This window comes from Neobacillus sp. 114 (genome assembly GCF_030127045.1).
In the GTDB taxonomy this organism is placed as follows: domain Bacteria; phylum Bacillota; class Bacilli; order Bacillales; family Cytobacillaceae; genus Neobacillus; species Neobacillus rhizophilus.
In genome coordinates, this window is the sequence record NZ_CP126144.1 from 5,810,213 (window position 1) to 5,925,555 (window position 115,343).

At 43.3% G+C, this 115,343-nt stretch carries 108 protein-coding genes, 2 pseudogenes and 1 riboswitch (3 of these 111 only partly in view); of the genes and pseudogenes, 26 read left to right on the plus strand and 84 right to left on the minus strand.

What is annotated here, in order from left to right:
* From QNN06_RS28445 to QNN06_RS28525, 17 genes are all read right to left on the minus strand, one after another.
* Positions 1-467, minus strand: partial view of a PP2C family protein-serine/threonine phosphatase gene (locus tag QNN06_RS28445; RefSeq protein ID WP_217035865.1) — the 5' portion only. Its footprint begins 304 nt before the window's first position; only the first 467 of its 771 coding nucleotides appear in the window; the start codon lies at positions 465-467; the stop codon falls past the left edge of the window.
* Between the two features lie 91 nt (positions 468-558).
* Positions 559-1,821, minus strand: coding sequence for an FHA domain-containing protein (locus tag QNN06_RS28450; RefSeq protein WP_284036495.1), 1,263 nt, complete (start codon positions 1,819-1,821; stop codon positions 559-561).
* A 39-nt stretch (positions 1,822-1,860) separates the two neighbouring features.
* Complete coding sequence (locus QNN06_RS28455) at positions 1,861-2,166, minus strand: WXG100 family type VII secretion target (protein ID WP_213117485.1); 306 nt, start codon at positions 2,164-2,166, stop codon at positions 1,861-1,863.
* Positions 2,167-2,179: 13 nt separating this feature from the next.
* Positions 2,180-2,485, minus strand: coding sequence for a WXG100 family type VII secretion target (locus tag QNN06_RS28460; RefSeq protein WP_284036496.1), 306 nt, complete (start codon positions 2,483-2,485; stop codon positions 2,180-2,182).
* A gap of 25 nt (positions 2,486-2,510) precedes the next feature.
* Positions 2,511-2,753, minus strand: a complete 243-nt coding sequence (locus tag QNN06_RS28465) for a hypothetical protein (protein ID WP_213117483.1) — start codon at positions 2,751-2,753, stop codon at positions 2,511-2,513.
* A gap of 57 nt (positions 2,754-2,810) precedes the next feature.
* On the minus strand, positions 2,811-4,115 hold the full coding sequence (locus tag QNN06_RS28470) for a hypothetical protein (protein WP_284036497.1): 1,305 nt from the start codon (positions 4,113-4,115) through the stop codon (positions 2,811-2,813).
* 4 nt (positions 4,116-4,119) lie between these two features.
* Positions 4,120-4,854, minus strand: coding sequence for a hypothetical protein (locus tag QNN06_RS28475; RefSeq protein ID WP_284036498.1), 735 nt, complete (start codon positions 4,852-4,854; stop codon positions 4,120-4,122).
* A gap of 130 nt (positions 4,855-4,984) precedes the next feature.
* The gene (locus QNN06_RS28480; protein WP_213117480.1) at positions 4,985-5,290 is read right to left on the minus strand and encodes a WXG100 family type VII secretion target; all 306 of its coding nucleotides are present in this window, start codon (positions 5,288-5,290) and stop codon (positions 4,985-4,987) included.
* 17 nt (positions 5,291-5,307) lie between these two features.
* Positions 5,308-5,610, minus strand: coding sequence for a WXG100 family type VII secretion target (locus tag QNN06_RS28485; protein ID WP_213117479.1), 303 nt, complete (start codon positions 5,608-5,610; stop codon positions 5,308-5,310).
* Between the two features lie 30 nt (positions 5,611-5,640).
* Positions 5,641-5,892, minus strand: a complete 252-nt coding sequence (locus tag QNN06_RS28490) for a methyltransferase (RefSeq protein ID WP_284036499.1) — start codon at positions 5,890-5,892, stop codon at positions 5,641-5,643.
* Entirely contained in the window at positions 5,885-10,603 is a 4,719-nt protein-coding gene (essC, locus tag QNN06_RS28495; protein ID WP_284036500.1) for a type VII secretion protein EssC, read from the minus strand. The genes QNN06_RS28490 and essC overlap by 8 nt, the downstream gene beginning before the upstream one ends.
* A gap of 439 nt (positions 10,604-11,042) precedes the next feature.
* Positions 11,043-12,233 (minus strand): serine hydrolase domain-containing protein, encoded by a 1,191-nt coding sequence (locus QNN06_RS28500; protein WP_284036501.1) that lies wholly within the window; start codon positions 12,231-12,233, stop codon positions 11,043-11,045.
* A 375-nt stretch (positions 12,234-12,608) separates the two neighbouring features.
* The gene (locus tag QNN06_RS28505) at positions 12,609-12,815 is read right to left on the minus strand and encodes a DUF2997 domain-containing protein (protein ID WP_284036502.1); all 207 of its coding nucleotides are present in this window, start codon (positions 12,813-12,815) and stop codon (positions 12,609-12,611) included.
* Between the two features lie 21 nt (positions 12,816-12,836).
* The gene (locus QNN06_RS28510; RefSeq protein ID WP_213117474.1) at positions 12,837-14,528 is read right to left on the minus strand and encodes an AAA family ATPase; all 1,692 of its coding nucleotides are present in this window, start codon (positions 14,526-14,528) and stop codon (positions 12,837-12,839) included.
* A gap of 68 nt (positions 14,529-14,596) precedes the next feature.
* Complete coding sequence (locus QNN06_RS28515; RefSeq protein ID WP_284037994.1) at positions 14,597-15,319, minus strand: ComEA family DNA-binding protein; 723 nt, start codon at positions 15,317-15,319, stop codon at positions 14,597-14,599.
* Positions 15,320-15,346: 27 nt separating this feature from the next.
* Positions 15,347-15,799: a DUF1257 domain-containing protein gene (locus QNN06_RS28520; protein ID WP_284036503.1), complete on the minus strand. Its 453-nt coding sequence runs from the start codon at positions 15,797-15,799 to the stop codon at positions 15,347-15,349.
* 4 nt (positions 15,800-15,803) lie between these two features.
* On the minus strand, positions 15,804-16,433 hold the full coding sequence (locus QNN06_RS28525) for a 4Fe-4S single cluster domain-containing protein (RefSeq protein WP_481819228.1): 630 nt from the start codon (positions 16,431-16,433) through the stop codon (positions 15,804-15,806).
* Positions 16,434-16,732: 299 nt separating this feature from the next.
* On the opposite strand from QNN06_RS28525, the gene QNN06_RS28530 reads away from it, so the two are divergent.
* Positions 16,733-17,119, plus strand: a complete 387-nt coding sequence (locus QNN06_RS28530; RefSeq protein WP_213117470.1) for a hypothetical protein — start codon at positions 16,733-16,735, stop codon at positions 17,117-17,119.
* A 12-nt stretch (positions 17,120-17,131) separates the two neighbouring features.
* On the opposite strand, the gene QNN06_RS28535 is transcribed toward QNN06_RS28530, so the two are convergent.
* Positions 17,132-17,254 carry a hypothetical protein gene (locus tag QNN06_RS28535; RefSeq protein WP_261363789.1) on the minus strand — a complete coding sequence of 41 codons (123 nt, stop codon included), beginning with the start codon at positions 17,252-17,254 and terminating at the stop codon, positions 17,132-17,134.
* Positions 17,255-17,542: 288 nt separating this feature from the next.
* On the opposite strand from QNN06_RS28535, the gene QNN06_RS28540 reads away from it, so the two are divergent.
* A complete protein-coding gene (locus QNN06_RS28540; protein ID WP_213117469.1) occupies positions 17,543-17,821 on the plus strand; it encodes a hypothetical protein in 279 nt (92 codons plus the stop codon).
* 22 nt (positions 17,822-17,843) lie between these two features.
* Here QNN06_RS28540 and QNN06_RS28545 read toward each other — a convergent pair whose 3' ends face one another.
* Positions 17,844-18,854, minus strand: coding sequence for an HAAS signaling domain-containing protein (locus QNN06_RS28545; RefSeq protein WP_213117468.1), 1,011 nt, complete (start codon positions 18,852-18,854; stop codon positions 17,844-17,846).
* The gene (locus QNN06_RS28550; RefSeq protein ID WP_213117467.1) at positions 18,841-19,188 is read right to left on the minus strand and encodes a PadR family transcriptional regulator; all 348 of its coding nucleotides are present in this window, start codon (positions 19,186-19,188) and stop codon (positions 18,841-18,843) included. Before QNN06_RS28550 ends, QNN06_RS28545 begins: the two co-directional genes overlap by 14 nt.
* Positions 19,189-19,753: 565 nt before the next feature.
* On the opposite strand from QNN06_RS28550, the gene QNN06_RS28555 reads away from it, so the two are divergent.
* Together QNN06_RS28555 and QNN06_RS28560 are read left to right on the plus strand one after the other, a co-directional pair.
* Positions 19,754-20,437 carry an HAD family hydrolase gene (locus tag QNN06_RS28555; RefSeq protein WP_213117466.1) on the plus strand — a complete coding sequence of 228 codons (684 nt, stop codon included), beginning with the start codon at positions 19,754-19,756 and terminating at the stop codon, positions 20,435-20,437.
* A gap of 33 nt (positions 20,438-20,470) precedes the next feature.
* A complete protein-coding gene (locus QNN06_RS28560; RefSeq protein WP_284036504.1) occupies positions 20,471-21,373 on the plus strand; it encodes a hypothetical protein in 903 nt (300 codons plus the stop codon).
* An 80-nt stretch (positions 21,374-21,453) separates the two neighbouring features.
* Here the strand turns inward: QNN06_RS28560 and QNN06_RS28565 are convergent, their stop codons facing one another.
* Both QNN06_RS28565 and QNN06_RS28570 read right to left on the minus strand, forming a co-directional pair.
* Positions 21,454-22,176, minus strand: coding sequence for a hypothetical protein (locus QNN06_RS28565; protein ID WP_284036505.1), 723 nt, complete (start codon positions 22,174-22,176; stop codon positions 21,454-21,456).
* A gap of 12 nt (positions 22,177-22,188) precedes the next feature.
* Positions 22,189-26,118, minus strand: a complete 3,930-nt coding sequence (locus tag QNN06_RS28570) for a PAS domain S-box protein (RefSeq protein ID WP_284036506.1) — start codon at positions 26,116-26,118, stop codon at positions 22,189-22,191.
* Positions 26,119-26,408: 290 nt separating this feature from the next.
* On the opposite strand from QNN06_RS28570, the gene QNN06_RS28575 reads away from it, so the two are divergent.
* A complete protein-coding gene (locus QNN06_RS28575) occupies positions 26,409-27,116 on the plus strand; it encodes a DUF421 domain-containing protein (RefSeq protein ID WP_213117462.1) in 708 nt (235 codons plus the stop codon).
* 66 nt (positions 27,117-27,182) lie between these two features.
* Here QNN06_RS28575 and QNN06_RS28580 read toward each other — a convergent pair whose 3' ends face one another.
* From QNN06_RS28580 to larB, 15 genes are all read right to left on the minus strand, one after another.
* Positions 27,183-27,446, minus strand: coding sequence for a hypothetical protein (locus tag QNN06_RS28580; protein WP_213117461.1), 264 nt, complete (start codon positions 27,444-27,446; stop codon positions 27,183-27,185).
* A gap of 3 nt (positions 27,447-27,449) precedes the next feature.
* Positions 27,450-28,610 carry a Ger(x)C family spore germination protein gene (locus QNN06_RS28585; protein WP_284036507.1) on the minus strand — a complete coding sequence of 387 codons (1,161 nt, stop codon included), beginning with the start codon at positions 28,608-28,610 and terminating at the stop codon, positions 27,450-27,452.
* The gene (locus tag QNN06_RS28590; RefSeq protein WP_217035839.1) at positions 28,607-30,067 is read right to left on the minus strand and encodes a spore germination protein; all 1,461 of its coding nucleotides are present in this window, start codon (positions 30,065-30,067) and stop codon (positions 28,607-28,609) included. The genes QNN06_RS28585 and QNN06_RS28590 overlap by 4 nt, the downstream gene beginning before the upstream one ends.
* The gene (locus QNN06_RS28595; RefSeq protein ID WP_213117458.1) at positions 30,033-31,160 is read right to left on the minus strand and encodes a GerAB/ArcD/ProY family transporter; all 1,128 of its coding nucleotides are present in this window, start codon (positions 31,158-31,160) and stop codon (positions 30,033-30,035) included. The genes QNN06_RS28590 and QNN06_RS28595 overlap by 35 nt, the downstream gene beginning before the upstream one ends.
* Positions 31,161-31,463: 303 nt before the next feature.
* Entirely contained in the window at positions 31,464-31,763 is a 300-nt protein-coding gene (locus QNN06_RS28600; RefSeq protein ID WP_213117457.1) for a hypothetical protein, read from the minus strand.
* Positions 31,764-31,969: 206 nt separating this feature from the next.
* Positions 31,970-32,464, minus strand: a complete 495-nt coding sequence (locus QNN06_RS28605; RefSeq protein ID WP_284036508.1) for a DUF456 domain-containing protein — start codon at positions 32,462-32,464, stop codon at positions 31,970-31,972.
* A 35-nt stretch (positions 32,465-32,499) separates the two neighbouring features.
* Entirely contained in the window at positions 32,500-32,886 is a 387-nt protein-coding gene (locus tag QNN06_RS28610) for an MmcQ/YjbR family DNA-binding protein (RefSeq protein ID WP_284036509.1), read from the minus strand.
* A 245-nt stretch (positions 32,887-33,131) separates the two neighbouring features.
* On the minus strand, positions 33,132-34,385 hold the full coding sequence (locus QNN06_RS28615; protein ID WP_284036510.1) for a nickel pincer cofactor-dependent isomerase, group 22: 1,254 nt from the start codon (positions 34,383-34,385) through the stop codon (positions 33,132-33,134).
* A 107-nt stretch (positions 34,386-34,492) separates the two neighbouring features.
* On the minus strand, positions 34,493-35,500 hold the full coding sequence (pdxA, locus tag QNN06_RS28620; protein WP_213117453.1) for a 4-hydroxythreonine-4-phosphate dehydrogenase PdxA: 1,008 nt from the start codon (positions 35,498-35,500) through the stop codon (positions 34,493-34,495).
* 56 nt (positions 35,501-35,556) lie between these two features.
* A complete protein-coding gene (locus QNN06_RS28625; protein WP_254124706.1) occupies positions 35,557-36,912 on the minus strand; it encodes a four-carbon acid sugar kinase family protein in 1,356 nt (451 codons plus the stop codon).
* Between the two features lie 284 nt (positions 36,913-37,196).
* Positions 37,197-38,972 (minus strand): PrpR N-terminal domain-containing protein, encoded by a 1,776-nt coding sequence (locus QNN06_RS28630; RefSeq protein WP_284036511.1) that lies wholly within the window; start codon positions 38,970-38,972, stop codon positions 37,197-37,199.
* Positions 38,973-39,014: 42 nt separating this feature from the next.
* Positions 39,015-39,836 (minus strand): ATP-dependent sacrificial sulfur transferase LarE, encoded by an 822-nt coding sequence (larE, locus tag QNN06_RS28635; protein WP_217035829.1) that lies wholly within the window; start codon positions 39,834-39,836, stop codon positions 39,015-39,017.
* Between the two features lie 329 nt (positions 39,837-40,165).
* Entirely contained in the window at positions 40,166-41,500 is a 1,335-nt protein-coding gene (locus tag QNN06_RS28640) for a gluconate:H+ symporter (protein WP_213117450.1), read from the minus strand.
* Positions 41,501-42,106: 606 nt separating this feature from the next.
* Positions 42,107-43,087, minus strand: a complete 981-nt coding sequence (gene larC / locus QNN06_RS28645) for a nickel pincer cofactor biosynthesis protein LarC (RefSeq protein WP_284036512.1) — start codon at positions 43,085-43,087, stop codon at positions 42,107-42,109.
* The gene (gene larB / locus QNN06_RS28650; protein WP_213117448.1) at positions 43,084-43,842 is read right to left on the minus strand and encodes a nickel pincer cofactor biosynthesis protein LarB; all 759 of its coding nucleotides are present in this window, start codon (positions 43,840-43,842) and stop codon (positions 43,084-43,086) included. Before larB ends, larC begins: the two co-directional genes overlap by 4 nt.
* A 275-nt stretch (positions 43,843-44,117) precedes the next feature.
* On the opposite strand from larB, the gene QNN06_RS28655 reads away from it, so the two are divergent.
* Complete coding sequence (locus QNN06_RS28655; RefSeq protein WP_213117447.1) at positions 44,118-44,435, plus strand: hypothetical protein; 318 nt, start codon at positions 44,118-44,120, stop codon at positions 44,433-44,435.
* 146 nt (positions 44,436-44,581) lie between these two features.
* On the opposite strand, the gene QNN06_RS28660 is transcribed toward QNN06_RS28655, so the two are convergent.
* From QNN06_RS28660 to QNN06_RS28675, 4 genes are all read right to left on the minus strand, one after another.
* Complete coding sequence (locus QNN06_RS28660; RefSeq protein WP_284036513.1) at positions 44,582-47,641, minus strand: efflux RND transporter permease subunit; 3,060 nt, start codon at positions 47,639-47,641, stop codon at positions 44,582-44,584.
* A gap of 275 nt (positions 47,642-47,916) precedes the next feature.
* A complete protein-coding gene (locus tag QNN06_RS28665; protein ID WP_213117445.1) occupies positions 47,917-48,279 on the minus strand; it encodes a hypothetical protein in 363 nt (120 codons plus the stop codon).
* A gap of 29 nt (positions 48,280-48,308) precedes the next feature.
* On the minus strand, positions 48,309-48,824 hold the full coding sequence (locus QNN06_RS28670) for an acyl-CoA thioesterase (protein ID WP_213117444.1): 516 nt from the start codon (positions 48,822-48,824) through the stop codon (positions 48,309-48,311).
* 202 nt (positions 48,825-49,026) lie between these two features.
* Positions 49,027-49,932 carry a LysR family transcriptional regulator gene (locus QNN06_RS28675; protein WP_213117443.1) on the minus strand — a complete coding sequence of 302 codons (906 nt, stop codon included), beginning with the start codon at positions 49,930-49,932 and terminating at the stop codon, positions 49,027-49,029.
* A 654-nt stretch (positions 49,933-50,586) separates the two neighbouring features.
* On the opposite strand from QNN06_RS28675, the gene QNN06_RS28680 reads away from it, so the two are divergent.
* Complete coding sequence (locus QNN06_RS28680) at positions 50,587-50,739, plus strand: hypothetical protein (protein ID WP_213117442.1); 153 nt, start codon at positions 50,587-50,589, stop codon at positions 50,737-50,739.
* Positions 50,740-50,884: 145 nt separating this feature from the next.
* On the opposite strand, the gene QNN06_RS28685 is transcribed toward QNN06_RS28680, so the two are convergent.
* The 4 genes from QNN06_RS28685 to QNN06_RS28700 form a co-directional block, all read right to left on the minus strand.
* Positions 50,885-53,080, minus strand: coding sequence for a heavy metal translocating P-type ATPase (locus QNN06_RS28685; RefSeq protein ID WP_213117441.1), 2,196 nt, complete (start codon positions 53,078-53,080; stop codon positions 50,885-50,887).
* Between the two features lie 113 nt (positions 53,081-53,193).
* Positions 53,194-54,003: a cytochrome c oxidase assembly protein gene (locus tag QNN06_RS28690; protein ID WP_284037996.1), complete on the minus strand. Its 810-nt coding sequence runs from the start codon at positions 54,001-54,003 to the stop codon at positions 53,194-53,196.
* A gap of 181 nt (positions 54,004-54,184) precedes the next feature.
* Positions 54,185-55,453, minus strand: a complete 1,269-nt coding sequence (locus tag QNN06_RS28695) for an SH3 domain-containing protein (protein ID WP_213117440.1) — start codon at positions 55,451-55,453, stop codon at positions 54,185-54,187.
* An 85-nt stretch (positions 55,454-55,538) separates the two neighbouring features.
* Positions 55,539-55,745 (minus strand): hypothetical protein, encoded by a 207-nt coding sequence (locus QNN06_RS28700; protein WP_213117439.1) that lies wholly within the window; start codon positions 55,743-55,745, stop codon positions 55,539-55,541.
* A gap of 21 nt (positions 55,746-55,766) precedes the next feature.
* Positions 55,767-55,851, plus strand: a riboswitch (cyclic di-GMP riboswitch).
* Positions 55,852-55,872: 21 nt separating this feature from the next.
* Here QNN06_RS28700 and QNN06_RS28705 point away from each other — a divergent pair.
* Positions 55,873-56,010 (plus strand): hypothetical protein, encoded by a 138-nt coding sequence (locus QNN06_RS28705; protein WP_213117438.1) that lies wholly within the window; start codon positions 55,873-55,875, stop codon positions 56,008-56,010.
* Positions 56,011-56,125: 115 nt separating this feature from the next.
* Here the strand turns inward: QNN06_RS28705 and QNN06_RS28710 are convergent, their stop codons facing one another.
* Positions 56,126-56,467 (minus strand): winged helix-turn-helix transcriptional regulator, encoded by a 342-nt coding sequence (locus tag QNN06_RS28710; protein ID WP_213117437.1) that lies wholly within the window; start codon positions 56,465-56,467, stop codon positions 56,126-56,128.
* Positions 56,468-56,613: 146 nt separating this feature from the next.
* On the opposite strand from QNN06_RS28710, the gene QNN06_RS28715 reads away from it, so the two are divergent.
* The 4 genes from QNN06_RS28715 to QNN06_RS28730 all read left to right on the plus strand — a co-directional run bounded on the left by QNN06_RS28715 (position 56,614) and on the right by QNN06_RS28730 (position 59,500).
* On the plus strand, positions 56,614-57,249 hold the full coding sequence (locus QNN06_RS28715) for a nitroreductase family protein (RefSeq protein ID WP_284036514.1): 636 nt from the start codon (positions 56,614-56,616) through the stop codon (positions 57,247-57,249).
* Between the two features lie 169 nt (positions 57,250-57,418).
* Positions 57,419-58,030 carry an L-2-amino-thiazoline-4-carboxylic acid hydrolase gene (locus tag QNN06_RS28720; protein WP_284036515.1) on the plus strand — a complete coding sequence of 204 codons (612 nt, stop codon included), beginning with the start codon at positions 57,419-57,421 and terminating at the stop codon, positions 58,028-58,030.
* 86 nt (positions 58,031-58,116) lie between these two features.
* Entirely contained in the window at positions 58,117-58,662 is a 546-nt protein-coding gene (locus QNN06_RS28725; RefSeq protein ID WP_284036516.1) for a PadR family transcriptional regulator, read from the plus strand.
* 133 nt (positions 58,663-58,795) lie between these two features.
* Complete coding sequence (locus QNN06_RS28730) at positions 58,796-59,500, plus strand: CPBP family intramembrane glutamic endopeptidase (RefSeq protein WP_284036517.1); 705 nt, start codon at positions 58,796-58,798, stop codon at positions 59,498-59,500.
* Positions 59,501-59,572: 72 nt separating this feature from the next.
* On the opposite strand, the gene QNN06_RS31505 is transcribed toward QNN06_RS28730, so the two are convergent.
* The 4 genes from QNN06_RS31505 to QNN06_RS28745 form a co-directional block, all read right to left on the minus strand.
* Positions 59,573-60,112 (minus strand): CBO0543 family protein, encoded by a 540-nt coding sequence (locus tag QNN06_RS31505; protein ID WP_481819229.1) that lies wholly within the window; start codon positions 60,110-60,112, stop codon positions 59,573-59,575.
* Between the two features lie 136 nt (positions 60,113-60,248).
* The gene (locus QNN06_RS28735) at positions 60,249-60,908 is read right to left on the minus strand and encodes a carboxymuconolactone decarboxylase family protein (protein ID WP_284036518.1); all 660 of its coding nucleotides are present in this window, start codon (positions 60,906-60,908) and stop codon (positions 60,249-60,251) included.
* Between the two features lie 80 nt (positions 60,909-60,988).
* Entirely contained in the window at positions 60,989-62,365 is a 1,377-nt protein-coding gene (locus QNN06_RS28740; RefSeq protein WP_284036519.1) for an APC family permease, read from the minus strand.
* Between the two features lie 41 nt (positions 62,366-62,406).
* Positions 62,407-63,627, minus strand: coding sequence for a MalY/PatB family protein (locus QNN06_RS28745; RefSeq protein ID WP_284036520.1), 1,221 nt, complete (start codon positions 63,625-63,627; stop codon positions 62,407-62,409).
* A gap of 287 nt (positions 63,628-63,914) precedes the next feature.
* Here QNN06_RS28745 and QNN06_RS28750 point away from each other — a divergent pair, with 287 nt between their 5' ends.
* Together QNN06_RS28750 and QNN06_RS28755 are read left to right on the plus strand one after the other, a co-directional pair.
* Positions 63,915-64,364 (plus strand): MarR family winged helix-turn-helix transcriptional regulator, encoded by a 450-nt coding sequence (locus tag QNN06_RS28750; RefSeq protein WP_284036521.1) that lies wholly within the window; start codon positions 63,915-63,917, stop codon positions 64,362-64,364.
* A 212-nt stretch (positions 64,365-64,576) separates the two neighbouring features.
* On the plus strand, positions 64,577-65,149 hold the full coding sequence (locus QNN06_RS28755; protein ID WP_284036522.1) for a hypothetical protein: 573 nt from the start codon (positions 64,577-64,579) through the stop codon (positions 65,147-65,149).
* A 117-nt stretch (positions 65,150-65,266) separates the two neighbouring features.
* Here the strand turns inward: QNN06_RS28755 and QNN06_RS28760 are convergent, their stop codons facing one another.
* From QNN06_RS28760 to QNN06_RS28855, 20 genes are all read right to left on the minus strand, one after another.
* Positions 65,267-66,133: an MBL fold metallo-hydrolase gene (locus QNN06_RS28760; protein WP_213117423.1), complete on the minus strand. Its 867-nt coding sequence runs from the start codon at positions 66,131-66,133 to the stop codon at positions 65,267-65,269.
* Entirely contained in the window at positions 66,130-67,542 is a 1,413-nt protein-coding gene (nhaC, locus tag QNN06_RS28765; RefSeq protein WP_213117422.1) for a Na+/H+ antiporter NhaC, read from the minus strand. Before nhaC ends, QNN06_RS28760 begins: the two co-directional genes overlap by 4 nt.
* A gap of 455 nt (positions 67,543-67,997) precedes the next feature.
* Positions 67,998-68,783: a 3-oxoadipate enol-lactonase gene (gene pcaD / locus QNN06_RS28770; RefSeq protein WP_284036523.1), complete on the minus strand. Its 786-nt coding sequence runs from the start codon at positions 68,781-68,783 to the stop codon at positions 67,998-68,000.
* Positions 68,784-68,863: 80 nt separating this feature from the next.
* Positions 68,864-69,604, minus strand: coding sequence for a carboxymuconolactone decarboxylase family protein (locus QNN06_RS28775; RefSeq protein ID WP_284036524.1), 741 nt, complete (start codon positions 69,602-69,604; stop codon positions 68,864-68,866).
* A 135-nt stretch (positions 69,605-69,739) separates the two neighbouring features.
* The gene (locus QNN06_RS28780) at positions 69,740-70,933 is read right to left on the minus strand and encodes a thiolase family protein (protein WP_217036684.1); all 1,194 of its coding nucleotides are present in this window, start codon (positions 70,931-70,933) and stop codon (positions 69,740-69,742) included.
* A gap of 12 nt (positions 70,934-70,945) precedes the next feature.
* On the minus strand, positions 70,946-71,602 hold the full coding sequence (locus QNN06_RS28785) for a 3-oxoacid CoA-transferase subunit B (RefSeq protein WP_284036525.1): 657 nt from the start codon (positions 71,600-71,602) through the stop codon (positions 70,946-70,948).
* The gene (locus tag QNN06_RS28790; protein WP_284036526.1) at positions 71,599-72,282 is read right to left on the minus strand and encodes a CoA transferase subunit A; all 684 of its coding nucleotides are present in this window, start codon (positions 72,280-72,282) and stop codon (positions 71,599-71,601) included. Before QNN06_RS28790 ends, QNN06_RS28785 begins: the two co-directional genes overlap by 4 nt.
* A 246-nt stretch (positions 72,283-72,528) precedes the next feature.
* Positions 72,529-73,866, minus strand: coding sequence for a short-chain fatty acid transporter (locus tag QNN06_RS28795; protein WP_217036687.1), 1,338 nt, complete (start codon positions 73,864-73,866; stop codon positions 72,529-72,531).
* Between the two features lie 360 nt (positions 73,867-74,226).
* Positions 74,227-74,571: a DUF3870 domain-containing protein gene (locus QNN06_RS28800; RefSeq protein ID WP_254124804.1), complete on the minus strand. Its 345-nt coding sequence runs from the start codon at positions 74,569-74,571 to the stop codon at positions 74,227-74,229.
* Positions 74,572-74,744: 173 nt separating this feature from the next.
* Positions 74,745-75,806, minus strand: coding sequence for a zinc-dependent alcohol dehydrogenase (locus tag QNN06_RS28805; RefSeq protein ID WP_213117415.1), 1,062 nt, complete (start codon positions 75,804-75,806; stop codon positions 74,745-74,747).
* 41 nt (positions 75,807-75,847) lie between these two features.
* A complete protein-coding gene (locus QNN06_RS28810; RefSeq protein ID WP_284036527.1) occupies positions 75,848-76,525 on the minus strand; it encodes a cyclase family protein in 678 nt (225 codons plus the stop codon).
* A gap of 268 nt (positions 76,526-76,793) precedes the next feature.
* On the minus strand, positions 76,794-77,726 hold the full coding sequence (locus tag QNN06_RS28815; protein ID WP_217036690.1) for a 3-hydroxyacyl-CoA dehydrogenase NAD-binding domain-containing protein: 933 nt from the start codon (positions 77,724-77,726) through the stop codon (positions 76,794-76,796).
* Positions 77,727-77,956: 230 nt separating this feature from the next.
* Positions 77,957-78,892 (minus strand): aminopeptidase, encoded by a 936-nt coding sequence (locus QNN06_RS28820; protein ID WP_217036691.1) that lies wholly within the window; start codon positions 78,890-78,892, stop codon positions 77,957-77,959.
* A gap of 15 nt (positions 78,893-78,907) precedes the next feature.
* Positions 78,908-79,669, minus strand: a complete 762-nt coding sequence (locus tag QNN06_RS28825) for an IclR family transcriptional regulator (RefSeq protein ID WP_217036692.1) — start codon at positions 79,667-79,669, stop codon at positions 78,908-78,910.
* Positions 79,670-79,865: 196 nt separating this feature from the next.
* On the minus strand, positions 79,866-81,134 hold the full coding sequence (locus QNN06_RS28830; RefSeq protein ID WP_217036693.1) for a M20 family metallopeptidase: 1,269 nt from the start codon (positions 81,132-81,134) through the stop codon (positions 79,866-79,868).
* Complete coding sequence (locus tag QNN06_RS28835; RefSeq protein WP_213143887.1) at positions 81,131-82,081, minus strand: DUF1177 domain-containing protein; 951 nt, start codon at positions 82,079-82,081, stop codon at positions 81,131-81,133. Before QNN06_RS28835 ends, QNN06_RS28830 begins: the two co-directional genes overlap by 4 nt.
* Positions 82,082-82,205: 124 nt before the next feature.
* The gene (locus QNN06_RS28840) at positions 82,206-83,174 is read right to left on the minus strand and encodes an ABC transporter ATP-binding protein (RefSeq protein ID WP_217036694.1); all 969 of its coding nucleotides are present in this window, start codon (positions 83,172-83,174) and stop codon (positions 82,206-82,208) included.
* Positions 83,167-84,180, minus strand: coding sequence for an ABC transporter ATP-binding protein (locus tag QNN06_RS28845; RefSeq protein ID WP_284036528.1), 1,014 nt, complete (start codon positions 84,178-84,180; stop codon positions 83,167-83,169). Before QNN06_RS28845 ends, QNN06_RS28840 begins: the two co-directional genes overlap by 8 nt.
* A 17-nt stretch (positions 84,181-84,197) precedes the next feature.
* Entirely contained in the window at positions 84,198-85,091 is an 894-nt protein-coding gene (locus QNN06_RS28850; RefSeq protein ID WP_217036696.1) for an ABC transporter permease, read from the minus strand.
* The gene (locus QNN06_RS28855; RefSeq protein WP_213143883.1) at positions 85,091-86,056 is read right to left on the minus strand and encodes an ABC transporter permease; all 966 of its coding nucleotides are present in this window, start codon (positions 86,054-86,056) and stop codon (positions 85,091-85,093) included. Before QNN06_RS28855 ends, QNN06_RS28850 begins: the two co-directional genes overlap by 1 nt.
* 229 nt (positions 86,057-86,285) lie before the next feature.
* Between QNN06_RS28855 and QNN06_RS28860 the strand changes: the two genes are divergently transcribed.
* The 4 genes from QNN06_RS28860 (at position 86,286) to QNN06_RS28875 (ending at position 90,985) form a co-directional block, all read left to right on the plus strand.
* Positions 86,286-87,908 carry an ABC transporter substrate-binding protein gene (locus tag QNN06_RS28860; RefSeq protein WP_217036698.1) on the plus strand — a complete coding sequence of 541 codons (1,623 nt, stop codon included), beginning with the start codon at positions 86,286-86,288 and terminating at the stop codon, positions 87,906-87,908.
* Positions 87,909-88,000: 92 nt separating this feature from the next.
* Positions 88,001-89,098, plus strand: coding sequence for an amidohydrolase family protein (locus QNN06_RS28865; RefSeq protein WP_284036529.1), 1,098 nt, complete (start codon positions 88,001-88,003; stop codon positions 89,096-89,098).
* Positions 89,099-89,106: 8 nt separating this feature from the next.
* Entirely contained in the window at positions 89,107-90,249 is a 1,143-nt protein-coding gene (locus QNN06_RS28870; protein WP_284036530.1) for an amidohydrolase family protein, read from the plus strand.
* 64 nt (positions 90,250-90,313) lie between these two features.
* Complete coding sequence (locus tag QNN06_RS28875; protein WP_284036531.1) at positions 90,314-90,985, plus strand: AroM family protein; 672 nt, start codon at positions 90,314-90,316, stop codon at positions 90,983-90,985.
* A 319-nt stretch (positions 90,986-91,304) separates the two neighbouring features.
* On the opposite strand, the gene nfsA is transcribed toward QNN06_RS28875, so the two are convergent.
* The 4 genes from nfsA to QNN06_RS28895 form a co-directional block, all read right to left on the minus strand.
* Positions 91,305-92,057, minus strand: a complete 753-nt coding sequence (nfsA, locus tag QNN06_RS28880; RefSeq protein ID WP_284036532.1) for an oxygen-insensitive NADPH nitroreductase — start codon at positions 92,055-92,057, stop codon at positions 91,305-91,307.
* 132 nt (positions 92,058-92,189) lie between these two features.
* The gene (locus tag QNN06_RS28885; RefSeq protein WP_284036533.1) at positions 92,190-93,026 is read right to left on the minus strand and encodes a fumarylacetoacetate hydrolase family protein; all 837 of its coding nucleotides are present in this window, start codon (positions 93,024-93,026) and stop codon (positions 92,190-92,192) included.
* A gap of 21 nt (positions 93,027-93,047) precedes the next feature.
* A complete protein-coding gene (locus QNN06_RS28890) occupies positions 93,048-93,977 on the minus strand; it encodes a VOC family protein (protein ID WP_284036534.1) in 930 nt (309 codons plus the stop codon).
* Between the two features lie 38 nt (positions 93,978-94,015).
* Positions 94,016-95,635, minus strand: coding sequence for a bifunctional 3-(3-hydroxy-phenyl)propionate/3-hydroxycinnamic acid hydroxylase (locus tag QNN06_RS28895; protein ID WP_284036535.1), 1,620 nt, complete (start codon positions 95,633-95,635; stop codon positions 94,016-94,018).
* 419 nt (positions 95,636-96,054) lie between these two features.
* On the opposite strand from QNN06_RS28895, the gene QNN06_RS28900 reads away from it, so the two are divergent.
* The 3 genes from QNN06_RS28900 (at position 96,055) to QNN06_RS28910 (ending at position 98,834) form a co-directional block, all read left to right on the plus strand.
* Entirely contained in the window at positions 96,055-97,353 is a 1,299-nt protein-coding gene (locus QNN06_RS28900; RefSeq protein ID WP_213117400.1) for an MFS transporter, read from the plus strand.
* 165 nt (positions 97,354-97,518) lie between these two features.
* Positions 97,519-98,289 carry an IclR family transcriptional regulator gene (locus QNN06_RS28905; protein ID WP_213117399.1) on the plus strand — a complete coding sequence of 257 codons (771 nt, stop codon included), beginning with the start codon at positions 97,519-97,521 and terminating at the stop codon, positions 98,287-98,289.
* Positions 98,290-98,444: 155 nt separating this feature from the next.
* Entirely contained in the window at positions 98,445-98,834 is a 390-nt protein-coding gene (locus QNN06_RS28910) for a VOC family protein (protein WP_217036704.1), read from the plus strand.
* A gap of 129 nt (positions 98,835-98,963) precedes the next feature.
* Here the strand turns inward: QNN06_RS28910 and QNN06_RS28915 are convergent, their stop codons facing one another.
* Both QNN06_RS28915 and QNN06_RS28920 read right to left on the minus strand, forming a co-directional pair.
* Positions 98,964-99,737: an REP-associated tyrosine transposase gene (locus tag QNN06_RS28915; RefSeq protein WP_217036705.1), complete on the minus strand. Its 774-nt coding sequence runs from the start codon at positions 99,735-99,737 to the stop codon at positions 98,964-98,966.
* Between the two features lie 373 nt (positions 99,738-100,110).
* A complete protein-coding gene (locus tag QNN06_RS28920; RefSeq protein WP_213117396.1) occupies positions 100,111-100,968 on the minus strand; it encodes a GGDEF domain-containing protein in 858 nt (285 codons plus the stop codon).
* A 361-nt stretch (positions 100,969-101,329) separates the two neighbouring features.
* On the opposite strand from QNN06_RS28920, the pseudogene QNN06_RS28925 reads away from it, so the two are divergent.
* A pseudogene (locus QNN06_RS28925) lies at positions 101,330-102,520 on the plus strand (glycerophosphodiester phosphodiesterase); the annotation flags it as partial.
* A 45-nt stretch (positions 102,521-102,565) separates the two neighbouring features.
* Complete coding sequence (locus QNN06_RS28930; protein ID WP_284037997.1) at positions 102,566-103,543, plus strand: alkaline phosphatase D family protein; 978 nt, start codon at positions 102,566-102,568, stop codon at positions 103,541-103,543.
* A gap of 361 nt (positions 103,544-103,904) precedes the next feature.
* On the opposite strand, the gene QNN06_RS28935 is transcribed toward QNN06_RS28930, so the two are convergent.
* Positions 103,905-104,372 carry a staygreen family protein gene (locus QNN06_RS28935; protein WP_217036707.1) on the minus strand — a complete coding sequence of 156 codons (468 nt, stop codon included), beginning with the start codon at positions 104,370-104,372 and terminating at the stop codon, positions 103,905-103,907.
* 186 nt (positions 104,373-104,558) lie between these two features.
* Complete coding sequence (locus QNN06_RS28940) at positions 104,559-104,963, minus strand: VOC family protein (RefSeq protein WP_217036708.1); 405 nt, start codon at positions 104,961-104,963, stop codon at positions 104,559-104,561.
* A gap of 577 nt (positions 104,964-105,540) precedes the next feature.
* Here QNN06_RS28940 and QNN06_RS28945 point away from each other — a divergent pair.
* A pseudogene (locus QNN06_RS28945) lies at positions 105,541-108,156 on the plus strand (alpha/beta hydrolase domain-containing protein).
* A 50-nt stretch (positions 108,157-108,206) separates the two neighbouring features.
* Positions 108,207-108,449, plus strand: a complete 243-nt coding sequence (locus QNN06_RS28950) for an alpha/beta hydrolase domain-containing protein (protein ID WP_481819276.1) — start codon at positions 108,207-108,209, stop codon at positions 108,447-108,449.
* Positions 108,450-108,685: 236 nt separating this feature from the next.
* On the opposite strand, the gene QNN06_RS28955 is transcribed toward QNN06_RS28950, so the two are convergent.
* The 3 genes from QNN06_RS28955 to QNN06_RS28965 form a co-directional block, all read right to left on the minus strand.
* Positions 108,686-110,281 carry an FMN-binding glutamate synthase family protein gene (locus QNN06_RS28955; protein ID WP_217036710.1) on the minus strand — a complete coding sequence of 532 codons (1,596 nt, stop codon included), beginning with the start codon at positions 110,279-110,281 and terminating at the stop codon, positions 108,686-108,688.
* Between the two features lie 203 nt (positions 110,282-110,484).
* On the minus strand, positions 110,485-111,645 hold the full coding sequence (locus QNN06_RS28960) for a hypothetical protein (RefSeq protein WP_284036536.1): 1,161 nt from the start codon (positions 111,643-111,645) through the stop codon (positions 110,485-110,487).
* Between the two features lie 9 nt (positions 111,646-111,654).
* Entirely contained in the window at positions 111,655-112,521 is an 867-nt protein-coding gene (locus QNN06_RS28965; RefSeq protein WP_217036712.1) for a hypothetical protein, read from the minus strand.
* Between the two features lie 255 nt (positions 112,522-112,776).
* On the opposite strand from QNN06_RS28965, the gene QNN06_RS28970 reads away from it, so the two are divergent.
* Positions 112,777-113,478 carry an HAD family hydrolase gene (locus QNN06_RS28970; RefSeq protein WP_213117388.1) on the plus strand — a complete coding sequence of 234 codons (702 nt, stop codon included), beginning with the start codon at positions 112,777-112,779 and terminating at the stop codon, positions 113,476-113,478.
* A gap of 77 nt (positions 113,479-113,555) precedes the next feature.
* On the opposite strand, the gene QNN06_RS28975 is transcribed toward QNN06_RS28970, so the two are convergent.
* Positions 113,556-114,671 carry a mechanosensitive ion channel family protein gene (locus QNN06_RS28975; RefSeq protein ID WP_249366586.1) on the minus strand — a complete coding sequence of 372 codons (1,116 nt, stop codon included), beginning with the start codon at positions 114,669-114,671 and terminating at the stop codon, positions 113,556-113,558.
* A 224-nt stretch (positions 114,672-114,895) separates the two neighbouring features.
* Positions 114,896-115,343 carry the 3' portion of a CBO0543 family protein gene (locus tag QNN06_RS28980; protein WP_217036713.1) on the minus strand. Its footprint extends 8 nt past the window's final position, so only the last 448 of its 456 coding nucleotides appear in the window; its start codon lies beyond the right edge, outside the window — the gene reads right to left on this strand; the stop codon is at positions 114,896-114,898.
* A protein-coding gene (locus tag QNN06_RS28985; protein WP_217036714.1) for a CBO0543 family protein crosses the window boundary here: on the minus strand, positions 115,342-115,343 show a 2-nt sliver of it. It continues 508 nt past the right edge of the window; just 2 of its 510 coding nucleotides fall inside the window; its start codon lies beyond the right edge, outside the window — the gene reads right to left on this strand; the stop codon is cut by the window's right edge — 2 of its three bases fall inside, at positions 115,342-115,343. The genes QNN06_RS28980 and QNN06_RS28985 overlap by 10 nt, the downstream gene beginning before the upstream one ends.

The window sequence follows — 115,343 nt, forward strand, 5'->3', positions numbered from 1 at the left end:
CCCCGCTTGAGGTCTCTGGCGACCACCGTCTGGTCCTCTGTCAGGATTTCAAGCTGCCTCTCCCTAATTCGATAGACGCGTGAGTCGCCGACATGGCCAATCAGCATGAACGTGGTATCGATGAGAAGCAGCGCGGTAATCGTCGTGCCAAGCTGTATTCTCACACTTCGCCCGTATTCGGCAATCCGTTGGTTTTGCTCTTTAATGATCCGATCCCAGCGGTACTGGATCTCATCCCAATCCTTTCGGGCAAGCTGGGCAGGAAGGTCAGTCTCGAACCACTCTGAAAAAGCACGAACCACACTGGCGCTGGCCACTTCCCCCTTGGAAAGCCCGCCCATCCCATCGCATATGACAGCTAAAACGACCTTGCCAATCGAAGTTTCGGCAACCTTTATAAGCAGGCTGTCCTGATTCGTCGGTTTCTTAATCCCCGTATCTGTAACTGCCGTGCATAACACTTCCATTGTCTAAACTCCTTGCCTAAATAATCGGTGCCATTCCTGCGGACATTTCCCCTGCTTTTTACACCAGTTTTGTCCGTAGAGAAGAAACAGCCTATATATAAAACATAAAGTCCTCATTTGCCAGGCGGAGCTTGGTACCCGAAAAGATTTCAATATCCTTCATAACCGGAATCACCCGGCCGTCTACGTACGTTTTGTTGGTCGAGTTGTTGTCGATGATATAGTAGCGGCCGCCCCTGGTGATAATATCGGCATGGCTGCGGCTGATGGCGTTATTGTTGGAAACGAAATAATCGCAATAGCTCCGCTCCTTGCCAATCCTAAATGCGGGTTTGTCTACGCTGATTTCCTCCTGCGTCTTCTCCCTGACCAAGTAAGGGAAGCGGGGTTCTTCATACACATCAGCCTCAAGTACAGTTGTCCCGCCAACATCCTCAACACCCAAAACCGTCGTTCCACTGAAATGTTCCGTTTCAGACGGCCCCGCCGCAAAAGGCTCTTTCGTTTCCGCCGCAGCCTCTAGCCTGCCTGCCTGCCCCTCCAAGGCAGTCCCGCACGCCGAGCAAAATTTGGCATCTTCCATACTACCGGCCCCACAGCTCGGACATGCCTTTAATTTTTTTGAAAAATCATATTGATTGCCGAATGGATTATAGGCAATGCTTGAGGGGCGACCTTTTTCGCTGGCCGCGTTCCCGGTCTTCCCGGCTCCGGCCCCATACCCGATCCTCCCGGATTCCCGCGGGCCATCGCCAACACTGCCCGTCGAACCGGACGGCAGATACCCCTTGTTGTCGACTGTCTTCCCCAGCAATTCAAACAATAATTTTTCAAAACCATTAATTGAAAATGGGCTATGGCTGCGGAAATATTGCAAATAGGAGGTCACATAGCCATTGTCTTCATGTTTATTAAACACAGCCCGAAAGGTAATATCGTTAAAAAAGTCAGGCACTACACTCGCGTTTTGGTTATTGACAATCGGCCAGTAAATGCATTTGACCTCTTTGGTCCGCGGGTCGAGAAAAATCGTCTCCCAATTTAGCATCAGGTTGCTGACGTTCAGCAGGTTCTTCTCACATTCCTTGGCAACCGCCACAATTCTGGCCATCGTCCCCAAGAACATTTTCTTGCTGACAATCCCGCTGAAATAGGATTGCAGCGTCATCATCCCCTCGACATGACACCTTAGAACGAGCCCCTTTTTCGTCTTCTCGGCCGCCACCGGCAGAAGACTGCCGAAAAGTCCCGCTGCAACGCCCTTCAGTTCCCGTTCATTAATAGCCTCCGGGTCGATCAGCTTATTTACGACCAAATATTTATTTGCCTGCTGTTCAACGGTTGTTTTTCCCATAACTATCTCCTGTTTCAAAATACTAAACTTATAAAAGACTCACAGCCGGTTCGCTTTATTGACGGCCTTCGCCTGCGCATCCTTATACTCTTTTGCGGCAAAACGCAAAAAATCGGCGTACTGTTCGAGCGCCTTGGTCATATTCTTCGAGGTGGAATCATGGTCATCCACCCGGTTCCACTGCTGCTGAAATTTCGTCGCGTCCTTGCCCTGCCAGGACGAAGCAAGCAGAGTGACCTCTCTCCCGGCTGAGGACATGTTTTTATTGTGCCTGGAAACGTAGGTATCAATGGCATCGGCGGCCGCTTCAAACTGACTGTGGTTCACTTTTATATGGTAGCTCACTCGATTTTCCTCCTTATAAAAACAGTTTGGAAAGTGACGTATTTGTTTTTTCCGTTTGAGTGTAGCCAGAGTCGACAGTTTGCTGCAAAAAGGCCACATAGTTTTGCAACACTTCATAACGCGGTTCATGAAAGGCGTTTCTGATTTCATGGAAAGCGCTCATTGCTCTGGATGCTGCAGCTCCGTCCCATGCATTGTTTAATACCCTCATCGCAGATTCCACTGACGAGAAATCATCTCTGATTCTATTATTATAGTTGGCAATATATTTGGCAGCCGAAGACACCCGGGCCGTATCGACTTTAATAAAATCAGCCATTATTAAAACCCCTTCCTTCTAAAAATTAACTCGCCCCGCCGTGGGCTTTGGCAAACGACTCGGTTACCTTCGAGGTATCAATATTGTTCAGCTTCCCGGAAACGTATCGATAGTGGTCGGCAACTTGATAGATTCTCGAGGCACATTTTTCTTGACCGATTCCTTCAAAGCCTCCGCCGATTCCAGAAGCGATACTTTCTAATTCGTTTATGATCTGCTGAAGTTCTCTTTTAATCAAATAAAGCTCCTGCTGTGCATGTACATCCATCACCATTTCCCCCATTACAAGCATTTATGTTCCTAAATCCAACCCTTTTTAGCCAGTTCACAGGCTGCCCATTATTTTCCGCTCTACCGTTTCAAAGTCGTCGGCCGTTTCCTCCAAGTAGGCGGCGCATTTTCTCAATTTATAGCTTTCTCCCGTGAACAAATCGGCCTGAATCAGATTCCATAAATCCAAAAACCCGACCTTGGTATAGAGGGAGTCCATCCTCCGGTCAATCTGGCCTAATCTTCTATTGATGCTTTCCAAACGCTGGGCATAGCTGCGCAGCTTATACGTATCCACCTGAATAAATGGGTGCGCCGTCGCATATTTGTAGCCGGAGTTGAAATGCTTTTTAAACCAAGAAGAAACACTATTGACCACTTCGCCCACAAATTCCTTCAGGGCATTCTTAACTTCATGGGTAAATTCCACAAACCGGTCAATCGCCTTCTTCAGATGATCGACAAACTTATGGACCAAATCTGGCAGGTCATTCACAAGAAAGTTCCCAATCCTCACCATCACGTTGATGGTAAAGGAGTACAGCATCAGATGGCGCTGGACGCTGCCCAATATTTTTGTCGCAAGCAATGCGGCAATGCCCTGGCCAAAATAGCCTGAAAAAGGATTTCTCTCAATAACAGCATTGCCGTCTTTGTCAATCAGCATGGCATCAACGGCATGCGGACCGAAAAACCCGTCCTGTGTCCCATTGTTTTTCACATACCTTACTGGATACAAGGTGGTCCCGAGCCAGGCGACAATGTCCCCATTGACCACAATTGCGTCAAACTTATCCCGCTGCAGTGCCGCCAGCTGATCCGGACTTAATTTGTAAGGATTGATTGGCTGCGGGTTGATGGTATGGACCTCTTTGACATTGTTATAGTTGGTCACATATACTTCGGCAGCCAGTTCACCGCCCTTGGAATGGCCGAACAAATAATTGTTCCCGCTCTTATCCTCATTTTTTTCAAAAAAAGCAATGGCCTCGAGCGACTGTGGGGACACACCGATAGAGGCTGTCATCGTGTTGTCTGCCATATCTTTCGGGTTGTGGAGCAAATCGTCCATCCCTTCCGTTCCCCTGAAGGACATGCCGGTTGCACCGGTTTTCGGGTCTACATAGGCAATCGCACAAAAGCCAGATTTATCATTTCGGTTCGTATAGTCCTTGATCACCAAATGATCCAGCCCCGCGGCTTTAAGCTCTTTTGCCAGCTTTGGGTCGGCCGCCTGAACCCTCTTATATAGAGAATCTCCCGCATGCCAGTTTTTTGTTGGCATATCTGTATAAGCAATCTTATTTAGCACAGCGATTTGCCGATCTTTTAACTGATCTAAAGAGACTTGTTCAGCCATGCTTTCAACCCCCCCCTGTCTTTAGCTGACTCTTGAACTCTTCAAACGATAATCCTTTATCTAAAACCGTCAGCGTCTCTTTTACAGATTTGTCAAATTCCTCCCAATCCTGGACTCCGTAGAGATAGAAATTTTCCACATATTTTTTTGCTTTGTCTCCGTCCCCGGAAAAAGCGACTATGAAACTAATATTTTCCGAATCAAATGTCTGCAAAGTTTGGTAGACTTGATACAATTCCTTTAACACTTCATCGTCCGCTTCACCTGAAATGGAAATGATGCTGTCCAAGCTGTAAACATCACCCTTGGCAAACGTAAATTCTTTCTGTTGCATATCTTCGATTGTGAGGTCTTCGTTATTCAGATTGGCATAGGTTTTGGCTGCCCGTAGGTTTTTGATAGAAGTGTAATCGATTTTTGCATCAAACAGTTTACCAGCATAAGCATTGGGATAATTATCATAAAACTCTCCCTTGCTCGACAATGTTTCCTGAACATTGACCAAAACGCCATCCTCCGATTTGGCAATCAGAATATTCTTATTGAGACTGTCATTAAAGCCGCGTTTCGCCGGAATATACTCGATCTTCGTAAATCCCTGTCCATACGTATCCTTTAAATACTTAAGCATTGCCTGTTCACTGGTTTTGGCTTCTTTATCAGTTGACTCCTGCTTCATACACCCGCTCACTCCCACTGCTAAAATGATTAAAAGAAAGCTGTAAAGGATCCTTCTCATGGTCACTTCTCCAAACTTTATCTAATGTTTTTGTATTTATTAATATCCACATGGACTTATTTTCAAAATTAAGGCTAAAGGCGATGGGGAAGCCATCACCTTCAGCGTGGTCACTTTTTCAAAAACTTTCTTATTTAAAAGCATCAGCTAAGTTAACGTTGGCTGTTTCTGTTTCAAAATAGCCTTGGTCAACATTTACACGTAAAAACTTTACATAGTTATCAAGAATCTCGTAATAGGTTTGGAAGTACTTCGCAGAAAACTCATCATAGGCGGAAACAGTTGCTTGTGCTGCTTCCCCTTCCCATGTATTGGTAAGATTTTTGATGGTGCTCTGGCTATTCTTCAATTCTTCCAACAGCTGTTGGTTTAGTCTTTCAATCGTATTCGCTATATCAGCCACCTGGGCCGTACTTACTTTAATCGAACCTGCCATGTATAAGTCACTCCTTCCTAGTTTGTTAATTTCCTGACTTGAACCATATTATTATCTTGTGTAGCGGCATAATTAGCACGCTGTGTATCAAGAGCGCGGCTTGCGGTTGCAAGCTTATCGGCCATTTGTTTTAAATCTTGATTGAAACCGTTAATTTGATCAACGAAAGCCAGGTTATCCTCGCCCTCCCAGGCTTCACCCATAGTGTTTGCTGCTTGCATTAACTGCGTATAAATTCCGGTGTAGGTTTCGGATAGTTCGGCTAATTTTTTTGAAGCCGTTTCAAGCTCTTGAGGTGTAACTCTAATTCGTTTCCCCATTTGTCATTCTCCTTTCTCAATTTTAAAAATTTATATCAACATGAGTTTCGAACCGTTCTTGATGCCCAGCTCGGCAACCGGCATGTTAATATTGAAAATAATTCCTGTTTCAGCATCGCATAAAACCTCGCTGCCCACCGCTTTGAAGTTGCCATCGGAGAGGTCGGTCACTAGCGTCGACACCAGGGTGAGGACCTCGCTCATTTGACTTTCCAACGGAATGTACACATCGTAGCTTTGGTCTGCAGCAGGAAGGAAAATTTCCACGAGTACTTTATTCATCGTCGTCATCATTCTCCTTTTGCGAGTTTAATAGCTTGATCTTGACGGCCTTCCCATTTTGGAGGGAGTAGGCAAAATCCGACGGCATCTCCTCACGCATTTCGGATGTGGTCTTGGCCGGCTTTAACTGGAATTGCTCGGTTATGCCGCTGCCAACCCAGATACCATTTCCACTGTGAATATGTTGTTTGAACCATTTATCAAAGGTCACGCTCGAGACATTCTTGGACTGTTCGGCAAAGATAATCGTTACGTTATACTTTGCATCCCCTTTCTCCAAGACCAGTCCAAGCTTTTCGGAGCCTAGCTGCGAGAGCGCATTTTTTAAAGCCACAACGGAGTTGATGATAACCACCTTTTGCTCGAAATGCTCCACTTCGCGGCCCTCTTCAAGCGCCTCTTTGAAGGAGTTGTTCCGGTACACGACTAAATCAAACAGGTCGCCCGTCACTTCCTCAAATTCTTTGACGGTCGAATAATATTGGAAACCGGCATTGTTTTTCTGGATAAGACTTTGCTCGGCATCAATCAAGGTTACATCCAAGCCCGCTTGTTGCGCCATGAACTCGGATAGGTCATGGACAAAGCTCTGGTGCTCGGTTCCAGCCGACAGAATCATATTGAGATAGGATTTGCCGAACGGATAATAGTGAACGTTGAGCGAGTTCTTTTCCACCCCAATCGGAATGGTGAGGCTGCCTTTTGGCCCGGCATATTCGGCCAGGAATTCGTGGTCCACTTGTTCCGGCAAAATCGGAACCCGCTTCGCGGCAGTTCCTTTCCAAGCTTCCTGCAGCTTCTGGCATTCAGCATGAATAGATGGATATGGCACAGGTTCGGCGGTAATTTGCGCGACCTGGAATTCATAAATAGCATCCCGCTTGATGAGGCCGCGGCCTTTGAATTTCGATGGGAACAGCCCATCCGTCTTGCCGACAATCGTTGCATAATCGGCCTCATCATTTAATTGCAGGGTAATGAGCTGCTTAAAGTTCTGCAGCAGGCGGAAGCGGACTGCGCCCGTTCCCAGCGCAGTGAGGACAAAGTAGATTCCGTACTTGGTACCTTCACGCGACAGGTAAGAAACCGCCTCTTCCTTTTCGTCATAAATCTCGGTAAATGCCGAGAAGTTATGGATGGCAACGACAATCGCCGGAACCTTCTGGCCCGTTGCCTCGACATAGGACCGGTGGTCGCCTCCGTAATCAGCAAACAGCTTCTTCCGTTTTTCCACTTCACCCTGCAGCATTTTAAACAGGTTGCTGACCTTTTCGCTTTCATATGAAAGGATGACATCGCCAACATGCGGTGCTTTTGAAAAAGCCCTCAATGTTTCCGAAGCGAAGTCTAATAGGTAGAGATTGACTTCCTCCGGGGTATGCTCATGGATGAGCGAGTAAACCATTGTATTTAAGAAGGTCGTCTTGCCGGTACCGGCCGCCCCGTAAATAATCGTGTTGCCTTCGTCAGTCAGCGGCAGGCGAAGCAGACACTGCTGCTGGTGGACCGGATCGTCGTATTCGCCGATGACCGGGTTAAGTTTTAAGGAAGCCCTCCGGCTTGCGGTCGTAAACGATTTCCGAACGTCTTCTTGCACGGTTTCCGCTGCCGCTGCAATTTCGCTGACAGCCTCCTGAAAAACATCTGGCCTATTTTCTGAAGATAGCCAAGTACCACGATCTGCATTGTATTTTTTTCGAATATCGGCCAGAAGAATAAGGGCTGGAATCGGCTCAAGCCAGAGCGGACGTATCTTAATATTCTCCTCAGCCGCAATATTACTTAAATAATCAGTAATCACATCAAGCTGCTTTTTCGGATTTGTGAAAAGGCCCTTCTTTTTATCGATCTTCGCCTGTTTAATCGGACGGCCGTTCCGGTCGATAACAACAACGCTGGTATCTTTTTCAACAACCACCTTGTCAGATGGATAATAAGGAGCTCCAGCCCAGGCCGACTGCCCCATTTCGAACAATTCGTTATAGCCGACCTGCAGGTAAAATCGGCCTGTATCCGTCAGTTCGGCAGCATCCGGACGCTTCAACATATCCATACTGTCTGCCCGTTCCTGCACCTTTAAGCTGACCCGGAATTTACTGTTACTCCAAATCTGGTCATCGACGACACCACTCGGCTTCTGGGTTGCCAAAATCAAGTGGACGCCAAGGCTTCGGCCAATCCGCGCCGCGCTGACAAGCTGAGTCATGAACTCAGGCTGCTGTGTTTTCAGCTCGGCGAACTCATCGGAGATGATGAACAAATGCTGGAGCGGTTCGCGGACGACTCCTTCGCGATATAGTTTTTGATATTTATAGATATCGATATTGCTCTCGCCCACCAATTTGCTGGCGTCAGCAAAAATGGCCTGGCGGCGCTTCAATTCACTTTCAATCGACACGAGCGAGCGCTTGATGGCAGCGCCGTCAAGGTTCGTGATGATGCCGGCTGTATGCGGCAATTTTTCAAATGACTTTGCCATCCCGCCGCCTTTATAATCAATTAGAATAAACGCCACCTCATGTGGATGGTAGTTTACCGCCAGCGACAAGATATAGGAAATGATAAATTCACTTTTACCCGAACCCGTCATCCCGGCCACTAAGCCATGCGGCCCGTGGAATTTTTCATGAAGGTCGAGCTTGAACAATTCTCCGAGGGTGTCCACTCCAACCGGAGCTTCCAGAGACTTCGTTGGATCGTTGTCTTTCCAGCGGGTCAAAGCGTTCAAGTGCTCCACCTTGCCAACCCCATATAATTCCAGGAACGTGACCATTTGCGGGAGGTTAAAGGAATTCGCCAGCGTATCAAGCGGCACATTGGCAAGCTTGACGCTTAACTGGTATGGGTCAGCGCCGTTCAGGTAGATGTCCGGTGTGAACGAGGTCGTTTTCCCGGTAATATCGTTTTTGTCGAACAGCTTTCCGCTGTTTTCTTCAAGCTCCACAACCATCGAGCACTCTTTCGGCAGGTTTTTCAGTTCATCATAAAAAGTGACGATACTGATATGCAGGTTTTCTTTCTTGGCATACACCTGCTTCAGCATCTCGGCTTTAAAGGCGAGCTCTTTGCTCAGGGCAAATACGATGTAGTACGGCTTGACATCCTCCATCTCGCTCTCATTCGTGTTCGCACGGATCTCAATTTCCTTTTCGATGTAGGCGGAAACTTCCTTCACTTCATTGTTATTGGTGGCAACAAAACGGAACTTATTATCATTGCTCCAAACGTGCGGCAGCCATTTGGCAAAGCCGAATTGTGCTTCCTCATCCTGATCATAGATGAAAATCATTTTTACTTCGTCGTAGCTGTACAGGGCGGACAATTGAAAAATCAATCCTTTGGCAAACTCGATTGTCTGCTTGCGGGTGCCGATGACACCGGAAATATGATTTTCATATAATGATAGGGTAATCGGAATATTTTTCAAAACCTTTGGCGATTCCACCAAGGTGTACAATTCTCCCTGCAGGTTGTCATCGTCAATCGAGAATTTTTTCTCCGAATAGGTAAGGTCTGCTGCAAGCAGGCCGCTGCCTGTGCCGACCCGCAATTTCAGAAAGTCGTTTTGGCCGGGGCCGCGCTCCCACAGATTGCGCTGGACATTTTCAATCCGGTTGATGCAATCGCTGATGGGAACATGATTTTCCCGAAGAATTTCCTCCTGCTTTTCCGCTTCTTCATTAAAGACGACAGCGATTCGGTCGAGATAATCCTTGTATTTTTCCTGGCGGATTTTCTCTTTTTTCCGTCTGCGCCGCATATCGAACTTTTTGGTTAGGATTGGCCAAAGGACGGTTCCCAGCAGCATGCTGCATGACATCACGATGGACGGAATCGCCTTAGAGATATCGCCGGTCGACATCGCGTGATTGACTGCAAAAAGCCCGGTTGCCATTGAGGCCATCCCCATCGTCATCGATGGGCCAATCACCAGCATCATTGGCATCTCTTCGCCAATGGCATTCGGAGGCGGAGAATCGATTTTGATGACGGCTTTTTCGACATCGCGCTTAAACCGGGGCGAACGGTAAAAGTAGTCGGTTTCCGGCACCTCGTACTCTTCCTCTTCATCCGGGGTTTCAACCGTTTGCGGTATGAATGGCTTTAACGCACGGGTCTTGATGGTTAGCGTTCCATCCGGATTGTTAAAAGCAACAAAATAGCTGCCGATGATCATTTTATAACCCATTATGTATATAGTGTCGCCAATCTTTAAGGCTTTGCTTTTCACTCTTTCGCCGTCGACGAAGGTTCCGTTTGAACTGTTTTGATCCTCGATGCGCCACTGGCCGCTATGAAAGGACAGCTTTGCATGTGATGCCGAGACAAAACGATTGGCCAGCACAATGTCGTTCTGCTCGGTCCGGCCGATGGTAATCTCGATATCTCGGTCAACCAAGTATTTTGTAAAAATTTGTCGGTCGTCCGTACTTGGCTCTGTGAAAATGATCGTTTTTTGGTCCTGGGTAGAAAGTCCTAAGTTATATATGCTTAACGGCTGCAAGACCGTATTTCGGATCGGCTTCCCGGCATTGTCGAGAACCTTTACATCCTTATTCGACTTTAAAATCCACTCTCCATTGATCCCTTCAATGCCGATCAGTTTTCTGGAGAATTTGCTATTGGAATCGTAGATCCAATACTGTCCCCGCACCTTTTCCGGCAAGGATATCGAGTGAATCCTCTCCTTATTAATTAACGTAACATTCATCATTCTTCTCCTTGCATCATATCTCTAACGCTGCAAAGCCAGCTTGGGATTCGCCATAATTATCCATAATCTTATTCTCACATAACTAATGTCCTACAAAAAGAGACTAAATTACCATTTTATGGAGGTCCGAATTACTAATAGTGAAAAACGGAAAACAGATATGCGGTTAACTAGGTAGTTGATTTCTCCGCTCTCTGAAGAGGTACTGCTCGATATGCTGGATCGCCGCTTTTTCGATAGTTTAATTGTTTCTATGGACAAAACTGGTGGAAATGGAGCTGAAAATGTCCGGAGGATGGGATTCTGCGGAAAATTCCGGTGGAAAATAAAGAGGAAATGTCCTTAAGCAAGTGGGCAGCCACCAATAAAAATGCTGTTTTCGTATAGTTTGTTGCTTTTGGCACAAGAAAAACACCCGTCCATATGACGAGTGTTTTTATCTAATGCTTGGGTCAGGCATTTCCCCATCATCAACTGAGGATTTTAAGATATTATAAATATCATTTGTTATATTTGCCAGATCGGTAGAATTGTTTCGAGCATTTAAACAGACGACAATGGAGGTCTTATCATTATAATAAGTATGCATCACGTACCAGCCGCCCAATACGCCAATACTGTATGCCGAATCCCCATCATAATACAGTCCTAAACCATATTTTGAATGTGGCGAAGGTGTGAGCACTTGCTTAAGACTATCCTGGGAAACTAGTCTTCCACCCATTAAGGCGTAATCAAATTGGGACAAATCATAGGCTGTTGAATAAATGTCACCACATGCAAATAAGGAAGTCGCACTTAACCATTGGGTTATATCGACTTTGTTATCATCCTTTGTAAGATAGCTGACTGAATTATAGGGAAGCGGTTGCTTTGTTGTGATAAAACCAGTATCCTTCATTGGCACCTTACTAATTATATTTTTTTGTATAAAATCCTGTAGTGGCATGCCTGAAACTTGCTCAATTACATAACCAAGCACCATATAATTAGCATCTAGATAATCCCATTTCGTCCCAGGTGCAAATTTTAACGGTGCCTTTTCAATTTCCTGAACTAATTTCTGTGGAGTGTTAAGACCTCTATTCCAATGAAGCTTTTGAATTCCGGATGTATGGGTTAAGAAATGATATAGTAATAGCTGATTTCCTTCAGGAAAGTTTGGAATATACTTTGAAATCGGATCTTGAATACTAAGCTTATGCTGTTCCTGAAGCATCATAATACTTGTTGATACGAAAATTTTTGTAATCGAACCAATCGGATACGTGGTTGATGGATCATTTGGCAGCTTTTTTTCCACATTTGCATAGCCATTTCCCTCATTAAAAATAAACTGGTTGTTTTGAGAAACAGTAACAGTTCCGCTTATGTTATTAGCAGTTATATAGTTATGTATTTTTTGTTTTAATGCATCTACCTTTTGTTTGTTCATTTCAAGTTTGGTTTGCTCAACTTTTTTCTTTCTTTGCAATTCTTTTTCTATATTAATTTCTTGCGCCTTTACTTCTTTCGCTGCATTATTATTTGAACCCTTATCGGTTTGAATCAAACCAAAACAACCGCTCATACCGGCGGTGGCAAGTGTAAGGACTAACAGCAGTGAACCAAGTTTCTTTAATGTCATCGGTATCACGCAACCTCTTAAGAGAATTAGGAAAAATTCAAATACTTGGATATTATAGCATACGTCCTATTACAAAAGAATTAGTTTTAATATGCCAAATACATAAATAGATTTATATCAAAAAACGCGTAGGAAATTCATATGGAACTTATTGCACTTGCTATGGCTGGAACATCATGCAAGGAATAACTTTTGAATTTACATAAGTTTTTGGAAGCACCCTGAATCTAGGTATAAAGAAAACTCGCCAATACTATGGCGAGTTTCATTTTTTTTAAATCAGTAATGTTACGTAATCGGAAATTTCAGAAGTTTAGAAAAGCCCCTTAAAACGAAACTCTTTACGATATTGCCTCGACTTTATATATATAAGGTTCATTTTAGAGTATTCTGCTGCGTTTGCTCCAGGGTGACCTGTTCGGTTTCATAGAATTCCTTCGTATATTCCGCCTGGACGGCCTGGGCGTTTAGTATGTTTTCTAAAATCAAAATATAGTCTGTACATTTCTCCCCTTTAATACCCAATGTTTCCGCCTCAATCCGGCCATCGGGAAAAATGCGGATTTGAAGTTTTTCCTCCATCCTGCCCTCATCACTCCCTTTTTAGAAATCGATTGTCCTGCCGCCGCGGTTAAAGCGGACATCATCTGCATAACCCTGGCTGTCTGCCTTTTCCAATCCGCCGCCTGGTACCAGCACAGGGTCTTTTCCATATTCCTTGAGATCCTCCTGCGGTGTGGCTGCAACGGCACGGACGTTGGCCCACTCGCGGATTCCGCGGATTTGCTCAGCCTGGGTCACTGACAATGGCACCGTATTGGCAATCGCCCGTTCGAAATCCTCCAGACGAATCGGCCGGTCATTGGAATAAGCCTCAAACAAGGCATCGATGACAAGATGCTCAATCTCGGCGCCGACAAAGCCGTCGCAGTTTCTTGCCAGCGTATCAAGCACGTTATCCGTTAACTGGAAATCGCCCTTTACTTCCTCATCCTTGATGCGCTTCTGGATGTGCACCTTAAGAATTTCCTTTCTCTCCCTGAGCGTCGGCAGGTCGACGAAAAAGATTTCATCAAAGCGTCCTTTCCGCATCAATTCGGGCGGCAGGCCGGAAATGTTGTTAGCTGTGGCGATGACAAATACAGGGTTTGTTTTTTCCTGCATCCATGTTAAAAACTGTCCGAAAATCCGTGATGAGGTCCCACTGTCTCCGCCACTTGTAATGCCGCTGAACCCCTTTTCGATTTCGTCAATCCAGAGGATGGACGGGGAAATTGCTTCGGCGGTCTTAATCGCCTTTCTCATATTCTCTTCACTGCTCCCAACGAGCCCGCTGAAGATTTTCCCCATATCGAGCCTTAAAAGCGGAAGCTGCCACATTGAGCTAATCGCTTTACTGATTAAGCTTTTTCCACAGCCGGGAACGCCTGTAATAAGCACCCCTTTTGGCGCAGGCAGGCCATATTTACGGGCTGAATCGAGCCACGACTTGTTTCGTTTCGCCAGCCAGCGCTTGAGGTTTTCCAGTCCGCCGACGTCCTCGATTTTTAAATCGCTGGTAATAAACTCGAGAATTCCCGTCTTCTTAATGATTTGTTCCTTCTCTTGTAAAATAACCTTAACATCGTTGATATCGAGTCGGCCGTCCTCAACCATCGCGCGGGCAAAAGCGTTTTCTGCCTCTGACAGGGTCAGCCCGAGCGCTGCTTTTGCAAGCCTTTCTTTTTCTTCGGTGGTTAAGGATATTAGGATTCGGCCCGTCTGCTGATTGACGCGAATCATCTCATCGAGCACTGCTTCAATTTCATTAAAGTTCGGCAGGTCGAAATCGACAATCGTGATATCCTTTTGCAAATCGTCCGGAATCATCAAAAACGGGGACGTAAAGATGACATTAATCGGGCTCGGGCTTTGCTTTATTTTTAATAAAATATCCCTTAGCTTCCGGATCACCTGGAAGTCGGCATGCCGCCCCTGTCCGCCAAAATAGATATGAAAATCCTGCAGCACGATGATGCTCGGCTTGTCATGTTTTTCAATAAACTCAAGCGCCTTCATCGGCTGTTTGTTGTCGCCGATGCCAACCGACTGCCGGTTATGGTCCTGAATTCCCTTTGTGATGCTCCAGGTAAACACTTCGCGCGGCGTTTTAATCAGTTCTGTGTCCTGGGCTACCGAGCGGATCAGCGAGAGGACCCTGTCCTCCTCCCAGGTTTGGATATATAAATAAGGAAATCTAGCCTTCAGTAGGTTGGCCAGCAGTATTCTCGTTCCTTTTTGCTTGACGATAGCCATGTTTCTCCTCCTTCTTTTACTTATGTATAAACAGAAAGCCGGAACTCTCCCCGGCTTCCCCTAGTTGTTTAATAATCAATGACTCTTCCAGAATGGATATGTGTATCAGTATGGTCATTTTGGAAAAAAATCAGACGCTGCTTCATTTTTTCCAGCGTGTGCTCCTTCAATCCCATGATTTGCGCGAACTGTTCAAAGGATTCGAAACCGCCCAGTTCCTCGCGTTTGACGACGGCCTTTTTTGCTAGAATAATCCCAATCTCAGGTATGGCCGCGATTTCCTTTTCCGATGCTAGATTAATATTAATTTTCTCGATTTGATGATTTTTTGAAAAAAGCGGCTGGATCGGCGGGGTTAACGGATCAGCTGTTGCCTCATGCGGTTTCACACCAGCTTCACTTTTTTGCTGCGGTGGCTTTTGCATCTTCCTGCCAAATTTCGCTTCCGCCTCCTGCCTAAGCTTCATCACCTCTTGATTGAGGAACGTTTTTTCATTGGCCTTTAACACATCCAATTGAACCAGATAAGCCGGGCGGATTTTAAAGGCATGGATAATCGGAACAATCCACAATGCCAGAAAAATCATCGCTTCAAATTCCGTGTAAGTCGGAATGAACGCCAGCAGGAAGACCCCCAAATAAATAAGTCCATAAATCCGCCAGCGCGCATTTTTAGCTTTGGTGCCTGCATAGAAAAATGCAATATAACTAGTCATGCCGATGGGTAGAAACGTGAAGATGATCCACCAGCTATTCAACATCTCCCATTTCCTGCCTCTGTCTGTGTACACTTTCGCCAATTTCCTGCTCCCCCTCGTTTAACGATTTACCAGATAGGTTAACTGGATGGAATGATCCTCAAGCAGTTCTTCTTTTTCTAAAATCATTCCCTGTTCCTTTGCCTTTTCTAGTAAATGTTGATAGACTCGCTGCTGCAGGTAGTGGGTGTAGGAACCCTCTACCTTTTCAATCCATTCCTCGAATGCCTTGATGTCCGCCGTTTTCGGGAGGACAAGCGAGTAGCAGCCCTCTTCGTTGACGATAAACGTCACTTCGTTTTCATTGTTTGTTTGCAGGGAATCGAGTGTCTCTGCTTTTCGGAACGAGCAGCTCCACTCCTCTAACGCCTGCTGGAGAAGGGACTCATCCTTCATTCTGGTCGGAAGGACGGTATAGTCCTGATTGTTTCTTTGCGAACGGTTGGCGATTCCTTCGACAACCTCTTTTGTAACCGCAATCGCCAACGGAACCAGTACAATTTCAAGACTCATTTAGTTATCTCCTTCTTTCGTAATCTAGTTCTAGCAACATATGTAAATCGATGGGCTCGGCCATTCCGTTGGCGGATATCGTGCCGTCGGGATGGAGCCGGATTTCTAGTTTGTTGGGAATCTGCGCCAGTTTGGTTTCAAGATGCTTATAAACATCTGTTAAAAAGCGATATTGCTGATTTTTCGAACCGATCCAAGGACGGCTTAGGTCGTGCTGGCGTTGGATATAGGGGCCGTCTATTAATAAATCCGTTTCTTTTAATAGGCTGTGCCAACTTGAATTGGGCGACTTCAAAATCGTTTCATATTCATAACCGGTGAACGTCACAATCGATAGCTTCAAAGCTTTTATTTTTTGCGCAAGGGTGGTGAGCGCCTGGGCTTGGCTAAACGGCTCGCCGCCTAAAAACGTGACGCCTTCTAGTTCAGGTGATGCTTCAAGGGTACGTTTGATATCTTCGAAGATTTCGTCAATATCCATCAAGCTGCCTCCGATTGGGTCCCACGTATGCGGGTTAAAACAGCCCTCGCAGTGAATTGGGCAGCCTTGAACCCAAATGCAGTATCTTAGGCCAGGGCCCTCCACCTTCGTTCTTTTTTCTATTCTCGACAGCCTTAACATAGGCAATGCCATCACCCACTTAAAAGGAAAATTCAGGTTTATTTTACCACAAGAGCATTCGAAGGGAGAAGAGCCGGGGCCTTTAATGGGCCTTTTGGAGGAGTAGGGTTCTCCGGACAAAAGCGGTGGAGATCTAACCTGAATTGTCCTTAAGACTGCTCTCCAAAGACAAAGCTGAAAAAAATTGAAACGAAATGTTTCCAAGCTTTCCTAGATCGGCGCCTGTCAGGCTCCTGAATAACTACTTCAGTAAAGTCATATAGATAGAAATGGGGGAAGCCGTTTAAATTCGTAAAAAAAGGAGGGAGTTTATGTTCAAGTTTTTTTCTAAGAAACAGAAACAGAAGAAAAATGAAGACACAATAAACTCCCTTCTGTTAGATAAGCTGGACCGGATGATTGAGCTCCTTGAAAAGCAGCAGCAGGAACCGAACGGAAAAAGCATTCACATCGATAAAGTCCATATCGATTATCTTGAAAATATCACCTTCCAATTAGAGAACATTGAAATAGATGAGTTAAGCGGGAAACTGCTGATTGGCACAAATATAAGTGGCTCTGATGATTTCGCCGCCTCGATTATTCAAAAGATTGACAAGCAGGAGCTAAAAACAGAAGCCATGTCGGAAGATGCCGAGCCCTCAAACGAAAACATAACCAAAACCTCCAAAGGCTTCCGCTTCCGTAGCGGCGGCTGAACCTCTCATCCTTTAATCACGTGTAATATTGGCAATTTTAATATCTTGGTCATCAATAATGGAATCAATCACATCCTTGTCAGTATTGATGGCGACATTGGCAATGGAATGATTTCTATTTTCATAAGTGCTCACGTTTGCATCAGTCGCCTAGGCACGGGAAAATGTGTGTCATTCGCCCATAACATGAATATGATAACGAAAAAAGGAATGGGCTGAATTTGGATGAAACTTTCATTAGGCAAGATTAACATTACCCATATCAGTAACACTTCAGGGGTTTTTTTTGGAAAGAAGAACACTCATCAACAATTTCATAGCGAAACCTGCAAAAACGAAGTCGTGGGATCTCTGTCCGGAAATGAAAATACACTCCGTCATAGCCATTGGATGAAAACCAGAGCAAGGAAGGATGAATAATTCGTGGCATCCCCCATTTTATCTCCAACCTTTCACATCGGTACCATCAATATCGGCCATATCGAAGCAGCATCGGTTTTTAGTATCGGGAATAATTTCATTGATGATTTTAAAAGCAACAAAAAACATAACCAGGGGCTAGGCAATATTCACGGCAACCGAAATAACTTTGCTCATTCGAGTGCGGGGTTGACCAATTATGATGAAAATCAAAAGGAAAATAAGGAAACGACAGCGGCCCCAGCAACGCCCCTTAAAGGACAAGTGCCTCCAAGCAAGTAAATACTGCAAGGAGGCATTTTGTTTATTTTTTTGTCGCTTTCCGAAAACTATCGAACGCTTCCATTATGATCGTAACCGCAAATCCTACGGCGATGAACCGCCATATCCAGTCCAGGAAAGATGTTAGTGATCCTATTGTGGTATCCATTGTTTGAGTCATGTAGGGAATGATGGCAGGATTGAGCAAATTCGGGGTATTGGCAATAACGAGAAAAACAACGAAACTCATAACATGAATAATCGTATTGGCACACGCAAGCTTCAGTGTCCATTGGCGGTCCCGCCATTTAAAAACAACTAAGCCTAATTCCAGAATGGCGATGAGTACGATGATGGGCCAAAATGATAATAAAGTATTTTGATTAAAAAAGGGCATAACAAATTGAAGTCCGCTGCCCTCCACAGATTGATAGATTCCTACAATATCATCAGCCCAGAAATAAATCATCAGCCAAAAAATGATCCAAATAAAGCTAAAGATCACTTCTCCTCTTGATATCGCCTTCCTCTTTGGAATCATGTCAACCTTTTTCAACTGATCAGGCGTCCAGCTGCTATTATTTTTTGAAAAATGAAAGCCTTCTTTTGAAAAAGCAAACCTTTCTATCGCGGCGAAAACAGCGGTAATCCAAAATAATACATACATAAGCACCATGATGACATTGGCAATGATGTTTCCAATGGCTTTCAGAACCATAGCCAGGATAGCTTCATCACCGGCAAACGACATAATACCTACGACCGCATGGACGATAGCGGTCACTAAAATAGCCCAGGGGATTGTCTTTTTCAACGTCCAAATATAGGCATCATATACGTTTGGTCCAATCAAATACATCGGTTGATCCCGATAGCTCGCAGCGAGTACGGCAGGGTCGCCAAGCTTTGAAAGGGCGTCCTTTACGTCATCTTCGGTGTACTGCTCCGGCAGCATGTCTTCAATAGCAGCACGCAGTTCCAAGTCAATATCTTGGCGGAGTTTCTCCGGAAGTCTTCTTGTCACCTCGTACACATACACATCAATCAAATTCATCGTCCTTCTCTCCTTTTAATAAGGAATTTAACTCACTTGTCATCTGGGTCCATTCATTTTTCAATTGCTCATAAACCTCAGCTCCATATGCTGTTAAAACATAATACTTCCGCGGCCTGCTTTCAGTTGTGTCCCAGTTGCTTGTCACGAGTTCTTGTTTTTCCAAGCGGCGCAACAGGGGATATAACGTACTTTGTTCAATGGAGACACCTGCCACCTCAAGCCGCTGGACAAGTGAATAGCCGTATTGGGGCGTACGTAATTGACTTAAAATGGCCAGTGTAAGCGTTCCTCTCCTCAATTCCGTCGTGAATGATTGCAGTAAAGAACTCATGCTAATCCACCTCCTAACCACATACTGTAGGTCATACAGCATTGTATTTCATACAACATGACTACATTCATATTATTTTATATTTGTAGAAATGATTGGGCATCTGGAACAAAACGGGCAGGACAATCCAGCCCATTTGCAGAAATTCAAAAAACGCCTGGATAATCACTATCGAGACGTTATAATCGGGGTGTTCAAGGGATTTCCTTGTGACCGCCCCCCATAATAATTTGTTAGACATTGAAGACATAAACTCTAGTTTAGAATAACCAATATGATAATTTATTCGAAATTCTATTAACCTATATCTTTTGTTTTTTCACTGGGGGATATACAAAATGATTTTTCTAAACGGGAATAATTTCGATAAAGGCTCAATGGTAAAAATTCAACGAAAAATTAACCACGACAAGGATATTAAGAGACTGATAAAAGCAGGGAAAAATCAAAGGAGGCCGCTCTTTACATTGCACTTATTTAAAGGATAATATGTTAGTGATAGGAAAAATTAGCCATGGCAAAAGAATCACAAAAATGAGCAGCTGGTATAAAGGAATGTGACAAAATGAAGTTAATGGTTTTTGATGTGGACGGGACTTTGTCTGAGCACGGAACGGCAATCCCTGAGGAAGTCGCGGAACAATTAAGGCGCTATGAACAAAGCGGGCTCATGATTGGAATTTGTTCCGGGAAACCGGCCTATTACTTAGCAGGCTTAGCGCGAGGGATGGGATTGAAAAAGGCCCAAATAATCGGCGAAAACGGCGGCGTTATTTTTAATGCGGCAACGTTGGAGGAATCTTATATTGTCAAAAGACTTCCGGTATTAGATGAAATTGAAAAGAAAGCCGTGGCAGATTTTAAGGATAAAATTTGGATTCAACCTAACCGCATCGCCTTGACTATTTTTCCAAAAAACCAACAGGAAGTCCCGCACCTTGCGGAATATTTCAAGGACATGCTGACACCGATTGAAAAAGAAGTCGTGATGTATGTGCATGTGGATGCCATCGACATTGTTCCCGTTGGGGTGGACAAAGGGGCCGCTTTAAAAAAACTGGCGAAAGAATTACAAATAGAGAAGGAAAATATCATGGCCTTCGGGGACTCCGCCAATGATCTCCCGATGTTCCGCGAATCCGGCAAGGTGGTCATGATCGGCCAGCGGATTGAATATCCAAACGCCGTATCATTCGAAAGCATCCATGAGGCCTTTCAATCAAAAACCGTCCATGACTTCATTAAATAGGAAAATGGCAAATGGGAAAAGGGGAAGTTACAGTTGAAAGCGGAAGTATACATACTTGGATTGTTTACATTTCAAGGGGAAGAAGACGAAAATATCGTTTTTAGCAATGAACAATTAAACATCATCAATACCAATATTGAAAATCAGTTGGGCATCAAAAGAGTCAGCCAGCCCAGTAAATGGGTTAACTATCCATTAAATAAAAAGGAACTAATGGAATGCCTTCACACATCGGCCTGTACCATCACGGCGGCGGAAATGGGATATTACCATCATCGCGTCATTTTCCGGTTTATTCTTGAAGGGGAAAACCTTCACCCTGAACTACGCAATATAAGGCAAAACCTGAAATCCTATTCAAAGGAAATTATCCAAAAGGCCATCATTCAGCCGAACCGGGATCTAAAGTTTATAGACTTTGACATTTACCCGCTTTTTATTATCCATGAAGGGTTAAACTTTTTCATGAAAAAAGAAGACCCGGTCTTTTCGAATGATACGACGACAATGGCCTTTGATATCACCGAACCTAGTAAACTATCGCCGATTGGCAAGAAGTATAACATTCGCATCAGTATCCCTTCGACGATTATCTATACAAGGGCCGGGGTCAGCGATGATTTTCTCAAAGCGATGATCAATTCCATCTATCAATACTGCCTCTATGAAAAAAAGGAATTAAATAAGCAGAAAAAAATAACTGAGATTGGCGAAGGACAGCTAGTCAAATTATGGCATCATATTATCGACACAATGGGTGGCAGGACTCTTGACAAAAATATTGCAAAGGTATCGCAGACGAATTACATCCTGGCCTTTGCCGCACTTCTGATTGCGATTGTCGCTTTCGATATCGAAAAATTCACGGCCAACTGGCACTATTTAACCGGTTCCGTCAAAACCTTTGCCAACGTAATATTTTCAATATTTCATTAAAGGGAAATAAAACAGGTGCCTGACCCCCGCTGCTTTAAAGTGTTAATGCAGCGGGGCTCAGGCACCCTTTCTATAAACTATTACTCTATCGCATCAATTTCTACCAAATCCCAAGAAGTGACAATGGCAAGCGGTTTTTGCTGCTGCTCTCCAGTTTCCGTAATGATGACAGCTTCGAGTTTTTGATTTTTCAAATGATATTGTTCAAAAATCTCTTCTACCTCGAAGATATCAATATCTTTGCTAACAAACTCGACAAGACGGTCCCTTTTTTGAGAGTAGAGCTGCCTTACCTCCACTTCGTCAATCACGATACTGTTGCCGGTTAGATGATTGGCAAACCAACCGATGATCTCCTCCGCCGTTAACAGCCACTTAAAACCGTTCTCATCAAAAATAGGAAAAAGCGAAACGGATTTCTTTTGAATGACAGTTAAGACATCCTTCAGTTTAGCATTTTCATAATAGTAAAAAACTGGTTTGGAAGCGATCGAATATGCCGCCTTTGGCTCTAAGAGCAACTCGGCAATCATTTCAATTTTATCGACGACAGCCTCATGCGGCTCCGCTATATAAAACCCTAATTCCACCTTGTCATGGACAATGGAGTTCCTAAGACGGGCAAACATTTTCAAGTCATGGTAGTACTTTCGAATAATCGAGTGGCGCGGAAACCCTGACCGAAGCAGGTCGGTAAACTTATCGGATCGTTCCTCCACTATATTCCGTTGCAGCCAGGCATGTATTTGGTTGAAGGCAACTTCGAATCGTTCTGATAGTTTTTGATTTTGCAATGTTGTCATACACGTTATCTCCTATAACGGCAGCCTCACCTGCGCGGTGGTGCCGCAGTTTCCTTTGCTTTGGAAGGTGATCGTTCCGTTGTGCTGTTTAATGATTCTAAAGCAGATCATCAGGCCGAGGCCTGTCCCCTTTTCCTTGTTGCTGTAGAAAGGCTCACCAAGTCTTTTGATACGCTCCTCACTGATTCCGATTCCGTTATCGATGACCTGAATCAGCAGCTTGTCACACTCAACCCCTACCGTGATTTTAATGAGACCTTTTCGCTTGGTATCCAGCGCATCCATACTATTTTTGCAGAGATTCAACAGCACCTGTTTGATTTGATTGGCATCGCACATGATCGTTGGGATATCCTGCGCTATTTCCAGCAGAATTTCCACATCCTTTAGGTGCGCCTCCGATTTGATTAAGGTCTCCACCTCTTTTAACAAAACTGGAAAATCCACTTGCTTCAGCTGAATTTCTTGAGGCCTTGCCAGAGAAAGAAACTCCTTAATAATGTCCTCCACCCTGTCGAACTCGCCAAGAACGACATCAAAGTATTCGTCCCTGATGATTCCCTGCTGGAAAAGCTGGATAAACCCTTTAATCGATGTCATCGGATTTCTGATTTCATGGGCAACCCCGGCCGCGAGCTCGCCCACCAAAGATAATTTTTCCGATTTCGATAGCAGCTCCTCTGTTCTTCTCTTCTCCGTAATATCATTACTGGCCACCATTATATGTTCCACTTTGCCATTTTCGCTGATCACCGGCGTACCGGTACATTCCAGCAGCCTCCAATCTCCATTCGCATGTAACAAGCGCAGCTCCACTTTACAAGGTGTTTTCGTCTCCAACACCTCGGCGAACACCTTCTTCATAAGGGGCACATCTTCCGGATGAGTCAGGTGTTCATTGTTGTGTCCCATGAAAAACTCAGGTGTGTAGCCGAGGACGGTTTGATGGGACGGAGTGGCGTAGACGCAGGTTCCATCCTGATCAAATAAAGTAATCAAGTCGGTCATGTTCTCCGTAATCAACCGGTACTTATTTTCACTATCATGCAAGGCTTTTTCCACTTTTCTTCTTTCCGTAATATCCACACACGAAGCGATGACTTCGACCACTTCCCCGCCTCGTTTAATCGGGCTTAACGCAGCAAGGTAAGTAACCCCATTCAGCTCGCCTTCGTAGGAAACATGTTCTTCCCCGTCCCAAGCCCTTTGATAATAAACTTCCTTGTCTTCAGCATAATCCTCAGGTAAAAACTCTGCTAAACTCTTTCCTACCACAAGACTAGGGATAAGGCCAAGCCGATACAGCAACTCCCCGTCACACAGGGTATGAATGAAACGGCCATTAATTTTTTTATACTTAAAGGTCATCCCTTGTTGGAGGCGGATGGTTTCATTTAATTCCTTCCTCGCAATCCGGACAAATTCCTCTGCCCACTTGCGTTCGTTGACGTCCTGCGATAAGCCGAATTCCTTCACCATCTGCTGAATGTCAAACCAATTGTTTTCAACTTCTTCGGCCGGTACAGGTTTTGTAAAAAAGTAACCCTGCCCTTCATCACAAAGGTGCTGCTGCAGGAACAATAGCTGTTCCTTTGTCTCGATTCCTTCCGCCACCACACTTAAGTTTAAATTATGCGCCATTGAGATGATGGTTTTCACAATCGTCTCGTCATTAGGGTTTTTGTGCAGGCTCTGAACAAATGCCTGATCAATTTTTAATGTATCTACCGGGAATTTTTGCAGGTAATTTAACGAACTAAATCCCTTTCCAAAATCGTCGATACTAATCCGCACACCCAGTTTTTTTAGCTTTTGTAACGTATAAATAGTCCGTTCAATGCTGGCCGTCATGCTTTCCGTAATCTCTAGCTCTAAAAATTGCGGCTCAAGCTGCGTCTCATACAAGACAATCGCAACGGTTTCATGCAAATTGGATTGCGTAAACTGACGGGCCGATAAATTGACAGAGACCGTGGTGGAAAAGCCTTTACGCTGCCAGTCCTTGCATTGTTTGCAGGCGGTATATAAGGCCCACTCCCCAATCGGAGTGATCAACCCTGTTTCTTCCGCAATCGGGATAAAGGTACCGGGAGCAATCATCCCGAATTCCGAATGGTTCCAGCGGATTAACGCCTCCACCCCGGTAATTTTTCCTGTTTTTAAATTCACCTTCGGCTGGTAATGCAGAATCAGCTCTTCTTTTTCCAGCGCCTTATGGAGGTCCATTTCCATCTTTAATGGATTCATGTTGGAGTTATGTTCTCTTTGAGAATAAAATTTATAATTATTTTTCCCGTCATTCTTGGCATGGTACATGGCGAAATCCGCTTTTTTGATGAGGATTTCGACGTTTTTTCCATCTTCCGGATACATGCTGATGCCGATGCTCGGAGAGGTAAAAATATCATAGTTTTCAATTTGGAAGGACTCACTCAAAACATCCAGCATTCTTCTCGACACCATTGCTGCAACATCGCGATTGGCATCTTTTAAAATAATGATAAATTCATCTCCGCCCTGTCTGAACACAATGTCCTTATCATGCAGGGATGACTTCATCCGTTCCGCTACTTCCTTTAATAAATGATCTCCGGTCGTATGGCCAAGCGTGTCGTTGATCAACTTGAAGCGATCAAGGTCTAAAAAGAGAATCGCCACCTGCTGGCTTCGTTCTTGAGCAAGGACCAGTTCCTTCGAAAGGGTCGTATTTAACTTATTTCGGTTGGGCAGGCCGGTTAAATAATCATGGTACGCCATATGCTCATTGGTTTCTTCAATTTTCACCTGATTGGTAATGTCCTGTGCGATGCCAAAAACACCATTAATTTGTCCATCTCCCATTAGGGGGACCACGGTCACGTTGAGATGAATAATCGAACCATTACAATTCTTAATGGACGTTCGAAAATTTTGCGGGGTGCCATTTTTACATTGCTCAAAATGATAGAGTGTTTCCGGCTGCTTTTCCGGAACAATGAACCTTTGAAAAGATTGCTGCTTTAGCAATTCATCGTTTCGATACCCCATAAGACTTTCACAAACAGAATTGATACTTGTAAACTTCCCATTTAAATCAATAGAGAAGACACAGTTTGCATTATGTTCAAAAAGCGATTTGTAACGCAGGTTGTTTTCTTTTAATTCCTCCTGCAGTTTTTTATGCTTGGTGATGTCTTTGATAATACAGTACACACCGACCATTTTGTCATCAATCATAATTGGAATACTGGTTGTGCTAGTGAAGAGAATTTCTCCGCTTTTATGGACGATTCTTAACTCCATCCGCTCGGAGTGGCCACTTTCTGCAAGTTTATAAGCTTGATAGGTTTTAGGCAGGTCAGCTTTATAGACCCAATCTCTAAAAGACTTACTCATCAACTCTGCTTCACTGTATCCAGTTAAAGCCTCACAGCTTTTATTGACACTCGTCACTTTCCCTTTTAAATCCAGGGAACATACTAAATCATGGTTGTAGTTAAATAGTGACTTATACCTTTTTTCGTTCATGATGAGCTGTTCCTGCAATTGTAAGGACTCTCTTTTTTGCTCGGTAATGTCATAGATAGACCCGCTAATAGCGATGACCTTTCCCTTGGAATCCATGATCGAATGGGCACGATTCTCGATCCATCTTACTTCGCCATCCGAACGAATAATGCGATATTCCACGGTCATCGGGCTGCCCTCCAGATGCCGGGCGATCGCTTGGTCAAGGATCCACCTGTCTTCCGGGTAAACAGAGTTGTGCCACAGATATGGGTTATTTATAAGTTCTTCCTGTGTATACCCATAGATGGCGGCATTCCCTTTCGAAACCCATAACGCATCCTTTGCCAAATCCCTATACCAAATCGTTAATTCCGGGCTATCCAATAGTTTCCCTAACGCTTCATTCATCCCTATATGCTCATCAAAAAGGGCAGCAATCGACATGACCTTCATATGTAAAACTCCGCTCCTTCAAGACATATCCTTTAGTAGATTCCATAAAATTACATTTTATACCAAATATTCAAAATACACTCTTCACCATTATACTATTTCTACCAATAAAGAGAAATGGAAGAAAGATAGGAAAAAGGTCTTAGTGAGGCAGGGGGACGGTTCTTATGCATCATTTAAGCGAGAACCGCCACTTCTTTCCTGCATATTTTCTCGCATATTTATGATAGTTTTCGGTGAAAATAAAAAAACTTCTATTGCTTTTAAACAATTTAGGTGGTGAGAGATTCGTGGTAGAGATTTTCGCGAGGGCGGTCGGTGCCTTTGTGGTGCTTTTATTGTTAACAAGGCTATTGGGACGAAAGCAGGTTTCACAGCTTACGTTTTTTAATTATATCACCGGCATTTCCATTGGAACGATTGCCGGATCGCTAACGGTTGACCCAACCTTGAAGGTTTCCTCTGGTTTTGTCAGCCTTTTAACATGGTGCGGACTGACGTTGCTAGTGGCGTTTTTCGATGTCAAATCAAGATCATTCCGCAAGGTTATTGAAGGGGAACCGGTCATCGTTATCAAGCACGGGAAAATACTCGAGCATGTTTTGAAAAAACAGCGCCTTGACATGGATGAACTGCAGGTCCTGTTAAGGAATAAAGATGTATTTTCGATCGAGGAGGTAGATTACGCGATATTGGAGACAAATGGGGAATTGTCTGTTTTGCTGAAGGAACAAAAGCAGCCATTGAAGCGCGGGGATATGGCAATGCCAACTCAAACATCAGCTAGGCCGCAGGCTGTGCAAATCCCGATGCCTATACAGGTGATAGCGGACGGGAAAATCATTGATGAGAACCTTCAGCCATTTAACCTAAATATGGCCTGGGGCCACGATCAATTAGCCCAAGCAGGAACAGACCTGTCAGAAGTCTTTTACGCAGAACTGCAACAGGATGGCACTTTATATATTGATAAAAATACCGACCATTTTATTCACTGAGGGTGAAGCAAAGGGACGGTTCTCGTGCATCAATGATGCACGAGAACCGTCCCCGCATTCCATCTATTAAAACCATATTCTTTTATTATAATCATAGTCTGATACATCGTAGCTCTCTTCTTCAATTGCTGGGGAATTTTCTTCACAAGGCTCCTCCGACGGGTTGTTGGCTAGTAGTTCCATTAATAGTTCCATTGCTGCATCCCCTTTCCTCTTTCTATCTCTATTATAATGGAAGCGATTACATTTTGTCCTCTGGTTTTTACTGGAAATGATAAATAGGGACGGCTCTTGTGCATCACCAAAATGATGCACAAGAACCGTCCCCATGCCTCAGAAATCCCCATTGCCTCGCAGGTCATATTTATAGGCATTGTAATGAAAGACTTGTACCTTAACGTTAACTTTACTTAAGGATTTCTTATCTAAATAGAAGTTCTTTGATTTTTTTAGTTGTTGGTATTGTTTAGGGTGGGTCCGATACCATTTTTCCCCGGCTTTTAGGACATCAATCTGGTCGTCTACCCCTTTTTTATAAAGTGCTTCAAGGTTCTTTTTTATATCGTCTTCAATTAATTCATGTAATTTTTTCATGGGGATATCCTCTATTTTTTCCAGTAAATCAGCATGCGCAAAAAGCTCTATTGAAAACTTTGGTGAAGCTGCGCCCTTTTCGTATTTAATTTTCATTTTTGGCGTAGTCAGCCTGACAGCAGCTACCAACTTACCGTTATCCATCACTTTTCGATCTAATGCAACCCTATTTTCGAGCAGCCAATTAATATAAACTGCATCATCAAAAGGAAGAACTGTGATAAACTTTTTGTGCTGAAACACAGTATATCCATTAAAAAATAAAATGGGGAAGTTCTTTTCAGTCTTCCAGCTGTTTTTATCAATTTTGACTAATGGCAGTTTGGCTGCACCCATCGGTTCATAATAGTCTCTTAAAAAACGCATTAGCGTGATGGGCCTTATTTCATTCTCGGCCAGCTCACTGCCATCTTTTTTAAAAATCACCGTATACACCGCCGGATAGTCAAATAATGCTTTTGTATTAAAAACCTTTTGGATATTCTCTTCTGTCGTTACGACTCTCAGTGTGGGGCGAAGCGAACGATTTCTGCCTACTTCTTTAATTACTTCTTTCGCTTTGTGTTTGATTAAACGTTGGCTTAACACCAGCGTCTTAACGTGTCCAAAAAATAAAGGAGGTTCGGACTTTTTATATAATTTACTCACTGCCAAATTTAGTGTTTCACCAGTGGCTGATGCCACAAAAGTCGGAATCGGTTCTACAGGCCGGCCACCCTCTGTCTTTGCTACATTAGCAAAATTCAAGCCTTGAATATACGCAGTATACTCCTTCTTTTTTACATCATAATCCATACCTATCGCCACAATATAAGTTATATCTTGAATATTTTTTATTCCCGTACAGCCGGTAAAAATTAGACAACAGGAGAGAACCAAAACAAGTTTCATTATTCTCATGTTTGATTTCCATCCCTTGTTGGATCATCCGGGCTCGTTGATGCGGTTCTTGATTTGTATAAGCCATTAGGCATTCTTAAAAATGACTTCATCAATTCTTTAAGGCTTATTGGTGCCACCGATGAGAGGTATGGAACCCCAAAGGAAGACAGCGTTGAAAAGTAAAAAACCGTTAAAATAAAGCCGCTCACCACTCCAAATAATCCGAAAAAAGTACTAAGTAAAATAACAGAAAACCTGATAACCGTGATTCCTGTACTTAACGTTTGATTCACTAACGTAAAAGACGAAATATAGGTGATTGCAGTAATGACCAGCATAGTGGGAGATGTCAAGCCTGCCCTTATCGCTGCATCCCCTACAATTAAGCCTCCTAATACCGCTACGGTTTGCCCAATCGCCCGAGGCAAGCGTACCCCTGCTTCATTAAATAGCTCAAATAAAAAGAGAATGATCACCATTTCAATGGGCGAAGACAAAGGAAGACCGAAACGGGAGACTGCTACGGTCGCTACCAGTGTATATGGAATCTGTTCAATGTTAAAGGATGATAAGGCGATCCACAAACCGGGTAAAAAGCCAGATATCATTAACCCTATCAGTCTGATGATCCTTTCGATTGAAACATACGCATAACTGATGTAATTGTCCTCAGGAGATTTGGTCTGTACCAGTAAACTAGTGGGGGCGACAGATACAGTAGGATTCCCGTCCACCAGCAGAGCAAATCGACCTTGATTCAATGATTGAACAATAAAGTCCGGTCTCCCTGTATAATCCATAGTAGGAAAGACAGAATACGGCCGATCCCGAACAAATGACTCAAGTTCATGAATACTCAATAAAATATCAGTTTCGATTTTATCCAGCCTTTTGTGAACCTCATCAAGCACTCTCTGATCAATGACATCTTCTAAATACATGAGAGCCACTTTTGTTTTGCTTCTTTTTCCAATGGTGTATTTTTCTAGACATAATGATGAGCTATTCAACCTTCTTCTGACAAGGGATATATTTGTCTTTATATCCTCAACAAATCCGTCCTTCGGGCCTCTTATCGAAGTCTCAAGCGCTGATTCTTCAGGGATTCGTTTTGGAAAATCGCATGCTAGAATACTTAAAAGGACATCATCGATTTTGAATAGGACTTCTCCTTCAAAAAGCAAATCGGATAAATCTTCAATCGATTTCAAGGTCACATCTTCTGCTTGAAAAAAGGATTTAAGTTTATTTATAACAGGGCGGTCTGTCTGAAGTCCTAGTTTAGGCAATATATATTGATCTAAATAATTAATCTCGATTAGGCTTTCAAAATAGATTATTTCAAAACTTTCCGTTTCCGTATGTCGTACATTGCATATTAAATCCCGGCTTTTTCTAAATTGATTTTTTAGCTCCTCAACCTTTTCGTTTGTTTTTGCATTATGAGGTGGTTTCGACCTTGCTGTTCTTGCCATGATGATCACCCTTTTTATTAAAAACTAATACAAGCACAACAGAAAACAGGATTTGTACGAGAAAAAATACCATGCATGCCGGCAAAAAGTAATCATAAACAGCACTATAGAAATAAAAAGTCTCGACTTTTATCATCATAAGACCGAATAAAAGGAGATACATAACGACAACAAGCTTTGGGTTCAGCCTGTAGGGTTGCTTCTTCGAAGTAAAAAATGCACATAGCAGATACATGAATAAGCCTACCCGGATTAATGCTCCACTCAGCCATTGGTATAAAGCGAAAAAGTCCAAATTAGAGATATATTCGCCGATACTTAAAATACGCCATTGCTCATAGGCAGGATAGCGAAAATTGACTGCGTCTGTTGGGCCAAATTCCATGATGGCTGCGGACAAGGGTCCCAATATTAAGCCCGTTAAAATTAATAATAAAACGAACATTTGTCTAAATTTAATGGGTTCCTGGGAATATGGCTGTAATAAAATTACCACGTATATCTCGAGGAGACCGGCCAGTCCATAAATGGCCCCTTTCATAAGAGGGGCATAACCCTCGGCGAGAACTGGAAACAACAAACTAGGATCCTTATGGTGAATGTTTGTAAATGCAATAAAGAACCCTAGCAGCATCACAATTGGTAATAGGAATCCGCTCGCTATCGCCATTGCTTTTATCCCGCTAAGCGTGACAAGGAAGCATACGGAAATTAAAATAATATTAATCATAAAAATGGGCGCATCGGCAAGAAAATAGGCACTTAACCAAATCATTAAATCCCTTAAGGTGAGATAGCAGCTTGTCAACAAAAAGAGCATCATCGGAATAAACAGGATGGTCGAAAACACCCTACCTAAACGCTGTTTCATCAATGAAAAGAGCCCCTCTTTCGGACTTTTTTTGACAATAAAGTAAATCAGCCATGAAAAGAAGATGGCAATGGGGTAAACCAAAAGAACACTTAACCAACTATCCCGACCAGCAGCAGTGAGCAAATTCGGGATAAGAATCACATGGTTAAGCAATCCAGTCGAAAGAATAAGCAACATAAACAACTGTCTTGGAATCAAGATTTTTACTAAGCTCTGCATACAAAACTCCATTTTGAGGATAAGTTGGCTTTATTATCCCCGCGGCAGGAAATTATATGTAAGTGAGGCATGGGGAAGGTTCTTATGCCTCATTGTGGCAAATAGACAAAGTCACGAATCGATCTAAAAATCACACCTCTCGACAAATTCACTTACTATTCCCCAAGAAATAATCACTACATATATAGTAAATTAGCAATAAATTACCCCGATTTCTGCAAAAAAAAAGAGCGATACACGGGGACGGTTCTTTTGCCTCAAAATGCATAATAGAAGCACGAGAACCGTCCCTGTGTTTCATACTCAGAGCTTCCATTCCGGAAAGTCCGTCTCTTTTTGTTTTTCATACTCTCTTATTCTTGAGTATGAGTTTCCCAGCCTTCTTACAATGTATCCTTGTGGGCTCGCTGTTACTTCCTTACCCTTCAGCTCTTCATATTTAATCTTTGCAAACATGTTTGCCACATTAGCTAAACTTTCAATCGTGTCCATTAATTCAGGGTGATCACTGTTATACCTCTTGGCGATGGAGTAAATATAATCAAGTCTATTTTGAATAAGCTGAAGCGTTTCGATATCAAACTGTTCCCGTTCTTTTTTCATCACATTCCACTCCTTATCCATAACCATATGTTTAAAAAGTGATAATGTAACAAATTAAAAAATAAATAAAATTGGAATAGTTTCATTTGATGAAAAAACTATTTTGCTTCTTATGCAAAAGAGGGATGAAACAGAAAGGGATTACCGTCGAATTCCAAGGGACTAAAAGAAAACAGACCTTGCAAACAGCTCATAAGCCTTCTTTTTTATAAAATCAAATCAAAAACAAACACGCCAATCATGATTAACTGAATAACTCCTTTTGCAACCGTTCCACTTAAAAAGGCGATTAAGGTAGCAAAGGCCACTTTCGTGGATTCCGCAAATGATTTCTTTTGCAGCATTTCAACGATTAATACCAATACAAACGGCACAATAATGACGCCAAATGGCGGAATCACAAAGCTTCCTACAATCAATCCAATCGTTGCCGCCCGCATCCCCCATTTAGAACCGCCGGCCTTGTCGACAAAGTGAAGATTCGCCAAATAATCCGCCAAAAATAAAACAATTGTCAATAATGAAAGCATGGTCCACGAAATCCAAGATAGTTCATTCGAATTTATCCCAAAATGGTAGAGCATAACGCCAACCCAAATAACCAAAACCGATGGGATGATTGGATATACCAGCCCTACAAAGCTGAAGACAAAACAGGCAATGATCAAAATCCATAATACGATGTCAAGAATAGAAATCACCTCTACTTTTCATTACTTATTTGGCTCATCCATCTTTAGCATTCAGCATTTGAGACTAATTTCGCCAAACTCTTAGGTGCGGCTCTTAAATAGCCTTCAAAAATATATCCGCGGATTTCTTCCCAGTTTAGGTCTTGTTTGGCCTGAAAGGAGGTCCAGCCATGTTGTCCAATATGGGGGGTTTTAGAATAGCCCGGCTGCTGCAGGAGAAACTCTTGCGTAGTCGGCAATGTCTTGACCGAAATCGAAACAACACCCTCATTTTCCCCCAACATGACAAAAGGTTTATCTTTGACCCGAAACGACGTATGACCGAAACCATCCACTTGCTCTACAACTTCAGGCAGCGCCTTGCATATTTCCCTAATCTGATTCTCCGCATCCAATCCTAGCTTGGATGTAATTTGTCTATTATGAGCCATGAAGAAACTCCTCCTCTACAGTATACAATCATCATTTCTATTTACTGACAAAATAATCCTTTAAAAATGAGATGTATTTAAGACTTAAAGATACACACGTTTAATTCAGCACATTCCTTTTAAGCTGCTGAACTGAATTTACATAATAAAAAACAGCTTCCGATTAAGAAAGCTGTTTTAAAAATTGAGGCAGGAGAACCGTCCCTCTGAATCATCAAATGATGCACAAGAACCGTCCCCATGCATCAATGCATTGGCAAGAAATATCCGTCTGCATCGAATTTCATTTCTTGGAGGTCTTCTAGAACTTCGATGTTTTCTTTATCTTTTAATTCGTTGAAGATGACTTCTGATACGTATAGTTCACCGATGTGGAGGGTGTTTGGAATCCGTACGATTCTTGCTTGTTCCGGTGCCACTCCCCAGGTAGCGCGCAGTGCTGCCTTCAATGCTTCTTGGTCATTATCAAGGACAATTGGAATACTTGCACGAGCCAAGAAGGTGCTGGTGACGACATTTTCGTTCATGGTTTTGATATCGATTTTTTCAAATAAACGCTTGGTAGTTAAATCCGCTAAGCCGATTCCTAAAGCGTTGCCGTGGCTGACCTCGCTTAAATTGGAGGCTATGACATATTTGATGCTTGGCCTCTTCGGCTCTTCTACGCCCAACACCCGGATCCGGCCGATAATGTTCGTATCAAAGCCTGTCCCGCTATAGTTTTTGCCGATTTCATCCACTAGCAAAATATCCATTTCGTCGACTGGCAGGCTTGGCATCAAGGTAAAGGCTTTTTTCAATAATTCTCTTTCACGTTCTTCGATCTGGTCCGGTTCAATAGCTTCAATGATCGCCGTTTCTTCATGGGCATTTTCCACAATGCCAATTCCAAATAGAGTGTTGGACTTGGCAATCGCCACTTTCCCTACTTCAGGCATCATTTCGCTGATCCCTTTAATGCCATAAGTATGTAATGCCAGGGCTTGTTTATGCTTACCCATTCCGATGGACGCCATTTTTAAGACGCCGCTTTCAATTTTATTTTTAAAATCTGTATGCGGCTTGATGCGGCCCATTACGATGATGCCATCTGCATTGTAAGCTATTTTGTCAACATAAACAGGAATTCCCTCTGACGTTACGCCAACTTCCACGACATCCATGGAGGAACGGATTTCGCAGCCAGTGTATTCTTCGGTTACACCTAAGCTTTCTACCATCTCTTTTTGCCCTTCAGCTGTAGCGCCGCCGTGGCTTCCCATTGCCGGAAAAACAAACGGAGTTGCGCCTCTCTTCCTAATTTCATCTGCCACACTTTTCACGATTAAAGGGATATTGTTAATCCCCCGGCTGCCTACGGTAATAGCAATCTCCATGCCCGGCTTGATTTTTTCATCGGCATTGACTTGCTGAAATTGCTCCGCAATCGTTCCAGGGATATCCTGTAAACTTTCGACTTGAAATTTTTGTCTTATTTTCGCCATTTTAGGAAAAGACATAGTACTACTCCCCTTTCAAAAATAAACACCTTATTCATAAAAGAATTTCACACATACAAAGGCAGCAAGAGATCGGATAATGACCTCTTGCTTCTATTTCATCATATTTATATTGCCAAGTTCTCAGGAGCCAATTCAATCGCCATGCGAATCGCTTCTTTTAATGATTGTTCATCCGCAATATTTTTTCCAGCGATATCAAAAGCAGTTCCGTGGTCAACGCTAGTACGGATTGTTGGCAGACCAACCGTAATATTCACGCCGGCTTCAAGACCCAATACTTTAATTGGTCCATGGCCTTGGTCATGATATTGTGCGACAACAATATCAAAATCACCGCGTCTTGCTCTAAAGAATAATGTATCAGCAGGAAGCGGACCTTGTACATTAATGCCTTCTGCTTGAGCTTTTTCTACCGCAGGAATAATTTTTTCTTCTTCTTCGCCATGTCCAAAAAGGCCATTTTCGCCAGCATGAGGGTTGATTCCGCAAACAGCAATGCGTGGAGACTTGATTCCTGCTTTTTGTAACGTATCATGCGCAAGTTTGATAACCGTATATTGACGCTCAACATTAATAGTATTAATGGCGTCAAGAAGGCCAATATGGGTAGTCACATGGATCACTCGTAAGTTTGGTGCAGAAAGCATCATCGCGAAATCCTTTGTATTGGTCAATTCCGCCAAAATTTCAGTGTGGCCAGGATACATATGGCCTGCTTTGTGAAGCGCTTCTTTATTTAAAGGAGCGGTACAAATGCCGTGAATTCTTTGTTCGTTCGCAAAAGAAATGGATTTTTCCAAGTAACGGAATGCCGCATTTCCTGCCTCTGGAGAAACTTGGCCCCAAGGCAAGTCTTCGGAAACTAAATCTAAATCGATAATATCAATGGTTCCGTATTCGTACTTGGCCTCTTCTGGGCTAGCAATGCTGTTCAATTGAAGATCAACATTGGTAACACCTAATGCTCTTTTTAAAATTTTCAAATCGCCGACTACAAACGGACGGCAATTTTCGTAGACGTTTTTGTCATTTAAAGACTTCACAATAATTTCAGGTCCTACACCTGAGGGATCTCCCATTGTAATTGCAATAACTGGTTTATTTGCTGCCATCTTTGTTTCCTCCCGTTATCCTTTTTTAAAAATACCTTCATATAAAAGTGTTGCTATTAGCCACACACATAAGACGGATCAGTATGACGCCAATCGCGGTTTTTAACATGAGCATTTACATCCGTTATGGTTTGTAAAGCATTGGCGAGGGCTTGGTCCGTTCCAAAGGCGCCCGCTTTTGTCACAACCGGCATACCGTCAAACGTCCCGCCGAACAATTTTCCGTACGGAATCCCGGCTTCCACTTCACCAATGACGCGAATCCCTTCACCGTTCAATACCTTACAAGTGGCTCCTGCAATATCCCCGCCAGTTAAAACTGCCCCGCAAACGGGCTTGCTATCAATTAATTGGCCAGCGATCACACCCATTGATTCGGCAATCGTATAACCGACATCAAAATTCGATAGCCCAAGCTTCTGTTGCAGGTCCTTCACGCGGTTGATGGTCTCGCGCTCTCGATTGGTCGTGACCACTAGATCGCCTTTTTCTAACAATGCCTGACCAACCTTCACAATCCGTTCAATTTCATGCTTTCTCCTATCTTCATAAAAGAATTCTTCCGGAGAAATGACAATTTCTTCGACATGATATTTGTCTTTCAGAACTTGAATTTGCCGATCAATGACAGGATTTACACTGCCCGCTACGACCAACACCGGAAGCCGGCCATCCGACTGTTGATGACGCAAAACCTCTTCACGCTGGCCCGTGTTGAAAAGATGATAAGCAATTCCGGCTGAACCTACCCAAAGGAAATTCTCTTCTAAAATTTTCGCCGCTTCGACAATCATGTTTAATTCTTCATCAGTCGTTGCATCCACGACGATAATTTTTGAGCTATCACCCGAGGATAGATCTTTTATTTTTTCTGATAGATGGCTTTTACCTTTTTGCACATCCGAAATGGAAATGAAGGTGACTTCCCGCTTACTCTGCTCCTGCAGCAATTTAGGCAGGTAGCTTTCTGTTACTGGGCAGACAGGATCCTGAGCAATAGGCGTTTCCTCTAAAAGAACACCATTCACATAATGATACCCATTCGTGGTCACTCGATTGCTTTTCGGAAAAGCCGGAACCACAAACGAGGTTTTTAACTTATATGCATCCATTACGGCATCAATCTCTGGGCCAATATTTCCCCGCATGGTAGAATCAATCTTCTTGAAAACTTTTGAAACAGACAATTTATTCAATTGTGCCGCTAGATTAAAAACAGCTTTATAAGCCTTTTCAGACGTTAAGGCACGGCTATCTGAATTTAAGACAATCACATCTGCACTTAAATGCGCTGGTTGTAATTGCGTCTCAGCAAATAGCACTGTTGTGTTTAACCCTTGTTTGGCAAATTGGACACCCGTATCATTGGCACCTGTTAAATCATCTGCGATAACCGCTAGTTTCACCTGCATCCCGACCCCCTTTATGCTAGTTCTAGTTTGTCTTGTATCGAGTTTTATTATTTTTCATCCGATTGAAGTTGCCTATTCACATTGGCATGATACGTTCTGCAACAAACCAATAGTTTTATAATAATGTCTTTAGATGCTGTTTTATTATTCATCTAAAAACGCTTTCAGCACTATTAATATTAAAACAAAATGTTGCATTTGGCAATATATCTAGAAAAAATGTCACAAAAAATTTTATTATGTTGCTTTTTGCATCATAAATTTACATAAAAAAACGCAAGCTTTTATTTTAGCTTGCGCCACAGTGTGGAACGGTTAATACCTAGGCGTTTGGCCGCTTTTGATTGGTTTAAGCCTTCTTCTTCAAGGACTTTGGTGATAACTTGTTTTTCGATTTCTTCTAACGTACCGTTTAAATCGATAGGGGTTAACGCATCGTCCTTTTTCTCAGGCTGCTCTAATCGTGCTAAAACGGCTGCCACAGCTTCCTTCTCGATATAATAAGAACTTGTTTGTTTAAACAATTGCTCGATTACTTGTTTGAGCTGTTCCACATTGCCTGGCCAATCATAATCGGCAAGCTCCGCCAAAGCGTCCGGCCGAGTCCCGACGACCCCATTGCCGTATTTCGGATGCAGCTCTGAAATAAAGACATGAACTAAATCCTCAATATCTTCCCTGCGTTCACGGAGTGGCGGTAAATAAATTTTTTGCTGCCCTAAGGTTTGGTACAGTTCCCGATCAAAAGTGCCGCTTTTGACCTTTTCTTCTAAATTACTCTCGGAAGACACCAGCCACTTTATCTTTGCAGGATTGTCATTCTTGATGATGTCAAATAACTCCTTTTGAATATCAGCGCTTAAATGATCAATGTTTTTTAAATAAATGACACCATTTGCATATTTTTGAAAAAAGTCTTCGACTATGAAATCCTTCAGCCGCCCTGTCCTTAATAATTCACCATGCAACACGATAAAGGGGTCATACAGGTTATTCCTTTTCGCATAAATCGCGTGGGCCGCTAATTCTTTTCCATTTCCCTTTTCTCCAGAAATCCATACAGCTTTATCGTTTACACTGTATTGTTCAATCTGTTTTAACACCTTCTGAATCGGTTCACTTTTTCCAGAAACAGAGACATACGAAGCGGAAGTACGGAATTCGATGGCATTTTTCGCTTCTCTCTCCCCATCCTGAACAGCGGATTGGTTTGAATGATTTTTTTCGAAAAATAGTGCAATCGCACCGTCTTGAAGACAAGCAGTGATATTCCAGAATGACTGATTAATGTGAATAGTTCTTGTTTGCTTTTCCTTCGTTAAAGCCGTTTCTTGAATCAGCTTTTTTATTTCGTTGGAATTTTCAACAATCATCCAATGAAATTCTTGATTGAAACGTTCATTCCGATAAACAAGTTTCTCTTCTATATTAAAAACACCGATTGGTTGTTCGTTACAATCGAGAATGGACTGAAATAGCGAAACATCCTGCTGCAGCTGCGAAAAGATACGATAGGATCTTTTCGCTTCCTCCAACGCATCCATAATTGCCTCCTTGCCAGAAGTGATTAGCACTCCCGTCAGCCCCAATTGCTTGGCAGTTTGGACCGTGACCACGTCACCAATGATCACTTCATAGCCATGTTTCTTTAAATTTGTTAATATTTCTTTAACCTCAGTATCTTTTGAAATTGTTAATGTTTTAATATCCAAATCAAGAATCTTACAGATTGTTGCAGCACCTTGAGTAATATTCGAAAATCCAACAATCGCCGATTTACGAGAAAATCCTTTTACAAGGGTGATGATGCGTAATACATCATAGCCGGTCACCTGAATGTCAATCACGGGTATCGAGACGGCCTCCTGAATCAAGGATGCTGTACCACCGCGGCTGATAATGACGTGATAACCGTTATTTTCGGCTTCTTTTGCAACAGCCACACCTTCATACAGGTTCCCTATTTCGATATCGAGTTGAAAATCTTTTACTTCCTGCTGAATTTCTTTCATCATTTCGTATAGCCCCTCATACGGGACAATAACCAACGCTTTAATCATGTAACCCTCACCTACTAAATATCCTTTATTTTTTTGTTTCCATTAGGATTCACTTTTAGTAAAGCTTGGTGTTAGCACTTTATTCATGCTGCCGCTCATATAGCCTTGAAGATCAAGGGTGACATATTTATAGCCGAAGCGCTGCAGGTTTTCTTGAATCTCTTGATGGTTTGCTAACACTAACTGCATATCTTGAGGCTCTACCTCAATCCTGGCAATCTCTTCATGAGTCCGGACGCGCACCTGCCGAATCCCTAGTAATTTTAGATATGCCTCAGACTTTTCTACCTTTGTTAATTTTTCTTGCGTAATCCTTTCACCGTAAGCAATGCGGGAGGATAAACAGGCCAGCGATGGTTTTTCCCAGGTAGGCAGGTTTAATTGCTTGGATAGCTCGCGGATTTCTTCTTTAAAAAGGTTCGCCTCCTGAAGCGGCCCGCGGACACCATGCTCTCTCGCTGCGCGGACGCCGGGACGATGTTCGCTCATGTCGTCTGCAATCAAGCCATAAACCACGTTTTGGAATCCTTTCTCGCGCATAATGGGAACGATTTCTTCAAACAATCCGTTTTTGCAAAAATAGCAGCGGTTCCGGTCATTTTCCGCGTATCCCGGAATATTCAGTTCGGAGGTTTCAATCACTTGGTGTGTGGCCCCGATCAGCTTGGCGAGTTTCTTCGCTTCTTCTAATTCACTTGATGGGTATGTTTCAGAATCTGCCGTTACAGCCAATACGTTTTCCACTCCTAAAACATCAACTGCCACTTTTAATAATAACGTACTATCGACACCTCCAGAAAAAGCAACGACCACATTTCCCATCTCTTTTAAGATATCTTTCAAACGCTCGTATTTCTCGTTCATACAGATTTCCACCTATCTATATTTTTCATATATATTTTATTGATGCAAAACAAACCATTTTAAAAAACCTTTTCTTCTTTGCATTTTGCAACACATTTCAATTATAAGCGAATTTCTTTTAAAGTAAAAGAAATTACTAAAGCGATTTCATGAATTTATTTTTATAAAGAAAACTCGCCGATTGGCGAGTCCGATAGGACGAAGACAGAGGCGTAGTTGAATTTATGCGTTAAGAAATTATAAATTTTGAAAAAAATTTATAGTTTCCTATTAACCAAAAAAAAGAACCATTTTATAGAATCTCTATAAAATGGCCCCCTTTTTGTTTTTTATAAGAACATATCTAATATTAAAGTAAATACTAATCCGCAAACACCAACGATAGTTGAAAGAATCGTATAGGTACCGAATGCTTCTTTCAAGGTCATGCCTAAAGATTCTTTAACCATCCAGAATCCCGCGTCGTTAACGTGTGATGCGATGGCACTACCTGCACCAGTTGCAAGTGCAACTAACTCCAAGTTAACATTCGGCATAGTTGCAAGTAACGGAAGAACCAAGCCAGGAGTTGTTAAGGTTGCAACAGTTCCTGATCCAAGACAGACACGAAGTAATGCTGCGACAATCCAAGCAAACAGAACCGGTGACATATGAGAACCTTCAAATAATTTAGCAACATAATCACCAACGCCGCCATCAACAATAACCTGCTTTAAGGCACCGCCGCCGCCGATAATTAATAGCAGCATACCTAATGCATTAACAGCTGAACCACAGGAATCCATCAACGTCTTCATTGGAATTTTTCTGCGTAAGCCCATTGTGTAGATGGCGAATAAAACAGAAAGAATCATAGCCGTGTCAGAGTTCGTAATAAAGCGAATAACTGTGATGAACGCATTCTCTTTAAATCCTACCATATCGACAATGGCACCAATAGCCATTAAGATAACTGGAAATAATGCTGTAAATACGCTGATTCCAAATCCAGGTGTTTCTTCTAATTTAAATGATTTTGCAACACCAAAGGACGCACTGCCCTCTCTTGTGAATGCTGTTGGTACAATTTTTTGAGCAAGCTTAGGATACCAGATGCCTGCAATGATAACTGTTGGGATTGCAACAATGATTCCGTACAGTAACATTAAGCCAACATTTGCATGATATTCTGCTGCAACTGCGATTGGGCCTGGATGCGGCGGCAAGAAAGCATGCGCAGCGAGTGCAGCGGTTACCATTGGAAGACCTAATTTTACAATAGAAACTTTTAATTCTTTTGCGATAGAGTAGATAATTGGAATTAATAATACAATCGTAACTTCAAGGAATAATGCGATACCACAAATGAATGAAGCAATTAAAACTGCCCATTGGATTCGTTTTTCCCCGAATCTATTAATTAAGGTTGTAGCAATTCGATTAGCACCGCCTGAATCAGCGATTAATCGGCCAAGCATGGCACCAAGTCCAAAAATGATCCCGATATGGCCAAGTGTTCCGCCTAAACCCGTTTCAATTGATTTAACAACATCCTTCACTGGAATTCCCAATAGTAGGGCAACGATTAAGGAAACAATAATTAAGGATACAAATGTGTTTAATTTGAATCGCATAATTAAAAGAAGTAATAATAGTACCCCGATAGCAATTATGACTAAAGGCATAATGTCATCCCCCATGTAGTATTTTTTTGTATTTGTTAAATGCTGCAACCTATCGTTTTGCACATGATCCTTTTAGATCTTTCATGCCTTCAAAGTTTCTGTACTTTCACCGAATTCTCTTATTACACATGCAAGTGCTTACAAATAAGAAGAAAAAATAAAGACTTGTTAGAATCGTTCTGTGAAAGTCTTTTTAAACTTTGGGACATTTTACCCAAATCATGGTAAATAGATAATATTTGCAACACATTTGTCCACTTTATGATTTAGATAATACCAAAAAAATAAAAATCGTTGGTATTTGCATCACGTTGTGAACGTTATCATTTTATACTGTTTCGAATAATCTTGTCAATAGAATAAAATAGATTGATTTTGTTTATTTTTTCAACACTCACCACACAAGAATGGAAAAATACCACCTTTCACTTGCAACACTTTAATAAACAACGCATTCTCGGCCCTCGACAACAGGGTTTACATTCTATTTTTCCCATTCTGTTTTGATTATTCTCCCTTAAAAGAAAAATAGTTTTTCAAAAAAAAAAGCGGATTAAGGGCTGACACCTTTATCCGCTTTTTGAATATTTTTTTTAATCCTATCGCTTACTCTCCAATAATGACCCGAAGGACATTTGGACGGTCTTTGAAGGTTTTTGTGCCGGCCCCATAGCCAATAGCTTTTACTTCAAATGATGGAATGGTGCAAAATTCTTCTGACAGTACGGCTGCAATCGCTGCACCTGTTGGGGTTGTGAGTTCGAATCTGACATCGCTTTGTTCAATTGGCACACCTTTTAAAATTTCTAATGTGGCTGGTGCAGGGACTGGATAAATACCATGGTCGATATGTATTCTTCCTGTACCGACAGGAATAGGTGAGGACTTTACTTTCTGTATATCTAGTTGATGAAGTAAAATTGCTGCACCAACAATATCAATGATGGAGTCGACGGCACCTACTTCATGAAAATGAACCTTTTCTAATGGCACACCATGAATATGCCCTTCTGCTTCACCAATTTTCCGAAAGATTTTTAACGAAGTCGCTTTTACTTCAGCTGCCAAAGCAGATGATTCAATCATTTTTACAATATCACTGTATGAGCGGTGATGATGTCCATGGTCGTGATGATGATCATGCTCGTGATGGTGGTCATGTTCATGATGATGGTCGTGGTGCTCATGATGATGGTCGTGCTCATGATGATCGTCATGCTCATGATGGTGATCATGCTCGTGATGATGGTCGTGCTCATGATGATGATCGTGTTCATGATGATGGTCATGCTCATGATGGTGATCATGTTCATGATGATGGTCGTGCTCATGATGATGATCATGTTCATGATGATGGTGATCATGCTCATGATGGTTATGCCCAGCTTGTGTTAACAACACATCAAACTTCGTACTAGTAATTCCGTTCTTCACGATTTTCTTCCAGTTTATATGATATTCATCTTCAAAATGAAGTTTTTTTAATTCTTTTTCTAAAATAGCTGGATCTGCACCTGCATCCAGGAGGGCGCCGATAAACATATCCCCGCTGACCCCTGAAAAACAGTCAATATAAAGTGTTCTCATCCCTTGTTTGCTCCTTTTTTCGCGATGTTATCAATCAGGACAGCGTTGTATGCTCCACCAAATCCATTGTCGATATTGACCACACTGATACCTGAGGCGCAAGAATTCAACATCGTCAGCAGTGCAGACAAACCATTGAAATTTGCACCATATCCAATGCTCGTTGGAACGGCAATGACCGGATGGGAGACAAGCCCGCCAACCACACTCGGCAGCGCCCCTTCCATGCCTGCAACAACGACGGAGACTGTCGCCTGTTGGATTTGTTCAATATTATCAAATAAGCGATGGATTCCTGCAACACCTACATCATAAAAGCGGCGGACGTTACTTCCCAGTGCTTCGGCCGTAACCGCGGCCTCTTCTGCCACTCTCAGATCGGACGTGCCTGCGCAAACAATAGCAATGTAGCCTTGATAATCATCCTCTTTAGTGGTGTTCTTTTTCCAAAAGAGAATTTGCGCTGTTTCATTATAAATAAATTCAGGATGTTCCCGAAGGATATAATCAGCCTTATCTTTTGAAATTCGTGTCACTAATACATCGTTATCTTTTGATCGGATTGCTTGGATAATGGAAAGGATCTGCTCTTGCGTCTTCCCTTCCCCATAAATCACTTCCGGGAACCCTTGACGATCCTTCCGGTGATGGTCGACCTTTGCAAACCCTAAATTCTCATAGGTGGCTAACTTTTCTTTCGCCTCAGCAACCGTTAATTTGCCACTTTGGACTTGCGACAATATCTCTTCTAACATAGTTTTCACACACCTTAAACAAACTTGTTCGAACCAAACCATATCATCTATTATTTTCCTCGGCTGGTCCAAACATACTTTGAAAGCCGCTATTTGCCGGCCCACCCAATTATAGAATATTCTTCTTTAAAAAGCACATGTGAGGCATGGGGACGGTTCTTGCGCCTCAATAAAAGGTTCGAGTGAGCCCTTTATAGGTATAAAGACCGAAGGAATTTAGAGGGATATTACTTTTGTCTTTCATTTCATAAAATACATTTATGGGGGTTAGCAATATGTTCAAAAGACTAATTATCTTGGTTATTCTTTTATCAGTTTTATTGGCAATGGTTTTGCTGAAAAATAATACACCTTCTCCTGTGAACAATACGACAACGGAAAGCAGCGATTCCTCGGGGTTCACTACAATAGAATACGAAATTACCGATATTAAAGGTGAGCAATACTACGGTAAGGGTACCGACGGGACGAAAATCGAATTTTCTGCGGATAAAATCATCGAGGGTGAAAGGGTTCAAGTTCACGATACGGTCATTTGCTATTTTGATAAGCATAATTTCGGAAAAGGGTTAGTAAAAGTCGAAAAGAAATAAACAGCTGTAAACCCTAATGTAACAAAAAATGCACATGAGATTTGGGATGCAAACCGCATGTGCATTTTTTATTGGCACCATCAATAAAGACAACCTATTAGAAAGAGATTTCGTCCGTTTCCTTTGATAGATAGTCGGGCTTTTTTTTACTGTTTTTGCTGATGAAACGCAAGAACCGTCCCCGTGTTTCGTTTTTCACCCTTGGCAATGATGCGCAAGAACCGTCCCCGTGCACCACTTAGTAGATGGTACATGGTTGGGACGATGACGAGTGTGAGCAGGGTGGATGTTAGTAAGCCTGATATGACGACGATGGCGAGTGATTTGGAGATAAGTCCGCCTTCGTTGGATAGGGCTAATGGCAATAGGGCGCCGATTGTCGCGAGTGCCGTCATCAGGATGGGACGTAGGCGTGTTTTTCCGGCCTCAAGCAGCGCGGCTTTTAACTCCATGCCCTTCTGTTCATTTTGCTTCACCCGGTCCATCAACACAATTGCATTGGTGACCACGATTCCGATTAACATTAAAAATCCAACTAAAGCCGGTATTCCTAGTGCCTGGTTCGTCAAATACAATCCCAGCAATCCACCGGAGAATAAAAATGGCAGCGACGAGAGAATCGCAACGGGCATTAACGTGTTGCCAAATGCAACAAGCATCACGATAAACACCAGTACAACAGCGACTGCCATGGCAATCATCATATTCGTAAAGCCTTCATTCATCGCCTGCGCCTGACCTTCTGAATGATAGGTGATCCCTGCCGGTAAATCCAACTCGGCCATCCGTTTATCGACCTCAGCCTGCACACCCGACGCATTATCAGTCGTGATACGGCCCGTCACCTGCACATATTGCTGCTGATTCAACCGGTATAACGCCGACGGACTTGGTGCCTTTTTCAATGTTGCCACTTCGGAAAGGGTGACCTGCTGTCCCATTGGATTCGCCATGCTTTGGCTCATAATCTTATCAATGGAGTCTAACGAATCCCCTGCTAATGACAAGTGAATGCTTGTGGTTTTCCCCTCCACCTGCATGTTAGCGACCGTGTCTCCGGAAATCAACTCTCTCACGTAGCCCGCCACCATAATTGGGTTTAACCCTTTTTCAGCAGCTTTTTTATCATCAATTTCCAGCTGCAGCTGTTCCTTCACTCCAGAAAGGTTGGATTCGACATTTTCCAGCCCATCGATACCTTTCAGTTTTTCTGTGATCATTTTTCCAGCCTTCTCTAAATCCTTGGCATTCCCGCCCTCGACCATTAACGCCAAACCGCTTGTTCCAACAAGGCCAACGGGACTAAGCGCTACTAGCATTTGAGGGTCCAGTTTTTCAACTTCATCCCTGACATTTTTCTCAAAATCAGTTGTTTGATTTTTTGTAGTGTTATCCTTCAGATCAATTGATAAGCGAATGTATTCACCATTTACAACGGTTTGGACATGTTTCACCTGTTTTTCCTGCTTAAGGATTTCTTCCATCTTCACAGCTATTTGGTTTGATTTTTCCAGCGAAATTCCAGCAGGTAAATCGCCTGTCAGACGGTACGATACCGCTTTTTCCTGCGGCAGGAAGTTCTTTGGAATCAGCGGAACCAAGACGAGTGACCCTGCAAACAGGACAACAGCCAGAATAATGGTGACTGCCCGTTTATTTAACACCCATGCAAGCGTATGTCGATAGGCTTTTTCAAAAATGGATTCCTTGACCTCTTTGTGTTTGATTCCAAGTAAAAATAATTTTGCCAACAGCGGCACGACGGTTAATGAAACAATCAGTGAGAACGCGAGTGCCACGATGACCGTAATACCGAACGGGGCAAAGAACCGGCCGATGATTCCAGGTACAAAGGAAAGCGGGCCAAAGACTGCAATCGTTGTCAGCGTTGAAGAAGTGATGGCTCCGCCCACTTCCTTTGCTGCTGTCAGCACCAGCTTTTCATTTCGGTTCGGGCTTGTTAATGTGCGGCGGTACACATTTTCGATGACCACAATCGAGTCGTCAATGACGCGGCCGACTGCCACGGCGATTCCCGCGAGTGTCATCATGTTTAGGCTATAATCAAAATATTTCAGCGTAATCATCGAGGCCAGGATGGACAGCGGGATGGAAAGCACGGCCACCAGCGTTGCCCTGATGTTACGCAGGAAAAGAAAAGTGACAATCACAGCGAACAATGTTCCCAGCAATACCTCACGAAGCATGCCATCGACGGATGTTTTCACTTCTTTTGACGTATCATATAATTTCGTTAAGGTGTAGCCAGCGGGAAGATCCAGTGCATCAAGCTTATCCTTTGCCTGTGAAACGACTTCAACAGTATTAGCGCCAGGCAGTGCCTTCATTTCCACAAGGACCGCTGGCTTTTCGTTGAGACGGGTATACACCATTTCTTGTTTGTTTGTGTAAGAAACGTCAGCAATGTCGGCCAGTTGCAGTTTTTCAATCGTGCCCGTTGGCCCTTGTGCTAAGACTTGAATTGATTTAACATCCTCAACCGAATCAAGCTTAAAATCGGCCTGCACGTTGAATGTTTTTTCATTGATATTGACCTGCCCAGCCGGGAATGAAAAATGGTGGGACTGCAGTGTTTGCTTGACCGTTTCATAGGTCACACTGTGCTGCTTCATTTTTTCCGGATCGAGCTTGATGGCGACTTCCTTTTCGGTTTCACCGGAAATATCGATTGAGCCTGCTCCGTCAATTCCGGTCAATGCCGGCTTGATCCGATCGTTGATATATTGCGTCAGGTCGGATTGATTGGCGGTTTCCGACGACAGCGCAAAGGTGAAGACCGGCATGGCGGAAGGACCATCCTTTAGAATTTCCGGTTTTTCTGCACCGGCAGGCAGCTTGATGGTTGAGGCTGCGGTCGTGACTTCCTTCTCCGCTTCATCCATATCCTTGCTCATCTCAAACTCCAGAACTCCGACAACCACATTACTGTGAGCTTCGATATATAAGTTATCAAGCTTCTTAATTCCCGACAGCGTTTCTTCCAGCGGCTTTCCTATATCCTCTAATCCTTGCTCCGGAGTAGCGCCGACATACGGAACCTGGACAATGATATATGGAATATCAACATTCGGCATCGACTCCATCTTCATCGTCTTGATGGAATAAATCCCCCCAGCAATCACCATCAACATGGCGATAAAAATAACCCCTGCATTCTTTAACGAAAACCTAATCCACGATTTCAAACTCCTCTTCCCCTTTATACTCAGATATATTTGGATGTATTTACCTTTTTTATTATAGGGTTTCCAACCCTCCATTAACCTCGGGCAGCTGCTGTAATTGTAACTAAGACCTCAGACCTAGAGGGAATGAGGCATGGGGACGGTTATTGTGTGTCAAAGTGGTGGACGAAAAAAAACTCCCCCAGCCCAAAGGCTGAAGGAGTTTAAGATGATTTTTTCAATTGCGGGATGTGCTAGGTGGGACGTGGGACGCGAGAACCGTCCTCATGCATCACTTAGCGCAGGACCATTGGGCCGACTAGGGCTTGTGGGTTTTCTCCTAGGGCTAGTTTGCTTATGTTTACGTAGCCTAATTGTTGGTGGCTTTTTAGGAGTTGTTTTAAGTCTAGGAATTTGTTGTCTGTTTTGAGTTTATCGATTTCCTTTTTGTAAACTGATAAGACGTAATCATCTTGGGACATTGGCTGGAATTGATTTGGATCTTCGTCCATGATTAATGAGCCCATATATTGATATCCATAATGGAATTGACGAGTCAGTTTAATGATATTAATAAATTTTTGATAAATCGATGCATTTAATTTTTCAATAGCTGTTTGTACATTTTTCAATTCGTTATAGCTAGAAACAATGACCATGCTATTTCTCCCCCTTGATTCGTATTAAATTAATCCCATGGCTTATCTACTGTCAATTTAGACACGAGTTCTTTGTTTTGCTGCCTTTTCAGCTTGCGGATTTGTTCGCGTTCTTTGCCTGTTTCAAACAGAAACTTCTCTTCCTCAGTCTCCGGAATCACCGCCGGCACTTCGATTGGCCGTTTATTTTCATCTAAAGGAACAAACGTAAAGAACGCCGTAGCCGCAATTCTACGGTTACCCGTTTCAAGGTCTTCGGCAACCACCTTGCAGAAAATCTCCATCGATCTTTTTCCTGTATAGCTGACAAAGGATTCGATGCAGACCGAATCACTGACGCGGATTGGTTCGATGAAATTGACGGAGTCAGTTGATGCCGTCACACATTCCTTGATCCGTGTATGCCTGCGGGCTGAAAGCACCGCACAGGCGTCCATTTTCTTCATTAGAACGCCGCCGAACAATGTATGATAGTTGTTTAAATCGTTAATAAGCACTTGGTCAGTTTGTACAACACGTGTTTCTTTCACTTTCTTTGCTTGCATTTCCATCACCCTATATATAAAAATGCCTTTCGAAGCGGTTGCCTCATTGTTGGCATTAAATTTTTTGACATGAAAATTATAATACGGCCACTGTGGTAATATACAATGCCGATAGAACATGGTGTTCATAACAAAATCGTATGAAGGCGCTTCCTGTCAGGTAGAACCAAAAAAAGCTTCCCCTTTTACAAGAGGAAGCTTTCTAATAATTGCCAGTGGAGGGATTTTCCTTCGACAGTTTTACCCTCGCAAAACGGATAAATTCTTTGGCAACCTTGGATAGGTGTTCATCCTTTTTCCAAATCAGCGCCAGATTCCATTCTATGGTCGGATTGGTGACGGGTATGGTTTTAAAATCATTTTTCAATTCCAAACAAGTGCTCTCCGGCAGTAACGTAATCCCGATATTATACGCAACCAATTCCTGAATAAAATCCAACTGTGAGGTTTCAGAAATAATCGTCGGTTGAAATCCCGCCTGCCTGCAGGCCGTAATGACGAGATTTCGCAGCTCAAAATCCTTGTTGAACATGATAAAGCTTTCTTCTTTAAGCTCGTGCAGTGACACTTCTTTTTTCCCTACCAGACGATGTGACGGAGGAACAACCAGTTTCAGTTTTTCTTTTACAAACATATATTTGTCTAGAAGGTCATTTTCCTCAGAAAGAACGACGACCCCAAAATCGAGTAAATCATTGATAATCTTCTCTTCAATTCGTTTCGACCCGTCCTCTTCCAACTGGAAGGTCACCTCGGGATATTCCCGATGGAACGATGCAATCAGCTGCGAGAAAAAAATCGAATTAGTGATTGTTGGAAGCCCGATGCGGACATGCCGTGTTTTTAACTTAAGCACAGTATCTAGCTCGTCGCTCAATAGTTGCAGCTGCTCCTCGACTTTTAATGCATGTTTAACGAGAACCCGCCCCGCATCCGTCAGCTCCAGCTTTTTCCTCGTCCGAATGAACAGCGGCGTCCCCAGTTCATCCTCCAACGACTTAATAATCCTGCTAAGGGCCGGCTGCGTAATAAACAAATTCTCCGCCGCCGTCGTAAAACTCCCCGTCCGTGTAACCTCAATAAAACACTCCAACTGTTTAAACTCCAAGCACATCAAACACCTTACATAAATTTAAAATATTATATAGTTTACCACAAATTGATGCATGGGGACGGTTCTTGTGCCTCAAAATGGCAGGTTCAAATGAAGCTGCCTAATGAAATCTAACCTATCTTTTACAGGTTTCCCGTTTTTCTATTCCGCCAATCGTTTGGTTGAATCCCTCAAAAACCCCGTTGAGATCACATTTTCCCTTGAATGCAATTGAAAAACTCGTCGAAAATTGCTTGGGAAATAGAGAATGCTTTTTCTTTAGACTTCCATAATGAAACATTTTTCACCAAAATCCTTCATGATTGTGATGTAGGGCTTTTCTTTAAAAACTGTCTAAAATTAATGTTGGAATTTGTATAGCAATTTTTCGAGTTTCCTTTGTGGAAAAAAGCAACCTGCCTGCGATGTAACCAAGCTGCTTTCAAGAGTGAGCCACGAGAACCGTCCCCATGACCTAATATAAAATTGCGGATGAGTACATAATAATAGTTGTGTGAGATCAGAAAAGTCTTCGGAACAGACCCAACCCAGGATTTCTTCTGTATATTCCACAAAAAAGGGATACTGATTTGCTTCAGTACCCCCTTTTTCTCATGCCTTATTTTGCGAATTTAAACAGACTAATTGGAAAGCGAGATGGAATGAATCGTGTCTAGTCAAGGAATGCAACGGGATCAAACGAGAGAACAAATTGAGAAACACGATAAAAGGAATGACATTGAATTAGGTAATGAATATCAAATCGGAAACACAAGTTCACAAAGCCAGAAAAAGAGCGGACGCCAAGCCAATAAAAAATAACATCATTTTTATGTAATAAACAAAGCAGCTTGCCCGTTACGGAGGCAAGCTGCTTTTGTAATTGAGGCATAAGAACCGACCATGTGCATCACCATGTATCATTGGGAAAACACTGAAAATGATGCATGAGAACCGTCCCCATGCATCACGTTCTATTTAATCGAAGGGCGTTTAGGACTACTGAGACGGAGCTGAAGGCCATGACGGCGCCGGCAAGCCATGGGGCTAGGAGGCCGAACATGGCGAATGGGATGCTGATGATGTTGTATAGGAAGGCCCAGAGGAAGTTTTGTTTGATGTTGGTCATGGTGGCTTTGCTGATTTGGATAGCCTCGACCACCTTGCTCAAATCTCCTTTGATGACGGTAATGTCGCCGGATTCGATGGCGAGGTCGGAGCCGGTCCCTATGGCGATGCCGACATCGGCAACAGTTAAGGCCGGGGCATCATTCATTCCATCCCCGACCATAACCACCTTCTTTCCTACCTTCTGCAGTGAGCGGATGATTTCCGCCTTTTCCTGCGGTGTGACGGTTGCTTTCACCTTTGATATTCCGGTCTTTTTCGCAATCGCCTTAGCGGTCTCAAGGTTGTCTCCTGTCAGCATGATGACTTCCAGTCCCATCCCTTTCAAGTCGGCAACCACAGCTTTGGAGGCAGGTTTTACCTCATCGGCAACGGCTATCATTCCGGCAAAGCGGTTCTGAATCGCAACCGCCATTACCGTCTTCCTTTCTTGTTCAAGCCTGGCAATCTCTCTGCCTGCTCTAACTGGGATGAAAAGTTTATTTTTCAAAAAATAACTTGGATTCGCAATCAACACTTCTTTTCCATCCACAAACGCCTTTATCCCATAGCCCGGGAAGGCTACTGCCCCGCTTGCCTTTGGAAAAATGGACCCTCTTTTCTTGGCTTCCCTTACCACGGCTTTTGCAATCGGGTGCCCCGAAGCCATTTCCACAGCGCCGACGATGGCAAAGAACTCCTCCTCGCTAAAATGCTCAACATACACATCCGTTACGTGCGGCTCTCCTTTCGTGAGCGTACCGGTTTTATCCAATATAACAGTGGTGCTCTTCCCTAGTAATTCAAGAAACTTTCCTTCTTTAAAAAGAATCCCCGACTGGGCGGCTCGTCCACTGCCGACCATGACAGAAGTAGGCGTCGCCAGTCCAAGTGCACAGGGGCAGGCGATAATTAACACGGCTATCATCTTCTCAAGCGCCTCGCTTAAAACCCCCGGCTGAAGCATCCAATACCACAGCACAAACGTAATTAACGCAATGATAATAATAATCGGAACGAAAATGCCGGTCACTTTATCGGCGATATGCTGAATTGGCGCCTTGGATCCTTGCGCCTCCTCGACAACCCGAATGATTTGCGACAACGTCGTCTCAGAATCCCGTTTTGTTACCTTTATTTTTAAAGTGCCGTTCTGATTGATGGTCCCGGCATAAACATCTTGGCCGTTGCTTTTTTCAACAGGGATGCTTTCGCCTGTTAACAAAGACTCGTCAACCATCGAGTTCCCTTCAATCACCTGCCCGTCAATCGGGATCTTTTCACCTGATTTCACGATAATCACATGCCCCGGAGACAACTGGTCCACAGGGGATAGAGATTCCTTTCCATTCAAAAACAACGTGGCGGTTTTCGTCTGCAATTGGTAAAGCTTCTTGATTGCCTGTGTGGTCCTCATTTTGGTTCTAGCTTCAAGAAATTTTCCTAATAAAATAAATGTAATGATAAAAGCACTTGTTTCATAATACAACACTGGATGTTCTGTAGCATTTAAATGCGTGAACGTTAAATAATGGCTGTAAAAAAAGGCGGCCGATGTACTTAACACCACTAAAACATCCATATTCGCACTGCCGCTTTTCAGCGCTTTCCATGCCCTTTCGTAAAATTTGAACCCGATGACAAATTGAATAGGAATAGTAAAAGCAAATTGGAAGAGGGGCTGAAGAAAAAGCTCTGGCACTTTGATAAAAGAAACCCATGTAAAGTGGGCAAACATCGCCCACGCTAAAGGGATCGTAAGCAAGGCCGAGACAAAAAAATGCCGCTTAAGAACCGTCATTTCTTTCCGTTTCTCGAGCTCGGACTGTAAATGATTCTGCCGGTCAATTTTTGCATCATAGCCAATTTTAATGATTCTATTAATAATTTCCTGAATGCTTGTCCGATTCTTGCTAAATATAACGCGCCCCTTTTCCGTTGTCAGATTGACTTGCACTTCCTCAACCCCGTCTATTTTGGAGACAACTTTTTCGATTCTGGCGGCGCAAGCGGCGCAATACATCCCACTTATCTCTATATGGGCTGTTTCCTTCATCCTCTATATTCACCACTTTCGGTTTCCTCAAATTAATATATTCTATTAAAAATAGGGACACTTTAGAATAAAGTAATGAAAAAGCCAAACTTTACTTTGAAGTTCGGCTTTTTTCATATTTCACCTAGGGTTTTGGACTCCTTCTTTGCTATCCGTGAGGTTACCATTAAACTCATTTTGTGAATTCCCAGCATCAGAAATCCTGCCATCGCTTGGTCATACTTTGTATTAAATAGAGGGGGGAGTATATGTAGGGAAGCGTCCTGAGAGGGCAGGCAAAGATGGGCTGTCAGCCTGGTAAGAAAAGGGTTGGTAATTCCATCTGTGACGGCGCTAAAAACAAATAATAAACATGCCGGCATTAAAAGCAAGCCACTAAGAACAGCAAATCGTTTCTTTTCCCCCTTACTGAGGCTTTGATTTGGGTCAGGCGACACAATCGGCCACCACATACCGAAGGACAACAGCAATAGGAACGATATATATCCATTGTGAATGAAGGGATTTTTTGAAAAAGTGTTTAAAACAACCGGCAAATGGTACATCAAAAATAATGCCGCAAAAACATATAACGCCAGCCTTGGGGAGAAAAACACTTTGCTCAATTTTGGGTATGGGCTATTTTTCAAAATCATTTGAAACAAGGGACCTGGAATCCCTCTTAACAGAATGGGCGGGGCAACAAAATATAAAATGCTCATTTGAATCATGTGCAAACTAAAGGAAAGATGACTGATGAGAGTTAACGGACTGCCGAGGACGAAATATAACAAACCCATACCAAGGAAAAAGAAGAGCGGTGGTCTATGATACAATTTGATGTCCGTAAACCGATGCAACAACAACGAATAAACAACAGAAATACCCGCTAGAATCACCAACAACGGAACATTCCACATTGATTGACCTTCAAGCAACAGCACCTCAATCAACAGAGTAATCCCTCCTCCTCCATGTATATATATATGATTCAATTGGCTTTGAATACTAAAAAAAGAGCACGACCAAAAAGTGCACGCTATTGGCGTGCACTTTTTTGATACAAAGGGACGGTTCTTTTGCCTCAAAATGGGCTAAAATGAGGCACAAGAACCGTCCCCATGATTACTTAATAGCGATTAAGGTCATTTGTTGGCCTCTTTTCGCTTCGAGGGTTAGGGTTGCTTGTTGTCCTTGGCGGTTAAATAATTCATTGATCATGTTACCTGATGCTTTTGCACTATAGGTGCGGCCATCAGGGGTGTTGAAACGAAAGTCTCCGTTTGGGTGTACCCCTCCGATTTGAGCGCTGACGCTTATTTGATTAGGTGCGGTGGCAGTTGTGTCAGGGATGTTGATGGTTTGGCCAATTTTCAACTTGACCGGGTCCACTGTTGGATTTAGTGCTTGAACGGATGCAACTGAGACCCCAAGTGCCTTACTGATTTTTGTAAAAGTATCCCCGCTCTTAATCACATACACAGATGAACTTGTCGTTGTGTTGTTGTTTTTACTAGGCTCATTATTTACATTTGCTGGTGCGTTATTAGATAAATAGGTGGCACTCACAAACGCGGTTTTGCCATTGTATTGAATTTGTGCCCAGCCATAAGAGGTTGAGATTACGGACACGCCTTCGTTAAATTTTAACGAACCGATTACAGCACTGCTCATTGATGCCCCTTCTCTAACTCTTAACGATGTGGCTGTCACATACATCGTTTTTGCTTGAGACGCAACGACTTGTTTTTGTGAAAGGTACGCAGCACTCACATAACAAACGCGTCCGTTAATCAGGATTGCCGCCCATCCGTTTTCGATGAATGCAACCTTGACCGTTTCCCCTCTTTTATAGGTTCCAAGAATGCTGCTTTCCGTGTTCGGCCGGGAACGGACATTCAGTGTTGTGGCGGTAACAGTCCTGTCTTCCACGATTGGCAATAGAATTTTCTTGCCTTCAATAGAAGAAATCCCATTGGCATCTAAAATTTCCTGAGCGGTGACGCCATGTTTTGCCGCTATCGTTTCAATGTTTTCTCCAGTTTTCACCTGATAGGTGTATTCTTGAATAAATGCCGCATTCGCCGCACTTGTATACAAGCCAAGAACAACGGTAAAAATGCCCGTCACGACGAGCCTTTTTACAACATTTCTTTGAATCCACTCGCTCACCTGTGACACATATGTATTCCAATTTGCCCTAATATCTTTTAAGAACCCTTTGACATCTAATACATTTCGAAGATCGAACTGTATGCTTTTATAATATTCTCGTTTTTCCATCCTTGAAGTGAAGGCAGGCACGTTTTGTGTTTTCTTGCTGTTTCCATGCGTTACTTTCCTGCTAAGTGCTATTTCCCCATTAAGAACAAATTCTTTTGTCAAAATCATCATATCTCCATTTCTCTCTCTAGATAGTAAAATCAACCGTTTTTGCCGGGGAATTTTCTCTATACCTTTTTTACTAAATGCACAACATTCAACGAACTCCCCCTCTATAGTAATCGTCATAAAGCATCATTTTCTGTCGCAAAACTGTCATAATTAGTCGTAAATAGATGATATTGGACTGATTGCCATGTTTTCTTAACAGATGGAGGCATGGGGACGGTTCTTGTGCATCAAAACGGGCTGAAAATGAGGCACGAGAACCGTCCCCATGTTTCATTTCGACAAATCTAGACAATTTCTTTAAAATCCTTTAATCTTGATTTAAGGGCAAAATCACTGAAAGGTGATGACGCAAAGCTATAGGGGCCTCTGTGATGGAGCAAGGCCAGCCAGCTGCCATCAATTCTAAAGGGGGAATTTTGATGTCAAAGAGTTACTGGCTTACGCCGGAGGAAGTACTGCGAAGGAAAAAGATGAAGAAAAACCTTGTATATACCTCTATTGTTTTCGCCACTATCATCCTTAGTGCATTACTAACGATAGTTTCGAATCAACTGTAGATACTCGATATCCGAAGCTACGGGCAGCATGTTATTGCTGCCCTTTTTTATTTGGAAAAATAGGTGGGGGACGGTTCCTTGTGCATTAATGAGGCACAAGAACCGTCCCCATGCCTCACTTCTGCCTTGTTTTAACCCAGTGAAGAATCGAAGTAATAACCGCTTCAAGTTCCTTGCCTCCTGGGGTTAATTCATATTCGACCTTCTTTTGCGAAGGGACAAGGACTTTTTTGCTGACCAATCCTTCTTTTTCAAGATCTCGCAGTCGTTCGGTTAAAAGCCTGTCAGAAATGCCAGGGATGTTCTCCACTAGTTCATGAAAGCGTTTAGGCCCTTTAAGTAATTGATAGATGATAATCCCCATCCACCGCTTTCCAATAAATTCAATTGTCCCATGGAAATCCTTACAGATTTTACTTATCTCATTTTCAGTACAGGTACAGTTTGATTTTTCCATTTTCTTACCTCATTTGCTTGTCACCAATATTTTCACATTATATCACAATAGTTTTCGCTTGACTCATTCACTTACTAATAGTAAGCTAAAACACGAACTTAAAAACTTACTTTTGGTAAGTTATTTTTCAAAAGGAGGCAACAAGAATGTCCACTTCAACTATGAATGCACAAAGTTTCAGCGATGTAATCAGAGAACGTCACTCTGTTCGAAAATATGATCCTACTTTTAAAATTGCCCGCGAGGAAATTGAGGAAATCTTAAATGAGGCTATCCTGGCTCCTTCTTCAAGCAATCTCCAGCCTTGGCGCTTTATCGTGATTGATGACCAAGAAAAAAAGAAAGAACTCCGTCAGATTGCAAACAATCAAGAGCAGGTCGAAACCTCTTCAGCCGTGATTGCGGTTTTGGGGGATAAAGAAATGTATCAAAACATCGAGAAAGTGTACAGAAGCAACTTCGAGGCCGGCTATATGGACGAAGCTAGCATGCACCGCCTAATCGCAGGTTCAAACAGCTTGTATCCTAACTTACCCGAAGAAGTCCGCAAAAATATCGCTGCCTTTGATACAGGCTTGGTATCGATGCAGCTGATGCTGGCCGCAAAAGCAAAAGGCTATGACACAGTCCCAATGGGCGGCTTCGACAAACAAAAATTCATGGACAAGTTCCAAGTATCCAACCGCTACATGCCAATGCTCTTGATCTCCCTAGGAAAAGCAGCAGCACCGGCATACAAAACCACGCGTATTCCTTTGGAGGATGTTGTTGAGTTTGTTTAATGAGTGATGCGTGGGGACGGTTCTTTTGCATCATTCTGATTGATGCAAAAGAACCGTCCCCATGTTCCACCAAGAATTCCCTGAAAATATATTTACAAATAATTCCTTCCGTGTTAAATTATAGTCAACGTTGAGTATACAATGTTAATTACCAAAGGAGGAATTAGATATGATTAGTAAATTAATTGAAAATGGATTTTTTAAGGGACTACAACAAAAGGTGGGGAAAGAAAAAGCTAATGAAGCACGCTGGCTTTTCCGGACAATTTTGGCAGATAATAAAAGCCTGGCAACAGATAAACCAACCGAATTCAATTTAATTTTTTCTTCAATGGTCCTGGCTGCGTATAGAGTATTAAAAAAGTATGAATATACGAATTGGGAAGAAATTCTCCGCTACAGCTTGATTGACCGGACCAAGAAGAAACAGCAATTTTTCATGAAAATATATTTGTTATTGGACCGAAATCCTTTTAAGCGGATTGTCAAAATTTCAAAAGTAAAACAATTAAAGCACTATGGCAATCAAAACTTCACGCATGAAATTGTCAAAGACACGGAAAAGTCCTACCATTTGCATATCAAAAAATGTTTCTTCTTTGACTTTTTCCGGTCGCACAATGCACTGGAAGTCATGCCGATGTTTTGCAGCATGGATGATATTTGGGGAGATTTATTGCTGCCTCATAAGCATGGCGTATCGTTTACACGGCCACAGCTGCTTTCCAAGGGAGACAGCCACTGCTTTTTCAAATTTGAACAAACCAATATAAATGGATAGAATACCTTTACATCACTCGGGTAGGAGTGTTATATTTTTCCCACAATACTAAACGTTGAATAATTAATGTTGAGGTGTAATCCAATATGACACGACTCATGGTATTAGGAATGCTAAGAACCAAGCCAATGTCCGGTTATGAAATGCAGCAGCAGCTCCAAGTAAGCGAGGTCGATAAATGGGCTGGCATTCTTCCAGGGTCCATTTATCATGCATTAAAGAAAATGGATAAAGAAGGGCTGGTCCGAGTGGCGAATGTGGAAGCAACCGGCCATCGAGTAAAGGCCATCTATGAGATTACGGAAGAAGGCGATAAGGAATATAAGAATCTTCTGATCAGCTCTTTTAGTGAGCCATCTGTTCACCTGCCCGTCCTACTATACACGGGATTATCCATGTTCAACCTGCCAAATCATGATATAGACACTGAGCGTATAATTGCTGCAATCGAGGAACAAAAACAAGTACTCCTTAAGAAAATGGACGATATCGAAGCGGGGCAAAAGATTAAGGCACAGTTTATTGAAGTAAACGAATTGGCCAAGATTACTTTCCAGAATATCCTGGATCAATACAAACTCCAAATAGAATTTTTAGATAAGATTATTTTGGCCATGACGAAAGGTGCCTGAACCAACATTGGTGTCAGGCACCTTTTTTTTGCCTCAAAATGAGGCAGGAGAACCGTCCCTACGCATCAAAAATGGGTATTTATCCCTATAATGTGATACAATGTCATTATTCTTGATATTTGGAGTGTTGCGAGTGCTTTTGTTTACTTTGATTATGATTTTTGTTTCGATTGTCTTTCCTATTATTGATTATTTTTGGGAAAAGGACATTAAAAAATATCCGGAGAAACACAGCAAAATAAAAACCTACGGGCTTATTATGTTATATCAATGGACAGTGGTCGGTATTATCTTCTTATTATTTTATTTAAAAGGAATTTCAATTAAAGAGTTAGGCTTTGTTTCTACCTATGAAGATTTACAAAGCTTTTTATTTTTTGTATCGGGTGTTCTTTGTAGTGTATTCTTTATGGCCCTTATTTTTTTGTTAATTCCTATTTTGCGAAAAAGAATCATTGGGCAGTTTGAAGCCATTGAAGGCTTGCTTCCAAACAGCTGGAAAGAACGACTTGTTTTTGCAGGTGTCGCTGTCACGGCAGGATTTTGCGAAGAGGTGATTTTCAGGGGATTCATGTTCCATTATTTTGAACAATTAAATTGGGGATTATCTGCTCTTACGATTGCTTTCATCACTAGTGTCATATTTGGAATTGGCCATGGTTATCAAGGCTGGAAAGGAATGATTTTCACCGGATTCGTCGGCTTTGCATTAGCTAGATTATATATCCAATATGAAAGCATTTGGATCCCGATAATCTTACATATCATAATAGATTTAAGATTTGCTGTCCTTCCAAATTTCAAAAAAATCTTTAAAAACCACAACAAAGCCGCTTAATGAGGCATGGGGACGGTTCTTTTGCCTCATTAAGCTCTTCAGGCTTTGAGGCATGAGAACCGTCCCTCTGCCTCATTTGTATGTCGTAATGGGTATGTGAAAATATATGATTAAAAAAATGGTACATGCGAAACAGAGAAGCCAGGCTAAGATGGGCCTTGTGTGATGGAGGCGCAAGCCAAAAAACATAAAGATCCAGACCACTAAAGACCACCAGAAATTCCACCCATGATCATAGGTGATTAGGTTTGCAGCCTTAAAAAGGCTCTCCATTGCGACACCAAAAATGATCCAGATAGCTGCATAACCTATCTGTTTAAGCAGGCTTTTCTTAAAAGGGTATTTTGAAAGAAATATAAAGGCTATTTGGGGGAAAATTAGAAAAGCAATGATAAAATCAACAAGGGTATGGTTGGGAATAAAAAAAGATTCTTTATAAGTCCATAATGGGTATTCATACATAATAATGGAAATGAAAAAGTTCACGGTTACGAAAAAAAGAATGGTCGGATAGTACTCCTTCCGATTCCTCCAATCACCCCATCGCCAGGAACCAATCAAATAAAGAAATGGCAGCACAAACCTTAAATACGAAACCACAGTGTGTAGCATTACGTCCGCTCAAATCCTTTTCAAAAACACAATATTTTTAACCGCCACTTCTATTATTTGCTAAAAATCAAAAAATGAAACATGGGGACGGTTCTTGTGCATCATGATGCACAAGAACCGTCCCCGCGGCTCAAATTTAATTTTCATCGTAAGCAATTAGCGCATTCACACTGTGGGCCAGGGCAGATCCTGCCTTTAATGCGGTTGCGACAAAGATGGCTTCGGCGAGTTCTTCCTTCGTAACATCCAATTGCTTGGCCTTTTTCGTATGAGTTTCAATACAGTAGACGCAGCCTGTCACATGAGCGACAGCAACAGCAATTAATTCCTTTTCTTTACGGCTTAATAAGCCTGGTTTCAGTGCTTGAGTATCAAACTTCACAAAGGCTTGAAAGGATTCTGGCCCTAATTCTTTGAATTCGCCAAATCGATTCATATTTGAGCGTTTGTAAAGCGCTTCTTCCCCATCCTCATCATAGGCATTCAATGCATTTAATCCATGTGCTAAGGCAGATCCTGCTTTCAAAGCAGTCGCGACCATAATCGCCTCCAGCATCTCTTCCTTCGAAGCCTCCAGTTTTTTTGCCTTCGAAACATGACCATCAATGCAATAAGGGCAACCGGTAACATGTGCCACAGCGACTGCAATGAGTTCTTTTGTTTTTTGAGGAATCACACCCGGCGCCAAAGCTAGTTGGTCAAACTTTACAAAGGCTTTAAATATGTCGGGCGCAAGCTTTCCTAATTCCGGCAATCTACGAATATTTGACTTTTTATATAAACTTTCATCTATCAAATCTTTTACCTCCTTTTATTGGGTGCGCGGGGACGGTTCTTATGCCTCAATGAGGCATGAGAACCATCCCCATGCTTCACTTAGACTCCTATATTCTCCTTAGGGTTTTCGATTGTGTCTATGTGGCCGCCGAAGCCGAAGTGGCCGGGATCGTGGGTTATTTTTTTACCTACTATCATAACGTAAGCTGCAGCAGCTACTATATAGACAATCGTCCCGATAATGATCGGCATGGACAAAGATGACATTAGTAAATATCCTTGGAAAAATAATAGAGCAATTCCGATATAGACAACCGTATTTAAAACCATTGGCGGGAGTTTAAATGGTGCGGCCTGATACAGCTCAGGGTGTTTCTTTGGTAATTTGGTGGCAGCAAAAACCGGAATCATATTCGCCAGCAGGAATACGCCAGTGCCTAAGGCCGATATGATTCCTAAGGAAAGCCCTGTTACAATTGGAATTACTCCAATCACATAAAACAAGGTAAGTAACCAGTGCGGCGTTCCAAACTTTTTATTTACCTTCCCTAATGATTTTGGCAGCCAGCCGTCTTCACAGGCAATCATAATCCCTTTGGTGACCCAGGAAAGAGTCGCATTTAACGTTGTCGCTAAGGCAAACATGGCTCCGCCCACCATAAAGAAGATAAAGAGCGGTTTTGGTAAAATCGTTTTTGCTACATCTGTTAAAGGCTTGTTCGCTACATCGGCAATCGGCAGCACCCCTGCAGCAATCGTCGCCATAAACGCATACAAGATCCCGACACCCAATGTGGTGGTAATAATCGTCAATGGGATATCTCTCCCAGGATTTTTCATTTCTCCACCTAGTTCGGCAATGACCTGAGCACCGCCGGTCGCAAAGGATAACAATCCTACAGCCATAAAAAATCCACCAAAGCCGCCTGAGAACATTTCACTTGAATTAAACACTGCGTAGTTCACCTCAGGCATTCCCCATACGACAAAAACAATCAAGGCAAGCAGTAAGACAAGAACCATTAATTTTTCAACAAGGGCTGCAAAATGTACGCCTACTAAATTCGCAATATAAAACACAGTCAGCAGCAAGAACGCGATCAGTTTTAGTGGTGCATTTGGCACCAGGCCTTGAACATATTCCGCAAAGGAAATCGCATACATGGCCAGGGTTAACTGCGCAAGAATAAATAACGTTAACCAAAAGAACCCGACCTTTGGGGACAATAGCCGGCTTGTATATCTGTACAATCCCCCTGTTGTCGGAATAGCTGAACCCATCGCAGCAATAGGAATAACCATAAATAAGGTAAAGATGGATGAAATGACAAAGGCCAACGAAACGCCGCTCCCAGTCATCCCAATGGCAATCCCGGTGAGGGCCATGACTCCAGCACCAATTATTTGTCCAATACTAATACTCATTACATCCCCAAGTCCTAATACCTTTTTTAAATTCGATTCTTGACTAGCCATTTCATTCACCTCTTATATGTTTTTTTGGGATTGTTGCTGCATCAGCGTATGGTAGCTGTATTATGGTTAGGAAGCTGGAGATCGGCAAATTCCCTTTCGATCCGTTCCAACGCTTCCTTAATAATTGGTCTTGGGGAAGATACGCAAATCCGCTGGAAGTCTTGTCCCTCTTCACCAAACATACTGCCATCTTCCAATAAGACATTGGCTTTGTTGTAAATGCGATCATGAACCTCATCTGGAGAAATTCCATAGGCGCTGAAGTCCATCCACATCACATACGTTCCTTCTGGAATGTGTACCTTCACTTGTGGCATTTTTTCAGCAAAAAAGCCTTTAACGTATTCCATCGTTTCATCTAAATATTCTTTTAACTGTTCCAGCCATTCCTCCCCTTCATGGTAGACAGCGATTAACGCTGAAACGGTGAAGGGCGAAGGTAATTGGAACCCCATGGCTTGACTGAAGACGTTCCTAAGCTCGGGATTAGGGATAATGACATTGGTGCAATGGAGCCCGGCAACATTGAAGGTTTTGTTGATGGCCGTGCAGGTAATGATATGTTCTGTGTTCCCTGCAGCTTTGGCGATTGGGATAAAGGTTTGATGACGTCGAATTAAGTCACCGTGAATTTCATCCGCAATGATAAGAACCTGATTTTTTTCACAAATATCTGCTAATCTTGTTAATTCATCCGGTGTAAAAATTCTTCCGGTCGGATTATGTGGATTGCAGAGGATAAACAGTTTCGTATTTTCATTCTTTGCTTTTACCTCAAAATCTTCAAAATCAATTGAATAAGAGCCATCCTGTTCTCGGATCAGGGCGTTATTGACGACTTGCCTTCCGTTTCCTTCAATCGCCGCTGTAAACGGAGGATAGACCGGTCTCTGAATAATGACCCCATCACCCCGCTCAGTAAAAGCTCGTACCGCCACATTTAAAGCATGGACCGTTCCTGGACTATAGACAATTTCTTCGGTTTGGATGTCCCAGTCATGTCTCTTTTTAAACCAATGCTGAATCGCCTCGAAGTACTCCTTTGGAAAAATGGAGTAACCAAATATCCGATGCTCGACTGTCTGATGCAAGGCATCGAGTAAAGGCTGAGGAACGGGAAAATCCATGTCTGCCGTAAATAGTGGCAAAGTTTCTTGATCATACCTCTGGGTAATTCCCAATTCCTTAATTAAATCGCCGCCGTCCCATTTCAAGGAATACGTATTTCTGCGTTCGACGATTTGGTCAAAATCGTACTTCACTTGAAATCAACTCCCCCTCTTTTGAATTAAAACGCTTACAAATATTTTTTGAAAAAGTCCTTTTAACGATAGTTTAGCACCTAAACCATCTAAGTATAGTTTAGCAACTATACTATATTTAGTCAATAAAAATTCTGAAAATTAAAACAATTATATCAAAATATAATTGTTAGGTCTTTCTGCTCAGCGATATTGTAGGTTATTCCGGCTGATAAAAGTGACTGGAAAAATAAGTATTATGCTATAATAAAGATAAGAATCTATTAAATCTTTAAAAAGGAGCAGAAATGAAAAAAGAAGAGATTATTTATGAATTAATGGAATCTGTCTATGACCTTTCCAGACAAATTAGCTCCTACGAAAGCATTCCAAGGCAGTACGGTACCGAAGATGAGCTTTATATGGTCGAAGCACATACAATCAACTTAATCGGAAACAAAACCCAAACGACTGCTTCAGAACTTGCCAATCTCACAAAAAAAACAAAAGGCGCCATCTCCCAAATGGTCAATAAACTAATTAAAAAGGGCCTAGTATTAAAATCCAAAAACCCAATCGATAAACGCGAATACATCCTAGAGCTAACAGAGAAAGGAAAAGCAGTTTACGATTTCCATTACCAATTAGATAAACAGGAATATACCAAAATACTAGACAAACTACACCAATTTTCCGAAGAAGACCTATCAGTCTACATCAAAATATCATCCATTTTGTCTGAGAATACATCGAAGTGAGGCATGGGGACGGTTCTTGTGCCTCATTCTGTTTTCTCGCACAAAAAGGCCCAACTAGCGGACGATTGCTGGTTGGGCCTTTAGATTTTCTGCCGGCGGACTTTATTTATTTTTATTTTGGCTTATTCAAGTAGTTATTTAACCAATCATAAAAAGCCAAATGACATAGCTTAACCTTAACATGATGTTTTTAAGATAGGGGGGCTATGCATATGTACCATTATAAATATACGAAATTAGCGGAACAAAGGCAGTCATATAATAACCAAACTCAAATTTTTGCACCACCATTACACTTTCAGCAACAAATGCCTAAACCTAACCAAATAAATGGTCTTGGAAGTTCAGCAGGCTGGAGTGGTCCAGTCAATCCAGTAGGTTGGTGGAATCCGGTTGGTAATAACTCTGGACATCCAGTTAATTGGGCGGCGCATGTAAATCAGGCAGGTTTAAATGCTCATGGACAGCCAACCAGCTGGACGCCAGTGAATCAAACGGGTTTAAGCGCTCATGGACAGCCAGCCACTTGGGCGCCAGTGAATCAAACAGGCTTGAACACTCAAGGGCAAATGATGGGCTGGGGAGGTCCTGGACGTCTGCCAGACTGGGGTAATTATGGCTATCCAGCAGGCTGGGGTAATCCGAGAGTTCCGATGGGCTGGTGGAATAACGCGGGTCAAGGTCAACCGGGGATGTTCGGAGGTTTACTTAAGGTTGGAAAAGGAGCATTAGGCGGGCTGGGAATTCTCAGCAGTCTAATTAGTATCGGAAGGTTTTTATTTTAAAGTGAAAAATATGATTTAAAGTAACAGAAACATTAGTATTAAAGGCAAAAATGAAAGCCATTCGAATATGAATTGGCTTTCATTAATATTATGACCGAACCAAATTATTTAGCGGGATTATAACCTAAACTCCATCCCCTCTTCTGCAATATGAAAGCCATTCGCCTCAATTTGGCTCCGAATCTCCTGCTCCGAATCGATTGCAGGATTTGAATGATTTAAATGGGTGAAATAAATCTCAGTCGTTTTTGTTAAATCTTGCAGCAGGTCCATTGTTTCTGTCATGAGCGGATGGGGGATTTCGCGATAATCCCGCCCAATATTTTCAAGGTCTTTTTCAGAATGAAAGGTCCCATCGAGTAAACATATGTCTGCTTCCTCGCAAACGGAGTGAATATCATAGTCCCACTCGTGCCAGCGATCAATATCTGGAACGTAGAGGACTTTCTTATTTGGCCCCTTAATCCAAAAAGCAAATGTCTCCGAAAATTCATTTCGATGCGGTACTTCAACAGGTGTTACAGTAACACGAGGAGAAACCCGAATGTCCTGGCTATCCTGGATTTCTTGGACACTTATATTGCCAAGCTTGGTTAATTGGCTCCATGGAGCCTGTTCTTCTAATAAATACTTCATTTTTGACCCGGCCATTACCGGGATTCCCTTTGCGCCAATGGCTTCTCTTCCTAAAAATAATAGACCGGGGTAATGTCCCAAATGGGCATGAGTTAAAAAAATATGATCCATTAGCTTGGTTTGCAGGTTGTATTTCATTTGCAGCCTTGCCATTTGCTCCTTCAGATCAGGCGATGCATCAATCAAATGCCATGTTTGCTCATTGGGTTCTACAATCGCCAACGATGCGGCAAGGCGTCTAAACTGCGGGTTTCTGATTGCCTCTGAACAATTTTTACAAAAACAATTTGGATGGGGCAGCCCAGCATCTTGAGCAGTTCCTATTACGCTTAAGATGACCTCACTCATAGTGAAACACTCCTTTTGTGATTTGTTTCGCCTTCATAGTTTTTCTTTGTAATCGTCCAACCGGTAAATCCGAATAAAATATTCATGAGTGGGACAAGGAAGGCAAAGAACGCAAACGGAATAAATTCACCTGGACTAACACCGAGTATTCCCGCAGCAAATACAGCCGGTACCCCCCACGGAACAAGGTTGATTCCAACTGTTCCTGCGGCTTCTACACAGCGAGAAAGGTTCTTCGTATCAATCCCCATCTTTTTATAATTTTTGACAAATGTTCTTGCTGGTAAAATGATGGCTAAAAATTGTGCCCCGCTGGCAAATGCGACTATAAAGGTAGAAAGAATGGTGGTGCTGATTAAGGTGCCAGTAGAATGAACTTTTGACATCATCTTTTTAGTTAATACCTCGAACGAACCCGTCTCTTCTAAAATTCCCCCAAGTGCGGTTGCTAAAATTAACAAACCAATTGTCCCCAGCATCGACATAAGTCCTCCTCGATTTAACAAGGAATCTAATGCTTTTATTCCAGATTCTGCATGGAATCCGCTTGTCATGACTTGAATGACAGTAGTTACGGAAGACCCCTGAACGAAGATGGCGAGCACACCGCCTAAAATACCGACACCCATTAATGCCGGAATGGCAGGTATTTTTTTTACCATTAAAATAATGGTAAATACCGGCACCAATAATAGTAAGGGGTGTATGACAAAAACATCATCCAAACCTGTTTTCATTGCACCAATGACCTTTGTATCTGCCCCGCCATGGATCCCTGCTGACTGGCCCACTACCCAATACAATAGAATGGAAAGTAGAAAAGCTGGAATCGTATCCCAAAGCATGTGCTTGACATGACTAAACAAGTCGGTTTCAGCCATCGCTGGAGCAATGTTGGTGGTATCGGACAGGGGAGATAATTTATCTCCAAAATAGGCTCCTGAAATCACCGCTCCTGCTACAAGTCCTGGAGAGAAACCAAGGCCTTCTCCGATCGCCATGAAAGCAAGGCCAATTGTTGCAATAGAAGTAAACGAGCTTCCTAGTGTAATAGAGATAATTCCGGTAACCAGTGCCACAATCGGTACAAACATGGCAGGTTTAATAATGGACAATCCATAGTAAATCATCGTCGGAATGACGCCGCTCGCAATCCATGTGCCGACAATAATCCCGATAATAAGCAAAATAAATACGGCAGGCAACGCTCTTGAAACACCATTTACCATCATCTTTTGGACATCATCCCAACTCCACCCGGCCATAATGGAAACAATGGCTGCTGCGATCACTCCAATCATTAACGGAATATGCATCCCCGCTTTCCAAATGAAAATAGAAAGCGCAGCAGCGCCAATCAAGGCAATAATAGGAATGAGCGACTTCCCTGTAGACAGTTCTTTTTTCATGTACACCTTCTCCTTAGATAATTTAATAGAATAAAAAAAGCCCCATCCCTCAAAGGGAAGGAAGCTCCACGGTACCACCCTAGTTAGCAGATTAACCTTCTGCTCGCTTGTTTAGATAACGGCCGAAGCTGGCCCCTAGTTCCCTACCAAGCTCTGATTTCAAAGATGATATCAGTCGCTTTAACAATTAAACGCTTTTATGCTTTTATGCTTTTACGCAGTTAAGTATATGGATATATTAATAGAATGAATCATCATAGTCAATCTTTTTTAAATTGTGTAAGTGATGCATGGGGACGGTTCTCGTGCATCATTATAGGTATTTGCATGAAACAGAGGGACGGTTCTCATGCCTCATCTCAGGTTTTCGCACAAAAAAGCCCAACTAGCGGACGATTGCTAGTTGGGCTTTAGGCTGTGATATGACGGTTAAAGGTATTTTTTTCTATAAGAATTTAAGCAATCCCTCGCAGAAAATCTACCAATGCCTTTGTAAACTCTTTTGAGGTTTCGATATTGGAAAGGTGTGACCCTTCAAGTTCAACATAACGTGCACCCTCAATTTGGCCGGTTAAGTACTGACCGTCGCGTGGAGGAGTAGCCAAGTCATCTTTGCTCGAGATGACCAATGTCGGCACGGTAATATTTTCCACCGTGTCACGCTCGTCCATGTCCCTGACCGCGGCACAGGCCGCAGCATAGCCATCTGCAGCCGTTTCTAAAAACACCTTTTTGACTTGCTCCACTTCCTCCGGCCTTTGCTGCACGTAGGATTCTGTAAACCAACGCGCTATGACACCCTCAGAGATTGGCCCCATCCCGCTGTTTTGCACAGCAGAAATTCTGGTATCCCAAATTTCACGCGGCCCGATAAAGGCAGCCGTATTGCATAGTGCCAGTTTTCCAAGGCGCTCGGGAGCATTCAGCGCCAGCCACATGCCAGTCATGCCGCCCATCGAAACGCCGGCAAAGTGGGCACGCTCAATCCCCAAACCGTCTAATAGGCCCACAACATCCTGGCCAAGCTGATCAATGGAATAGGGACCAGCAGGGACATCTGAAGCCCCATGACCCCGTGTGTCATAACGCAGCACACGGAAATATTTCGTTAACTCTTCTATTTGGGGATCCCACATGGTAAGGTCCGTTCCTAGCGAGTTGGATAGGACTATAACCGGAAGCTCCTCCGCCCCGTCAAAACGGTAATGCAGACGAACCCCGTTAACATCGATAAAATTCATGAAAAAACACCCCTGTAACTTATAATAGCCTTTTAAAAAGGGATGAAGCAGGAGAACCGTCCCCTTGCATCACCTACACATCACTCAACTTCTAAAAAATCGCTGCCTTCAAACCAGGCTGGGATGCCTGCAGTCAGTAGGGCAACTAGGGAGACGTCGGCGATTTCGGCGTCGGTTGCTCCGAATTTTTTGGCTCCGTTGATATGGAGCTCGATTCCTTTTGGATACATTTCCGCGACGTTGATTCCGACTAAAACTAGTTCTTTCAGTTTACGAGAGACAACATGGTCTCGTAGGACTGTTTTTCTTAAGTCAGCGTATCCTTCTAGACATGCCGGGTTGTATTGATGTAAAACCTTCACCCAGCCAGGAAGTTCTCCGCCTGCTTCCTTTTCATAATATGCTAGAGCACTAACCTCTTCATCTTCCAAAAATGCGACAGGAGAACCGTCCCCTTGCATCACTCCAAGGTCAGAAACCGCATATTCGAGGGCTTTTACGCCGGTGAACCAGGCTGGGATGCCTCTGGAGATGATGCAGACGGATAGGATGTCTGCAAGTTCTTCGAGAGTTGCACCTGAGTCGATGGCGCCTTTGGTATGGTAGATCATGCTGCGTTCATAGCGACGCGCTGCATTGATGCCGACTAAGATTAATTCTTTTTCTTTTTTGGAAAGGGCTCCGTCTACTAAAATTTCGCCCCGTAATTTTGTGTAATATTCAAGCGCCTTAGGAGCAAAATGATGCATTTTGGCTACCCATTCTGGAACCTGACCGTATACCTGTTCGAAAAATTCCAACCCATTAAATTCTGTTGACATGTAACCATCTCCAAACATTTATTTTTCTAAGGACCGTCCCCATGAACCAAAAAGTGATGCACGAGAATCGTCCCTCTGCCTCAAAAAATGATGCATGAGAACCGTCCCCTTGCCTCCCCATGCCTCACCTATGCCTCATACTGAACGAAAAACTGTGGCGATTCCTTGGCCGCCGGCGATGCATAGGGTGCCGAGGCCCCATTTGGCTTGTCGTTTGTTCATGGCGTGGATGAGCGATACGCAGATTCTGGCGCCGCTGTTGCCGATTGGGTGGCCAAGGGCGATGGCTCCGCCGTTGACATTTACCTTTTCCAGCGGTATCTGCAATTCTTTCAGACACGCCAGTGCCTGGGCTGCAAACGCTTCATTTAATTCTACCAAATCCAACTCGTCTTTGCTGATTCCAGCCATTTTTAACGCTCTTTCACTCGCTTCCACCGGTCCGATTCCCATCCGGTCAGGTTGTACACCGGAAAGGCCTAGCGCCGTAATTTCTGCTAACGGCTCGAGCTGATATTTTTCGACCATATCCCCGGATACCACTAGCAGCATTGAAGCTCCGTCATTCAATCCGGAGGCATTCCCGGCTGTCACCGTTCCGTCCTTTTTAAAGGCAGGCTTCAGTGCAGCCAATTTTTCCAAATTGGTTTTCCGAGGGTGCTCATCTACCGAAAAGACAATTGGCTCGCCCTTTTTTTGAAAAATCTTCACAGGAACAATTTCATCCTCAAAGGCGCCGCTTTCGATCGCTTCATGCGCTTTCACCTGGCTTTCATAGGCAAAAACATCCTGTTCCTCGCGGGAAATGGCGTAGTCTTCAGCAAGATTCTCAGCCGTCATTCCCATCACCAGCCGGCCATATTTATCCTCAGGCTGTGAACCAGGCTGGCTCTCTTTATTCGGGTCCAGAATTTCCGCATTTCCGGACAGGAAGCCGTAGCGGCCATTGCGGATGTAATAAGGGGCGGCACTCATGCTTTCGACCCCGCCGACAATATAGGCATGGCCGATGCCGGACCGAATTGCCATAAACGCATTATGGATAGCCTGCATGCCGGAACCGCAGGCGCGATGAACGGTATAGCCTGGCAGTGATTCAGGCAGGTCCGCCATCAAAAGCGCCTTCCTCGCAATATTGGATTGGTCCTGGCTCTGCTTTGCCTGACCAATAATGACTTCATCAATTTCCTCAACCGGAATTAAATTTTTCTCCAGCAAGTCCTTAAATAACGGCACCAGCAGTTCATCCGGCTGCAGGTCCTTCAAAGCCCCGCCAATTTTTCCAACCGCGGTCCGCTGGGCGCTGACCACAAATACTCGATTATCCATGATTACATCCCCCTATTGTAACGCCAAGAGCGATTCACTTATTTCAAAAGACGCCTCGGTTTTTTCCTTCACTTCATCCAAGCTCACACCCGGCATTAATTCCTTCAGCACGAGCTTTCCGTCTTCAATCTTAAATACCGCCAATTCGGTTATGATGACATCGACCTTCCGAAGAGAAGTAATCGGATACGAACACTGCGCCACGATTTTCGACTCGCCATTTTTCGAGGTATGATTGGTCGTAACAATCACCTTGCCGGCCCCGCTCAACAGATCCATCGCGCCGCCGACACCCATGATATTTTTTCCAGGAATCGCCCAGTTGGCAATGTAGCCTTCCTGATCGACCTGAAGCGCACCAAGGATGGCGATATTCACATGCCCGCCGCGTATCATGGCGAATGATTCGGCGCTATTAAAGTAAGACGCCCCAATACCTTCTGAAATAGGCAGCTTTCCGGCATTGACCAAGCTTGGATCAAGATCCTCTTCGCTCGTCAGCTCTTCCACCCCAAGCATTCCATTTTCAGTGTGGAAAAAGACCGAACCCGGCTCGACATATTTCGCGATAAGCGTTGGAATCCCGATTCCAAGGTTCACAACCGAGTTTGGCTTCAGTTCTGCTGCCGCGCGCTTAGCTATCAACTCTTGAATATCTTTGTTGGTCATTTGGAAACAACTCCTTCTTTGCTTAAAATCAATTGGCTTTGGACAATCGCATCTACGAATAAATGCGGGGTGACGATTTCTTCAGGTGAAAGCTCGCCCGCTTCGACAATCTCATCGACCTCGGCAATCACAAAATCCGCTGCCGTTGCCATTAACGGATTAAAATTCCGCGCTGTTTTGTAGTAAACCAAGTTTCCAAGCGTGTCAGCTTTTGCCGCCTTGACAAGCGCAACATTGGCTTTCAATGGAGACTCGAGCACATAAAGCTCGCCATTGATTTCTCGCGTTTCTTTCCCTTTTGCCAGCTCCGTTCCGGCACTTGTTTTTGTAAAATAACCGCCAATCCCGGCACCGCCTGCACGAATCGATTCAGACATTGTTCCCTGCGGCATCAATTGAATCTCAAGCTTGCCCTGATTATAAAAATCGCCGACCTCACGATTGCTGGTAAAATAAGAACCAATTGCTTTTTTGATTTTTCCCTGGCGCAATAATATCCCCAGGCCTTTGCCAGCCTCTCCAAGATTATTGCTGATGACAGTCAGCTGGTTGACATTGTGGCGTGTCAGTTCGTCAATCAATGTTAACGGCGCCCCGACAAGGCCGAACCCGCCTACCATTAGGGTGTGTCCCGATTGAATTTTTTGAATTGCCTCTTCTGGCTTCATTTGTTTTTGCATTTCGATCACCTCTTAAAATTGATCCGCCTAAACTATTCTGGCGTTCATTTCCGACATTTTTTTTCAAACAAAAAGCCCAGCCATCCCAAAAGAAAGCGCAACTCTAGTGCACTTCTTTTAGAAAGGCTGGGCTACCCTCATTATTGTGAAAACGGGGATGCCGTTCTCACCGTGAAGATCTCAACTTTCTATCATCGCAGTCAACTTGTGACCCGATTTCTTCTATTATATTATACTATTTTATTTTTACCCAAAGAATCCCCAAAGTAGAACAGCACCACAATAGATAATCCCAACCCAGAACATCATGACAACGGTGTAACCCATAACGTCTTTTAACTTAAGATTTGATAGAGCCAGCGCCGGCAAGATCCAAAACGGCTGGACTAAATCGTTCCAGGCATTTCCGAGCATAACGGACATGGACGTATGAGCGATGGATGCGTGCAATTCCTTCGCCGCATCGATCATGAATGGCCCTTGAACGACCCAGTGTCCGCCGGCAGATGGAGCAAAGAAGTTGATCACGAACGAGCTGACCAGTCCCCAGAATGGCAGTGTATGGGCTGAAGAGAATTGCACAAACCAGTGGGCAATGGTATCCACCAAACCGGACCCTGCCATAATCGCCATGATCCCGGCATAGAACGGATATTGCAGGATGATTCCGGAAATCGTCTTAATTCCGTCATTTAAACTAGAAACATAGTTTGCTGGAGTTCCTAAAAGGATAATGCCAAGGAAAAGAATAATAAAGTTGATCATGTTTAAATCTAATTTGCCACCCTTTGAAAAGAAGGACACGACATAAATGATACCGATAATTCCAATTGCCAATGAAAGCAAACGGCTGTTGTTTAACTTGGTTGCAAACGTCACTTCTTCATTGCCAAGGGCAGATGCTGCTGCCACCTGTTCCCGCGCTTCAATCTCCGGATTGATTTCAATAACATTTTCCTTCTTCTTCGGATGCAGCCAAGCATTCAATAAAGGAAGTGTGATGATAACGATCAAGCTGGTAACTAGCATTGGTATTGAAAAAATGGTCTCCGATAGCGGCACGACGCCCATTGCTTTTTCCATCGGGTGGCCAGGTGTTGAAATCAACACTGGAATACTAGCAGAAAGACCTAATCCGTATAACGTAAATCCGCTGTACGCTGCTGCGATAATCAGCGGGTAGTGAACCCCTTTAACCTTTAAAGCGAGTTTCTTGGCGATGATTCCCCCAATTACTAAACCAAAGCCCCAGTTCAAGTAACTGCCGATTCCCCCGACCAATGTTGCAACGATAATGGCCATTCTTGGTGTATGAACGAGTGAAACAATTTTATTTAAGAATCGGTCAATAATCGGCGCCTTCGCCAGCACATAGCCCATCGCCAGGATGACAGCCATCTGGGTCGTAAAAGATAACAGATTCCAAAAGCCAGCTCCCCAGCTGGTTGTAGCGGCCACGAATCCCTGTCCTTCGACAAGAACGGCCAAGATCAGTGTCAAAATGGTCAATCCAATCGCAAACACGAATGGATCGGGAAGATACTTCCTCATCAGATTCGTGAAAAAACCAGTAATTTTCTCCATGCTTTCGCCCCCTTGTTGTTTTAGAAAAATAGTTTAAGGTTAACGCTTTCATTTCATTTGAAAAAAATCCCCTTCGGTAAAGCTTCTATCATTATTGTAAAGGAATCGAAAAGGTTTCCTCATTAACAAATAATGGTTAACAGCGTTAGCTGTACTGCTGCTCACCTCCATGAAGCCAATAAAAAATACCCAGCTGTGCCAAAAGGAATAAGAAAACACAAGGGTTCCCTATTGTCTTTTGGAAAAGCTGGGTATTCTTAATTTAAGGTGGAATGGGTAATTCCAGCGTTAAGAAGACGCTTTTCGAAAGGTATTTATTTTATAAAAAAACTATAATATATCCTGCGCTTAGTTGTCAAATTATTTTTTATTTTCCAATTGATTTATTTTTTCAAAATACCTTTTATGAGCAGCTTTTAACGCAACAATCACGGAATTAACCGAAGGTGCAAAGTAATGCCCTTCAATCCGTTTGACAAGCTCGTCTACACCATTCGACAAATTGTAGCCGATCACAAGCCGCTTGATAAAGTCCTTGGCCAAATCGGTAATAAACGTAAACTCAACGTCCACAATGGAATGGTTGGTCGGATCAATTTCCAGAACAATTCCGGCATGCTTATATATCTCGTACATCGCACTTCCTGTCGGCGCCTTCGCATAGGCAGTCACTAACACCGTATTCATCTCATGTTGTGAATTCAAGTTGGACCCTCCCTTAGTTTTACTACTATTATTTTACTAGAGTCTTCGCGCCCGTTCAATGTTATCGTGAGGCATGGGGACGGTTCTTATGCATCATTTTGACAAGGGAACGGTTCCTGTTCTTGCAAACGGAAGGAAATGAACTGAGGCACGAGAACCGTCCCCACGCCTCATTATGGTTTTAAGATCACTTTGACCCCTTGTTTTTGGATGCCGACTTCGAAGCCTTCGACTGCTTTTTCTAGCGGAAGGACATGGGAAACCAGCTTCAGATACGGGAATTTTCCGGATGCCGCCATGGCGATGGTTCGCTTCAAGGTTTGCTCGGTTACGCCGTATACCCCTTTGACCGTTACTTCGCCACGGACAATTTCATTTGATGGCAGCACAGTTTCCTTAGCGGAAATGCCAACCAACAACAGTTCGCCGCCTTTTGTGCACATTCTGACCCCAGACACCATTGATTGATGGAAGCCGCTTGTTTCAAACACATGGTCGACGCCCTGGCCATTTGTCAGCTCGGAGATGGCCTCAACATCGTTAACCTGGTCGGCATACACAATATCCGTTGCACCTAATTCGTTGGCCAGCTGCAGTCTTTCTTCATCGATAGACAAGCCTGTTACAATCAGCTTTTTCAAGCCGAGGCTGGATAAGGATGCGATTAGGGACAGACCGATAGGACCCGGTCCGATAACAACAGCCGTGTCACCCGGCAGAATGTCAGCGCGTTCAAGCGCACGAACGCCAATGCCAAGCGCCTCGAGCATGCCGGCCACCTCAATCGGCATTGTTTCCGGAATCGGCAGGACGTTTTTATAATGAATCGCTGCGTATTCGGCCATTCCGCCATTTTGCCGGAAACCATATTGCAGGGATTTCGCCGGCACCTTATCCATCGCGCCTTTGCCGTGATCACAAAGATTCGTTCTGCCCCGCTGGCAATTCGCACATTCGCCGCAGGCCACATATGGATTGATGATGACCCGGCTGTCCAACAGGTGCTCATGTTCGGGATTGTTCACGCCAACGACTCTTCCAGCAAATTCATGGCCGAGAATGACGGGCGTCGCCACCCACTCATAGGCGCGCATCCCCTCGTACATGTGCAGGTCACTCCCGCAAATGCTAACGGCCTCGACCTTTACTAGCACTTCGTTATCTTTCAGATTAGGAGTTTCAACGTCTTTTACTTCTACGCCGTGGTCTCTTGTGGCTTTGACAACTGCTTTCAATTTTTCTCACCCTTCCTGGATTTATTTTTCTAAAAAAATATTTACCACTCTTCCACCGCAATCGCCCTGATCGGAGAACCTGTTAACCCCTTTAAATTCAAAGGAGTTCCAATAAAATAGAAATGTTTTTTGGAAAGTTTTTCGAGATTGACGATATTTTCCATAATTAATATATTTCTGCTCAGCAGGGCCAGGTGGACATCCCTTTGCATATTTTCATTGATATCAGCATTTGGCAGGTCCAGGCCGATTGCTTTAATTTTATTTTCGACAACCCAATCCCCGACTGAAGGAGCAAGGGATTTGCACTCATGGAAGCCTTCGGCATTCCACTCCCCGTCCCAGCAGCGGAACAGAACAATGCTATTCTCTTTAATTTCAAGCTGGTCCCTCTCAACCACCGCTTCTACCATTTCCCGCGTTACCGGTTCTGCAGGATTTTTATCCGAACAATCAATTAAAACAGCGTCCCCCATCGTCGCATCAATCGGAATCTGCTCGATCGTTAAACCATCTTTGAAAAAATGATAGGGGGCATCCATGTGCGTGCCGCTATGGTCGGACATCATGAATATCTTGCTAGCATAGCCTTCACAAGGCGCCGTATATCTTGGTTTTGAAAAATCGTGAGTAATATGGTCCATGAACACGACTTTGGGATGGGATGGGAAAGAAACTAAGCCGTCGTACAACACTACTGATAAATCTACTGTTTTCATCGTTATGCACCTCTGGTAGTTTTTTAAAAAGACTCTTTTCTAAAAGATTGTTGGTTATTAAGGATTCACAATTAAAAATTGCAAAATCGCAAATAAAAAGGGTGAATTCGCAAATAAAACTCATAAAATCGCAAATAAAAGTGCTGGATTCGCAAATAAAATCTGAAATCACCACGAAATAGGTGTAATTTTGCTCTTTTCTACGTCAATTCTATAGAAAGAAGCAACAATATTTGCGAAAGCGGCCTAAAATAATTAGTGGGCCGCTCTACTTCCGGATCCATTTCATCAACTGAAGCAGCTGGGCATTTTTCGTCTGAATGGCGGCCGCCTGGGAGTCCTTGTCCCAATCATAAAACCCTTTGCCTGTTTTTGTTCCGAGCTCGCCATTTTGGACTTTTTCCGAAAGCAGGCGGGAAGGTTCGGTCCTGTTTTCCAAATCCTTATAGAGGTAGGAAGCAATATGGTGGTGGACGTCCAAGCCGTTCAGGTCTCGCTGCTCGAGTGGACCGGTGAAGAGTAGCCGGACACCAAGACTCCAGCGGACAACCGTATCGATTTCCTCCGCAGTCGCAATCCCTTCCTCCAGCAGCGATATCGCCTCCCTCGCCATCGCATGCTGAATTCGGTTGCCGATGAAGCCCGGAATGTCTTTTTGGATTAAGACAGGTTCTTTATGGATTTTTTTGAAAAATTGCATGACTTCATCACAGACTTGATTCGAAGTCTCGTCCCCGCGAATGACTTCCACTAACGGAATAATCGCCGCCGGCATGAAAAAATGCGTGCCGATGAAGCGCTCACGGTGCATTAGCTGTACGCTGATTTGATTAATCGATAACCCCGAAGTGTTCGTTGCAAAAATTGTCGCTGGACCGCAAAACTCTTCCAGCGTTTGAAAGAGAGTTTGCTTTAACTCCAAGACTTCCGGAATGGCCTCAATCACCATCCAGGAGTTTTGCGCATCTTGAAGGCTGTCTGAAAGTGAGATCCGGCCGAGTGCCTCATTCATTTCATGTTCAGTGATAAACTCATATTCTCTTAAAACCTCATACTGGCCCCTGATTTTCTCCTTCGCTTCGCCCAGGATTGTCTGGTTCTGTTCTACCATGTGAACGTTTACATGATGCTGCGCAAGTAATTGAGCAATTCCCCTGCCCATCGTTCCCGCACCGACAACCGTAATTTTTCTATTATCCATACGAGCGTTTTCCCTCCTTATTTTAAAAATAAAAAAACCCAGCTCCCATAAAAAATAAGAATAGAAACATCCCTATCTTTAAATGGAAAGCTAGGTATCCTAAATTACATGAAACGGGTAATTTCACCATTAAGAAACTGCTTCTCATTAACTATTAAAACTGTTTATATTATTATGATATTTCCAAATTTAGATTTCGTCAAGTGATGCACAAGAACCGTCCCCATGCCTCAAAATGCGACATAAGAACCGTCTCCCTGCATCATTGTGACTGCGGGGTTTTTGATGACGCAGTCGATGTGGACGCCGGCTTCGTTGGTACCGCCGAATGGTTTGTTGCTGCCAAAGGCGATGTGAACGGTTCCGAAGACTTTTTCGTCTTCTAGGACGTTGCCGGTCAGGCGGGCTTTTTTGTTGGTACCGATGCCAAATTCGGCGATGATTCGGCCGTTTCCATCACCTAGTATTTCCAGCAATCGTTTTCCGTCTTCGCCGCTGGCATCTACCAAACGGCCATGCTCCAGCGTTAATGTGATAGGTTCCTTCAAGACACCGATTCCTGCGATGGAACCGTCGACAATGATCGTTCCATTTGCAGAATCCTCAAGAGGCGCTATGTAGCTTTCCCCGGAAGGAAGGTTGCCGGATTCGCCTTTTTCCCGAAACACGCCTGTGCTCGGAATTCCCCGTCTTTCCTTAATGGAGAAGGTCAGTTTCGTATGATCCTTTTCAATCGTAACAAATTCGCCCTTATCTAAAAGTTCGCAATAATAGGCGGTTAACTTCTCAACCTCCGAATAATCGGCCGTGATGGCCCCTTCTTGGAGCATGTCCATGGTGACTCCAGGCATCGTTGCCACCCGCGCTCCTTGTGCAGAGGCTTCTTTTCTTGCGCGGGTATGCGTCAGCGAATGATGAGTAATACAAAGAACAACCTCGACAGCCTTCATCGCTTCCGCAACGGCCCGCGGCGGTTCTTCGCCGGACTTCGTCCTTGTTTTCATCTTGATAACCTGCGTTTCAGTCCCTAGCACAATCCCAGCTTGATAGAAAATATCAGCGATTTCGTACGATTCTGGGTCCGTCACAATTAAAATGTGCTCGTTTTCTTTAACATTCAAATTATGGGTAAGAATTGATGTGGCAACCCCAATTAATGCTTGCATGCCATTCCCTCCAAGCTATACTCTCAATTTCAATTGATATCTTTTGATAACGTCACCGATCTCATCTCTTGCCGCCATCAATAGAGGAAGATATTCCTGTATTTTTTCTTCGGCCATTCGAAAAATAGGACCGGAAACAGTAACGGAACCAACAATCTCCTCGCTATCAAATAGCGGAACGGCAATAGCCCTAACCTCCGCCGTATATTCCCCCTGGCTTTGGCCCCAGCCCTTCTCTCTGATTATTTCTAGCTCTCTTCGAAGTTCATCAGGGTCTGTCATCGTCGTTTTTGTATATTTTACCAGACCGTTTTCAATAATAGATTCTACATATTCATTCGGCAAATAGGCTAAAATTGTTCGATAGGAAGCGCCGACATATAACGGTGCCCTGCTTCCTGCTGAAACAGAAAACTTCACTTTATTTTCCGGCTCCACAACATCAAGCGTAACCGCTTCATGTCCATCCAAGACTGTTAGAAAAATAGATTCTCCGGTTTCATCCTTTAATCGGTTTAGAATCGGACGGATTAATTTCGTGACATTCAAGTTTTCATACATAATCATGCCTAATTCCCAGGTGGCATAGCCTAAAGAATACTTTTTTGTCACTTTATCTTTTGAAATGAATCTATTTTTCTCTAAAGTTTCGAGAATGCGATATATATTTGTATGATTCAACCCCAGTTCGTTGGCCAATTCTCTCCCGCCCCAAACTGGCTTTTCTTTTGTAAACATCATAAGCACCTGTAGTGCTAAATTTAAAGTTTTTAACATGAGGAAGGTAGTCCCCCTTTTCCAATACAAATAGTTGATATTATTATAGCATAATTAATGGCTGTAAAAATCAAGAAGATTTTTGGCATTAATAAACAGTTACCCCCTCTAAACCACAAAGGGAGAAAAGGGTTTAGAGGAAGTAACTGCATCAATAGCCTGGGCAGCGTGTAGTAAGGCGCTGCCTTTATCTGAATTATTTTTGATATAGAAAATCGATCACTGCCGCGACATAAACCTTTGCACAGCGGACGATATCTTCTACTTGAACCCTCTCATTGTACCCGTGGATAGTAGGTAAATAAGCTGGACCATATTGTAACACAGGGATATTGTAATCTCTGAAATGACGAGCATCACTGCTTGCCCACTGCATCACACCGTAGGCGTCCTCTTCGGTCACGAAGCTAATGTTATCGACAATTGCCTTACATACTGGATCATCAGCAGGTGTATAATTGGCATGGCTTCGGAAGCCAAACGGACGGATTTCATAGCGGATGCCCAGTTCATCCAAATTCTTTTTCAAATAGGCTGTAACTTCATCACGCGTTACCCCAAACGGCAGGCGGCAATCCACCTGAACCTTACAGCTTTCGGGAATGACATTGGATTTCGTCCCGCCCTGAATGGTCCCAATATTGACCGTGATTCTTTCTAAAACCGGCTGGAACTTTTCGCGCTCTTTTTCAATCTCACGCATATACTTCTTGGAAACTTCTATTAAACCTTGAACCTCTTCAGGAATGGTAATTTTCAAATCCCACAAGGTTCTGATTTTTTCAATCGCTGCAATAGCATCGGTGATAGCATTATTTCCTGCCAGTGGTGAAAGACTTCCGTGTCCTGGTTCGCCAAATACTTCAAGCTCAAACCAGTACGAGCCTTTTTGGCCAATGGTTGGATTTAAACGGGAAGATGGTTCAGCAATTAACGCGCCGTCCCCTTTAATAAGACCTTTCTCCAACAGCCAAGGAACCCCAAACTCCCCTCCCGTTTCCTCATCAGGAACGATGGCAAGAGTAAGTTTTCCAGGAAGTTCAACATCTAACTGTTTCAAAAGGGCGAAGGCAAAAATAATCCCGCCGAGACCGGCTTTCATGTCGCTTGCTCCCCTGCCCAAAAGCCAACCATCCTTCACTTCGCCGGAAAAGGGATCGAAATCCCATTTGGATAGATCGCCTGCAGGCACGACATCCGTGTGCCCGCAATAAATTAAATGTTTCCCTTCTTCCCCGCCAATGCTGGAAATCAAATTATACATTTTGTCGCTTGATTCGTGCCATGCCGATTCAAGCCCATATTGACTAAGGTAATTGGCAATAAACTCAGAGATTTCAGTAGAATCTCCGGGCGGATTTTCGCTCGGAATTTTGATCAACGAGCTGCAAAGCTCAATCAATTCTTCTTTTCTTGCTTCCACTTCATCGATTAATCTTTGTTTTAACGCAGTAATGTCTGTCATCCTGCAGTCACCTGATTTCCTTTTGTTTGTAGATGAGTCATTTTCCCGTATAGTTGCTCTAAGCGGTCAAATTCTTCAGCATCGTAGAAAGAACATTTATTTTCGCCATAAAGCTTGGCTACTTCTATTACATAACGGACAACCTGCTCGACATCGGTCGGATGGGTTGCGCCTGTTCCGCAGCCGGCTACGGCAGTTTCCGTCGTAATCGCCACACCCACAACTGGGCTCTTAGTCGCGACTGCCGGCTGGAGAATACTGTTGACATGATAAACGCCATTTCCGTATGGAGTAATATCCTGTGTTGTGATCGGCAGCGTTACAGGCAGAATGCCCGCTGATTGGGTATAAATATGCAATAAGTCCGTGCTGATTTTTAAAACATAGCCTTCCTTGACAGTCGGTGTAATGGCAAATCCTTTATGATTGGTAATCATATTTCCTTTTGTTGTGTCCACAGATAGAATAGCGTCCATTTCCTCTGTCACTTCATGCTGATTCATCGTTAAGATATCAACCGGTGAATTCATGAACGGCACAGGATCATGCGGCAAGGTTGGTGCAGTTGGACAAATATGGGTGGTGAGGATCACATCCCCTTTTAGGCGGTCGCCCTTCCCCGTCATATCCAATAATTTAGCTGCTGCAGCCACGCAGGATAAAGCCCCGTCTCCGTCGGATACGAATCCTTTTACCTCCGGACGGGCCCCAACTCCGCCTAAGCGGCCGATAATGCCCAGAGTAGGAGCATTTCCGCCTTTCGACTTACCTTCTTCACCTGGAATAACAATTTTGATAAAGTCAGTGGAACCTTGATTGCCTTCAACCGTTTTGACGGTAATTTCCCCAACATTAGAGATGGCTTCCAGGTAATTCTTCACATCATGTCCAGTTACATGAATACTATCCAAAACCTCTATTAACTCCATTACATGTTTTAATGACATCGAAAAAACCTCCAGATTTAATATATTTTAAAGGCGGTCCGCACGAATAAGAACAAACCAGCCTTTTATATTCGACATTTTTCGAGCGGTTACAGGCACCCTTCGAGACTTTTTACTGGCTTTCCTAATAAAGATGGCACGCTACCCGCTGCCCGTCTCCATTCTGTTTCAACTCTGGAACAACTGACTTGCAGCTTTCTACCGCATATGGGCATCTTAGGTGGAAATGGCAGCCGGAAGGTGGATTGACCGGACTTGGCACATCCCCTTTTAATAGAATCCGCTCTTTTTTGTCATACGGACTTTCCTTTGGAACCGCCGAAAGCAGGGCTCTCGTATAAGGGTGAAGCGGGTTTTGATAGATTTCTTCGTAGGTACCAATCTCCACAATTTTCCCTAAATACATCACGGCAATCCGATCACACATATAGCGGACCACATTTAAATCGTGCGAGATAAAGATATAAGTAAGTTGAAATTGCTTCTGCAGGTCTTTTAATAGATTAATAACCTGTGCCTGCACAGATACGTCCAGGGCCGACACCGGTTCATCGCAAATTATCACATCCGGGTTCAACGCTAAGGCGCGGGCGATATTAATCCGCTGCCGCTGGCCGCCCGAGAATTCGTGCGGATAACGGTCAGCGTGATAGCTGCTAAGGCCGACAACCTCCAACAATTCACGAACACGTTCTAACCGGGATGCTTTATCGCCTACTTTATGGATTTCCAATGGTTCGGCAATGAGCTGTTTAATCGTTTTTCTTGGATCCAAGGAAGCATACGGATTTTGGAACACCATTTGAATGGATTTCCGCGAGTCGCGGATTTCCTTCGGCCCCATTGCCGCAAGATCCTGCCCTTTAAATAAAACCTTTCCTTCAGTGGGGCGGATTAATTGGTTGATGAGCCTGGCCATTGTCGACTTGCCACAGCCGGATTCACCAACAATCCCCAGCGTCTCACCGCGAAATACATCGAAGCTGACGCCATCGACTGCCTTGACACTCTGCGTTGATTTTTTAAAAGGAAGCGGATCCTGAATAGGGAAATGCTTTCTTAAGTTTTCTACCTTAATAATGGCTTCAGCCATGATGCACCTTCTCCTTTCTTTCCAGACGCTGATCTTTCAATTGGAAATGACAGGAGGCAAAATGGCCTTCCTCTACCTCAATAAGCTCCGGCTTTCTGGAAAAACAAATATCTTGAGCATATGGACAACGCTCCGCAAAATGGCACCCAAGAATTTCCTGTCGCAAATCAGGCGGTGTGCCCGGAATCGCCGAAAGCCTTTCCTCGTTCCCGATGTCACTGGTAATCTGTGAATCTAACAATCCCCATGTATATGGGTGAAGTGGATTATCAAAGATTGCCTTTACACTGCCCGATTCGACCGTATTCCCCGCATACATAACAATTACCTTGTCACACATCTCCCAGACGACCCCTAAATCGTGGGTAATCATGATAATCGACGTGTTAACGGTATCCTGCAGATGCCTCATTAAATCCAGGATTTGCGCTTGAACGGTTACATCCAGAGCGGTTGTCGGTTCATCGGCAATCAACAGCTTCGGGTTACATGCCAAGGCAATCGCAATCATCACCCGCTGCCGCATCCCTCCGGAAAATTCATGGGGATACATCTCAATCCGCTTTTCCGCCTCTGGGATTCCCACCAGCTTCAACATATCAATCGCGGCTTTTTTCGCTTCCTTTTTCGAAACCTTCTGGTGCGTACGGATGGATTCCATAATTTGATTCCCCACCGTAAACACCGGATTCAAGCTGGTCATTGGGTCCTGAAAAATCATCGAAATCTCATTTCCTCTGATGGAACGCATTTCTTTATCCGATAAGGATAAGAGGTCCTTCCCATCAAACGAAATCTTCCCTCCGGCAATTTTTCCAGGCGGATTTGGAATCAGGCGAAGCAGCGCGGTTGCTGTTACACTTTTTCCAGAACCTGACTCGCCGACAATCCCCAATGTTTCCTTCTTTTTCAAGGTAAAACTTACCCCATTTACGGCCTTTACAACTGAAGATGAAGAACGGAAATGCACTTCCAAATCTTCTACCTTTAATAAAGTATCTGACATGCCAATCCCCCCATCTTCTAAACTTTCATTTTTGGATCAAGGGCATCCCTCAAACCATCACCAAATAAGTTAATGCCAAGAACTGTCAGCAAAATCGACAGCCCTGAAAATGTGGCCATATGCGGACTCATGACCAAGAAGTCCTTGCCGTCTTTCAGAATGCTTCCCCACGAAGCAGTCGGCGGCTGAACACCCAAACCTAGGAAGCTTAATGCAGCTTCCGAAATAATCGCACCGGCGACACTCATCGTTCCATACACAATCAATGGCGCCATACAGTTCGGCAGGACATGCTGAAAAATAATTCTTCCGTTCGTCGCTCCTAATGATCGGGTCACTTCAATAAATTCTTCTTCCTTTACACTCAATACTTGACCGCGGACAATCCGGGCAAATCCTGGAATATTGGCAACACCAATCGCAATAATAACGTTAACCAGCCCTTGTCCTAAAACAGTCATCAATGTAATTGCCAGTAAGATGAACGGGAAAGCAAACAAGCCGTCCATCGTCCGCATGATAATCGCATCAAGGCGTCCGCCGAAGTAGCCAGAAACAAGCCCCAGCAATGTTCCGAAAAATGCTCCGAAAACAACCGCAGCAACACCGACAATCAAAGAAATCCGCGCTCCATACACAAGCCGGCTGAACAAGTCTCGTCCATAGTTGTCCGTTCCTAAAATATGACCGGCAGTACCCGGCACCGCCAAGGAATTGGCAACATCCATATCATTAGGTGAATGTGTCGCAATCAGCGGCGCAAATATCGCAATAACCGCCATAATTACCGTAATCGATAAACCAACCGCTGCAAGCCGGTTGCGAATCAGCTTTCTAAATAAGCCTGCTTCTTTTTTAACCTTCTTGTTTTGCGGTTCTGCCTTAGAAAGTGAACTTTGAACGGAAGCCATTATTTCGCCCCTCCCTTACCTGAAGAATAATTCACGCGTGGGTTGACCACTTTATACATCACGTCAACCAAGAGATTGACCAGCACGAAAATCACAGCAATAAACAATACAGTTCCCTGAACAACAACAAAATCCCGTTTGTCAATGGCATCGACAATTAACCGTCCCATGCCCGGCCAACTGAAAATCGTCTCTGTTAGAACAGCTCCGCCAAGCATCATCGAAATTTGCATGCCAAGAACAGTTAACAGTGGTGTAAGTGCATTTTTAAAAGCATGCTTGCAAATTACCCAGAATTCACTTAACCCTTTCGAGCGGGCCGTTTTGATATAGTCCTGCGAAATGACTTCCAGCATACTCGACCTTGTGATCCGGGCGAAGGTCGCCATCGGAATGGTGGCAAGTGTAATACTTGGGAGTACGAGGTGTTTCAGATACGGTATTAACCCGTCTTCCATCGAGCCCATCCCAGTTGCCGGGAACCAGCCAAGATTGACACTAAAGTAAAGCACTAGCATAACCCCTAGCCAGAAAATCGGCATCGACACGCCGACTAAAGAAACGAGCATAACAGAATAGTCTAATAGAGAGTTTTGTTTGGATGCAGAAATGATTCCCGCCGGAACACCGATGGCAAAGGCGATAATCAAAGCACTTACGGCTAAAATTAATGTATTTGGGAAACGTTCTAGAATTAATTGAACAATTGGTTGATTATAGGTAAGTGATACCCCAAAATTCCCCTGAAGCAAATCCCCTATATAATGAAGGAATTGTAAATATAATGGATCATTTAATCCCAACTTGTCCCTTAATGCTTGGATATCTTCTACACTCGCCTGAGGCCCAAGCATAACGGCAGCGGGGTCCCCAGGAATGAGCCTGGTAATAATAAAGACAATGACCGCAACGACGGCAATAGTAGGCAGAAGATCAAACAGCCTTCTTATAATGTACTTTCCCATAAGCTACCTCCCTTTTTGTATCACAATTCGGAACACTGATTCAGTATGTGAATTACGAATAAGTTTATCACCGTGAAAAAAAGTTGTAAATAAGGAATAATCAAAAAGTAAAATATTTTACAAAAATTTTAAAAACTTATTTACTCTTTGTTTTTTATGTGATAAATTTTATTCAAGTTTCAATATTAGAATTAATGGTTCACAATGTGAATCAACAGGAGGAGAAAATATGAAAGGTAAACGTTTAAGCCGTTGGTGGTTATTGGTTGTTGCCTCCCTTATATTGGCATTAACCGCTTGTTCTTCGGGTTCCAATTCGAATTCCTCTTCATCTACTAAGGAAGAAAAAACAGAATCCGCTTCCGCCGGTAAGCCGCAAGATGGCGGGACATTAAAGGTAGGTCTTTCGGCTAACCCAAAAACAATGGATCCTATTAAATATACCGGGGTCTATGAATCTCAAGTTATGCGTTCAGTTGCCGATACACTGATCGTTTATAACAAAGATCTGTCTGACTTTCTTCCGGCTCTTGCCACAGAATGGAAAGTATCTGATGACATGAAGGTTTACACCTTCAAATTACGTGATGATGTTTACTTCCAGCCAGGAAAATTCCAAGATGGCCGGAAAATGACAGCTGAGGACGTAAAATACAGTCTTGAGCGTTCCGCAAAACAATCTGCGATGAACCGTTTACGCGGTGTCGATAAAGTGGAAGTAACTGGCGAAAATGAAGTAGCTATTTATCTGACTGAACCGAATGCAGCATTAATGCCGATGTTAACAGACGCCGGTAACGTCATTGTTCCGAAAGAAGAGGTTGAAGGCTGGGGTGACCAATTTGGAAGCCATTTAGTCGGAACTGGTCCATTCAAAATCGAAAGCTGGGATCAGGATTCCCAGATTAAAGTGGTCCGCCATGATAAATATTGGGGAGAAAAGCCTCATCTAGATAGCGTTGTTTTCAAAATCATTCCTGATCCAAATATGATGGTTAACTCTTTGCGTTCCGGTGATATCGATGTCGGTATGGACGTAAAAGGCCAAAACCGTGAGCTTGTGAAGCAAGATTCTAAGCTTGAACTATTATCAAAACCTGCGCTTTCTTTAACCTACCTAGATCTTAATAATAAAAAAGGTCCAACTGCTGATAAAAAAGTTCGTGAAGCGATTTATAAAGCAACAAATATTGATGAAATTGTTAAAGGCGTTAACAAATGGGGCGGTGCAGAGAAATCCTTCATGGCACTTCCTAAAGGATCTTGGGGCTACAGCAAAGATTTAGAAAAACTAACACCAACATATGATCCAAAAGAAGCGAAAAAACTTCTTGCGGAAGCAGGATATCCAGATGGCTTCAAAACGGAGCTATATCTTGCGGAATCCCGCGTTCCATACGGTACGATTTTTCAAAACCAAATGAAGAAAAACCTAAATATTGATGTTGAACTGAAAGTGGTTGAATGGGGAACATACAGTGATACAGTCGCAAAAGGAAATGCGCCAATGTCAATCGGCGGCTGGACTTGGTATCCAGACCCATACTTCTTCCTATTCCAATTGTTCCATACAAAACAAATCGGTGCACTTGGAAACGGTAAAGGCTACGAAAATCCTGAAGTGGACAAGCTTCTCGACAGAGCAGTCACAGAAACCGTTGATCAAAAAGAAAGAGCAAAACTGTACCAGCAAGCACTTGAGATTATCTTAAAAGACGTGCCACGAATTGAGCTTGATACAGTGGATGCTTCTGCAGGTATTGCTAAATCTGTCCAAGGTTTCGATGTATCTCCAGACTACTCCTTGCAAATTGTGAATCCAAACGGAACGAACGTCTGGCTGAAAAAATAATTTGCTTACCTGAAGTTTTCTTAGCACAGATAGAAAAGTAGAGATGCCCATCTCTACTTTTCTTCTATTATATATGAAAGAAGGTAGTGATTTTGGCAACAACAGCCATCATAAACGCTCTAGTATACCAGGATAGCACCGGTGATTTTTCTCGGCAAACGATCTTGCTTGAAGATGGATACATATCCGATATTCTCCCCCCTGCTGCAGATTTGGATTTACCTGAATCCTCCATCATTGATGCGGACGGGCTTTATTTGACCCCAGGGCTTATTGATACATGCTCGCAAATTGGCTTAAAGGAAGTCGGCATCCGCTGGGAAGGTCATGACGGGTACGAGCCCGATTCCGAAGACGGCTTCGAATTCCAAGTGATTGACGGCATTTACCCATTTGACAAGGCTTTTGAAGATGCGGTGGCCTTTGGGGTAACAACGGCACACATCGTGTCTTCGCCGGAATCAGTTGTCGGTGCGAGAACCGCAGTCATTCATACAACCGGAAAAACGGTGGATGATATGGCCGTGGTCCCGAGTTTCGGGTTTAGTATTTCCATGGGGGATGTTCCGAAAAATGCTTATTGGGAGAAAACAAAGACCCCACTAACGCGCATGGGGATTGCGTTAAGAATCAGGACCGCATTAAAGAAGCTTCAATCACTTGGTGCTTTGGAGGATGCGCCAGTTTTCATCCGTTCCCATCGGGCAGATGACATTGCCACCGCCTTCCGCATCGCCAGCGAATTCAAGCTTCCGTTTGTTCTCGTTCATGGAACTGAATATCCATTGGCGTGGAATCTTCCAACAGGTGATGTGTCTTTTTCGGTGGCTGCGGGTCCAGTTTTTCAAGCGATGGAACGAGGCGAGCTAAAACATCTAAATCCGTCCCTTTACTATGCATTGTATAGTGGACAAATTCCATTTACATTTGCCACTGACCATCCAGTAAGCTCGGTGACCCATCTGCAAAAGGAAGGAGTGTTAGCGCTGAAGGCCGGTGTCACGGAAAAGGTGATTTTGAACGGATTAACCCGCGATGCGGCAAGGCTTTTAAAAATCGATCACTTGACCGGAAGAGTAGATAAAGGGCTGTTTGCGGATCTAGTTTTGTGGAATAAGCACCCGCTTGATTTAACGGCCCGGGCTGTAAGGACGTTTATTAAAGGAAAAGAAGTATATAGATGGGAGTGAGTCAAGCGATGCTGACAATATTTCGCGGAGCAACGATATATACGATGGATGAAAAGAATACTGTATTGCACAAAGCGGACCTATGGGTGCAGGACGGGAAGGTCGTGAGGGCAGGAGTTGATACGGATATTCCTGTTGATGCGGAGCTAATCTTTGTCGACGGGCTAGTCATCACTCCTGGGCTGATTGATATCCATACCCACGTGGGAATATGGGGAGAAATCAATGAACGAATTAATGATGCCTGCGAGTATTCCAGCCCCTTTACCCCGCTGATGTCGGCGATTGATGGAATCGATATCCGCCATTTTTCATTCGAGCTGGCGCGAAAAGGCGGCGTGACGACCATACAAACTGGTACAGGCAGCGCCAACCCGATCGGCGGCGTTTGGACTATTTTAAAAACGGGTGGAAACTCCCTTGATGAAATGATTGTTGTTGAAAAAAGCGGCTTAAAGGGAGCATTAGGCGAGAATCCGAAAAATGTGTTTGGACAGTCGTATAAAAAATCGCCGGTAACAAGAATGGCGGTGGCTCACATGATTCGCCAGGGTTTTCAGCAGGCTCTGGAGTTGTCTGATGCCGGGCGGCTGGCTGCTTTAGAGGGTCAAACGGAACTAGCCCCATTTATCGAGGTGCTGGAAGGAAAAATGCCGATGCATCTGCACTGCCACCGGGCTGATGATATTGCTACAGCAATTCGGATTGCGAAGGAGTTCCAGATTAAGCTTTCTCTAGAGCACTGCACCGAGGGCCACCTGATGCTCGAAGCAATCAAAGAAAGCGGCGCAAGTGTGACCTTGGGGCCGTTTATGCTTCCAGCAACAAAATACGAAACCCGAAACGGCACACCGGAAGCACCAAGGCTCTACCATGAGGCCGGAATTCCATTCGCCATCATGACCGACCACCCGTTCATCCCGATTCACTATCTAGTCCTATGTGCAGCAGAGGCAGTCAGGTACGGGCTGGATGAAGTGACAGCACTAAGAAGCATAACAAGCACGGCTGCCAAACTAACGGGCATCGACGACCGAGTCGGCTCCTTGGAACCAGGAAAAGACGCCGACTTCGTCATATGGACCCACCACCCATTCAACAGCCGCGCCAACGTACTCGGCACGTATATAAATGGGGTGAAGCATGGGTGAGGCGTGGGTTGAGGTGAGGCATGGGGACGGTTCTCGTGCATCAGAATACAAAGGAGGACATTAGATGGGAAGATCTATAGGTGTGATTACGATTGGTCAAACGCCAAGAGTCGATATGATTCCCGCCATCAAAAGCTTTTTGCCGGAGGATATTGTGATAATTGAAAAAGGTGTGCTTGATGGCAAGTCGGAGGAGGAAATTCTCACTCTTGCTCCTGAACATGGGCAGACGAAGTTAATCTCCCGGTTGCGGGACGGCGGCAGTGCCGTGATGGCGAAGGAAAAAATCCTCCCTGTTGTTCAGGAACTCATTGATGATTTGAACGCGGCGAACGTATCCTTGATCATTATAGCCTGTACAGGGAAATTTCCGCTTTTTAAAAGCAAGGTACCAATCGTTTATCCGGACCATCTGCTCAACCATGTGGCAAAAGGACTAATACATGATGGATTAATAGGAGTCGTCGTTCCCCTTCCGGAACAAGCCGACCAAATCATATATAAATGGAAGGATGCAGACTTCTTAGCCATCCCAGCAGCCAGTTCACCTTATTCCTATCAGGAGGAGACATTAATCGAGGCAGTAAAGCAGCTTGACCTATTCCCTATCAAAGCCATTATCCTCGATTGTATGGGGTATACAGAAGAAATGAAAAAACTTGTCCAAGAACATACATCAAAACCTGTTATACTGTCTCGGAATATTATTTATGGGGTTACTGGGGAGATTTTGTGATTTGTGGGCGATGCATGGGGACGGTTCTGGTGCATCAAAGTTGACGAATCAAAGAAAAAATGATGCGTGAGAACCGTCCCTCTGCCTCTTAAAACTGTTTATATTATGAAGATATTTCTAAATTCAATTGAAGTCAAGTCATGTTAGAGGGGACGGGAGAGGTGTATCCAAACCGATTGTTTAAATGGTAAAATCATTTTTTGAGGATTTGAACTCGATGTTTCACAAAACAGCAGTAAGGCACAGCTAGCTTTAGTCCACCAGCTGTGCCTTTTTACGTGCAAACTTCCGATTGCCTTATAAAAACCTTACCTATTTATCATTCCAAATGGAACCCTTTGCCTTCCATAAATTCCTTCATGTGCACTCGTCTCTTACCCTGCATGAAGTGGGCCATTGATTCAGTCCAGTTGGTATTTTTGTTATTGGTAGAACGCTGCTGATAGTAGTTACTCATGGTTTGGTCATAGTCATCAAGTAAACTATCGTATTTTTCATTGTTATAAACATTTTCATGGAGAATAGCGTCTAATGGCAGTCGTGGTTTTACCTCGTTCTTTTCGGCAGGGACTCCTAAGCATAATCCAAATAGCGGAAACACTTTGTCTGGAAGACCAACCAGCTCGCTGATCGGACCGGGATTATTCCGGACGCCGCCGATATAGCAGCCGCCGTAACCAAGTGACTCCGCAGCCGTGATAGCATTCTGGGCAATGAGGGCGGTATCAACAGTGGCGACGATAAAATTTTCTAAATTATCATGTTCAATCACAATCCCGTGCTTACGGCCGGCAGCTTCCAAGCGTTTTAAATCCCCGCAAAATAACAGGAATTCGGCAGCGTCTTTGATATGCGGATTTTTAGCAAGCTCGGCGATTTGTTCCCTTTTGTCTTTGTCGGTGATGCGAATAATCGAATACGCCTGGACAAAATGCGAGGAAGCTGCACTCTGTCCCGCCTGAAGGATTTCCACCAAATGCTCTTTCGAAATCGGTTCTGCCGAATACTTCCGAACGGAAACATGACTTTTCATCACTTTCATTGTTTCTGATAATGTACTTGTATCTTTCATCTAGTTCTTCCTTTCTTGAGGCAGAGGGACGGTTCTCTTGCATCACTGTAATTGGGTGAGGCACGAGAACCGTCCCTCTGCTTCACCCCTATGCCACATTCAAAAATGAGGCACAAGAACCGTCCCCATGCTTCATCCTTCTTTGATCTGGTTGCGAAGGGTTCCGAGTTTGCTTACTTCCACCTCTACTACGTCGCCGGCTTTCATTAGGACTTGCGGGTTGCGTTTGAAGCCGACTCCGCCTGGTGTGCCTGTGACGATGACGTCTCCCGGCACTAGGGTAATGAAGGAGGAGACGTAGTAAATCAGTTCGGGTATGGAAAAAATCATTAAATCGGTTGTAGTATGCTGCAATGTTTCGCCATTTAAACGTGTTTCAAGCGTTAAAATCTCATTGTCTGCGATTTCATCGCGAGTGACCAGCCAGGGCCCAAAAGCTCCTGTTCCTTCAAAATTCTTTCCAGGGCCCCATTGGTGGGTGTGTCTCTGCCAGTCGCGGATCGTGGCATCATTATAACAAGCATAGCCGGCTACATGTTCAAACGCTTGCTCTTTCGGAATCCGTCTGCCCGGTTTTCCGATGATGACAGCCACTTCGCCTTCATAATCCAATACATCCGATTCCTGTGGCAGCAAAATCGCTTCATTGTGGCCAATCTGCGAATCAGCAAGGCGGAAGAAAATCACCGGTTTTTCCGTTTTATCGCGATTTACTTCTCGTCGATGATCATCGTAGTTGACTCCGGCGCAAAAGATTTTATTAGGATTCGGAATGACCGGCAAAAAAGTTACTTCTTCGAAGGTATAGTCCACAGGCTCATTTTCGAACTCCGAGACCTGAGCTAGATCGGCGGCCAATAAAGACTTTAAGTCTGCAGCATCTACGCGCTTCGTTAAATCAACAATCCCGTTATCCTTCGCAATGCCAAACTTGTTTTGGTTCTCAACTTGATAGCTTACTAATTTCATTACTAACACCATCCTAATCTATTAATCATGTATTTGTGAAACTAAACGATTATTAAATTCTACTTTTTGTAAAACAGAGTCGATAATGTCACGCTCTACTTTTGGATACCATTTGCAATTACGCGGCCACTCTCTCGGACGTAATGGCAGCTCACTATGATATGGGCGCGGTTCAAAATACCCGAGTTCCGGAATATATTGGTCCATTTCCGTGTACAATTCGATTAAATTCAACTCCGGGTCATGATGATAGGATGCGAGATTGTGTCCGGCTGTATGTCTAAATGGTCCCCAGACAAGCCGAATATTTTTACTGGCTAGAAAATCGGCACTTAACGTATGGTGACTCGAATCTTTTAATTGAAAAGCAATATGGTGCATGATTTTATGGCCGAAGTTTGAAATGTTCAAGACATGGTGATCGGAATTACAGGTTAAAAAGGCTGCCCGGTTGCCGATTTTATCGGTTTCGAGAAACCCTAAGATTTCTCTATAAAAATCAACCGACTCCTGCTGCTTTTTTGAACCTAACGCAATATGGCCTAACTTAAAAGGAGAAATCGAATCACGCTTATACCCCGGTGCTGGCATGTCGATATGGTGGTATAAGTGGATCGTGTAGCCATCCGGATCGTTCAGCTCCAATAACTTCCTGATCCCCGGCTGATAATCGGATTTTAGCTCCGAATGAATTCCGGCCTGGGCAAGGAATTGTTGAATATTTTCCAAAGAATCGGTTTCTGCAATTTGAAAGCCAAGAGTTGATAATTCACTTTCGCGGCTGCTTCTTAACACAATATTATGATGGTCTAAGCTGCTGCTAAGATATTTCTCGCCTTGGTCGCCTTCTTCGACAAGCGTCAAACCGATAACGTTTTCATAATAGTCCGCCATCCTGGACAGGTCCGTACAGTTAAAATCGGCATACCCTAATTGAATCGTTTTAATCACACTATCCACTCCTATCCGCAATATTGCTTTTTTTAATGTTAGCTCATTACCTTAATCCCAAAGCTTTTTGCCAAATCCTCCAATAGATCCCCAGCCACTTCTGCTGCGCCTTTTGCATAGACATATCGGTCAGGACGAACAATGGCTGCGTCAACACTATTTTTGTCGAACCACTCTGAAAAATGCGGTATTTTCTCCAGGATTTCCCCAGCCTTTACCGGCTGTTGCGTAACGACCTGCAGGCAGACAAAAAAGTCGTTTAAGTGAAGAGCGGCTAATTTTTGCTTTAATTCCTCGATTTTATTCTCTGAAACATTTGCTGAAACAATCAGGGCAAACCTGCCGCCAATGACATTATCTGATTTAGCTTTAGTCCCATCAGCTAATGTTACAGTCGTTTGCGGGAACAAGGTGGTTTCATCACTTTTTATCGTAGGATGATGAAACCCTATTCCAATCGGCGAAGCCGCCTTGACCAAGTTGCTTAATGCTTCTCTTACATTTGGAATGCTGTTTAAATAGTTAAATAGACGATCCCTAAAGTCCGCTATTTCTTGGTTGTTTGTTTGAATAATCTCCCCAAGCAGGACGGCATGGCGCATAATTTTTTCTACATGTGGCATTCTTTCTTTTTCATAGGAATCTAGGATGGCTTCATTGGCATCGTATTTGAGGATATGGGCAATTTTCCAGCAAATATTCACGGCATCGCGAATTCCCGATGAAAGCCCTTGGCCTAAAAATGGCGGCATTTGATGAGCGGAATCGCCGGCTAGGAAAATCCGTCCCTTTCTGCCCTGCTTCGCCAGCAAGGAGCGGAACACATAGATTATTTTTCTATCAACCGTGATGTCTTCCGTATTCATCCAATTAGACAGCAGTTCTTTGATCGATTCATCGGTTTTATACGTGCTCTGGGTTTCGTGTTCATGGAGGGCAATTTCCCACCTGTACATATCATTGCCCAGATAAATACAAGTAGCTGCCCGAGATGGGTGGCAATATTGCTGATTTATAGTCGGCAAATCTAGTTCCTTCGGTGCCTTAATGTCCACGATTAACCAAGGGTGGTTAAAATTCATATCTTCCCGTTCGATTCCGATACATTCTCTTACCTTACTCCGGGCCCCGTCTGCCGCGATTACATATTTTGCCTGAAATGATTTCTCCTCTTTTGCCGCCAAATCTTTTACTTTTACCGTTACAAGATCGTTTCGTTCTTCCACGTCCAGGATTTCATGATTACTATAAAACAGGATATTCTCCTGCTTCTTCAGGCCGCTTCTCAATACTTCCTCAATCAATGGCTGTCTAATGACGAGCGAGGTAGGGTAGCCATTAGATGTATGGCTTGCGTTGCGTTTGAAGCCGAACATGGGCGAATTCTGTTGATTTAAAAATTTGTACCCTTTTGAAACAGTTGATAATTTGAGGATGTCTTCCTCAAGGCCGGCAAATTGGATGATCCGGGCAATATCATCATCAATCACGGCTGCTCTCGGTAATGGATAAATATCTTTTAATTTGTCAAAGACAATTGTTTTCAGGCCATACCTCCCCAAAATATTGGCAGCCATGACTCCGGTAGGGCCGCCGCCCACGACAATTACGTCTACATATATCAAGTCATTCACCTCGTTGAAATAAATTTTTAACATAAGCAACTTCTTAATAGTCATAATTATCAAACAATGTATTTATAATTGTCAATACTTTTATCATAATTTGATAAATTTATATTTTATTTTTGAAAAATAATCAAAAATTATAGTGTAATTATTAAATTATAAAATTTTATAACTAACTATATATAGCAAAGCTGTATGAAGGAACCTATTTATTTTATTTATTTTCACAATTTAATAATACTAATTAAATTATTGTTATTTTTTAAAAAAATAAGTAAATAAATATTGAACTATGATAATAACTGTGTTTATAATGTAAATAAATTTTTAAAAAATTCCAACAATAGGGGGCGTGAAAAATTAAAGGAAGCGATTATTCGGGAATTGGACAAAGGCATTTACGAGGTTGAAAGTTTAAGATAGTCTGAACTAAATAGGGGGATTAGCTGATGAATGAATTGAAAGCGCATTCTGATTCGAAATTAAGTAGAAATGCTTGGCTGACTATTGGTTTTCTATTTACTGTTTCCATTATTAACGTTGCCGATAAAGCGATTATCGGTCTCGCCTCTGTACCGCTTATGAAGGAATTGAATTTGTCACCATCCCAATGGGGTATTGTCGGAAGCTCCTTTTTCTGGTTATTTTCTATATCGGCCTTACTGGTAGGGTTCTTATCGGATTATATTGGCACAAAACGAGTCATTACCGTGATTACTTCCGTATGGGCAATCGTGCAATTTGCCACCATCTTTACGATGAGCTTGCCGTATCTTGTCGTTACTAGGATGATTTTGGGAGCCGGGGAGGGACCTACCTATGGGTTAGCCATGACGATGGCCGCAAAATCTGTTCCGAAAGAAAGAGTCGGTGTAAGCCTAACATTAGTCTCCGTCGGCAATACCGTCGGCGCTGCGATTGCTGCCCCTGTGTTACTTTACTTCATTGTCAATCACGGCTGGCGCTCCGCATTCATCTTTTTAGGTGTCATCGGAGCGATTTGGACCTTATTATGGGTTCTTATTGTAAAAGAAAATAAAGAGGATATCGGTATTAAACCGAAAAAGATACAAAAAGAGGCCGGAGCGAAAGCAAGCTGGTCAGAGGTTTTGCCAAAGTTATTTTCCCGCAATTTTATTCTCATCTCACTGTGTGCCTTTGCTTCTTATTGGTTTTTCGCCATTGAACTTGCTTGGTTCCCTAACTATTTCGAAAAAGCTAGAGGAATCGATGGAACGATGCTGCAGCTGGCAATTATGATTCCTTGGGTGCTGACGACGATTTCACAGTTATTCTTTTCATCGGTTTCCGACCGCATTTATGCAAAAACACAAAATGTCGTCCGTTCTCGGGTATTTATTGTAGGGCCCATGATGCTTTTGGCGGCACTCTTTTACTACCTGGCAACGGTTGTCTCATCCAATACGCTTGCCGTTGCGATGTTATCATTAGCGGTCTCGCTTAGAAGTATTATTCTGGTGCTCGGACCAGCCATTTTAACAAGTGTTTTTCCAAAGAAGCATTATGGCAAGGCGCAGGGAAGCTATACCGCTATCTATTATTTAGCCGGGATTCTCGCTCCTTTCGTAACAGGTCTGATTATCCAAAATGCCGCCACCACCATCGCAGGATTCCATCAAGCCTTTCATTTAGGTGCCGGTATAATTTTTGTCACCGGCCTCCTGTTCTGGATTTGGGTTCGTCCGCAAGAGGCGGCGCAATCGATTACCAGTCAGAAGGTTGGATGATAGGCGGACAAGGATTGGCTTGTCGGAAAAGTTGTATCAATTTGAACCTTACGAACCCTTGATGGAGTGTTCCTCCTTCAGGGGTTCTTTTTTTAAAAAAAGAAAGTGGAGTGAGTTTTTTCATGGAAAAACGTTATAATCTAAATAAATAGAGGCTTTCAGAGAGTGAAAGAGGTGTCGGGCAAGAAAATGTCGAGTCTTACGAAAATGTTAGCGATTCTTGATTTATTTACCGAAGAAAAACCGATTTGGACAGCGGAGGAAATCACCAATGAATTTGATTTCTCGGTGCCGACCGGTTATCGATATGTGAAAGAATTAAGTACTGCAGGATTATTGGCAAGGGTGAAAGGCGGGTCGTATGTCATTGGTCCTAAGATTATTAAATTGGACCGGCAAGTTCGAATTTCCGACCCAATCATCAAGATTGGCCAGCCGATTATGGAAAACCTTGTAAATCTGACAGGCTGTGAGGTTTTATTGAGCAATGTTTTTAATGAAGAAATTTTGGTGGTACATACGGAAGCACCGGACAATAAACAAATGAATATCAGCTACTCGCGGGGGATTCCACACCCGTTATTCAAGAGTTCTACATCCAAAATTATCGTCGCAAACCTGCAAAGAAACGATCTGATCAAACTATTTGAATCACGTCGGGAAGAAGTTGCTGAGGCTGGGTTAGGAATGGATTGGGAAGAGTTTAAAAAAGCCATATCGAAAATTCGCCGTGATGGCTACTGCATCTCTCACGGCGAACTCGATGCCGGACTATCCGCCATCGCTGCCCCCATCTTCAGCAACAATCAAATAAAAGGAAGCCTAAGCCTGGTCCTCCCAACGGCCAGATTCTCCGTCTTCAACACGGACAAACTCACCGAAATCGTCAAAGAAGCAGCCAATCTAATCTCAAACCTAATATCAGAACCACTTTGACGGGTGATGCATGGGGACGGTTCTCGTGCATCACAATGGGCGAAGGAAAGGAAAATGAGGCAGGAGAACCGTCCCTCTGCCTCAACCGTGAAACCTCGCGCTAAATATGTTATATTTCCATGTATCGAGAAATTTTAGTAAAGGTGTTGAATACTTTGATTGAGTACACTGAGCTGCATCATGTTAGTCTGAATGTTACAGATTTAGGCAGTGCTAAGAAATTTTATAGTGAAATTCTATGTTTAAAAGAACTCCCTCGGCCTGCTTTTGATTTTGAAGGGGCTTGGTACGGTATAGGTGGTCAACAGCTGCACTTAATCGCCCTTTCCCACTCACAAACCATTCGGCACGACAAAAGCTTAAGCAGCAGGGAGGGACACTTTGCCCTTCGAGTCAAAAACTATGCAGAAACTTTAGCTTGGCTGAAAAAGAACGGAGTAAACGTCCTAGAAAAGCCAAACAGCGTCAGCGGCTTTGCCCAAATCTTCTGCGCCGACCCCGATGGAAATCTCATAGAGTTAAACGTCGATCAGTCCGAGTTATGATGCACGGGTGATGCATGGGGACAGTTCTTGCGTTTCAACTTAAGTGAAGCGAAGAAGGATGCAACAAGAGAACCGTCCCTGCGTTCCAACTTTCTCGCCAAAAAAGAGGCAGGGAACCAACCCTCTGCCTTATGATCGATTTATAAGGCTTGGCGATACGCCTAAAATTCTCGCAGCCTGGCGTTGGGATACACCTCTAATATTTTTTACTTTTTGAAAGACTTCCTTTCTTTGCGCCTTTGGCAGTACCTTTACGCGAGTGAAATCCCCAGGGCCAAGTAGTTTCTTAATTATGACCCTTGCCTCCTCGTCAGGCAGCCTTCTTCTTTTCTCTTCCAAGCATTCATCGTTGTTAATTTTTCCGTTATATTCTTTGAATTTTTCCATCGCAAAGGTCTGATCAGGTGATATCTTTCCGAGAATAAAGTTTGCATCAAGCAGATTTCTTTTATCATGAGGTTTAAAAGCGTAGTACTCACGGCAGCTGCTCCATTTCCATTCATTTGGCCTGTCTACGATTCCAGCCTTAACGGGATTTTGATGAATGTACCTAGTAACTGTTAGTAAATACCGATTATCTTCGACATTTTCACTCTTGAATCGTCCCTGAAATAAATGCCCCGTCGTGTCGTACTTCCAGTTATAATACGAGGCATAGCTGACACCAATCCGCTTCATCGTATTAGATATATCTTCCTTACCCTCTCGTAAAAGGAGATGGACATGGTTGCCCATCAAACACCAGGCGTATATCTCCAATTCCGATTCTCTTTTATACTTTGCTAAAATATCAAGAAACCTATTACAATCCTCATCGTCATGGAAAATCTCCTGCCGATTCGCTCCCCTCCACATAATATGGTAAACACCGCTCATACTCTTCACCCTTGCACTTCGGGGCATCACAATCACCTAACCTTAAATTTAAATGGGGAAACAAGGTGAAGCATGGGGACGGTTCTTATGTCTCAAAAAATGTACAACAGGTCGTAATAACTAAAAAGTTTTGTATACCAAGATGGTTATCATTAAGGGAATAGTCATATAGAAGTAGTTTAAAAGAGGGCTGATTAAGAAGCGCGAGAACCGTCCCTAGGTTCTGCTTGTTTCCGGGGGTTTATCTGAGGTTACAGCTATATCATATAATATTTTATATAGCATTTCATCTTTTTTCCATTTAGGGGGAAACAAAAAATTAGATGTTTGAGAACCGTCCCCATGCATCTGCAGCGAAGCAAAAAATGATGCATGAGAACCGTCCCCATGCATCACTATATCAAACCACGTATACTGCGTTTTTGCCGGCGAGTTTGGCTTTGTACATGGCGGAGTCCGCGTTTTTTAGGATGGTGGCGGGGGTGTCGTCTGGCTGGCAGGCGGCGATACCGATGCTTGCGGAGATCCTGCAATCGTTGACGCTTACTTGGAGAAGGTGCAATAACCGGTTTGCCTGTGCTTGCGCTTGATGAATGTTCATCCCTTTAAGCAGCACTGTGAACTCGTCCCCGCCGAGACGGCTCACAAAAACATCCTCATCTTCTAATTCTTTTAGTTTTCGGGAAACCTCTATCAATACCTGATCCCCGGCCTCGTGGCCATACTGATCATTCACTCTTTTAAACCCATCCAAATCAATAAACATCAGACAAACCTGCTTCTTTTTCCTTAAGGAATGCTCTAATTTTCTCAAAAAATAATGTCGATTGGGGAGGCCTGTTAGAGAATCATATAAAGCCATTTGCATTAGTTTTTCATTTAACTCTTGTATTTTTAACTGTTTGTGTTGGAGCTTCTCTGTTAATACCCCTACCCCAATCGAGCAAGATAGCGTAATGACAGAGATCCCGATATGCAGTGCCGCGCTTTCATCGACCATATCTTCACTGTGGAACTTTTTTTCATAAAAAAACCAGCTTAAATGATAGGCATTAAGGATGATTCCAGTAAAAACGCCGCCATATAACCCTAGATAATAAGAAAAGATAAAGCATGGGAAAAGCAATGTAAACCACGCCATGTCGTCGATGTAAAACGTTTCGTAGTCATCTAAAAAGTCGGGTAAGAATGTAAAAAAAGCACATAGTAAAACAAGCGGCACAGGAATTTTCCTAATAACGCCCACATTCAAATTCATCAATCAGTTATCCTCCTTGGCAGCCCAGCCGAAAATAGCAAACATCCCCATAAACTTAAATCATATCAAGGAATTAATTTAGTAAAATTATAATTCAAATCCGCATATTTTAATAGATTACAAAAAATGGTGATGCATGGGGACGGTTCTTATGCCTCAAAATCGTTATCAAACTAAGAAATAACAGTACGAGAACCGTCTAATGTCCCACCTAAAATGATGCATGAGAACCGTCCCCATGCATCAAAAGACCTGTTTTTAGCCGATTTACAATATTCTCAAAGTCTATTAACGTCGGCTCAATATTTCTCCTGTATTTTTGTATATGAAATACATATTCTTACAGGAGATGATGGAAGTGATGAGAAAGAGTTTAGTAGCTGGATTAGCTTGTTTGTCTCTGGCGGTAACGGCCGCTGCCCCTTATGCGGCATTGGCCAAGCCGATTGAAATTTCTCCGACTGAAAATGGGCAATCGACCTTGCGCCCGCTTACCTCTGATGTGGCGGTGATCGCCCACCGCGGGGCCTCTGCCTATGGCCCGGAACATACTCTTGCAGCCTATAAGCAGGCAATGACGATGAAGGCAGATTATGTAGAATTCGATTTGCAAATGACGAAGGATGGTCAGCTGATCGCGATGCATGATGAAACGCTCGCGCGGACAACGAATGCCAAGGAACTTTATCCGGACCGGGCCCCATGGCGGGTAAAAGATTTTACCCTCGATGAAATCAAACGTCTAGATGCAGGCTCGTGATTTAACAAAGCATACCCGGACAAGGCGAAACAAGCGTACATTGGGCAGCAGGTTCCAACGCTTGAGGAAGCCATCGAATATGTCAAACAGCACGGAAATGGCAAAGTCGGCCTCTATATGGAAACAAAAGCACCAAACGTTTACCCCGGAATGGAAGAGAAAGTCATTGATATTTTGAAAAAAACAAATGTCCTAGACAGCGAAATGCTTTTTCTAGAATCGTTCAGCGAGGACTCCCTTCGTAAGTTAAAAACACTTGCACCAGACGTCAAGCTGATCCAGCTTTATACAGGAACCATGCTGGCAGGCAAGGATGTCCACCAAGAAATGAAGCGAATCTCTGATTATGCAGCAGGGGTCGGCCCTAGTAAGGAGCTTGTCGTTCCGAAGTTGATGGAGGCCGCCCATCAGAACAAGCTGCTCGTTCATCCATGGACTGTAAATGCTGAAGACGATATGGTATCCCTACTTTCCCTCGGTGTGGACGGTCAGTTTACCAATAATACCGACCTTCTTGTTAATCTAGTAGAAAAACCGTTTGTTTCACATGGGGTGGCGAGCGGGGATGTAACGGATTCCTCCGCGATTCTTTGGGCACGTACCAATGCAAAAACAAATGTTCAATTTGAAATATCCACGGACAGCACTTTTAAAAAAGATACCATCGTTAAAACAAGCCCTGCGGATGTGGCGCATGATTTTACGGTGAATGTAAAAATTGACGGGTTGAAGCCGGATACGACCTATTATTACCGTGCCCATGCGGTCTCCAGCAAATATAACGTGAACGGTTCCTTCAAAACCGCACCGGAAGAAAACAGCTTAAAACCGTTGACCATGGTTTGGGGCGGGGATACAGGCGGCCAGGGTGAAATCCCGCCATTTAAATCGTACAAAGCGATGTCCGCTTTAAATCCAGACTTCTTCCTGTTCAGCGGTGACACCATTTATGCCGATAATGCAACACCTGCTGTTCCGAACCCTCCTTCCGAAACCGTGCAGGATTTCTGGGCGAAGTATAAGGAGAACCGGACCGATGCCGGACTGCGCAGCCTTTTGCAAAAAACAGGAACCTTCGCTATTTGGGATGACCACGAGGTAACGAATGATTTTTCCGGACCGTCCCAGCCGCTGACACCAACCGGATTAAGCGCGTTTAAAGATTACTGGCCGATTTCAGGTGAACGCAGTGAAGCAGACAAGCTTTATCATAAATATTCTTGGGGAAACACGATGGATATGATCATCCTTAATAACCGGGGATACCGCTCACCGAATAGTGAAGCAGACGGACAGGATAAAACGATGCTTGGGGAAGAACAGTTACAATGGCTGAAGCAGCAACTTCTTGAGTCGGATGCCAAAGTGAAACTAGTCGCAACTTCCGTGCCAATCTCGATCCCTACCGGAAAAGCAATGGCGCGTGACGGATGGGCGAACGGCGACAATGTCAACCCAAATGACCCGACCGGCTATGAGAACGAGTTCAAACAAATCTCTGATTTTATCATCGAAAAAGGAATCAAAAACGTCTTTTTTGTCACGACCGACGTCCATTTTGCTGAAGTCATCAAATATGACGCCAACCACGATGGAAAAGCGGATTATAACGAACTCATCAGCGGCCCAATCGGCGCGGTAAAAATCAATCCAGGCACATTGGACCCAACCTTCGGACCTGAAAAACTATACGCAGAAGGCAACTTCTTCAACTACGGCGTCTTCCGCGTCGACCCAGCAACACAACAAGCAACAGTAGAAATCCAAGACGAAAACGGCAAAACCCACTTCAGCCACACCTTCGAGCTGGAATGATGCATGGGGACGGTTCTCGTGCATCAAAATTTCGGTGATGCACGAGGACGGTTCTTGCGTTTCAAAGCAGTGGTCAGGCAATGCAACTACCAAAAAACAACGTACTAAAATGAGGCATGAGAACCGTCCCTCTGCCTCACTCACGGGGGATATGCGCATGGAAAAAGCTAAAAGGAATTTTGATTTTATGCTGTGGTTACTTCCAAGGACTCTCCAAATATTATTGAATGTGTCTCTTGTATTATTGGCTATCATTCTAGCAATATTATTGGTGAAGGAATTAATCATTTTTGGTCAAATGTTAATAGGAAATGGCAGCCATAACGACCAACAGTTTTTTGCCAATATCCTGCTATTCTTTTTATGCCCCATTCTTTGTATAATAGCGCGGAGTACGATAGTACATGGTCTGGTTAAAGGCTGAAAAGATCGAGTTAAAGTGTATAAAGATGTTTGCATCGAGCAGTTCAGGATACTGACGGAAAAGACGATGGTCGCCATAGATGATGGCAGATAGGGCAGAGTTTAATTCACGCTGAAAAATTATGAATCGCTGCTGCGCCGTTTGTTCATCAAATTCTCCTCCACTCACATACACATTTCCACTTAAAATAGGCACTCCCTTCTTCGTTGTCATCCATTCTGCCAATACCTCATCACGCTTGGAAACGTTAATACCTGTTAAATCGTAATGATAGCCAATGCTCAAAAACAAGTCACCGGTTGTATCGGAATGTGTCAACGTGTACTTTCGTCCATGAACCTGCATAGATGCCGAACAAGACAAGAAGTTAACATGCAGCTTAGAAGGATTGAAATCCGGACTCATAATCATACTCCCCATATAAAATTCAACTAACCCTCTATAGAGTATTTTGAAAAAAAGAAGACCGTGAAACTATTTTGGCAGTTCTTTTGTATAGAGTAATAGACTATGATGCACGGGGACGGTTCTTCTGCTTCAAAATAGGAAAGAGAAACAAAGTCACTACACGATGGCACTTTGATAATCCTTTCATCCCTGCGAAGGTGCCACCAATTCCACTTTCATTCTATCCGGGTCTTCAAAATACACCGCATAATGGTCTGTTCCGCCGGCAAAGGGATGCTTGTCCTCATATAAAATCCGTACATTTCTATCTTTCAATTTACTCGTCATTTCCTCAACCTGCTGGCGGGAGCTTGCATGAAAGGCCAGATGATTCAGACCCACACGGCATCGGTGATATGCTACATCTAAATATTTTTCCTCTGCCTGCACAAAAACAATATAAGTTTCACCCAATTTCCAGCTCTGGCCCCGATCCCATTTTTGATGCACTTGATATCCTAACTCCTCCAAAAACCATCCCCAGAAGTCCGCCGATATCTTTAAATTTGAAACATATAACTCGATATGATGAATTAATCCTTGCGACACTTACATTCCCTCCTAATTGGCTTATTTGCATCCATTTCCATCATAATCGAATTCCCTTGATAAAACTGCACTTATTACTAGTAGCCGATTGGGTGAATTATATGGTACTAAATTGAGGCACGAGAACCGTCCCCATGCTTCACCATGCCTCACCCTCAACTCAGGACTATTTTACTATATTATTATGAATATTCTAAAAACATATAGAATTATAGACGTTTTGATTTTATACTAAAAGGTAGTTTATTAGTTAGTTTAATAAACAAATATTAATACCTCTTGGAGGTGGTTTTCTCCCTTAATTGATTGCAGTACGTTTTGTAAGCGTTTTTACACATTAGAAAAAGGAGGGGTTTTTATGAAAAAGAGCAAACAGGTTTCCGCTATTATGTTGTCTGCCATGTTATTGCTTACACCAATCGGCGGCGGCATTTCGGCAACAGCAGCGAGCACGGGCAGCGGTAGCCAACCGGCAGCAACCGCAATAGAAAACGCCAATGCTCACAAAGATTTAGGACAAATAAAAAAAGCCATCAAAGAGATTCCTACAGTAAAAGAAATTCCTTATGGAGAAGGAATGACCTTTCACAGCCAGCCGACTACCATCAGCCATCCATTCAGCTCCATGTACAGTTCAAGCGGTCATGTCGATATCTGGAACGACTACGGCTATGACGAAAAGGAATTTTTCATGTCGGGGAAAGCTAATGTTTACAGCATTGACAAGCAAGATGTTCCTTATATCCAATCGTCCGGAAACGATTATACAACAAGGCTTTTAGTAAGATTTCCAAAGGATCCGGCCAAATTCTCCGGCCGCGTTTATGTTGATATTTTAAACGCGTCAAGCGGCGTCGACTTGGAAGATACCTGGGGCCGAAGCTATGATTGGTATATGAAAGAAGGCCATGCCTACATCGGGATTACTTCCAAAACAGACACCATCAATGCTTTAAAAAATTTCGACAGCAAGCGCTATGCGGACCTGAATTGGAAAGTAAACGGCCAGGATGAAAACGGTCTGATTTGGGACATGCTCTCGCAATTAGGCACAAAGCTGCGCAGTGACAGCGCCGGCGACATTCTCGGCGGACTGAAACCGCAATATGTCTACTTATCAGGACAGAGTCAATCAGGATTTTATTTGAACACGTACATTACCTCATTTGATAAAATGCTTGAGAACTCCAATAATGGAAAACCATTATTTAACGGGTATATGAATATCGTTGGACCTGGAACAACCAATGTGAACTCCGGCGGACCTAAGCCAAGCGTTACTTATTCGGAAACCGCCGTTCCCTATATGGTGATTATGTCCGAATTTGAACATAATTTTGCCAACATGCCGGACTATACCTATGAAAGAAAGCATGACTCATCCACAACTAAAAACAAGTTTAGATTTTACGAGGTAGCCGGCGCCCCGCATACAGACCCGACGCTCGACGTCATTCCATTTAGCGATGAAATTAAGCTTGGAAACGGAAAAGGAAGGCCGCCAAAGGAATATGACCCGGGCCATTATGAAAGTGACTTGAATCTGCAAAGCTTTGTCAATGCGGTCCAAGAGAACATGCATAAGTGGGTAACTCAAGGAATTCCTGCCCCTTCTGCAGACGATAAATGGATTGATTTTTCGAAAAAAACAGAAGCTGGAAAAACCATTTACACAACGAAAGCCGATGAAAATGGCAATGCATTGGGTGGAATTCGCGATCCGCGCATCGAATACCCAATCGCCACTTATTATGCGAGCCGAAACGGCCTTCCTTTTGAAACGAACGGAAGTATGGTTTTCTTCACTGCCGACAAAATTGCAAAACTGTATCCTAATTTTGAAAAAGATTATAAGAAGCCATTTTTAGCACAGGCTAAGAAACTATTGGATCAAGGATATATTTTACAAGAAGGCTATGACAAGCTCGTAAACTATGTAAATGAAAAGAAAGGCTTCGGCGGGCCAGATGCGGATAAGATTAACGCGGTGGCTGACGCCAAGCCAACCAAGATTGTCGAAAAACCGTTTGACCCTGAAAAGGTTGGCTTCCATACAGAGGAACCAGATGTTGCGGCCCATCCGGAGCTGAGCCATCCTTATAACTCGATGCTAGATTCCGTTGGCGCAGTCGATATTTGGAAGGACTATCATTATACTGAAAAAGAATTCTTCCTTTCCGGTCAGGCTAATATTTATGAGCTTAGTAATGTCGAAGGTAACGACGTTCCGACTGTGAAGAGCGGTCCATATGATTACACGAACCGAATTATCGTGCGCATGCCGCAAGATATGAAGAATTTTTCCGGTGCCGTTTATATCGACATCCTGAACGCCTCCAATAATTCCGATATGGAAGATACTTGGAGAAGAAGCTGGGAATACTTCATGCAGAACGGCCATGGTTATATTGGAATAACTTCAAAGGACGTTAACGTGGCAGCCTTGAAAAAATTCGACCCTGCCCGTTATGCGGATATTGATTGGACAGCCGACAAGGCGGGGCAATATGAAAACGGCCTGTTCTGGGATATGCTGTCGCAGCTTGGGGTGGCCTTGAACGATGACGAGCAAAGCCGGCAAATCCTTGGCACGAAGCCTGATTTTGTGTTCCTTGGCGGGCAAAGCCAGTCCGGCATGTATGAGAATACGTATACCAACGTGTTCCAGCCATACTTATACAATGCTGAAAAGGATCAATACCTGTTTGACGGCTAATATAATTTGGTTGGGGCGATTCCAGCCTCCATCCAGCCTTCGGGAGCGATCATGCCGTCGTTAACTGACAAGAATACACCAAAATCCATTTTTAAGGCAATGGGTGTTCCCACGGTGGTGGTGATGTCCCAGGCAGAATCGGGATTCAAAGAGGGTGCAGGCCTATTCCCTTCTTACAAAAATAAAAAAGATCAAAACAGTAAGTATGATATTTTTAGACAATACGAAGTAGCCAATGCACCTCACTCCGATGCGATCTCGCCGATCATTCAGAATAATGATGCGCTGGTAAAAGCCGGGGTGGCACCAAGAAAATATCCTGTAACGGATCTTCCAAATACGGTGAAGAGCAATTTGCACATCGATATGTTTGCAAGCGGCGCGCTCGATAACCTTTATGATTTTGCTGTAGCCAAAAAAGCGAACCCTGATGCGGATCCGAAGAAATACTTCCCGACTCTGAGGATAAATGGCTGAAGGTCGACCCAGCCACAGGGAAATTTGCCAGGGATGCTCACGGCAACGTCATCGGCGGACTCCGCCATCCATTGTCCGACAACCCGCTCGCAACCTACATGGTAAGAAGCGACTTCATGACCCTATTCAGTGCGGACAAGCTCGCATCCCTATACGGCTCAAAAGAAAACTGGGTTGAAAGAATGAACGCTTCTGTTGACCACCTACTGGCACAGAACCTCATCCCGCAAACAGTCGCCGACTCGTATAAAAAAGCGATGCATGGGGACGGTTCTTTTGCTTCAAAATGGTGATGTGATGCATGAGGGTGGTTCTTCTGCCTCAAAATGGTTTATTTTGCTGACGCAGAAAAGAGGCTATGGAAGAACGAAATAGCTCCACGCATAAAGGCCCGACTAGCTCCTATCCGCTAGTCGGGCCCTTTTCATGTGTAAGGCTTTTTATTACGACCTTGAAATGATGCACAGGAACCGACCCCACGCATCACTCCCACACTCATGAAATGATGCATGAGAACCGTCCCCGTGCCTCACCCAATCTGCTGCTCCATTTCTTTTAGGATGTTTTCTAGGGTTACGACGATGCCTTTGTCGTCTTTGTAGCAGATGTGATTTGGGCGGAAGTGGACGGGGGAGTCCAGTCCGGCCGCTGCGGCGATACGAAATAGTCCTTGTCGCAGTGTGACAAGGTAATTTACCACACGGTATTTCTTCTCATCTACTACGAGTGCATATTGCAAGTCAGGGTCTGTTGTCGCGACCCCCACTGGACAAGCGTTGGAATGACACTTTAGTGTTTGAATACAGCCGACGGTAATCATAAATCCGCGCGCAATGTTGACTAAGTCCGCCCCCATCGCCAAGGCAATGGCAATCCGGTCGGGCGTGAACAGTTTGCCCGAAGCAATAATTTTCACGCGGTCGCGCACCCCATATTTTTTCAAGGTTAAGTCCAATATTGGAAGGGCCGATTTAATCGGCAGTCCGACGCTATCAATTAGTTCCTGATAGGATGCGCCCGTTCCCCCTTCGCCGCCATCGACGGTAATGAAATCCGGACCTTTTCCGGATTCCTTCATATATCGGGCAAGTTCTTCCGCACTATCGGTGCTGCCTATGACAATCTTCATACCAACCGGCTTCCCGGTATGCTCGCGAATTTTTTCAATAAAGTCACACATCGACGCGATATCGCCAAATTGTTTAAAGCGATTCGGGCTGTCTACCGATTTATAGGGCTCCACCTTGCGAATGGCGGCGATTTCCTCATTGACCTTTTCCGCGTCAATATGCCCGCCGCGGGTCTTTGCCCCTTGCGCCAGCTTGATTTCAAAGGCTTTCACCTGCGGAATCTCACTTTTCCGCTTTAATTCATCCCAATCCATTTCCCCATTTTCGTCACGAACCCCAAACATGGCCGGGCCAATCTGCATAATGATGTCGGCGCCGCCTTCCAAATGATACGGAGACAAACCGCCTTCGCCGGTATTCATCCAAGTCCCCTTCGCCAGGGCCAAACCTTTGGATAATGCTGTAATGGCGTTTTTCCCCAACGCACCGTAGCTCATCGCCGACATGCCGATTAAACTTTTAACAACGAAAGGATGCCTGGTTTTTGGGCCAATCACGACCGCATCATCATCGTGAAGCAAGTTGGCCTGCGCATCGTCATCCTCCCATTTTTCCTCCCTGTCCGTAAAAAGCGGGTCATTCAGTAAAATATATTTTTTCGTATTAACCAGCGTTTTCTGATCCATTTTGATTTCTTCGTTTAGTTTTGGGAACATTGAATTCCGAACGAAAAATCCCTCTTCATCAAAATCGCGTTTCGACCCGAAACCGACGACATCCCGCTTATATTTCGCACTCCTGACAATATGCTCATAATCATCCCGCGAAAATGGCCTCCCTTCCGTATCGCTGTTAAACCAATACTGCCGCATTTCGGGACCAATTTTTTCAAAAAAATAACGAATCCGGCCCAACGCGGGGTAATTCCGCAAAATCGAATGTTGCTTCTGTTTCCGGTCGAAAATTAACAAATATCCAACAAAAACAACCACACCCAGCAGTACAAGTGCAATAAAGGCAAACTCAATAATGACTAATATATTGGCAAATTCCATCATTCTATGGCTCCTATCAAATCTAGAATTTAATATAGACTTAATATTAGCCAGTATTGGGAAACTTATGTAATTTAGGATGCATGGGGACGGTTCTTATGTTTCAAAAAATAGTGTACTCAGCTTTGAATCAAAGCTTTTAAAAGAAAAATAGTAGAAAAGCGAGCTGAAATGAAATGAGGCACAAGAACCGTCCCCGTGCCTCACTCAACCGCCTCATTCACATACATGAGATGCCTAACAAACGCCTGATTGAGCTTTCTGAAATGCTCTATCCTCAGGTTGCCAAAGTATTTCCTTTCCCATTCCTTTACGGTTTCCTCGACGATTGCTCGGCCCTTGAGTTCTATATATTCGGAAATGCTTTTATTCTCAAGTTCTGATAGTTTTAAAACGTACAACTGCTGTAAAAAGAAATGATGGTATCGTGTTACCGCCTCGTTAATGTCTTGCTTTCGTTTCTCCACAGCCTTATCCTTAGTTAAGACGCCCACCAAAACAGTGGCAAGAGCAGCAAAAAGAGCAATAGGTGGAAAAACATTAAAAAGGGCATAGGTTAAAGTATGCCAGCCCATCGCAAGACCAACCGTGCCAAATACGGCTGAGCCGATCCCCATTGCCAATACTTTTTCCGCATCCCCGTACTGGAAATTGATTTTTAAATTAGCCTTGGTTGTTTGGGTAAGAGAAAACGCAGATATCCGTTTCATGTCCGGGACGTTGTCTGCAATCCGCTGCATCCAAGCATTCTTATATCTTTTAACAGCCGATTCAAAAATAGCACTTACCTGATTGGTTACCTTCTGATTACTTAAATGCTTCTCAAGCACATTTTCAACAATCGATTTTGTATCGACTAAACGCTGGTCGGAAATGACTTCCTTACCTTGAAATTCCTTGGAAACCGAATTGATTTTATTTATCGCAAAATTATAAAGCTGGCCGCTTTTCTTTGTCGTGTCCCGGAGGCCGCTATACCAGGAACCATCCTGATCAATCTCTGCATACATTTCCCGCTTCTTTTCCTGAAAAAAACGGGTCATTTCCTGCTCGACTTCATTCATGAATTGGTTATAAATTTGCGGCATAAATTCAAGCAGGTTATTCTTCTTCATTGTTATTTCATCGGTTATATTTAAATACTGGCTGCTTTGAGCCTGAATATATATTTGCTCCTTGATTAATCCAATATGCAGCTGATCCGTTGTGTTGGCCTTTATAATGAGCTCATGACTTTCCTTCACAGCCGCTTTCAAGGCTTGTTCCATGTTCTCTCCCATTGCTGGGTCAACATTTTTTATTTCCGTTAAAACTGGGCGAAACGCCTCTAATTCTAAGATTTCCTTTTTATATAAAAAATCCAAAATAACCACCTACCCTATTGATAAAGATACCTTTCGAAGAATGGAAGCTGTAGGTTTAATGATTTCTTTGACCCTGGTAAACGTCTTTTCGGGATTTTCTAGAGCATAGTTGATGCTGATGGCCGCAGCAACGGATGCCAAACAGCCAATCCAAACAGGACCGCCAACTAGACTGCCCGCAAGCAGCGCCCCTCCTGACACAATCGCTCCCTTTCCCCCTTTAACCAACGTTTCCTTTTTACTGTCGCTTTTTATAAGCGAATAGACCAGGCCTCCAGCAGCAACAGGAAAAAGAATTGGATTTCCACTAGCAATTGACGAAAGAATATAGGCTCCCGAGAGTTTAGAAACTGCGGTTGGATCCTGTCTTTTTCCGACCAACAACGCCGATAAAAGGCCAATACTGCCGCCCAACAATTCCGGAGCATTAACTGTTAGGGCATCGGCAAGAAAGGGTTTGGAAATACCAACAGACTGGGCAATCCCAGCAAGATGGTCCCATTGGTCAGACGTTAAGGAGAAAAAGGGATTAATTCCGGAGACAGAAGCAATGTCCCTCAGTAAATGCTCCCCTGCCTGTAAAAATTCCGTAAGAAATGAATCATCCGCCTTTACATCCTTTACAGCACGAAAGGCTCCCCAAACAGAATGCTGTCCATCCAGCAGGTGGTGGTAGGCAGAACCCCCTATATGGGTAGAATTATAGACAGAGTCAATCGCTCTATCATATTCATCAAAATTATGGTTAAATTGTTGAGCCATCCATTGGGCAAGCGAATGACTGCCTGTAACCAGACCTGCATCTATCGCCATGGGAGTTCTTCCATCTCCCGATAAACCCATTTGGATATTTTGTAATCTCTTCTCGTGTTCCATCATAGCCCTCTTTTTCACTAGACTTTATATAGGAATATTATACCACCTGATTTCCAATAACCAAGAAATCGGAAATGATTGGTTATCCCGAACTCAGTCTGCCAAAAATATTTATCATTAATTAATTACGGTTATTCTAGACAAGTTGTTTAAAAGAACTCAAAGATCGCTGAATAAGAGACAAATAGAGAGATTCCCTCATGCCTCTTTTATGTATAATAAAAATTAGATAATAAATTTTATGGAGTGTCAGGAATGAAGGCTGTTTTTTTTGATTTAGATGATACCTTATATGACCAATTGTGGCCGTTTCGGATGGCGTTTGATGGTGTTTTTCCGGGTGTTGATACTATTTCAGTAGTAGATTTATTTACGAAAAGTAGAGAGTATAGTGATAGAGTCTTTGCCATGACAGAGTCGGGGGAAATGCCCTTAAATCAAATGCATCGATATAGAATGGTACATGCCTTTCAAGATTTGGGCAGGAACATTTCGGATGTCGAGGCCGATGAATTTCAAAGGGTGTACAAGGAACACCAATATAAGATTTCTCTTATTCCAAAAATGAAAAGAATTCTACAGTATTTATATGAGAAAAATATACCCATGTATATTACGACAAATGGTCCCTCAGCCCATCAGCGTGCAAAAATCAAAGCCTTGGATATTGGGAACTGGATACCGGAAGCAAACATCTTTATCTCAAGCGAGATTCACCATGCTAAGCCTGACAAGGAATATTTCGATTATGTTACTGCCAAAACCAACTTTACAAATGCTCATTCTTATATGATTGGAGACTCATTTGAGAATGATATTTTAGGAGCAACCCGAGCTGGCTGGAATGCTATTTGGATTAATACAAAAAACAAAGAAAAGCCCCATCCTCATATCCAGCCCGAATACGAGGTAATTTCCTATAAACAACTTGAGGAACTCATCAAGCAATTATTTTAATAAGACAAAAATAGGGTTTGGCTTTTTAGCAGCCAAACCCCTTTTTTTGATGCACAAGAACCGTCCCCATGCCTCACTCAATCAATAGATCCCATGGTTTGAAATACTTCGTTTGTTTGTGGAGATACGTAAATGTTTCGGGATGGGAAAGCGACTTCTACTCCCTCTTGCTCCAATATCCCCATGATTTCTAAGTTGATTTCATGTTTAATCCTAACGTGTTCTGCCCAAACCGTTGTATTTGTAAAAAAATAGACAAGAACATCAAGACTGCTCTCATTATAATGATCAAACGCCACCATAATCGTATCCGGATGGATTTCTTCATGAGTCCCCAACAATTGTCGGATGCGACTTACAACTCTTTGAATATCCTCTTTGGTAGTTTTATAGTTAAGTCTTAAGTGAAAATCGATCTTTCTTTTTCCCATTCGGCTCCAGTTCGTAATCGCTTCGTTTGCCAGCGTTGCATTCGGAACAGTAACCAGAGCTTGGCTAAAGGTTCGAACCTTCGTGCTTCTGAAATTGATATCTTCTACAATCCCCTCAACACTCGGCGTCTTGATCCAATCTCCAATAGAAAATGGCTTTTCGGTTACAATCACGACCCCGCCAATGAGATTCCCTACAGCTTCCTTTGCCGCTAAAGCAAAGGCAAGTCCCCCTAATCCAAGGCCCGCAACCAATCCATTCACATCATAATTAAATTCCTGCCCGATAATACTGATACTGATGGCAATAATAATGACGCGAATGGTCCTTGAAATAAACGGAAGCAAAATTAAATCAATCTTATTGCTCATTTTTTCGTTAACACTGATTAAGATCCCTGAGGAAGGAGAGGACAAATTAAACAAGCCCCATGTTATTAAAACAATGATCATCGAACGCAAAAATTTGATAAACAACGCATTTTGCTGCTCCATAAAAGGAAAATAATCCATCGCTAGGTACAAACCTACAATAATAAACGCCCAACCTAAAGGTCGTTCAAAACTTAAGCAGATTTGTGTTAAAAATTCAGTCGGTGTTTTGCGGGCCAATTTTACAATCAACTGAAACACATATTTAGTAAACAGGTTTCTAAAAAGAATAAATACAGCCAAAATCCCAATCGAGATCCCTAAATTTTTTAACATCTCATAGTCTATGTCCGCCATTGAAAAAGCCATTACAAATGAATCCAAAGACATTTCTAAAATACCTTCCCTCTTTTTATGAGACTTCTATATAAATTCAAACCATCACAACGCAATATAATAAACTTTTTCACAAAATAATTGAATACAACAAAAGTCTCAGATTGAAACATGGGGACGGTTCTCGTGCCTCACCACCCCAAAAAATGATGCATAAGAGCAGTCCCCATGCCTCACTACCTCCAAAAAAAATGATGCATGAGAACCGTCCCCATGCATCATCCAAATTTAAAAAACCACCGATGGAAACGTTGAGCTACGTATAGGGTGGCGTAGACTGAAATCCAGGAAACGTACCATTCCCAATGGATGTATTCAATAAGGTCGGTGAATTTTTCAAACAGGATTTCTGAAATGATTAAGACAGTTGTGATAATAGATGTGTAAAATATACGTTTCCAATTACTTTTATGGACCGGATAGTGCAAGACATAAAAAACACTAATGAGAGGATATACCCAAAACTCAAAGGTGAAACTTGTTCTGTTAACCGAAGCAAACTCCCGGACTGGGTATTCGATCCAATTTAATTCTGCCACGATAAGGCCTAAAGACCAAGTTATTAACTGCTGAAAAACAAAAATGACACTTGCTTCATTTAAACGTTTTTTAGGGATTAAGACCAATGAGAAGATGGTGATGGACCAGATTGCATAGAGGAATGTC

Excerpts from the sequence above, each read along its gene's own strand:
- QNN06_RS28450 (WP_284036495.1), bottom strand. The coding sequence starts at position 1,821 with ATGGGAAAAACAACCGTTGAACAGCAGGCAAATAAATATTTGGTCGTA.
- QNN06_RS28460 (WP_284036496.1), bottom strand. The coding sequence starts at position 2,485 with ATGGCTGATTTTATTAAAGTCGATACGGCCCGGGTGTCTTCGGCTGCC.
- QNN06_RS28465 (WP_213117483.1), bottom strand. The coding sequence starts at position 2,753 with ATGGATGTACATGCACAGCAGGAGCTTTATTTGATTAAAAGAGAACTT.
- QNN06_RS28470 (WP_284036497.1), bottom strand. The coding sequence starts at position 4,115 with ATGGCTGAACAAGTCTCTTTAGATCAGTTAAAAGATCGGCAAATCGCT.
- QNN06_RS28475 (WP_284036498.1), bottom strand. The coding sequence starts at position 4,854 with ATGAGAAGGATCCTTTACAGCTTTCTTTTAATCATTTTAGCAGTGGGA.
- QNN06_RS28480 (WP_213117480.1), bottom strand. The coding sequence starts at position 5,290 with ATGGCAGGTTCGATTAAAGTAAGTACGGCCCAGGTGGCTGATATAGCG.
- QNN06_RS28485 (WP_213117479.1), bottom strand. The coding sequence starts at position 5,610 with ATGGGGAAACGAATTAGAGTTACACCTCAAGAGCTTGAAACGGCTTCA.
- QNN06_RS28490 (WP_284036499.1), bottom strand. The coding sequence starts at position 5,892 with ATGAATAAAGTACTCGTGGAAATTTTCCTTCCTGCTGCAGACCAAAGC.
- essC (WP_284036500.1), bottom strand. The coding sequence starts at position 10,603 with ATGAATGTTACGTTAATTAATAAGGAGAGGATTCACTCGATATCCTTG.
- QNN06_RS28500 (WP_284036501.1), bottom strand. The coding sequence starts at position 12,233 with ATGACATTAAAGAAACTTGGTTCACTGCTGTTAGTCCTTACACTTGCC.
- QNN06_RS28505 (WP_284036502.1), bottom strand. The coding sequence starts at position 12,815 with ATGGAGGAAAAACTTCAAATCCGCATTTTTCCCGATGGCCGGATTGAG.
- QNN06_RS28510 (WP_213117474.1), bottom strand. The coding sequence starts at position 14,528 with ATGGCTATCGTCAAGCAAAAAGGAACGAGAATACTGCTGGCCAACCTA.
- QNN06_RS28520 (WP_284036503.1), bottom strand. The coding sequence starts at position 15,799 with ATGAGTCTTGAAATTGTACTGGTTCCGTTGGCGATTGCGGTTACAAAA.
- QNN06_RS28525 (WP_481819228.1), bottom strand. The coding sequence starts at position 16,433 with ATGGCATTGCCTATGTTAAGGCTGTCGAGAATAGAAAAAAGAACGAAG.
- QNN06_RS28530 (WP_213117470.1), top strand. The coding sequence starts at position 16,733 with ATGTTCAAGTTTTTTTCTAAGAAACAGAAACAGAAGAAAAATGAAGAC.
- QNN06_RS28545 (WP_213117468.1), bottom strand. The coding sequence starts at position 18,854 with ATGAATTTGATTGATGTGTATGTGTACGAGGTGACAAGAAGACTTCCG.
- QNN06_RS28550 (WP_213117467.1), bottom strand. The coding sequence starts at position 19,188 with ATGAGTTCTTTACTGCAATCATTCACGACGGAATTGAGGAGAGGAACG.
- QNN06_RS28555 (WP_213117466.1), top strand. The coding sequence starts at position 19,754 with ATGAAGTTAATGGTTTTTGATGTGGACGGGACTTTGTCTGAGCACGGA.
- QNN06_RS28565 (WP_284036505.1), bottom strand. The coding sequence starts at position 22,176 with ATGACAACATTGCAAAATCAAAAACTATCAGAACGATTCGAAGTTGCC.
- QNN06_RS28570 (WP_284036506.1), bottom strand. The coding sequence starts at position 26,118 with ATGAAGGTCATGTCGATTGCTGCCCTTTTTGATGAGCATATAGGGATG.
- QNN06_RS28580 (WP_213117461.1), bottom strand. The coding sequence starts at position 27,446 with ATGGGGACGGTTCTTGTGCATCATTTTGGTGATGCACAAGAGCCGTCC.
- QNN06_RS28585 (WP_284036507.1), bottom strand. The coding sequence starts at position 28,610 with ATGAGAATAATGAAACTTGTTTTGGTTCTCTCCTGTTGTCTAATTTTT.
- QNN06_RS28590 (WP_217035839.1), bottom strand. The coding sequence starts at position 30,067 with ATGGCAAGAACAGCAAGGTCGAAACCACCTCATAATGCAAAAACAAAC.
- QNN06_RS28595 (WP_213117458.1), bottom strand. The coding sequence starts at position 31,160 with ATGCAGAGCTTAGTAAAAATCTTGATTCCAAGACAGTTGTTTATGTTG.
- QNN06_RS28600 (WP_213117457.1), bottom strand. The coding sequence starts at position 31,763 with ATGAAAAAAGAACGGGAACAGTTTGATATCGAAACGCTTCAGCTTATT.
- QNN06_RS28610 (WP_284036509.1), bottom strand. The coding sequence starts at position 32,886 with ATGGCTCATAATAGACAAATTACATCCAAGCTAGGATTGGATGCGGAG.
- QNN06_RS28615 (WP_284036510.1), bottom strand. The coding sequence starts at position 34,385 with ATGTCTTTTCCTAAAATGGCGAAAATAAGACAAAAATTTCAAGTCGAA.
- pdxA (WP_213117453.1), bottom strand. The coding sequence starts at position 35,500 with ATGGCAGCAAATAAACCAGTTATTGCAATTACAATGGGAGATCCCTCA.
- QNN06_RS28625 (WP_254124706.1), bottom strand. The coding sequence starts at position 36,912 with ATGCAGGTGAAACTAGCGGTTATCGCAGATGATTTAACAGGTGCCAAT.
- QNN06_RS28630 (WP_284036511.1), bottom strand. The coding sequence starts at position 38,972 with ATGATTAAAGCGTTGGTTATTGTCCCGTATGAGGGGCTATACGAAATG.
- larE (WP_217035829.1), bottom strand. The coding sequence starts at position 39,836 with ATGAACGAGAAATACGAGCGTTTGAAAGATATCTTAAAAGAGATGGGA.
- QNN06_RS28640 (WP_213117450.1), bottom strand. The coding sequence starts at position 41,500 with ATGCCTTTAGTCATAATTGCTATCGGGGTACTATTATTACTTCTTTTA.
- larC (WP_284036512.1), bottom strand. The coding sequence starts at position 43,087 with ATGAGAACACTTTATATTGACTGTTTTTCAGGGGTCAGCGGGGATATG.
- larB (WP_213117448.1), bottom strand. The coding sequence starts at position 43,842 with ATGTTAGAAGAGATATTGTCGCAAGTCCAAAGTGGCAAATTAACGGTT.
- QNN06_RS28655 (WP_213117447.1), top strand. The coding sequence starts at position 44,118 with ATGTTCAAAAGACTAATTATCTTGGTTATTCTTTTATCAGTTTTATTG.
- QNN06_RS28665 (WP_213117445.1), bottom strand. The coding sequence starts at position 48,279 with ATGGTCATTGTTTCTAGCTATAACGAATTGAAAAATGTACAAACAGCT.
- QNN06_RS28670 (WP_213117444.1), bottom strand. The coding sequence starts at position 48,824 with ATGCAAGCAAAGAAAGTGAAAGAAACACGTGTTGTACAAACTGACCAA.
- QNN06_RS28685 (WP_213117441.1), bottom strand. The coding sequence starts at position 53,080 with ATGAAGGAAACAGCCCATATAGAGATAAGTGGGATGTATTGCGCCGCT.
- QNN06_RS28695 (WP_213117440.1), bottom strand. The coding sequence starts at position 55,453 with ATGATGATTTTGACAAAAGAATTTGTTCTTAATGGGGAAATAGCACTT.
- QNN06_RS28705 (WP_213117438.1), top strand. The coding sequence starts at position 55,873 with ATGTCAAAGAGTTACTGGCTTACGCCGGAGGAAGTACTGCGAAGGAAA.
- QNN06_RS28710 (WP_213117437.1), bottom strand. The coding sequence starts at position 56,467 with ATGGAAAAATCAAACTGTACCTGTACTGAAAATGAGATAAGTAAAATC.
- QNN06_RS28715 (WP_284036514.1), top strand. The coding sequence starts at position 56,614 with ATGTCCACTTCAACTATGAATGCACAAAGTTTCAGCGATGTAATCAGA.
- QNN06_RS28720 (WP_284036515.1), top strand. The coding sequence starts at position 57,419 with ATGATTAGTAAATTAATTGAAAATGGATTTTTTAAGGGACTACAACAA.
- QNN06_RS28725 (WP_284036516.1), top strand. The coding sequence starts at position 58,117 with ATGACACGACTCATGGTATTAGGAATGCTAAGAACCAAGCCAATGTCC.
- QNN06_RS31505 (WP_481819229.1), bottom strand. The coding sequence starts at position 60,112 with ATGCTACACACTGTGGTTTCGTATTTAAGGTTTGTGCTGCCATTTCTT.
- QNN06_RS28740 (WP_284036519.1), bottom strand. The coding sequence starts at position 62,365 with ATGGCTAGTCAAGAATCGAATTTAAAAAAGGTATTAGGACTTGGGGAT.
- QNN06_RS28750 (WP_284036521.1), top strand. The coding sequence starts at position 63,915 with ATGAAAAAAGAAGAGATTATTTATGAATTAATGGAATCTGTCTATGAC.
- QNN06_RS28755 (WP_284036522.1), top strand. The coding sequence starts at position 64,577 with ATGTACCATTATAAATATACGAAATTAGCGGAACAAAGGCAGTCATAT.
- QNN06_RS28760 (WP_213117423.1), bottom strand. The coding sequence starts at position 66,133 with ATGAGTGAGGTCATCTTAAGCGTAATAGGAACTGCTCAAGATGCTGGG.
- nhaC (WP_213117422.1), bottom strand. The coding sequence starts at position 67,542 with ATGAAAAAAGAACTGTCTACAGGGAAGTCGCTCATTCCTATTATTGCC.
- pcaD (WP_284036523.1), bottom strand. The coding sequence starts at position 68,783 with ATGAATTTTATCGATGTTAACGGGGTTCGTCTGCATTACCGTTTTGAC.
- QNN06_RS28775 (WP_284036524.1), bottom strand. The coding sequence starts at position 69,604 with ATGTCAACAGAATTTAATGGGTTGGAATTTTTCGAACAGGTATACGGT.
- QNN06_RS28780 (WP_217036684.1), bottom strand. The coding sequence starts at position 70,933 with ATGGATAATCGAGTATTTGTGGTCAGCGCCCAGCGGACCGCGGTTGGA.
- QNN06_RS28785 (WP_284036525.1), bottom strand. The coding sequence starts at position 71,602 with ATGACCAACAAAGATATTCAAGAGTTGATAGCTAAGCGCGCGGCAGCA.
- QNN06_RS28790 (WP_284036526.1), bottom strand. The coding sequence starts at position 72,282 with ATGCAAAAACAAATGAAGCCAGAAGAGGCAATTCAAAAAATTCAATCG.
- QNN06_RS28795 (WP_217036687.1), bottom strand. The coding sequence starts at position 73,866 with ATGGAGAAAATTACTGGTTTTTTCACGAATCTGATGAGGAAGTATCTT.
- QNN06_RS28810 (WP_284036527.1), bottom strand. The coding sequence starts at position 76,525 with ATGAAAACAGTAGATTTATCAGTAGTGTTGTACGACGGCTTAGTTTCT.
- QNN06_RS28815 (WP_217036690.1), bottom strand. The coding sequence starts at position 77,726 with ATGGATAATAGAAAAATTACGGTTGTCGGTGCGGGAACGATGGGCAGG.
- QNN06_RS28820 (WP_217036691.1), bottom strand. The coding sequence starts at position 78,892 with ATGCAAGCATTAATTGGGGTTGCCACATCAATTCTTACCCATAATTTG.
- QNN06_RS28825 (WP_217036692.1), bottom strand. The coding sequence starts at position 79,669 with ATGTTAAAAACTTTAAATTTAGCACTACAGGTGCTTATGATGTTTACA.
- QNN06_RS28830 (WP_217036693.1), bottom strand. The coding sequence starts at position 81,134 with ATGACAGACATTACTGCGTTAAAACAAAGATTAATCGATGAAGTGGAA.
- QNN06_RS28835 (WP_213143887.1), bottom strand. The coding sequence starts at position 82,081 with ATGTCATTAAAACATGTAATGGAGTTAATAGAGGTTTTGGATAGTATT.
- QNN06_RS28840 (WP_217036694.1), bottom strand. The coding sequence starts at position 83,174 with ATGGCTGAAGCCATTATTAAGGTAGAAAACTTAAGAAAGCATTTCCCT.
- QNN06_RS28845 (WP_284036528.1), bottom strand. The coding sequence starts at position 84,180 with ATGTCAGATACTTTATTAAAGGTAGAAGATTTGGAAGTGCATTTCCGT.
- QNN06_RS28850 (WP_217036696.1), bottom strand. The coding sequence starts at position 85,091 with ATGGCTTCCGTTCAAAGTTCACTTTCTAAGGCAGAACCGCAAAACAAG.
- QNN06_RS28855 (WP_213143883.1), bottom strand. The coding sequence starts at position 86,056 with ATGGGAAAGTACATTATAAGAAGGCTGTTTGATCTTCTGCCTACTATT.
- QNN06_RS28860 (WP_217036698.1), top strand. The coding sequence starts at position 86,286 with ATGAAAGGTAAACGTTTAAGCCGTTGGTGGTTATTGGTTGTTGCCTCC.
- QNN06_RS28870 (WP_284036530.1), top strand. The coding sequence starts at position 89,107 with ATGCTGACAATATTTCGCGGAGCAACGATATATACGATGGATGAAAAG.
- QNN06_RS28875 (WP_284036531.1), top strand. The coding sequence starts at position 90,314 with ATGGGAAGATCTATAGGTGTGATTACGATTGGTCAAACGCCAAGAGTC.
- nfsA (WP_284036532.1), bottom strand. The coding sequence starts at position 92,057 with ATGAAAGATACAAGTACATTATCAGAAACAATGAAAGTGATGAAAAGT.
- QNN06_RS28885 (WP_284036533.1), bottom strand. The coding sequence starts at position 93,026 with ATGAAATTAGTAAGCTATCAAGTTGAGAACCAAAACAAGTTTGGCATT.
- QNN06_RS28895 (WP_284036535.1), bottom strand. The coding sequence starts at position 95,635 with ATGTTAAAAATTTATTTCAACGAGGTGAATGACTTGATATATGTAGAC.
- QNN06_RS28900 (WP_213117400.1), top strand. The coding sequence starts at position 96,055 with ATGAATGAATTGAAAGCGCATTCTGATTCGAAATTAAGTAGAAATGCT.
- QNN06_RS28915 (WP_217036705.1), bottom strand. The coding sequence starts at position 99,737 with ATGCCCCGAAGTGCAAGGGTGAAGAGTATGAGCGGTGTTTACCATATT.
- QNN06_RS28920 (WP_213117396.1), bottom strand. The coding sequence starts at position 100,968 with ATGAATTTGAATGTGGGCGTTATTAGGAAAATTCCTGTGCCGCTTGTT.
- QNN06_RS28930 (WP_284037997.1), top strand. The coding sequence starts at position 102,566 with ATGGTTTGGGGCGGGGATACAGGCGGCCAGGGTGAAATCCCGCCATTT.
- QNN06_RS28935 (WP_217036707.1), bottom strand. The coding sequence starts at position 104,372 with ATGAGTCCGGATTTCAATCCTTCTAAGCTGCATGTTAACTTCTTGTCT.
- QNN06_RS28955 (WP_217036710.1), bottom strand. The coding sequence starts at position 110,281 with ATGGAATTTGCCAATATATTAGTCATTATTGAGTTTGCCTTTATTGCA.
- QNN06_RS28965 (WP_217036712.1), bottom strand. The coding sequence starts at position 112,521 with ATGGAACACGAGAAGAGATTACAAAATATCCAAATGGGTTTATCGGGA.
- QNN06_RS28970 (WP_213117388.1), top strand. The coding sequence starts at position 112,777 with ATGAAGGCTGTTTTTTTTGATTTAGATGATACCTTATATGACCAATTG.
- QNN06_RS28975 (WP_249366586.1), bottom strand. The coding sequence starts at position 114,671 with ATGTCTTTGGATTCATTTGTAATGGCTTTTTCAATGGCGGACATAGAC.